Below are 112,599 nucleotides of genomic sequence, written 5' to 3'. Positions count from 1 at the left end.
ACCCGGCGCAGGCCGATGCCGAGGCGCGCCGCGCGGGCGGTCATCAGAGCGATGTCCCCGAGCGGGACGGGCCAGCCGCTGTAGTACCGCCGGTCGGTTCGGCGCCGCGGAATCGCCGCGGCGAGAGCGATGTCGGCCTGCTCTGGGACGCAGGGTGTCAATTCGATCGCGGCGAGATGATCAGGCTCGGCCGGGTTTGGGAACCTGCGCACGGTCGCCTGCCAGCCCAGCGCGTGGAAGGCCACGGTCGCGTGGTGCAGCGCCGCACCACAACTGATCAGCAGGTCGCGGCCGTCGGGGTCGGTGTGAATCAGGTGCAGTGACGATTCGGCGTACAAGTGCACACTGTTGGCGCCGATGCGCCACCGCCAGGGTTGCGTGTTGTGCACCGAAGGGGCACGCGTTGCCAGCGCCATTGCCGCGCAAATCGTCTGATGGTCGGGGAACGTCTCGGGCATCTGATTCACCTCACTGGACCTGTGATCGAGGTCGACCCGGTGCGTTTCAGATCGCGCACACTGCTCGTTTCTCATACAACGATCCTGCAGGTGATCGGGCACGATCGACAGAGCACTACGTCACTTGCTGAAGAGTTCTGTCCCAGACCACATGCCGGCGGAAGCGGTGTCTATCGTCATTGGTGGCCAAAGACATTGGACCCGCATCCCGAGTCGCCCCATCAGGGCAGCGGCGCCCACCACCGCAGGACGGTGCCGGCGTCGACGCCGGGTCCGACGGTCATGTCACCGCCGGTGTCTCGCGCCCGTCGGCGGAGGTTCGCCAAGCCACTTTCGGTGATGCCTTCGGGTAATCCCTGGCCGTTGTCGGTGACCTCGATACGCAAGTCGTTGTCGACGTTGACGGTGACGCCGACCGCGCTGGCCTTGCCGTGACGGACGGCGTTGCTCACCGCTTCGCGGACGACGGCCTCGGCGTGATCGGCCAAGTCGGGCTCGATGACCGAGAGCGGGCCGTCGTAGCGGACCGTGGTGTGCAGTTCGTGGCTGGAGAAAGAGGCGACCGCGGCATCGAGTCGCTGTCGTAACCGAGTGGTGGAGGCGGTGCTGCCGTGCAGATCGAAGATCGCGGTGCGGATTTCGGTTATCACTTCCTGGAGGTCGTCGACGCAGTCGGTGATGCGGCGCTGCACATCGCTGGACTTGGCGCGCGGGATCGCGCCCTGGAGCGTCAGACCAACCGCGAACAGCCGCTGGATGACGTGATCGTGCAAGTCTCTGGCGATGCGGTCGCGATCGGCCAGTACAGCCAGCTCACGCTTCTGCCGCTGACTGGCGGCAAGCTGCCAGGCGAGCGCGGCCTGGTCGGCGAACGCGGCCATCGTGTCCAGCTGATCCGCGGTGAATTCCTGGCGGCCCGCATTCCGCAGCACGACCAAGACTCCGATGACGCTCTCGGTGGTGCGCAGTGGCAGCACCAGTGCCGACGCCACGTCGGCCGCAATTGCTTCAGGTAGCTCCGCTGCCCGGCAGATCGAGGGCGTTCGATCGTGAAAAGCCCGGCCGATGGGTCCGCGGGCCCCCGGCGCCTCCAGCGCTGATGCTCGGGCATCGCCGACGACGTCGATCACCTGGAGTTCGGTGATCTCGCTGCTCGGCGCATCGTCGTCCTCGGGAACCGCGATCAGCGTCGCGTCCGCGTCCGTCAGCGAACGTGCCTCCTCTGCGATCTGGCGGAACACCAGCGACGGCTCCGTGCCGGACAACAGGGCGGTACCGATATCGCGGGTGGCCTCGATCCAGGCCTGGCGTTGCTGCGACTGACGGTAGAGCCGGGCGTTGTCGATGGCGATGCCGGCCGCCGCGGCCAGGGCCTGTGCGAGCACTTCGTCGTCTTCGCTGAATGGCTGTCCGGATGCTTTTTCGGTCAGATACAGGTTGCCGAAGACTTCGTCGCGGATGCGGACCGGCACACCGAGGAAAGTGCGCATGGGAGGGTGGTGCTCGGGAAAGCCCACCGAGGCGGGGTGGGTGCGAATGTCTTCCAGCCGAATGGGTTTCGGTTCGTCGATGAGGACGCCGAGTACGCCGCGCCCTTGGGGCAGCGGGCCGATCTTGCAACGGGTCTCCTCGTCTATGCCTTCGTAGACGAATTCGACGAGCTCGTGATCCGTGCCCCGAACACCGAGGGCCCCGTATCGTGCGTCGATCAGCTCGATCGCGGTGCGCACGATGGTGCGCAGTGTCTCGTCCAGTTCGAGCCCGGACGTGACGGTGAGCATCGCCTCGACCAGACCGTCGAGCCGGTCACGGCCCTCGATGATCTGTTCGACGCGGTCCTGAACTTCACTGAGAAGTTCACGCAGCCGTAGTCCCGATAGCGGCGCTCGCAGCGGATGCTCAGTGCTGCTGTCTTGACGTCTCACATCGGTGATTCTGCCACTGGGGCAGCGGTGCGCCAGGAATTTGACGCCGGCGGCAGATCAGTCGTCCGAGCGCCGCGGCCGGTCCAGTTTCGACACGAACACCGCGGCCTGCGTCCGTCGTTCCATGCCCAGCTTGGCGAGCAGACGCGACACGTAGTTCTTTACCGTCTTCTCCGCCAGGAACATTCGTGCGGCGATCTGCTTGTTGGTCAATCCTTCGCCGAGCAGATCCAGCAGCACCCGTTCCTGATCGGTCAGCCCCGAAAGCGGGTCCGAGCGCTCGGCTTCATTGCGGAGCTTCGCCATCAACGCCGCAGCGGCACGGTTGTCCAGGAGGGACCGTCCGGCGCCCACGGCCTTGATCGCCTCGGCGAGTTCCATGCCTTTGATGTCCTTGATGACATAGCCGCTCGCGCCGGCCAGGACCGCGTCGAGCATGGCCTCGTCAGACGTGAACGACGTCAACATCAGACACCGTAGGTCGGGCAGGCGCGACAGCAGGTCGCGGCATAGTTCGATGCCGTTGCCGTCCGGCAGACGCACATCGAGGACGGCCACATCGGGCCTGAGCGCAGGAATCTGGGCCATGGCGTGCGCCACGGTTCCAGCCTCGCCGATGACTTCGAGATCCGGATCCGCACTCAGCAGGTCGATGAGTCCGCGGCGCACGACTTCATGGTCATCGACGAGAAATACTGTGACCATTCGCGTGCCCTTCTGCACGCCGGCGGCGCGCTGATAAACGTTGACGTCTTGCTCATGACGATAGGCCAGGCCTCGGCTACAGGCGCTGATTACGTTGGCAAATCAGTGCCGTGCAGTTCACCTGGGGCGAGGCTGAGCGCGCCGTCCCCACGATCTCACCCATCCCGGGCCTCCGGTGCCTGCCGATCACCAGCAATTGGATCGAATCGGCATGGCGATCAAGGTAATTCATCGTGGAACCACGGATTGCGACGGGGTTGAACTCGATGTCCGGGTTGGCGAGGCGATACCGGGCGAGACGTTTGTCCAGCCGCGCAGACACGCCATCATCCTGCACTTTGTCCCGTCCGTCCGCAGGCGAGGTCGGCCGCGTTGCGAGCACCGTCAGGGGCACTCCGCGTAGCCGGGCTTCGCTGATTCCGGCCTCGAGAACGACGGCGCTGTCCGGACTTTCATCGACTTCGACCACGACGTGCCTGGGCTGCATCACCCCGTGGTGGTTGCCGCTGCGGACGATCGCCACCGGACACGGCGCGGAAGTCGCCAATGTGGCCGCGGTCGAACCGAGTCGGTGCCCCGTGGCATGCGCGATGCCGAGCGAGCCCAGACACAGGAGGTCAGCAGATCGGCTGGCGTCCAGGAGGACCCGGGAGGGATGCCCCTGCAGTACTTCCCATTCCACTTTGACAGGCTGCTCTGTGGACTCGACCGCGACCAGCGCACGCCGCACGGAGACGTCGGCGCACGCCAGATCTTGGGCTTCCTGCTGGGGATCGACGGCACCGCGTGGCTCGACGACGTAGAGCAGGCGCAGGGGTACGTCGCGACTGACGGCTTCATCGACCGCCCACAAGGCAGCGTCGACCGACCATCGCGAGCCGTCGATGCCGACCACGACGGCCGGCGACGGTGAAGCTGACTTGTACATCTCCGCACCCTCCTGACATCCCCGAGCTGAGTATTCGTCGACGGTAGGTGCGGTGACCGTGTCCGCGGCAGGGGCATTGGTCCCTAGTTGCCTGACCGTGGGTCCATGTGCCCTAGTGAGCGGGCTGGCGACTTGTCATCGTCGACGATATGAAGAAGCAACTGGCAACGGGTGTAGCGCTTGCGGCTGCACTGTGCGTAGCGGGCCGGCTGTATCGCAAGTGGGCGGCCGCCAGGCGCACATCCAGCGCTCCGCCATCACTTCCGGTCATCAGAGCCATGTGGCCGGAAGCGGAAAACATCCGCCAGCTGGCGTCGCGGTGTCGGTGGCGGGACGTCCTCCAGGGCTGGGGCGGTGCCGATGCGGACCAACACCTGGGGCAGGGGATGGCCGGTGAGCGCGCTGATGATGTCGCAGGTGGCCGGGTGCTCCGTCAGGTGGGTGAGCGTGCAACTGGCTAGGCCCGCGACGGTGGCTTCGAGCAGCACTGCCGACAACGTCTCGCCGCACGCCAAGATGTCCTCGCGCGTATCGCCGAGTGCGGAGATGACCACCACGGTGGCCTGGTCATCGCCGGCATGTTGGCGACGCTCGCGGACATGGGAAACCGGGAACGAGCGTCCGATGTCAACCCGATCACCTTCTGCAGCCGACAACAACGCACTGTGTGGAATACCGGTTGTACTCTCAAAAGACGAAGTCCACCAGTCCAATTCGGCGTGATACGCGGCGTCGTACATCCGTAGCGCATCGGTGAGATGTGACGCCTGGGCTACTTCGGTGCGTTGTCGGGCGGTCAGGACGTCAACCTGTGCCGGGTGATTCACCGTTGCCAGCCGCAGCATTTCGACCAACGCGGGCCGGTCTGTCACTGCGCCGAACGGAAGTCGATCGGATCGCCGGCACAATATCGCGTCTGCTGCCCGTCGCTGTGCCGGTGTGACGCCGGCGGCCGACTGGAAGCGGATGTCGGCGAGGTGCCGGTGGTTCTCGGGGTCGGGAAAGCGCTCGACGTTGGTGGTCCAGCCAGTTGCGGCCATCGCCACGCGGAGATGGTCCAAGGCCGCGCCGCAGCTCAACAGTGCCTGGCGGCCTGAACCGTCGGTGGTGACCAGCCAGCCGGCGTCGAGATACAGCTTCAGCGTGGCGGATTCGAGCACCCAATTCCACGGCTGGCTGTTGTGGATCGACGGCGCTCTGCAGGCCAGAAGTACCGCATCTTCGATTTCCGCGAGGGAAATAGTGGCTTTCGTCATGCGGCGTCCTTCTCGACAACAGCGAGGTGCACCTTGAAGCCTGCGACGGTTCGGACGCTTCGCACAGGGTCGGAAGTCATCATTACCTCGGCAGTTGGCGGTCAAGCACGTCATCGGGTGTCGACAGAGCACTTTTCGGATCCCGCGAGGACCTTCGACACTATGCCGTGTTCGAGCAGTGCGGTCAGATGTCATCGGAGAGCTGCATGACCACTACGGCACAAGGACCTTTGATGAACATCCAAGCCCCGGTCAACCCGGTCGTCGTCGGCATCGACGGTTCGAAACATGCGGTGCGCGCTGCGCGCTGGGCCGCACTCGAGGCGGCGAGCCGGGACACCACGTTGCGGCTGGTCTACGTCATCGACTCGGATCATGCCGACAGCCAGGAGAGCATCGACCGCGCTCAGCACGCGTTACACAAGGCGTGGAAAGCCGTGACCGCTACACGCGTCGACGTGAAGCTCGAATCAGAGATTCTCTCGGGCAGCCCGGCTGAATGCCTTGCCGATGAGTCCCGCCAGGCGGCTGTGGTGTGCGTCGGCGACCGCGGAACACATGACACGCCTGATGCTCCGCGCGGATCGACGGCTGTTGAGGTGGCCCGGAGCGCGCCAGGCTCGGTCGCGATCATCCGGCGGAAACATCGCGAGTTCGACCATCGCAAGTGGATCGTGGCCGTCCTGGACGAATCAGCCTCTGCCACGGCCGTATTGAAGGCTGCCGAGTCTGATTCGGCATGGCGTGATGCGCCGATTCTGATGCTGGAGCCCTGGTCGCATTCGGGGGCGCCGGTCGATGTCAGAAATCCGGTGCACGCCGCTCTGGAGCGGTATTTGAGGGCCGCGGACAACAGTTACCTCGAGTCGGTCACCCTGGCGATGCCGGGGCATCTGAGCAACTTGCTGCGGCAGAGTGCATGCATCGACCAGCTTGTCATCGTGCCGGGTGACGACCGGGACTTGGTTGCGGAACTGACCAGCGACGAAATGCGCAAAACCTTGAAAGGTTCGGACTGCACACTGTTGTTCGTCCGGCCGGCCTACCGCCCATCAAGTGGCAATGGAACAGCTTGCCACCAGAGTTCGACCGAGCTGCTGACGGCAGGGCAGTCATGACCCAGGTGCTGCATGAGCCGATCCGGCGCACCCAGTCGGCAACCAGACAAGGGTCGGTGGCGACCGAATTCGGGACGCGGCAGTCCCGTGACACCGCGGGTACGGACTGGATTGCCCACGTTGCGGCGAAACTCGCTCTTCGCGAGGGGCGCCACGATACCGCGCGGGATGCGGAGATCGCGAGCTGGTGCCGGGAGACTGCGATGCAGTTCGCGGATGCCCGAATTCAAGCGTTCGTCCCACTGTTGGTCGAGCGAATCGTCGCCGACCGCATTCGGCGTGGCAGTGATTTGGGCTGCTAGTCGGCATCCCGGACGGTCAGCAGCACCTTTCCGACGGTCTTGTCGGAGTCGAGCAGGCGGTGCGCCTCAGGGGCGTCGGTGATCGGCACCTCCGCCGCGACGACAGGCACCACCGCTCCGGCGTCGATCAGTGGCCACAGATGCTGCCGCAGCGCGCTGATGATCTCGGCTTTGGAGCCGGGGCCTTCCTCCGGCCGGCGCCGCAGGTTCGTCACATGTACCGATCCTCGTTTGAACAGCAGCGTGCCGAGATTCAGTTCGGCGACGGCGCCACCCTGTAAGCCGATGATGGTCAGGTGGCCGTTCTCGGCGAGGGCGTCGACATTCTTGCCGAGGTAACTGCCGCCCATGATGTCAAGAATGACGTCGGCGCCAGAGTATTCGGCGTTGACCACCGCCGGGAAATCCTGGTCGCGATAGTTGATCAACGTCCGCGCGCCGAGTTCGCGGCAGGCGTCCAGCTTGAATTGTGTGCCGGCCGTCACCGCCACGTTGGCCCCGAGTGCGCGGCCGACTTGTATTGCGTGCGTGCCGATTCCGCTGCCGCCGCCGTGGATCAGCAGCGTCTGCCCGCTCTGTAGACCACCGGTCATCACCACATTCGACCAGACGGTGGCCGCGGTTTCCGGCAGCGCCGCCGCGGCCGTGACGCTCACGCCCTGAGGCACGGGCAGCACATGGCTGGCGGCGACGTTGACACGTTCGGCGTACCCACCGCCGGCCAGCAGAGCACACACCGCGTCACCGGGTGCCCAATCCTGCACTCCGGCACCGACTTCAGCGATGTAACCGGAGACCTCAAGGCCCGGAATGTCGCTGGCGCCCGGCGGCGGCGGATGGAAGCCCATGCGCTGCATGACATCGGCCCGGTTGACACCGGCCGCCACCACCTCGATGGCGACCTGACCGGGCCCGGGCGCGGGAAGGTCGTCGACCTCGGCCCATTCCATCACCTCGGGCTCGCCGTGGCCGTTGAGAGTTGTCGCGTACATGTTATTTGCCTCCGGGGATGGGGAATTGGGTTGGTTGTGGTCGACGGACTCTGATTGTGGTCAGTGCCTGGTACTTCTCGTGGGTCTGTTCGGGTAGGTCTTCCGGCGTGCCAGGTAAGCCCGTGGGCTGGAGCCGTTCCAGCGGTGGAAGGCGTGGGAGAAGTTGCTGACATCGGTGTAGCCCAGCCGGTTGGACACCTGCTCGACCGTCATGCCGCTCTGCAACAGCTCCGTCCCGAGGTGGTGGCGCACTTCGTCGAGCAGTTTCCGGAACGACGTGCCCTCGGCCTCCAATTGGCGGCGCAACGTTCGGGTACTGCACGAGAGTCGGTCCGCCACCTGGGCCAGGCTCGGCGGGTTGGCGGGGTCGGCCAGCAGCAGGTCACGGACCAGGCCGGCCCGGCCGGTACGGGCTTCCCGCTGTTCGAGCAGCATCCGGCACTGCTGCTCGGTGAGCTTGGCGGTGTGGCTACTGGCTTGCGGCAGAGGAATATTCAGCAGGCCGGACCCGATGGTGACCGATGTTTCGGTGTCATCGAATTCCGGCGTGGAGCCGAACATGTCTTCATAGAACGTCACGGCCGGCCCCGGATCGGGGAGGGCGAAGCTGATGCGGCTCGGCGGCGGGGTGGCGCCCAGAATTTCCCGGTACAGGTTGGGGATGGCCGCTGCGTCGCGCTCCAGGACGAACCTGCGGATCGGTGCCGGCACGGCCCGGGCGTCGATGACGATCGTCAGATCGTCACCGTGTCGTCGGGTCTCGAAAGTGCAGAAGGCGTAACTCAATTGAACGAATCGCACGGCGACATCGATCGCCTCGCCCAAGGTCGGACTGGTCAGGATGGCGAATCCCCACAGCCCGAACGCCGTGACCGGGTACCGGGCCGCCGCCTGCAGGCCGAGGCCGGGCTGATCACCCAACGCGGCAACGATATTGGTGATGGCCCTGAGTTCCTGCTGCGCGGTGACCTCGGCATCGGGAACGCGAATCGCCGCGGGTGGGATCCTGGTGCCGGCGAGGCATTGCTGCGCGGTCAAGCCGAAGTCGGCGGCCCAGTCGAGCATCACCGTCAAGCTCGCGGCAGACCGCTTGGAGTGCAGGTCAAGCGTCGTCATCGGTCGCGCAATCGCTCGCGGTACTCGCGGGGCCCGACGCCCTTCCACCGGCCGAACGCCTGCGTGAAGCTGGAGGTCTGCGAATAGCCGAGGCGGTCGGCTATTTCGGCAACGGGCATCCCGCTCGCGACCAGTTCCTCGGCGAGTGCCTCACGGGTTTCCTCCTGCAGATCGCGCAGCGACACTCCCTCCTGAGCGAGGTGCCGGCGTAGCGTGCGCGCGCTGACAGTCAGCTGCCGTGCGGCCTCGTCGAGTGTCAGCACGGGCGCCGGACTCGACAGCATCATGTCGCGCAGGAGGCCGGCGACACCGGCACGCGCAGACCGCTGTCGCAGCAGTTCGACGGCTTGCTTCTCGGCCATCGAGCGCGCGTACTGGTTCGCCTGGGGCAGTGGTTTGTTCAACGCGTCGAGGCTGACGATGAGGCAGTTCTGCGGTGCGCCGAACTCGGGCTCGACGCCGAAGATGTCGACGTACTTCCGCACGATGTCATCCGCGGGCCGCTCGGTGGTGTACGCGACCTGTAGCTGGGCGTCCGATGACATGAGCAGGTCACGCTGCAGCGTCTGGATACCGGTGCTGTCGCGCTCGACGGCGAACTGACGCAGGTCGGACGGCAGGTGGGACGGGTCGAGAATCAGCCGGCCGTAGCCGTCCGTCATGTCGGGCGACACCGTGAGCCGGCACAGGCAGAAACTGAGCGCAGCCAGCGATACGCCCACCTGCATCGCCTCGCCCAACGTGCGCGAGCTCATCAGCGCCAGGCCCCAGATTCCGGGCGAGGCGGCATGGCAGCGCAGCCCGGCTTCGATGCCGAGGCCGGGGACATCAAGGGCGCCAAGCATATTGGTGATGATCTGGATCTCGTCGCGCAGATGCACTTCGGCGTCCAGGTCATCGAGGGCGGAGCGGGTCAGCGACGTGCCATGCAGTGATGCGGTGGCGGGCATTCCGTGTTCGGTCGCGAGGTCGACGAGCAGAGCCACCCCCGCCGGTGAGCGGAGAACATCGTGCGTACTCACATGCTCCTCATTCGGCCGAATCCGATTGCTGTCACCCTGCGGTACCGAGCCTAGGGGCCGAGCCGTCTCACGCAATAGGTGATGAATGGCCAACAAGTTGTGAGAAGTGGCCAACTCGTAGCGCCGCATTCCCGCCTGCGGAATTCTTGCCGTATGACCAAGCGCATCCTGAACGTCGTCACCAACGTCTCGCACTACGAGGACCCGTCCGAGCCGACCGGCTTGTGGCTGTCGGAGCTGACGCATGCCTACCACGTCTTCGCCGAGGCCGGCTACGAGCAGACCATCGTCAGCCCCCAGGGTGGGCTCTCGCCGCTGGAGCCGCGGTCGCTGAAGTTCCCCAACTTCGACAAGAGCGCCAAAGCCTGGAAAGCCGACGCCGCCAAGATGGCGCTGCTGGCCGACACCGCCGCGCCGGCGGACATCGACTCGGCGGATTTCGACGCCATCTACTTCACCGGCGGCCACGCGGTGATGTTCGACTTCCCGGACAGCGAAGGACTGCAACGTATCTCGCGGGAAATCTTCGAACGCGGGGGAGTCGTGTCCTCGGTCTGCCACGGCTACGCCGGGCTGCTGAACACCACGCTTTCGGACGGCTCGCTGCTCGTGGCGGGCCGCAAACTCACCGGCTTCTCCTGGACCGAGGAAGTCGTGGCCCGCGTCGACAAGCTGGTGCCCTACAACGTCGAAGAAGAAATGAAGAAGCGCGGCGCACTCTACGAAAAGGGGCTCATTCCCTTCGCTTCGTACGTCGTTGCCGACGGTCGCCTCGTGACCGGGCAGAACCCCGGCTCCGCGAAAGCCACGGCCAAGAAGGTCGTCGAAGTCCTCGGGCGCGGCTAGTTTCCCTCCGAGCCGGGCAGATTCGGGTCGAGGGTGCGCACAGATCGTCAGATCCATGGTTGAGAGGCGCTGATCGCACAGTCGCGGCCTGGTTGGTCATCTCGGCTCGCAGATCACGACCGGTATGTCCCGGCTGGTCCGTCGTTGGTAGTCGGCGTAGCCCCGGTAGGCGGATACGATCTTCGGCCACAGCTCGGCCTTTTCTGCGGCTGTTGCGGTGCGCGCAGACATCTGCCGGCGCTGTCCGTCTATCACGATCTCGCACTCGGGGTTGGCCTGGAGGTTGCGGTACCAGTCCGGGTTGCGGTCGTCGCCGCCCTTGGAGGCGACGAGCACGACCTGACCCGAATTGTGCACGGGCGACGTCAGATAGCAGGACCGCGGCAGCCCCGACTTGCGACCTGTCGTATGCAACTCCACCAGCGCCATGCCGAAGGGTTTGGCCAACAGCCTGTTTCCGCTGAGGGTCAGGATCAGCCGGTGTGCGCGGTTCATGAGCTTGGCACCGGCGTCACTCAACGTGTTGCTGTTCATTTGACGCCCGGGAGACGGCGCAGCAGTGCGGCGCGGGCGCCGGCCACGGGCGGAGACGCGAATGTCGTCATGGTGTCTTCTTCCTGCAGTGCGGTGCGCAGCGTGTCCTGCGCGAGTTTGATTGCGGCAGTGGCCGCGTGGGTTGAACGGAGCGCGTTGAGCATCATGAAGTCGTGGATGATGCCGCCGAACCGCACCTGCACGACAGGCACACCGGCCTCGCGCAGTTTCGCGGCGTAGGCCTCGCCGCCGTCGCGCAGGACGTCGGCCTCGGCAGTGATCACCAGAGCCGGTGGTAGGCCTTCGAGCTGCTCGACGGTGGCACGCAACGGTGACGCGTAGATCTCATCGCGTTGCGCGTCGTTCTCGGTGTACTGATCCCAGAACCACTTCATGCCCTCGCGGCTCAGGAAGTAGTGTTCGGCGAACTGGTGATACGACGGCGTGTCGAAGTCCGCCGCGGTGACGGGGTAGAGCAGCACCTGGTGGCAGATCGTCACGTCGCCCCGGTCCTTGGCCATGAGCGTGAGCACGGCGGCCATGTCGCCACCCACCGAATCGCCGGACACCGCGAATCGCGAAGAATCCAAACCTTTTTCGGCGCCGTGGGCGAAGACCCATTGTGCGGCGGCGTAGTTCTGCTCGATGGCGGTCGGATACTTGGCCTCGGGGGACAGGTCGTACTCGGGGAACACCACGGCGGCGTCGGCACCGACGGCCAGTTCCCGGACCAGGCGGTCGTGCGTGTGGGCGTTGCCGAATACCCAGCCCGCGCCATGGATGTAGAAGATCACCGGCAGGGGGCCGGTGGTCCCGGCGGGCTTGACGATGCGGACCTGCACCGAGCCCGTGGGTCCACCCTCGACGGTGATCCACTCGTCGTCGACGTCGGGCATCTGGACTGCGCCGGACTGCACCTCGTCGACCGTCTTGCGGCCTTCGGCCGGCGGCAGCTGGTAGAGGATTGGCGGTGTGTCGGTGGCCTGGCAGAAGGCGAGGGCCTCGGGCTCGAGCACCGGCTTGATGTCGGTCATGGTTGTCTCCTCATGCTCACGGGGTGGAACTGCTCAACGAGGTGGGACCTGATCGATAGTTGTCCACTTGCCTGCACCCTGACACCTGTTTGGCCACTTATCACAAGTTATTGGCCATCCGACACCTGTGGACCGTGGCCGACTGCTGTCAGCCTTGAGCTGTCAATCCCTACGAAGGACGAGGTCCATCACCATGGCTACGCAACTCACCGAGGTCGAATTCGCCGGCCAGACCGTCGAGGTGCCGAAGGGCGGTTACTACGACCGCTACCGCTCGAACCCGAATCTGGACGAGGTGGCACAAGACCCCACGGTAGGCAACATCGACTGGTTCCGGCGCATCCCGAAGGTTCAGGTCGACTCACGGGTGGGGCCGTTGTGGGCGCCGAACTTCTACTACCGCGCCAGCATCGTTCAGGCGAATCTGCTTGCGCCGCTGGACCGTTTGTCCGCGATGCTCCCCGCACCGCTGGAGCCATTGCGCGCCGTGCCCGGTTACGGCATCGCCGCGCTGACGTTCTTCTCGTACGCGGTGTGCGACAACGACCCCTACGATGAGGTGTCCGTTGCCGCCGTCATCCGCAAGCCCGGAGACCACGGCGTGGTGTCGGGCCTGCTGCCCGAACTCGAACTGCTGAATGCCCTGCGGCGCAGGAACTTCTACGCGCACGTGCTGGCGCTACCGGTCACCACCGAGATCGCCCGGGTTCGCGGAGTCAACGGTTACCAGCTGCCGAAGTGGCGCACCGACATCAGCGTCGACATCAGTGACGCCGTGCACGCCGAGATCGACGGGCCCACAGGGAAACCCGATGTGACGCTGCACGCGCCGCTGCCCGAGTTCACCGACGTGCCGTCGCAGTCCCGCATGGGTACCAACACCATGATCCATCTGGTCGACGGCCAGTGGCACCAGACGTCGGTGCAGTCCAACACGCTGTCGTACGCGCAGCGCAGCTTCCCTCGCGACGTGACCATCGCCCGTAACGGCGGCCCGCTCAGCGACCTGCTCGACGGGCTCGGCGCGTCCCGGGTCTTGAGCCTGGACATCGCCAAGGATGCGCAGTTGGTCCTGAACCTGCCGCGGCCGCTGAACGCCTTCGGCTGATCGGGTACATGGGCGGGTTATCAGAGGTGATGTCGCAGAAGGGATTTCCGGAATCGTCCAGAACTCCGTCGACATCGGCCGGCACGCGGTCGAGAAGCTCAGGGCGGCCGTCGCCGGCGATGGTGCCGATAGTGACGCCGAAGCGTGATCCGGATTTCCAGCGAATGGCCGCGGGTCGGGGATAGGGTGCGGGCGGCGACGCGGCCCAGCGGCCTGTGCGGGGTCGGCGCCATACCGACAATGGCCGGCGAGCCCCGGGGAAGGACGGACGATGAAGGTTCTGGTGACCGGGGGGACGGGCTTTGTCGGGGCGCATATCGTTGCCGCGCTGATCCGGGACGGACACGACGTGCGGATGCTGGTTCGGCGGGCGGAGCAGGTGCCGATATCACTTGAACCGCTGGGTGTTTCGGTCGATGACATCGTCGTCGGAGATGTGCTGGATCCTGACGTGGTCGCTGCCGGACTAGACGGTGTCGACGCCGTCGTCCACGCGGCCGCCGTGTTCAGTCTCGACGCGCGCCGAGCCGCCGAGATCACCCGGACCAACCTCCGCGCAACGGAATTGGTCGTGGGCGGTGCCGTGGAACGCGGTCTCGACCCCATCGTGCACATTTCATCGACGGTGGCCCTCACGTGTCGCGACGGCGGCGGACCCGATCTGCCGCTGGGCGACGTGGACCTGCCGTACGCCAAGTCGAAACGTGAGTCAGAGGTACAGATTCGAGCGTTCCAATCGGGCGGGGCTCCCGTGGTGTCGGTGTACCCCGGTGGCGTGTTGGGGCCGCACGATCCGTATCTGGGGACGCAGGTCGAGCTGTTCACCTGGATCGTGAAGGGCTGGCTTCCCGTGTGGCCGAGGGGCGGTGCCCACTACGTCGACGTCCGCGATGTCGCCGATGTCGTCGCCGCATGCATGGTGCGGGGCAACGGACCGCGTCGCTATGTGGTGCCCGGCCATCACCTGACCGGGGACCTGATGCACGGCACGCTGCACAAGATCACCGGACGCTGGCTGCCATTCGTGACGACGCCGTCCATCGTGGCCAAGCCCTTCAGCCGTTTCGTGGAACTGCTCAACAAGGTGCTGCCGGACGACATTCACCTCCCCGCGGACGTCGAGACCGTCGAGCTCGCCGAGCGGGACACCCGCTTCGACACGTCGCCCACCACGGAGGACCTCGGCGTCGTCGCGCGGCCGTTCGAGGAAACCGCCCGCGACACCCTGCTGTGGCTCATCGAAATCGGTGCGCTGGCAAGCATATACGCAGGCAATCTGCGCTGAGCTACGTTTTCGCGGCTGTGGCGGCAGCGGCTGCCCGGTCGGTGAGCAGGTCGTAGATCGGTCGCGAGCCGAGTGCGATGGCGACCAATAGCGCCGTCGCACAGGCACCGAGCATCGGGGGCAGCTGGTTCGCGCTGCCCGTGAGTTCGGTGGCGAGGATGAGGCCCGTCACCGGCGCCTGGACGGTGGCGGTGAAGAACGCTGCCATGCCGATGAGGGCAAGGGCCGCCGGAGCAGGCGCCGATTGTGGCGCGACATGGGTCGCGATCAGGCCGACGATCAGTCCGACATCGGCGCCGAGGACGAGCATCGGTGCGAACAGGCCGCCCGGTGTACCCGCGGCATACGACACCACGCCCAGGACGAAACGCAGCACCAGCACCGCCGTGACGGCACCGATGGCGCCGTGGCCCAGCAGCGCTTCCTGGGTGAGGTGGTCGCCGCCACCTGCGAGGTTGGGGGAGTACCAGACCAGCACACCGACGCCGGCGCCGATGAGCGCGGCACGGACCTCGACCGGCCAGCGGCTGGTATCGGCGGTGCGCAGGCCGAACATGATGGCTTTGTTGTAGAGCACCCCCAGGACTCCGGTGAGCACGCCGACGGCCAGTATCCACCCGGAGTCGGCCAGCGCCGGATCGGCCAGGGCCGGCACCTCGAATTCACTGCCCGAGCGGACGAATGGGTAGGCCGCCATGAACCCGGACGCCGAGGCGACCAGCGTGGCGACGGTGGTGCGCGGGTCGAAGCGCTTGACGAGCTCCTCCAGGACGAACACCCCGCCGGCGATCGGCGCGTTGAACGCGGTCGCCAGGCCGGCGGCCGCACCGGCGGCGGCGAGGATGCGCAGATCCGCTTGGGGACGGCGGGTCGCCGAGGCGACGATGACGGCGATGGAACCGCCCATCTGCACCGACGGCCCTTCGCGGCCGAGGGCGAGGCCCGAACCGAGGGCCAGCAGTCCACCGACGTACTTGACCGGCAGGATTCGGAACCGGCCCGGTTCGGCGCGCCCGGCGACCACTGCCTCGACGCGCGGAATACCGCTGCCCTCGGCGAACGGTTCGACGCGGCGGACCAGCGACGCGGCCAGCGCGGTGCAGGCGGCGCAGATGGCGGCGACGACGATGGGGCCCCACCAACTTCCGTGAGACCACTGCGACAGCGAGGCGCGCCACTGCGTCGCGTAGTCGAGCAGCACGCGGAAGCTGCCCGCCGCCAGACCGGTCATCGCACCGACGACGGCCGCGGCGAGGACGAACCCGATGACGTTGCCGGCCCGTCCCTTATCCATCACAGCCCACCGCGGGCGACCAACTGCGCGGCGATGACGTTGCGCTGGATTTCGTTGGTGCCTTCGCCGACGATCATCAGCGGGGCGTCGCGGAAGTAGCGTTCGACGTCGTATTCGGTGGAATAGCCGTAGCCACCGTGGATCCGGACGGCATTGAGCGCGATCTCCATGGCGATCTCGGATGCGAACAGCTTGGCCATGCCCGCTTCCATGTCGCAGCGTTCGCCGCTGTCGTAGCGCTCGGCGGCATACCGCGTCAGCTGGCGCGCCGCGGTGAGTTTGGTGGCCATGTCCGCCAGGTAGTTGCCCACCGACTGGTGCTTCCAGATCGGCTGCCCGAAGCTTTCCCGTTCCCGGGCGTATCTGAGCGCGTCCTCCAACGCCGCGGTCGCGACGCCGAGTGCACGCGAGGCCACCTGAATCCGGCCTGTCTCAAGGCCTTTCATCATCTGGCCGAAGCCCTTGCCGGGCTCGCCCCCGAGGATCGACGACGCGGGCGTGCGGTAGCCGTCGAACGTCAGCTCGCAGGATTCGACACCCTTGTAGCCCAGCTTGGGCAGATCGCGTGACACCGTCAGCCCGGGACCGTGTTCGACGAGCACCACCGAAATGCCTTTGTGCCGTGGCTCGGCGGACGGGTCGGTCTTGCACAGCAGTGCGATCAGCCCCGAGCGGCGCGCGTTGCTGATCCATGTCTTGGATCCGTTGATCACCAGGTCGGTGCCGTCCCGGCGGGCAGTGGTCGACATGTTCTGCAGATCCGAGCCGCCGCCCGGTTCGGTCAGCGCCATGGTCGCGCGCAGTTCACCGGTGGCCATGCGCGGCAGGTACGTCTGCTTCTGTTCCTCGGTGCCGAACAGGCCGATCAGCTTGGCCACCACGGTGTGACCGCCCATGGCGCCGGCCAGGCTCATCCACCCGCGTGAGAGTTCCTGCGTCACTTCGACATAACACGGCATCGACACCGGGGAACCGCCGTACTCGTCGGGGATCGCGAGCCCGTAGATGCCGATCTGCTTCATCTGTTCGATCCACGCCTCGGGGTAGGTGTTGGCGTGTTCGACATCGCGCACCGTGGGCTTGACGTCGCGGTCGATGAACGCGCGCACGGTCGCGACGAGCAGGGCCTCTTCGTCGGTCAGGTGAGTGGACACGGGCACTACCTTGCCAGGGCGGTGCCGCTCTCGAAGCAGGTCGGTCTAGGCGAGTTTCCGGTGCGCAGCCTGCTCCACGAAGAGTGGGATGAAGTCCCGCACCGCGTGATCGTGGAAATCGGCGTGTATCCGGCGGACAACGGCCCGCACCGTCCGGGGGTCGATGTTCGGGTAGGTGATGGTCAGTTGCGCCACCAGCGCGTCGATGGCGGCGTATTCGGTGGCCCGCGCGGTGGTGGGATCGACCTCGGCCTCGACGTCGTTCTCGGTTCCGTCGGTGCCCTGATGTTCGATCGCGAATGCGTCGTACGCCGCGATGACGCGCTCGGGCGTGGCGTCCGGGTGCTCGCGGGCCAGCGCGTCGAGCGCAATCCAGCAGGTCGGGCCCAGAATCGTGGTAGGTGGCGGCCGGTCTCCCCGCGTGATGGCCGCGGTGAGCAGATCCCGGAAGGTCTGCTCGGCGAGGCTCGTGGGTTCTTCGGACATGCCAGCGACTGTACGGATCGTTGGTTACCGCCAGGCGACGCGCACGTGAGATCGACTTTTCGCCCCATGGGGTGGGACACGTGCCGTCAGCGGCCGGTGGTCCCGCACACAATCGGCGGCGCCCGTCAACGAAGGAGCGCGGATGTACCTGCACATCGACCCCACCGGAATCCCACCACTCGTCGAGGTGCGTGAACCGGACGACTTCACGGCCTTCAAGGTGGTCATCGAGGTACCCGAGCACGCCTGGATCGCGCCGGAGGTGCTGGCCGACCTGGCCGGCCGGGGCGATGACGACCAATGGCGGCAGAACCTGGACGGCATGCTGGCATACGCCGCGAGCAAGGGCTGGTGCGACGACGCCGGACGGGTCCGGGCCCACGTCGAGGTGACTAGCGCAGCACCGCACCGGGGTTGAGAATGCCCTGCGGATCCAGCGCGTCTTTGATGCGCCGGGTCAGGGCCATGGCGTCGTCGCCCAGCTGAGCGGGTAGCCAGTCCCGCTTCAGCCGTCCGACGCCGTGCTCGCCGGTGATGGTGCCGCCGAGCCCGATGGCCAGCTCCATGATGCGGGCGAACGCGCGCTGGGCGCGGTCGGTGGCGTCGGGGTCGGTGGGGTCGTAGACGATGATCGGATGGGTGTTGCCATCACCGGCGTGCGCCACCATGTAGATCTGCACGTCGCAGGTATCGGCGATGTCCTCGACCCCGGTGACCAACGCGGGAAGTTGCGGTATCGGAACGCCCACGTCCTCGAGCAGCAAGCTGCCGAGCTTCTCGACCGCGCCGAACATGCCGCGGCGGGCGGCGGTGAACGCGGCGCCCTCGGCCGGATCATCGGTGGCGAAAACTTCGGTGGCACCGCACTTCTCGCAGTTGAGCACGATCGTCGCCACTTCTTCCGCTGCGGCCCCCGGCGCGTCGGACTGCATCAACAACATCGCTCGGGCAGACCGGTCCAGGCCCATCCGCATGTGGTCCTCGGCGGCGTTGATGCTCGCGTGATCCATGAATTCCAGCATGGCCGGCCGTATTTCACCGGTGATGGCGACCACCGCGTTGGCGGCATCCTCGACGGAGTCGAACAACGCCACCACGGTCGACGCGGGCGGCTGAGCCGGGATCAACCGCAGCGTCAGCTCGGTGATGACTCCCAGAATGCCCTCGGATCCGATGAACAGTTTCGTCAACGACAGTCCCGCAACGTCTTTCAGTAACGGACCACCCAGCCGCAACGCCGTGCCGTCGGCCAGCACGACCTCCATGCCGAGCACGTAATCACCTGTGACGCCGTACTTCACGCAGCACAGGCCGCCCGCGTTGGTCGCGGCATTGCCGCCGATCGACGAGATGTCGATGGACGACGGGTCCGGCGGGTACCACAGACCGTGTTCGGTAGCCGCGCGCTTGACCTCGGTGTTGGTCAGGCCCGGCTGCACCACGGCTGTCCGGGTGGCCCGATCGATCCGGATGTCCCGCATCCGTTCGGTGCTGAGCACCACGGATCCGTCGACGGCGTCGGCCCCGCCGGACAGGCCCGATCCGGCGCCGCGCGGTACCACGGCGACGCGATGTTCGGCGGCCCAGCGCAGCACCTGCTGCACGTCAGCGGTAGCGGCGGGGCGCACCACGGCGACGGGGGTGCCGGCGTTCGGGTCGGCTGCCGAATCTCGGCGGTAGCGCTCGATGATGTCGGGATCGGTGATCAGCGCGCCGTCGGGCAGGGCATCGGCCAGACGGTTCAGTGCGGCGGCGTGCATCGTCGGACTGTATCGAGACCGCGGCCGTCATGGACCGGACTGGTCCGCTGGGCGGATTTGTCGACGTTGCCTGCGCCGGCACCCCCGCGGGCCTACGATTTGCCCGTGTTGCTCACCGAGGGTCAGGTTTTCGCCGGTTACACCATCCGGCGGAAACTGGGCGCGGGCGGGATGGGCAGCGTGTACCTCGCGTCGCATCCGCGGCTGCCGCGACTGGACGCCGTGAAGGTGCTGTCGGCCGATCTGACGTCGGATCCCGACTACGGACCGCGATTCCTGCGCGAGGCGGACCTGGTGTCCACACTGTCGCACCCCAACATCCTCGGCGTCCACGACCGGGGCGAGTGCGACGGCCAGCTCTGGATTTCGATGGATTATGTGGCCGGGACCGATGCCGCGCAGCTGTTGCGTGAGCACTATCCCACCGGCATGCCGCCCGAGGTGGCGCTGCCGATCATCCAGGCCGTGGCGTCGGCGCTCGATCACGCGCACCGGCGGGGCCTGCTGCACCGAGATGTGAAGCCGGCCAACATCTTGCTGGACGCCGAGACATCTCGCATCTACCTCGCCGACTTCGGGATCGCCCGGCCGATGAACGACTCGGCGGGGCTCACCGCGACGAACATGGCGGTGGGGACGGTCGCGTACGCGGCGCCGGAGCAGCTCCGGGGCGAGGGGATGGACGGCCGCACCGATCAATATGCGTTGGCCTGCACGGCATTCCAGCTTCTGACCGGGAATCCGCCGTACGCCGACAGCAATCCGGCGGTGGTCATCACCAAACACGTCACCGCGCCGGCGCCGTCCCTGGGGGAGCATCGGCCCGAACTCCGCGGCCTGGATCCGGTACTGGCCCGGGCCATGTCGAAGACGCCCGCAGCGCGCTTCGCCAGTTGCGGTGAGTTCGCGCACGCCCTCGAACAGCAGTCGCGCCAACCGATGACGATGGTGCCCAACGATTTTCGCAACCAGCCGACCATGGCCGCGCCGGTGCCGCCGCCCACCCGACACGCACCGCCGTACCAGAACCCGTCCACCCAGTTTTCCCAACCGCCGGCGCGGTCGTCACGATCCGGCGCGCTCATCGCGGTCCTGGCGGTGGTCGCCCTACTGGTTGTCGCCGGTGTGGTGTTCGCCGGAGTGCAGCTGCTGGGACGAGACGATCGTCCAACCGCGCAACCGGCGGCACCGAGCCCGGCGGCCACCGCGGCAGGCACCGGTTTCAGCGGCAGGTACCGCGCCGAATACGGTCCGGCGACCGATCTGCAGGGCACGGCGATCCCCGGCGGGCCGGCGATCACTGGTCAGTGGGACGTGCGGTCATCGTGCGGTGCCAACGGGTGCATCGCCAATGCGTCGTACACCGGCAAGAGCGCCGTGCCCGTGGTGTCGAACATGACGTTCGACCAGATATCCGGTGAGTGGGTCGCCGTCGGGACCGGGGCAGTGAAATGCACCGACGCGCCCGACGAGGCGCCGACAGAGGTGTGGGTGGTCTTCCTCTTGACCCCCAGGCCCGACGGCACCTTGGCATGTGAGACCACGCGAAACGCCGTCAACGGGTGCAGCAGCGTCAAACGGACCGTCACGTTCACCCGCACCGGTGACGGCGATTTGGGCAGCGTGACCGACCCCGCCGGCCTACCGCCACGCACCACCTCGCCGGCCTCGACATTGCACGGCCGCTACCACGAGAACATCGTGTACGCGGTCGGCGGTTTCGCCCCCGGTGCGCCGGATCTGCAGGTGCGTACGCAGTGCCTGCGCACGGGGGAGCGCTGTATCAGCGCGTTCCACGCGATGGACGGTGTGGTCACATTGATCTTCGCCGGCGGCAAGTGGACGCGTACCGAGGAGGGCACCGTCCCGTGCGCGCTCGGTGGGACCACGCACGTCAAGATCACCGCGGAATATCCGCTGCCGACCGATCTCCAGGATCCGATCCCGACGCTAGAGGGCCGAGGCACCAACACGTCGACCGGCGGCGAATGCAAGGGTGGCGATTTCACCGACAAGTTCGTGCGCACCGGAGACTGACAGCGCCGGCCCGAAAGCGCGGATCGGACAGCGGACCGAGGCCGACCGATTTAAGCTGACCACCAGCGATTTCGCCCAGATCATCCGGGCGCTGCGTGGTGACGAGTTCTCGGGGAGCTGACCATGGCTGAGCCGCCGGTGATCGAGATCCGCGAATGGGGCAGACCGGCCCGCCGCATGACGCTCAGCAGGCCGGTGCAGTTCGGCCGCGAGTGTGATGGCATCAACCTCGCCGACAGTGAGGTGTCCCGCCGGCATCTGCGCCTGGTTCCCACCCCGACCGCGCTGTCGGTCGTCGACCTGGGCAGCAGCAACGGCAGCACCGTCAACGGGGTGCCGCTGACCGGACGGGGCACACTGTCGACCGGCGACGTGATCCGCTTGGGCCGCACCGAGATTCTCGTCATCCACGCCCCGAAGCTGTCGAGTGGGGAGCCGGCGCCGGTCGCCGCGGCCGCCCACGACCCCACGCGGACCATGCAGGTGATCAAGCTCGTCGACGTCCCGGTCCCGGCGGCCGCGGCGGTGGCGGTCCGGCCGGCGGGGCTGCGGCTCGCTGAGCGCGCCCTGGGCATCGATCCGACCGGGACTCGGGACCTGTTCCCGTCGTATACCGAACTGCCGCACAAGATTTCGCGCCGGACATGGCTCGGGATCCGGGTCGTCAGCGTACTGGCGTATCTCGCGGTGGTGGTGACACTGTTCGTCCGGCCGGCCGCGGGACTGTTCGTCTTCTTCCGCGTCATCGTGCCGCTGTGGCCGGCGTTGTTCTTCATCGCGCCAGGTGTGTGGCGCAACATCTGCCCACTGTCGGCGTCGAATCAACTGCCCCGGGTGGCCGGATTCAGCCGGGCCGCCACCGCGCCCGGCTGGTGGACGCGCAACAGCTTCCTGATCGCCGCCGGCCTGTTCTTCGGTATCGCGGGAGCGCGGCTGGCCGGCCTGGACCGCAGCGGACCGGCGATGGGCGTGGTGCTGGCCGTCATCATCGCGTCGGCGTTCGCCGGTGGGTTTCTGCTCAAAGGCAAGAGCGGCTGGTGTTCCAGCATCTGCCCGCTGCTGCCGCTGCAGCGCACGTACGGGCAGACGCCGTACGTCACCTCGCCGAACAGTCACTGTGAGTCCTGTCTGGGCTGCGCGAAGAACTGTTACGACTTCAAGCCCCGGGCCGCCTGGCAGGCCGACATGGCCGACCCCGAACCGCGCTGGAGTGCGCCGCGCGTCCTGTTCGCGGCCGCGTTACCGGGATTCATCACCGGGTTCTTCACCGTGCATGCCCAGCAGGGCGGCACCACGACCGAAAAGTACGGCGTCGGCGGCAGGTGCTCGGCCGCTGGTACTGACCGCTGAAGAGGTACGACGTCCCTGACGTCGATCACGGCGGCAATCTGCCGTCGGTTACCGAACTCAGGGACCTCAGACGGCCTCAGCGCGTACCTGGCTTCAACCGCGATGGGCGCGCGGCCCTCGTGGGCGACGTCAGGGATCGTCTTCGTGTACCCGCTAGCTGCAAGGGCACAACGGGTGCCTGCGGGAGCGACAAACGTGCAGGTCAGACCGACGATGGAAGCACTCCGGAATACCGGCCACCGACCTGAAAGGACGTGCCGACCATGAAGATCACCGTCAAGCACTTCGCCCCGTGGCTGGCCGCTGTCGCCGCCATTGGAGCGTTGACGCCGGCACCTGTCACCGGCGCAGACCGCGACGAGGCCAACCAGTCTGCCGGCGCGCTGGATCAGCCTCTCTGATCGCGCGTTCGGCCACCGGCCCGGCTCCACCAGACCAGTGTTTCTGCCTTCCAAGGGTTTTCGATGAGAAGGCGGTATCGAGGGGTGACATTGGTGGGGAGCCGGGCCGTTTCGGCTGTGTGGCGCGGCCCGGTGCGGCTCGGGCCGTCAGGCGATGAGGGCGCGGATCGCGTCGCCCGACAGATCGAGTTTCGGCAGAAACCTCGGGGGCGAGTCCGTCAGCTCGGCGACGGGCAGTTCGGTGAAGGTGGAAGTCAGGATGGCCATGACGGTGGCGGTGTCCGCATGGGAATTCAGTTGGGCGACAAGGTCGAATCCGCTCTCCTCGCCCAGGTTCACGTCCACCAGCGCGATGTCCGGCCGCAGCCGTTCGACGGTGTGCATTCCGTCCGAGAGTGACCGCGCCGTACCGACCACGTCGATGCCGCCCTGCTGCAGCAGTGCTGTCGCCGCGGCCAGGTAGTCGGCGTTGTCATCGACGATGACGCATCGCAGAGATCGTCCGTTCGTCATGTACTTCATTGTCGCGCGGGTGATGCAGTCGGGGCATTCCTGCTAGCTGCCATCTGTGCCGACGGCGGTGGCCTCTTTCAGCGGCATCTCCGCCACCAGGGTGGTGCCGGCGCCCACGGTGCTGGACAGGTGGAGCTTGCCGCCGAGTGCGGCCACCCGGTCCTCGAGGCCGACCAGACCGCTGCCGGCGTCGAGGTTCGCACCACCGACCCCGTCATCGGCGACCGAGATGCGCAGCGATGTCGCGTCGGTGTGGACGTTCACGGTGACCACGGATGCCTGCGCGTGCTTTGCGGCGTTGGTGAGGGCTTCGGCGACGGTGTAGTACGCGGCGATCTCGACGGCCTGGGGCAGCCGCGCCGGGACATCGACGTTGACCTCCACGGGCAGCGGTGCGCGCCGGCCAAGATCGCGCAGTGCCGGACGCAGCCCGCCGCGCGACAGGATCGCGGGATGGACCCCGTGCGCGAGCTCGCGCAGCTCGTCGCTCGCGGTACGCAGGCCGTCGCCGATGCCGGCGAGGCGGGACCGCAGTTCGGCGGGATCCGGCGGGATGGCCATCTCGAGGGTGCGCACCTGCAGGGCCAGCGTGACCAGGCGCTGCTGGGCGCCGTCGTGCAGGTCGCGTTCGATGCCGCGCCGGGCGTTGTCGGCAGCGGTGACGATGCGGGCGCGGGACGCGACGAGTTCGGCACGCGCATGCGCGTTCGCGATGGCCGTGCCGATGAGTTCGGCGAAGTCCTTCAGACAGTCCTCGGTGTCGGCGGGCAGTGCATCCGCACCGGATGTGCCGACAACCATTGCGCCCCAGAGCTGTCCGTCGACGGTGACGGGTACGCCGACGCACGCGCGCAGGCCAAGGTCGCGAAGCGTCGAACCGCCGGCGTCGTTGTGGGTGTCCATGCGCGCCGGGCGACCGGTCGAGCGGACCTCGGCGATGACGCCGTCGCCGTCGAGGTGCAACGTGGTACCGACGGAGACGGCCGTGAGTCCGGGCTCATCGTGTGCCGCAACAAGAGTCGCGGTGCCGCCCGGCTCGAATCGGACAAGCCCGGCGTTGCGGACGTGCAGTACCGCGGCGACTTCGTCGGCAACGCCCGATAGGACGTCGGACGGTGATCTGCCTTCGGCGATCTGCGTCGCGACCCGCCGCAGCGCCCCCTGCTGGTCGGCGAGTTCGCGCACGCGCTCGGTGGCCTCGGTGGCGACCTGCCAGCTCTGGTAGGCGTCGCGGGCGCGGTTACGCAGTTGCCAGCCAAGAACATTCGCGATCCCGGCGATGGGCAGGAACACCGACACGGTGAGAACGTCGATGGGCTTGAGGGGCAAGAGCGGGCCGCCGTCCAGATGCACCCACAGATAGGCGAACGTGCTGGCGACGGTGGTGAGCAGTGACAGGCCCAGGCCCCAGCCCGCGCTCATGACCAGCACGCCGAACATGAAGACGATGGCGTACGTGCTGTGCGGCGGCGGATCGCGCAACAGCTGCACCACCCCTACCTCGGCAGCGATCAGCCCCGCGGCGACCAGCAGGCCGATGTACCACGGCGGGGTGGAGACAGCCGGATTCCATCGTGCCGGATTCATCCGCCGCCTCCCGTCTGGTCGCCTGATCTCGTCACGACCCTAACCGCGGTCAGGACGGCGCAGACGGCGAGTTGGCGGAAGCGTCAGAACGACTGATCGACGTGGCCTGCCGGCGCGTTCGTGTTGTGTTCGCCGTTCACGTACTGGCTGTAGGTGTCGGTGCCGGAGGGGACGGTCGGGTCGGTGTCCGCGGCAGCGACGGGTGCCACCACGAGGGCCCCGCCGACCGCGGCGATGGCCAACCACACGGTGGCGCGCTTCAGAGAGTTCTTCATGATCGGGCTCGCTTTCGGTCGGACGGTAGGGGTCGGGATCGGGTCAGTGGTTGTGGAACAGCAGGAAGCCGTAGTCGCCACCGAACGGCTCTTGCAGCTGGCCGGCTTCCTGGGCCGCGGGGCCCGGAGTCGCCACGATCTGGGCGTTGCCGCTGCTCTGGGTGACGGTGGATCCGGTGGGCAGCGTCGCGGCCGCCGCGGTCGGTGCGGCGACGATGGCCAGGGCCGCTGCGGCGGTCGCGGCCAGCGGGATGATCCGGGTGCGGGTGATATGCATTGTCCTCTACCAGCTTTCGGTGTTCTGAATTCTTCGGTTGGCCGTGTCCGGCTGGTATCCAGATTGCTCCGCGGCGTCGCCGGTGTCGTCGATGCCAGCGCCCAAATAGGGGGTAGGGCTAGCTGCAATGCCTGCCCCCGGTCAGCGGGTCCGGGGCCGATTCACCGGACCGCGAGCGACTCGGGACCGGGGCCAGGCAAGATGAACGCAATGAGCGGCACGTCCGGCGTCTGACGGCACGGCGGCCAGGATCGAGACGAACAGGACATACGTGGACGCAGTGGGCGCACGGGAGGGGACACGCGTCGTCGTCGCCGACGACGACGTGCTGCTTCGCGAAGGGGTGGCGAGCCTGCTCAGCGGCGCGGGTTTCACCGTCGTCGGGCAGGCCGGTGACAGCGACGAGCTGCTCGCCTTGGTCCGGGACACCGTCCCCGACCTGGTGGTGACCGATATCCGCATGCCGCCGACGCACACGACCGAGGGCTTGGACGCGGCCAAGGTGATCCGCGGCGAGTTACCGAATGTCGCGATCCTCGTGTTGTCGGCACACGTCGACGTCGAGCATGCGATGGAACTGCTCAGCGGCGGCCAGCGTATCGGCTACCTGCTCAAGAGCCGCGTCATCGATGTGACCGACTTCCTCGAGACGCTGCACCGCATCACGGGCGGCGCATCGGTGGTCGACCCCGCCCTCGTGCAGGAACTGTTCGCGGCGCAGCGCCGGGAAGACCCGCTGGCGGTGTTGACCGAACGCGAACACGAGGTGCTGGCCCTGATGGCGGAGGGCCGGTCGAACGCCGGCATCGCGCATCAGCTCTGGGTGACCGAAGGCACCGTCGAGAAGCACGTGCGGAGCATTCTCAGCAAGCTGAACCTGCCCGACACCGGTGAAGATCACCGCCGGGTGCTGGCGGTCATCACCTTCCTGGACTCGCGCTGACCCGCGGGCGGGACACGCCGCCCAGTGCCCAGATGGTCACGTAGGCCAACCCGAAGAACGCGGCGACCGCCAGCCCGACCCCGGTGGACTGCACGTACGACAGCGGCGAGCGCACCCACTCGAACGTGGCCGCCACGACCGCGTGGGGCCGGGTGACCAGGTCCCAGGAGTTCCAGCGCTGGAACCGGCCGATCACGACGCCGATCGCACAGAGACCCACGGACGTCACCACGGTCAGCCAGCCCCAGACAGGTCCGAACTCGCGATCGATCCGCTTGTGCACCAGTAACAGGGACACGGTGCCCAGCAGGATGCCGGTCCACGCCGCGAACCCGTACTGCAGGACGTGGCGCCACAGCTCGTCCCGTTCACCCAGGTGGACCAGGTCGGTGACCAGGTACGGCGCGTTCGGCAGGAACGCGAGCCAGCCCAGCCCCAGCGGAAGCAGCCAGCGGCGCCGCGTCACCGCGGCAAACGCGGCCGCGAACAGTACCGGGATCCAGGCCAGGAACATGTTCCACACCAGGAACCGGGTCGGGTAGGACAGCGGCGCCTCGGGATCGGTGATCCCGAGGACCAGTGTCAGGGCGGTCGTGGCGAGCAGGGCGGCGACCAGCAGGTACCCGCGGAAATCGATCACCTGACCAGTGTGCCTGCGATTTTCCCCAATTTGCGGCTCGGAGGTTTCGGCCGGCCCGTGCCCGGGTATGTGAAGCCGAGGGCAGCGCCTGCCCTGAGCTGATCGAGCGGAGCCATGGAGGGGAGCAGTCCTTGACGGACGCGAGCGACAACTCAATACGGTCGATTCGACGCGTGGCGGCGATCGGTACAGAGGCGCCGACGGCAGCGGACGCAATTGCGTGGTCCGCGCGCGTATCCCGCTGTCCAACGGGGTAGTGGCACAGACATTTTGACGAGGTTAGTCGGCTACCGCGCAAGGCGGTAGCCGGCTAACCGGACCCTGCATCACGAAATCGATTGGAAATCAACAGGAAACGCCAGATGACGCTGCGGGAGCGCGGTCAGCGGCACGGGCACTTTCGTGGCCGTAAATCGGATCGCTGAGAGCTCCGCGAGCAAACATATTGCAACAGAACAAATTTGAATCATCCGCACGTCGACGGTGCACATCGGGTACGGTGGAGCCGGAGACGTCCACCAAGGGAGCTGACTTCCACCATGTGCGGCATTGCCGGCGAAATCGCCTGGGGCCGTGGTGCTGATCTGGCGGCGGTTGCTGCCATGACCGACCGCATGGCACCGCGGGGCCCGGACAGTAGCGGACTATGGGTGCGGGACGGGGTGGCGTTGGGTCACCGGCGTCTGGCCATCATCGATCTGTCCAGTCACGGACACCAGCCCATGCACGATCCGGAGCTCGGCCTCACCGTCGTCTTCAATGGGTGCATCTACAACTATCCCCAACTACGCCAGGAACTTTCGAGCAAGGGATACCGCTTCTTCTCGCACAGCGACACCGAGGTGGTGCTGAAGGGGTACCAGGAGTGGGGTGAACGCGTCGTCGAGCACCTGTACGGGATGTTCGCCTTCGCGGTCGCGGAGATCGAGTCGGGCCGGGTGCTGTTGGCGCGTGACCGCCTCGGCGTCAAGCCCTTGTACTGGTGTGAAGCCGACGGGGGAGCGCTGCGTTTCGCGTCGTCACTGCCGGCGCTGGTGGCTGCCGGCGGTGTCGATACCGAACTCGATCCTGTTGCGCTGCAACACTATCTGAGCTTTCACTCGGTCGTGCCCGCCCCGCGCACCATCCTGCGTGGTGTGCAGAAGCTGCCGCCGGGCACCGTCATGCGCATCGAACGGGACGGCAAGCGCACGGAAACGACGTACTGGGAACCGGTTTTCGAGCGGTCGCTCGAACGGGCCGACTGGACCGAGAACGACTGGCGGGACGCGGTGCTGGCGGCACTGCGCACCGCGGTCGAGCGCCGCCTGGTCGCGGATGTGCCGGTGGGCTGCCTGCTGTCCGGTGGCCTGGACTCCAGCTTGATCGTCGGTCTGCTCGCCGAAGCCGGCCAGCACGGCCTGGCCACCTTCTCCATCGGATTCGAATCCGCCGGTGGCGAGGAGGGCGACGAGTTCAAGTACTCCGACATCATCGCCCGCCAGTTCGACACCGACCACCACCAGATCCGTATCGACTCCGCGCGCATGCTGCCTGCGCTCTCCGGTGCCATCGAAGCCATGAGCGAGCCCATGATGAGCCACGACTGCGTGGCGTTCTACCTGCTGTCGCAGGAGGTCAGCCAGCATGTGAAGGTCGTGCAGTCCGGACAGGGCGCCGACGAGATCTTCGCCGGCTATCACTGGTACCCGCCGATGGCGCGGGCCGTCGACAACGATCCGGCCGACGCGCTGCGGCACTACCGCGCGGCGTTCTTCGACCGCAGTCACGACGCGGTCAACCGCCTGCTGCAACCGCAATGGCGGCTCGAGCACGATTCCGCGGGCGCTTTCGCGCTGCAGAACTTCAGTCATCCCGGCGCGGCCACCGCGACCGATCGGGCATTGCGCCTCGATACCACCGTCATGCTCGTCGACGACCCGGTCAAACGCGTCGACAACATGACCATGGCGTGGGGGCTGGAGGGCCGCGTGCCCTTCCTCGACCACGAGCTGGTCGAGCTCGCGGCGACGTGCCCGCCGGAACTCAAGACCGCCCAGGACGGTAAAGGCGTCCTGAAAGACGCTGCGCGCAAGGTCATCCCGGCCGACGTCATCGACCGGCCCAAGGGCTATTTCCCCGTGCCCGCGCTCAAGCATCTCGCAGGCCCCTACCTCGACCTGGTCCGCGACGCGCTGCACAGTCAGGCCGCGCGTGACCGTGGTCTGTTCGCTCCCGACGCGGTCGCCGGGATGCTCGACGATCCCAACGGCAATCTCACCCCGTTGCGGGGGAACCCGTTGTGGCAGATCGGATTGCTGGAACTCTGGCTAGCCACCCACGTCGACGGAGCGGGCAGATGACGACAACGGAAACCACCGACAGGGCCGAGGGCGTCATACAGGACATGGGTTGGGGGCGGCTGGTTTTCGGTCAGACGTTCCACGACCCCGACGCGTTCGGCACCGCGCTGCGGGAAGAGGGCAGCGGGCGCCGTGACATCGGGATGTACCTCGACGCGCCGCATGTCTTCGTGGCACTGCACTCCCACGAATTCTTCATCGACCCCAGTTTCACCTACCGCCTCGACCTGACGAAGCCCATGCAGTACCGGCCGCCCGACGTGCCGGGACTGACCGTGCGCCAGGTGAATTCGCTCGAGGACTGCGTGGCGATCAACCACATCTACGTGCGGTGCCACATGGTGCCGGCCGACAGTGACCTCATGTGGACCAACAGCCAGACCGCACCGCAGGTGGTGTACCTGGTCGCCGTCGACGACGCGACCGGACAAGTCGTCGGCACGGTCACCGGCATCGACCACCGCCAGCTGTTCGGAGATCCGGAGAACGGCTCCAGCCTGTGGTGCCTCGCGGTGGATCCGGCCGTGACCCGGCCCGGCACCGGCGGCCTGCTGGTGCGCTCGTTGATCGAGGAGTTCGTCCGGCGGGGACGGGCACAGATGGATCTCTCGGTGCTGCACGACAACGACGGTGCCATCGCGCTGTATGAGCGCATCGGCTTCGCCCGTGTCCCCGCTGTGCTCGGGATCAAACGCAAGAACGCCATCAACGAAGCGCTGTTCGCCCCGGTGAAGCCGGAAGAGGAACTGGCCCAGCTGAATCCGTATGCGCGCATCATCGCCGACGAGGCGATCCTGCGGGGCATCGCGGTGGACGTGCTCGACGCGCAGGCAGGTTACCTCCGGCTGACCCATGGCGGGACCAGCATCGTCACCCGCGAATCGCTGTCCGAGCTGACCAGCGCAGTGGCGATGAGCCGGTGTGACGACAAACGCATCGCCCGATCCGTCGTCGCCGAGGCCGGCATCCGCATACCGGAAGGCTGCACTGCGACATTCACCGACGAGGACTGCCGCTTCCTGGAGAAGGTGGGCAGCGCTGTCGTCAAGCCCGCCCGCGGAGAACAGGGCGCGGGCATCACCGTCGGGGTCACCACACCCGACGAACTCAACCGGGCCATCGGGCTCGCCGTGCAGCACTGCCCCGATGTTCTCATCGAAGAGCGTTGTGAGGGTGAGGATTTGCGCATCATCGTCATCGACGGCAAGGTGATCGCCGCCGCCCTCCGCCGGCCACCCGAGGTGATCGGCACCGGCACCCACACCATCCGCCAGCTGATCGAAGCGCAGAGCCGGCGCCGGTCGGTGGCCACGCACGGGGAGTCGGTGATCCCGCTGGACAGCGTCACCGATGACACCGTGCACAAGGCGGGCTGGCAGCTGGACGATATGCTGCCCGCCAACGAACGCCTCATCGTGCGGCACACCGCGAACCTGCACACCGGTGGGACCATTCACGACGTCACCGACGAACTCAACCCCATGCTGGCGAAAGTGGCGGTCGACGCGGCCGCTGCGATCGAGATTCCGGTGACCGGGATCGATCTGATCGTGCCGTCGGTGAGCGGCGAGGAGTACGTCTTCATCGAAGCCAACGAGCGGCCCGGCCTCGCCAATCACGAGCCGCGGCCGACCGCACAGGCGTTCATCGATCTGCTGTTCCCGCGAACCGCAGCGACGCCGTGGGCCTGGCATCCCGACCCGATCGAGCAACACTGACATTTGGAGAGATGATGGCTGAGCCCGACGATGCCGAGAACGTACGGATGTCGCCGGACGACCGGGGCTGGATGGTCGACACCCTGCTGGCGCTGCTGCAGACGCCGAGCCCCTCGGGTCGCACCGATGCCGTGATGCAACTGATCGGCCAGACCCTGACGAAACTCGGCGTGCCATTCACGCTGACCCGGCGCGGTGCACTCATCGCCGAACTGCCGGGGCGGTCGCAGACCACCGACCGCGCCATCGTGGTGCACGCCGACACCATCGGCTGCATGGTCCGCGAACTCAAGGACAACGGCCGGCTGGCGCTCGTGCCCGTCGGCACCTTCTCGGCGCGGTTCGCGACCGGCGCCCGGGTCCGCATCCTGCCCGACGACAACGACCAGTTCTTCACCGGAACCGTGATGCCGCTCAAGGCGAGTGGTCACGCGTTCGGCGACGAGATCGATACGCAGCCGACCAGCTGGGACGACGTCGAGGTCCGCGTCGACCGCAGCGTGTCATCGCGCGCGGATCTCGAGAAGCTAGGCCTCAACGTCGGCGATTTCGTCGCGCTGGTCGCCAGCCCCGAGCTGACGGAGGACGGCTTCGTCGTTTCCCGCCACCTCGACGGCAAGGCCGGTGTGGCCATCGCATTGACGCTGGCCAAGGTCGTCGCCGAGGGGAACATCGTGCTGCCACACCGGACCACGCTCATGGTGACGATCACCGAGGAGGTCGGCCACGGCGCCAGTCACGGCCTGCCGCCCGATGTCGCGGAGCTGGTGTCGGTCGACAACGCCGTGTGCGCGCCCGGCCAGCAGTCCCTGGAGCACGGCGTCACCATCCCGATGGCCGACATGCACGGGCCGTTCGACTATTACCTGACCCGCAAGCTGTGCAAGCTGGCGCAGGAAAAGGGAATCACCTACGCCCGCGACATCTTTCGGTATTACCGGTCGGACGTGGCGGCGGCGATCGAGGCCGGCGCGGCCACGCGCGCCGCGCTCGTCGGATTCGGGCTCGACGGCAGTCACGGCTGGGAGCGCACGCACCTCGATTCGCTCGAAGCGACCTATCTGCTGCTGTACAGCTGGCTCCGGACACCGCTGACGTTCGCGATGTGGGACGCGCAGCCGTTCGGCGATCTGGAAGATTTCCCCGCCGAGCAGGCCGCAGCGAGCGAGCAGTGGGTGCCGTTGTCACGCGGCGACTTCCACGACCCGGGCGCGGCGTCACAGGGGCACCACTGGCCACCCGAGGAGGGCAGCGCCGACGTCTCGCAGCATTGATTCAGGCGCAATTGGTGGGTTTACTTCGCCGCGAATTGGGTAGCAGAAGCTGGAACACCGGCCGGAACGACCTTGGAGGGGATTTTCATGACACCTGCATCGACGACTGCCACCGATGCCGTCATCGACTACGTCAAGGCCCGGCACCTCATGGCACGCGAACTGTTCAGCAAGACGTTGCACGCGGCCGACACCGCTGCGCGCCGGCGGCACTTCGCGGAGCTGCGCGCGGCGCTCACCGCGCAGGAAGTGAGCGAGGAACTACTGGTTCACCCGAGGGTGCGGCGCGGGCTGGTGGTCGAGTCGTTGCGCGGCGAGACGGACGACACCAAGCAGCGGCTGGACCGCATGGCCCGGCTGGACCCGGCCTCGGCAGAATTCGAGAGCGCCCTTACCGACTTACAACAGGCCACAGAAGACCACACGCAGCGCGTCGAAGCCGAGGAGTTTCCGCTGCTGACCGGCCGCTGATCAGCGCGGCGCGGCCTGCTCGACGCGGGGTTGTGCAGGGGAGCGGCCGAGCTTGTTCATGACGAATTGTGCTGCCTGGTCGGCCATTCCGTTGTCGGAGTACGCCACATGGGCGGCATTGTCGCCGCCGGCCGTCGAGCACACCGGGTCATCGGCGATGCACAGGTCGAGGGTCTTCGACACATAACGTGAGCCGACCGTGATCGGGGGCGCACCGGTGTAGACCATCTGCAGGAAGCCGGACGAGGGCTTGCCGAACAGCACGACCGCGGCAACATGGTCTGCCACGAATGCCGGCATCGGTCCCGTGATGCCCATCGGCAGGGTGACGCCGGCGGGGACGGCGTCCTCGGTGATGTACGCGGCCACCGCCGCGCCCTGGGAATACCCGCCCAGCACGATCTTCGTGGTGGGACAGACTGATGCTGTGCTCTGGACCCTGTTCGTCGCGTCGACGACCCCGTCCGCGGCGGTCGCGAAATCGAGCGACGCCGGGTAGTCCACGGGGGCCACATCGACGGTCCGGCCCGCAGCCCGTGCGGTCAGTGCGTCGACGAAGGCCTGACCGGCCTTGCCCACGCCCGGTGGTTCCATCGTGCCCCGCGCGAAAATCACTTGAATATCGGGGCAGGGTTGCGCAGGCGCTGGAACGCTCCCGGCCGGTACGGCCAGCAACAGGGAGGTCAGCGGCACCGCCGCGGCGATACAACACGTGATGGTCTTCATGACTGAACCCACCGATCTTCGGCTCACCGGTCGGATCGCTCCATTGCGGTCGACGAATACGGCCCGTTTACCCCGGGAACCGTCGGTCTAAACCATCAGTGGCGTCACTCGTCCGGGCTGGGCCGGGAGACCGCTATCCGAATTGCCAGCGGTCGGTGTTCGCCGCCGGCCGGGCCGAGTGTTCGCCGGCCTGCGCGCAATGGTCGCAGCAATACTGGCGGCCGTCGAGTCGCAACCCGTGGCCCAGTATTCGGCATCCGCAGTGGCGGCACATCGGGGCCACCATCGTGGCCATACATTCGATGCAGTCGAAGCTCGCGCTGCGTCCGTTCCAATTGAACGTGAACGACTCGTCGCAATCCGTTCCGCAGGTAATACACACCGCCATCGAAAAGAGCCGTTCCTGTTGGGTTTTCAAGTGCTGCTCACGCCGACGGGGTGCATACCCTGGGCCATTCTCGGCCAAACCTGTTCTCGCAGAAATGTTTTTTGCCGCCTGACCAGCTGTGATGGCCGGTCGGCGCAGCGTCGCGGTGGTGCCCCGATGCGTTCGGCGGTAAGGTCGGGTACAGCGTCAAGATGGCGCAGTTGCTTAGACCGAAGCGACGGCAGCTGAGAGCTACCTGTCCGGTATGCAGCCGCGGTCCAGATGAGGGCACGGCTGTGCTGGGTGCCGTAGGTGGCGATCGGCGACGGCAGATTGCCGGTCCACCTCACTGGTGGAAACAACACGCATGCCACGGCGCCGAGTCGATACTCAGGGAGCCGAATCTCCCGATGCGTGTTGTGGGCCTGGGGAAGGCACGTCATGTCAACTTCGTTGCTGGAGAAGCGTTTACCTGAAGGAGACCGCTACGCCGACGAATATGCGGACGTACCGGAATTGGTGGTAGAGCTACGCGCCCTTCCGGCCGAATCCGACGAATTCGCCCGGCAACGCGAACAAATCGTGTTGCGGTGCTGCCCGTTGGCCGACCGGCTGGCCCGCCATTTCGACGGCAGGGGGGAAAACCTCGACGACCTGGTCCAGGTAGCGCGGGTCGGCCTGATCCAAGCGATCAACCGCTTCGATCCGGACAACGGTGCCGGGTTCGTGGCGTTCGCCGTCCCGACCATCATGGGGGAGTTGCGCCGCCATTTCCGCGACTACGGCTGGAAAGTCCACGTCCCGAGGAGCATTCGCGACATCCGCCAGCAAATCAAGGGCGCGACAACGGAATTGACGCAGCAGTTGGGGCGCACGCCGACCATCAGCGAACTGGCGGAGGCGCTGTCCGTTGCGCCGGAACAGATCACGGAAAGCCTCCTGGCGGCCAATGCTTATCAACCGCAATCACTCGACACGCCCGTCGTCGACAACGAGGACAACCCGCAGTCGCTGTCCGATCTGCTCGGTGACGTCGACGAAGGTTTCGAGCGCATCACCGACCGCGAATCGGTCAAACCGGTGCTGCAGTCCCTGCCGGTGCGTGAACAGCGGATTCTCTACCTGAGGTTCTTCAAATCCAAGACCCAGCGCCAGATCGCGGAGACGATCGGCGTCTCGCAGATGCACGTCTCGCGCATCCTGGAGCGGACGCTGCGGAAGATTCGCATGCAGGTCGCGCAGACCTGACGGCGACCGCGGCCGCCCAGCCGCTCGACGCGCTGATGCACCAAGGGCTTTCGCCCGAGAGCACCAGCGTCGTCGATCGTCTGCTGGTCGGGGAAACCGGGCTCACCGGCGGTTAGCCGTGCCCGCCGCCGCAGCCCACTCCGGGAATGCAGCCGCTACCACCGGGGACTCCGCCCGGACCGGCATTCGTGCCGCCGGAACCGCACGCCGTGCCCCATTGGGTGGGTACGCAGCCGGCACCTCCCGGGCCGCCTCCGGGACCACCATTCACGCCACCGGAACCACACTGGCCGTTGACACAACCGCCACCGCCCGGGCCAGGGCCGGGATCATCGACGGGCTGCAGCGGGTAGCTGGTCAGCACGGGGTGGGCGCCGACGGTGCTCGGCACGATATCGGCTGACACGAACGAGGCGGCCACGCCGGCCGCTGCGAACGCTCCGGCCGCCAACAGGGGAATCATTTTGTCAGTGAACATATCTCGTTCATTGCCGTCTGACGGTGGAGTCAAACCTCTGGCTGCCGGATTCGCGGGATCGGTCGTTCCGACTGCGGACCGGTGCTTACTACATGGTGTCGTAGGTCACGCAGCATAATACTTGCATCGATGATGCTTATTTAAATAGCCTGCTGGCAGGCGGCGGACCGGCCTCGACGAATCATCGATCCGGGTCGCGCCGACGCATTCACGACGAAGTGAGAGGTTCTGCCATGTTGTCCACGTCCACGTCCACGTTGTCGCCGGCCCACGCCGAGGTTGTCAAAGCCACGTTGCCTGTGGTCGGCGGTGCGATCGGCGAGATCACCCCGGTCTTCTACCGTCGCCTGTTCGCGGCGCATCCGGAGTTGGAGCGTGACCTGTTCAACCGCGGCAATCAGGCGAACGGGTCGCAGCAGAAGGCATTGGCGGGGTCGGTCGCGATGTACGCCACGCTGCTCGTGCACCCTGATGCCCCCGGGGCGGACGTCGTCGAGCGCATCGCACACAAGCACGCGTCCCTCGGCGTGGCGCCGGACCAGTACCCGGTGGTCTATGAACACCTGTTCGCGGCGATCGTCGAGGTGCTCGGTGCCGATGTCGTCACCGCCGATGTCGCCGAGGCGTGGACGGCGGTCTACTGGTCGATGGCGGACCTGCTGATCGGCCGCGAACGGGAGTTGTATGAGGCGGCCGGCACCAGTCCGGAGCATGTCTGGATGCCGGTTCGGGTGGTCGAACGGGTGCAGCAGTCGCCACTCACCGTGGCCTTCGGACTGGCTGCCGCCGATGGTGCCAAGTTGCCCGATTTCGCTCCGGGACAGTACATTTCGGTGGCGGTGCAGCTGCCCGACGGCGCGCGCCAGATTCGTCAGTACAGCCTGTCGCACGCCGGTGCCGTGGACGGGTGGCGCATCTCGGTGCGCCGCGACGGCGCGGTGTCGTCGCACCTGCACGAGTACGTTTTCGAAGGTGACGTGCTGCAGGTGTCGCACCCCTTCGGCGACATCACCCTGGACAGTCCGGCCGAGACGCCGCTGTTGCTGATCTCGGCGGGCATCGGGATCACGCCGGTGCTGGGCATGCTGTACTTCATCGCGGCCGAGCAGCCCCAACGCTCTGTGACCGTCGTGCACTGCGACCGCACCCGCGCCAGTCACGCCCACCGTGCGGAACTGGCCGATCTGGTCGCGCGGATTCCCGGTGCTGCACTGCACACCTGGTACGACGGGCTGCCCGACGGCTATCCGCTCACCGAACCGGACCGGCATGGCCGAATCGACCTGAGCGCCATCGCATTTCCGCCGGATGTCAACGCCTACATCTGCGGTCCGACGCCCTTCATGGCAGAGGTGGTCCGGCAGCTCGGGACCGCCGGTGTGGCGCGTGACCGCATCTGGTTCGAAGCGTTCAGCCCGCTGGCCGTCTAACCTCGCCGCTGATGAGTACACCGACTGCGATCCAGGTCGCCATCACCTTCGTCTGGTTGGGGATGGTGCTCGCCATCTCCTTCCTGGAGGCGCCGCTCAAATTCCGCGCGCCGAACGTCACCCTGCCGATCGGTCTCGGCATCGGGCGCCTGGTGTTCCGCGCGCTGAACACCGTCGAGCTGGTGTTCGCCGCGGCAATCGTGCTCGCAGCCTTGGTGAATCGGCCGTCGGTCACCGTCATGGTCGCGTTCGCCGTGGCCGTGGGGGCATTGGTCGTGCAGCTGGTCGCTGTCCGGCCCGGGCTCAATCGCCGGTCGGACGAGGTGCTCGCCGGCCGCGAAGGCCCGCGCTCCCGCGGTCACTACGCCTATGTCGCGCTCGAGATGACCAAGGTCATCGCGCTCCTGGTCGCCGGCGTGGGTTTGCTCTAGTCGCACCGCGCGAGAACTGTCGGTGGGCCTACGTAGCCTGGGGCCATGAAGCAGCAAGTGCACTTCTTCACCCTGGCCACGGTCGATCTCGACGCCACCCGGCAGTTCTACGGCGCGCTCGGGTGGACCCCGGCGCTCGATGTGCCGGGGGAGATCATCTTCTACCAGACGGCGCCGGGTCAGCTGCTCGGATTCTTCCTCGCGGAGAAGTTCAATGCCGACCTCGCACAGGCTGCCGACCATTCGCAGGTCAGCGGAATCACGTTGGCGCACAACGTCGACAGCCCGGACGCAGTCGTCGAGCTGGCGGCCGCGATGACCGCCGCGGGCGGCACCACACTCAAGCCGCCGCAGCCCGGTCAGTTCGGTGGCGTGTTCCACGCGCATGTCCAGGATCCGAACGGCGTGATCTGGGAAATCGCGCACAACCCGAACTGGCGCGTCAACCCGGACGGCACCGTCAGCCTGGGGTAGAAGCCGCTACATCTTGATGGCCGGCAAGAGCCGGATCAGGTTCCAGGTCCGGTTGCGGCGGGCGCACAGGCTGGAAATGCCCAGTGCGCCGAGCCAGATGCACACCAACACGATGATGGCCTGCCACAGCCGGCCGTCGATGCCGCCGAGGATCAGCTGGCGAAGTCCGTTGACACCGAACGTCATCGGATCGAACTTGTGCATCACCTGGAACGGCCTGGACGTCGTCTCGACCGGGTACATCCCGCCGGCACTGACCATCTGCAGCATCAGCAGGGCCATGATCAGCACGCGGCCGACCGCCGGCCCGACCAGTGCGTTGATGGCCTGCGTCGCGGCGACGAAGGCCAGCGAGATCAGCATCATGAAGCCGAGCATCGCCACCGGATGCGCCACCTGCATGCCGAGGGCGAACCGCACCACGCAGTACAGGATGATCGACTGGCCCAGGGCGAGGACCGCCGCGGGCAGATAGCTGGCGAACACCACGCGAATGGCCAGCACCTCGGCGGCGATCGGGCGGTTCTGCAAGGGCCGCAACACCATCCACAGGACGAGCGCACCGAAGAACAGGGCCAGCGTCAGGAAGAACGGGGCCATGCCGGTGGCGAAGTTGGGGGCACCGTTCTCGTGTGAGGACTCCAGGTTCACCGGACCGCCGATGGTGTCGGCGATGGCCTGCTTCTGCTGCTCGGTCCACGTCGGCACCTGCTTGGCGCCGTCGGCCAGCTTGGTGGCCAGTTCGTGGTTGCCGTCCTTGAGTTGAACGGTGCCCGACTTCAACTGGCGCGCCCCGTCATCGAGTTGCACGATGCCGCTTGCCAATTGCGCATTGCCGGTGGCCAACTGCTGGGCGCCGTTACGCAATTGGTTCAGTTTGTCGGTGAGCTGCTGGCCGCTGCCGCCCACCTGATCGAGAGCAGTCCGCAGCGGGCTGCCGGGGGAGCGCAGGTTCTCGGTCATCGAGATCGCGGCATTGCGGCCATCGGTGATCTGCTGGCGGATCTGTGGCGTGAACTGGTGGCCGTTCAGCTGGTCCTGGACGCCGCGCAGGGTGTTGACCGCGCCGACCGAAACCGGGTCCTGGTTCACCGAAAGTTGTTGGATCACCGAACCGATCGCTGCTGCCGCGGTGTCCTGCGCGGTGGCGAGCGCGCCGGCCTGATCGGCGGCCTGCTCCAGCGCCGTCGCGCTCTGCTGCAACTGCTCGGTGCTCCCGCCGACCTGCGACAGGGCCTTGGTCACTTTCAGCAGCGGATCGGTGGCCTGGTTGATTCCGGAGGAGAGTTGTTTGGCGCCGGCCGACAGCTTGGCCGAGCCGTTCCGGGCGTCGTCGAGGCCGCCGACCAGCTTGCCGGCGCCGGTGTCGACCTGCGCCGCGCCGTCGGCCAGCTTCTGCGCTCCGTCGGCGGCCTGCTTGATGCCGGCTCCGGACGAAACCACCACGGACAGAATCTGATTCACCGCCTGGCCGGAGATGCGCGTCGACACCGCGTTGAGCACCTGGCTGGTGGCCGTGCGTCCGATGGTCGAGGAGATGTAGTTGTTGGCGTCGTTGTACACCGCGATCAGCTGGGCCTTCTGGGGATCGCCGCTGACGGGTGAGGCGATGGCCTCGCTGAAGTTCTCCGGCAGCTCCAGCATGAAGTAGAACTTGCCGTGCTCGACGCCGTCGCGCGCCTCCTTGTCGCTGACCACATGCCAGTCGAGGCTGTGGTCCGCGGTCAGGCTCCGGGCGATCTCGTCGCCCGCGTTGACGTGGACGCCCTCGACGACGGCGCCGCGGTCGGCGTTCACCAGGGCCACTGGCATCTTGTTGACCTGGCCGAACGGGTCCCAGAACGCCCACAGGTACAGCGCGCCGTACACCAGCGGCAGCAGCATCAGCACCACGATCGCGGCGCGCGTCATGCGGCTGCGGCCGAATCGCTTGATCTCAGAGCCGAATGCGAGTCCAGCAAGCATGGTCAGGCCTTTCCGGTCAGCATGCGGCGGTCATGCAGAACGTGGTCGGGGGCGTCCTCGCCCAGCGGGTTGGTCACTCCGACGACGACGGTGCGGTGCTCGGCGAGGGCGCCGAGCCGCTGTACCGCGAGGGCACGGCGTTCGTTGTCGCGGACCTGCTCGAGGTCGCCGACGATCAGCACCGGCCGGTCGGACATCAGGGCCAGGGTGATGCGCAGCAGAAAGAGCTCGAGATCGGACAGCTCGATGATGAAGCTCTTTGGCGACAGCAGCGGAAGGTCGTCGCCGAAGACCGCCGTCATCTCCGGGACGTCCGACTGGACCGGAACCCAGGCCGGGAACGGCGACACCCAGCGGCGCTGCTCGGTGATGACCGTCTGGACCGTCACCATGTCTTCCAGGTCGTCGATGTCGGCGAACGCGGCGATGGCACAGTGCTTCCGGATGCCGCGGGGCCCCGTCGCGCCGTTGACGGTGACGGTGCCGCGCGTCGGCTTGAGCCGGCCTGCCAGCGACAGCAGGAGCGTGTGCTGCGCCGGACCGCCCGGCATCTGTATGGCGTGGAATCCGGGCCGCAGCTCCAGGTCGACATCAGAGAAGAGCGGGCCGTGCTCGCCGATGACAGCGAGCCCCTGCGCGGTGATCACCGGCGGGCTGTCCGCTGTGTCGGGGGCGGCCGTCGTCTCGTCGTCCATTGCTGCTCATCTCCGGGGTCGAAGTAACGATGGCCAGTAAATCAGCGCGCCGGGGCAGAAACTCCGATAGCGGCGTTCTCGCAGGTGTGATGTCACGCGGAATCGCTCGCGATATGCCGTGGCGGACACATCGGGCGCGCCGACTTCGTGGATCGCTTCCAGGTAATGTCTGTGCGGCCTGTCACTCGACGTCCGTCAAGAATTGAATTCTTGGTTTCAGGTATTCCTGATTTCGTGTACGAGAGTCCCATTGTTATTGTCCCGTTATGCATCGTTTCGGGGGCGTTCTGGCAGCGTGTCTGCTCATCGGTTCAGTGCTCGCGGGAGTGCCCGCAGCCCACGCGGACGGCGACGAGCCGCAGTACGCCGAGTTCTATCTACCCCCGGACCCGTTGCCGCCCGGCCGCCCCGGGGACCTGATCCGCACCGAACCGTCGCGCCTGGTGCTCGAACCGTCCGGCCAGCTCGGCGCCATCATGGCCACCGGCACGCGAATCATGTACCGCAGCACCGATGCCCGCGGAAACCCGGTCGCCGTGACCGGTACCTACTTCGAGCCGTACAACGACTGGCCGGGCAAGGGACCGCGGCCACTGATCAGCTACGCGGTCGGCACACAGGGCCAGGGCAACCAGTGCGCACCGTCACGCCAGTTCAACCAGGGCATCCATTACTCGGGTGGCTGGGACATCATGGTCAACTACGAAGAGGCGTTCATCGCCACGATGGTCGCGCGCGGTTTCGCGATCGTGATGACCGACTACGAGGGCCTCGGTACTCCCGGGATGCACACGTACGTCAACCGCGTGGCCGAGGCCGCCGCGGTGCTCGACGCCGCGCGCGCCGCCAAGAAGCTGCCGGGCACCTCACTGGATCCCGATGGGCCCGTTGCTTTCTGGGGGTACTCGCAAGGCGGAGGCGCTGCGGCGTCGGCGGCCGAGCTGGCGTCGTCCTACGCGCCTGAACTGCACGTCGTCGGCACGTACGCCGGGGCGCCGGTCGCCGATCTCAAGGAACTGTTCCCGTACACCGACGGCAGCGCGCTGGTCGGCGTGGTCGGTTACGCGCTCAACGGCGAAATCTACGCCTACCCCGAGTTCGCCGACCTGATCCGCTCCAAGCTCACCCAGCGCGGCAAGGACATGCTCGAGAGCGTCTCACGGCAGTGCGTCGGTCAGACCATCGTCGACTTCATGTTCCGGCATCTGCAGCCGTACTTCACCGAGGACATCAACGTGCTGGTCGAGGAAGAGCCCTTCAAGACGCTGTTCGACATGCAGAAGCTCGGCAAGTACAAGCCCAACGCTCCGGTCCTCATCAACAGCAACCGCTACGACCCGCTCGTGCCGTGGACCGCGGCCAACCAGCTCGGGCGGGACTGGTGCGACAAGGGGGCCGATGTCGAGTTCCGCACCAACGAGGAGCCCCCGTTCCTGAACAAACTGGTGATCAACCATGCCCTGCCGATGCTGGTCGACGGCGAGCCCGCCATGCAATGGATCGCGGCGCGCTTCAACGGTGAGCCCACGTCGCCGAACTGCGGGACGTACTGAGTCGAGAGCTCAGTCCCTGCCCGCCGCGGAGGCGCGGATCACGCGGTCGCGGCCCCGGCTCTTCGCTTCGTACATCGCCACGTCGGCGCGGCGGATCGCCGACCGCAACCCCGCCTTGTGCCCGAGCTGCGATACCCCGATGCTCACCGTTCCGGCGAGCACCGCGTCATTGTGGCTGAACGTGGCGGCGGCGAACGCCACCCGGAGCCGGTCGGCGATGACGGCCGCCTGACTTTCGTCGACACCCGGCAGCATCGCGCAGAATTCCTCGCCGCCGATCCGCGCCAACAGGTCGCCGCTGCGCAGATTCGACCGTGCCACGCATGCGAACTCGGTCAGCAGCCGGTCGCCGGCCTCGTGCCCGAAGACGTCGTTGACGGCCTTGAACTCATCCAGATCCATCACGATGACCGAGCACCGCAACTGGCGCGCGACGCACTCCTCGGCCAGCCGCTGCGCCTGGATCATGAAGCCCGCGCGGTTCAGCGTCCTGGTGAGAGAGTCGAGCATCGCCGCGTCGGCCAATTGATCCTCGAGCCGCTCCCAACCCATCAGCGACAGGCACAGGTTGATGGCCATCACGGCGAAAGCGAAGAAGAGCATCGGCACCGACACGGCCGCGCTGGTGGTGGCGAACTGCACCGCGCCGGCGTCCAGATGGAGGCTGACCGAACGCGCGACGGTCGCCGCGGCCGCGACGACGTACAGGCCGATCAGGATGCGCCGCGACGCCAGGCGCTCGACACGCTGGGCTTTGATGCCGTCGACGACGCTGAGCGCGAAATATCCGGCCAGCACGAGAGCCGTCAGGGACACCCGGGCCGGGATGCTGACGTTGAACGGCGGTATCAACTCGAACGCGGCCAGCACCACCAGCGGCCCGGCAGCCATCACCCGGCCGCGGACCGGCTGGCCGTTGAAGGCGCACAGACCACCCCAGATCAACGACCAGCACATGACGATCAGGACGTTGGAGACCGTCACCGACAACACCTCGGGCACCAGCCCGCGGGCGCTCAGCAGCCCGGCTCCGAGGGCACCCAGGAAATTGCCCGCGCCCCACAGCTGGACCGCCGGATGTCGCCGCCTACCGGCCCCCACCCAGACATGCAGCAACCCGAACAGCAGGGCGGTCATGGAGACGACCATCCACAGGGTGCGCACGTCGGGATTCATGTCGCGCTACCGGGTGCGCCCAGGGGCGTGGTGCGTCGGGATCGGCTGAGGCATAGCGCAAACTTACTCGCCGCTGCCGACGACTGTCGGCAGCATTGGGTAGGGTCCAGCCCGTGAATTTGAGCGTCAAGTCTGTCGTCAAGTCCGTGAACGCCCGCCTGGCCGAAGAGTTGGCCGTCGCCGAAGGTCAGGTCGACGCCGCGGTACGGCTGCTGGACGAAGGCGCGACCGTGCCGTTCATCGCGCGGTACCGCAAGGAAGTCACCGGCAGCCTGGACGACGGTCAGCTCCGCACCCTCGAGGAGCGGCTCCGGTATCTGCGTGAACTGGATCAGCGGCGCGACGCTGTGCTGGCCTCGATCGAAGAACAGGGCAAGCTCACCGACGACCTGAAGGCGGCGCTGCTGGCCGCCGAGACGAAGTCCAGGGTCGAAGACATCTACCTGCCGTACAAGCCCAAGCGCCGCACCAAGGCGCAGATCGCCCGCGAGGCCGGCCTGGAGCCGCTGGCGGACCGGCTGCTCGCCGACCCCACGCTCAACCCCGAGGACGTGGCCGCCGAGTTCCTGGGTGAGGAGGTGGCCGACGTCGCCGCCGCACTCGACGGCGCGCGCCACATCCTGGTGGAGCGGGTGTCCGAGGACGCCGAACTGGTCGGTGCCGTGCGCGAGAAGTTCTGGTCCGACGGCACCCTGACCACCAAGCCGTGGTCGGAGGAGGCGGCGAAAAGCCCTGCCGCCCAGAAGTTCCGCGACTACTTCGAGTACTCCGAGCCGCTCGAGGACATGCCGTCGCACCGCGTGCTGGCGGTATTGCGAGGTGAGAAGGAAGAGGCGCTGTCGCTCAACTTCGACGGCGGCGACGAGACGCTGTACCAGGCCATGATCGCGCAGTCGCTCGGTGTGGACATGGCTGCCGGGGGCGCCGCCACGCCGTGGCTGACCGCGACGGTCGGCTGGGCCTGGCGCACCAAGCTGATGTTCTCGGCGGCCGTCGACGCCCGGATCCGGCTGCGGCAGCGCGCCGAGGAGGACGCCGTCGCGGTGTTCGCCAAGAATCTCAAGGACCTGCTGCTGGCCGCGCCGGCCGGAACCCGCGCCACGCTGGGACTCGATCCCGGGTTCCGCACCGGTGTGAAGGTCGCGGTGGTGGACGGCACCGGCAAGGTCGTCGACACCTGTGCCATCTACCCGCATCAGCCGCAGAACAAGTGGAACGACGCCAAGGCGACGCTGGCCGCCCTCGTCGCGCGGCACAACGTCGAACTGATCGCCATCGGTAACGGCACCGCGTCCCGCGAAACCGATGCGCTGGCAACCGAACTCATCGCCGACCTGAAGGCGGCGGGCGCGTCCGGTCCCAAGCGGCTGCCGACCAAGGCGATCGTCAGCGAGGCCGGCGCCTCGGTGTACTCGGCATCGGCCTATGCCGCCCACGAGCTGCCCGACCTGGACGTGACGCTGCGCGGCGCGGTCTCGATCGCCCGTCGTCTGCAGGACCCGCTCGCCGAACTGGTCAAGATCGAGCCGAAGTCGATCGGCGTCGGGCAGTACCAGCACGACGTGACGCCCGGAACCCTGGCCCGCAGCCTCGACGCGGTGGTCGAGGACGCCGTGAACGCGGTCGGTGTCGACCTCAACACGGCCTCGGTGCCGCTGCTGGCCAAGGTCTCCGGCGTCACCGAATCGCTGGCCGAGTCGATCGTGTCGTACCGCGACAAGACCGGACCGTTCCGCAGCCGCAGCGGTCTGCTCGACGTTCCACGTCTGGGCCCCAAGGCTTTTGAGCAGTGCGCCGGCTTCCTGCGCATCCGGGAAGGCGACGACCCGCTGGACGCCTCGGGTGTGCATCCCGAGGCCTACCCGGTGGTGCGGCGCATCCTCGACCGCGCCGGCGTCACCCTCGCCGAACTGATCGGCGACGAGCGGAAGCTGCGCGCGCTCAAGCCGGGCGACTTCGCCGACGAACGATTCGGCATCCCGACCGTGACCGACATCCTGGGCGAGCTGGAGAAGCCGGGCCGCGACCCGCGCCCCGCGTTCTCCACCGCGACCTTCGCGGCCGGCGTCGAGAAGGTGTCCGACCTCAAGGTCGGCATGGTGCTCGAGGGCGTCGTGACGAACGTGGCCGCGTTCGGCGCTTTCGTGGACGTCGGCGTGCACCAGGACGGTCTGGTGCACGTGTCGGCGATGGCCGACCGCTTCGTCTCCGACCCGCACGAGGTGGTCAAGTCCGGCCAGGTCGTCAAAGTCAAGGTGCTCGAGGTCGATGTCGAGCGGCAGCGCATCGGACTGAGCCTGCGGCTCAACGACGACCCGCAGCGCGCCCGCGACGGCAAGCGGCCCGAGCAGGGCGGCGGAGCCCGGCGCGACGGCGGCGGGCAGCCGCGCGGACGCGATGGCGGCAACCGCGGCGGTAACGGTGGCGGACAGAACCGCGGCAATGGCCAAGATCGCGGACGTAATCCGCAGCGCGGCAATGGCGGTGGCCGCCGCGAGTCTGTGCCGTCCGGCTCGATGGCCGACGCCCTGCGCAAGGCGGGCTTCGGCAAGTAGCGGTGTTCTCGCGAGGAGACATAAAACTGTCGATATCCCAGTGATTTTCGACAGTTTTATGGCTGCTCGCGAGAAGTGATCAGGAATCGAGAAGCGACCCGGCTCGAGGCCCGGTTAGCGTGTGGGTATGCCCAGCAGAACGCATGCCGCTGACAGCCATGACCTCATCCGCGTGGTCGATGCCCGGGAGAACAACCTCAAGGACATCAGCGTCGAGATCCCCAAGCGGCGGCTGACGGTGTTCACCGGGGTGTCCGGCTCCGGCAAGAGCTCGCTGGTGTTCGACACCATCGCCGCCGAATCGCAGCGGCTGATCAACGAGACCTACAGCGCATTCGTGCAGGGCTTCATGCCGTCGCAGGCCCGCCCCGACGTCGACGTGCTCGAGGGTTTGACGACCGCGATCATCGTCGACCAGGAGCGGATGGGCTCCGACCCACGCTCCACGGTCGGCACCGCCACCGACACCGGTGCGCTGCTCCGGATCCTGTTCAGCCGGATCGGTGAACCGAACATCGGCTCGCCGCAGGCGTTCTCGTTCAACGTCGCCTCGATCAGCGGGGCCGGGGCGGTGACCATGGAGCGCGCCGGACGCACCGTCAAAGAGCGTCGCGACTTCAACATCGTGGGCGGTATGTGTCTGCGGTGTGAGGGTCGTGGCGCCGTCAACGACATCGATCTCACCGCGCTGTACGACGACAGCAAGTCGATCAACGAGGGCGCCATCACCATTCCCGGCTTCAGCATCGACGGCTGGTACGGCCGAATCTTCAACGGCTGCGGCTTCTTCGACCCCGACAAGCCGATCAAGAAGTTCACCAAGAAGGAACTGGACGCCCTGCTGCACAAGGAGGCGACCAAGATCAAGGTCGACGGCGTCAACCTCACCTACCTGGGGCTGATCCCGCAGATCAAGAAATCGTTCCTGAGCAAGGACGTCGAGGCGATGCAGCCCCATATCCGGGCGTTCGTCGAGCGGGCGGTGACGTTCACGACTTGTCCCGAGTGCGACGGCACCCGGTTGTCGGAGCTGGCTCGCTCGTCAAAGATCAAGGGCGTCAACATCGCCGAGGCCTGCGCCATGCAGATCACCGACCTCGCGGAGTGGGTCGGGGCGCTGGCCGACGACAAGCGCCTCGGCGCCGGCGTGGCGCCCCTGTTGGCGACATTGCGGCACACGCTCGACTCGTTTGTCGCGATCGGTCTGGGCTACCTCTCCCTGGCGCGCCCCGCCGGCACACTCTCCGGCGGAGAAGCGCAGCGGGTCAAGATGATTCGCCACCTCGGCTCGGCCCTGACCGACGTCACCTACGTGTTCGACGAGCCGACCATCGGACTGCATCCGCACGACATCACCCGCATGAACGACCTGTTGATTCAGCTGCGGGACAAGGGAAACACCGTGCTGGTCGTCGAACACAAGCCGGAAGTGATCGCCATCGCCGACCACGTGGTGGACCTCGGTCCCGAGGCGGGCTCGGGTGGCGGCCAGGTGGTTTACGAAGGCACGGTGAAGGGGCTGCGCGGTAGCGGCAGTATCACCGGACGGCATCTCGACGACCGGGCGGCGCTGAAGGAGTCGGTGCGAGAAGCCAACGGGGCGTTGGAGATTCGTGGCGCAAACACCAACAATCTGCAGGACGTCGACGTGGACATCCCGCTCGGCGTGCTCGCCGTGATCACGGGCGTGGCGGGCTCGGGCAAGAGCTCCCTGATCGACGGGTCGGTGGCCGGGCGCGACGGCGTCGTCACCATCGACCAGGCGCCGATCCGGGGATCGCGACGCAGCAACCCGGCCACCTATACCGGACTGCTCGACCACATCCGCAAGGCGTTCGCCAAGGCCAACGACGTCAAACCCGCACTGTTCAGCTCGAATTCGGAAGGCGCCTGCCCGGCATGCAACGGAGCCGGAGTCATCTACACCGACCTGGGAGTGATGGCGACCGTCGAGTCGCGCTGTGAAGAGTGCGAAGGCCGGCGGTTCGGGGCCTCGGTGCTCGAATACACCCTGGGCGGGCAGAACATCGCCGAAGTGCTCGCCATGCCCGTCGCCGAGGCCGAGCAGTTCTTCTCCGACGGTGACGCGAAAGTGCCGGCCGCACAGAAAATCCTCGCCCGGATGGTGGACGTCGGGCTGGGCTACCTCACGCTCGGGCAGCCGCTGACCACACTGTCCGGCGGGGAGCGACAACGACTCAAGCTCGCCACGCAGATGGGGGAGAAGGGCGACATCTACATCCTCGACGAGCCGACCACCGGCCTGCACCTGGCGGACGTCGAGCAACTGCTCGCGCTCTTGGACCGGATCGTCGACGGCGGCAAGTCGGTCCTCGTCATCGAACATCACCAGGCCGTCATGGCGCACGCCGACTGGATCATCGACCTGGGTCCCGGCGCAGGTCACGACGGCGGCCGGGTCATCTTCGAGGGTTCTCCGGCCGACCTGGTCGCGGCCGGGAACACCCTGACCGGAACCCACCTTGCCGAAGACGTCAGATAGCAGTCAGGGCTGCCATCGCTGAGCGGTGGCAGCCCTGACTGTGAAACAGAGGGGTCGTCGAACGGTTAGACGGGCATCTCCGGGCCCTCAGGAGCCGGGGCAGGCGCCTCGGGGGCCGGCGCCGGGGCCTCGGGAGCGGGCGCGAAGTTGGCCGCCTCGATGATTTCCGGGGCCGGGAGGTCGGCCGGGTCGGCCGGAGGCGCCAGGGGCGCGTCCAGCGGGCCGTCGAGAGGCAGGTCGGCGGGGATGTCCTCACCCGGGGCCATCGGCAGGTGCATGTGGTGGGTGAACTGGCGCTGGAAGGCGCCGCCGCCACCGATGCGGACGCCACCGCCCTCACCGCTGGACACCGGAGTGCCGTCCGGCAGCGTCACGGCCGTGTGGCCGCCGTTCCAGCCGATGTTCAGGGCGCCGGGCGCGGTGCCGGGCAGGAAGCCACGAGCCCGCAGTGCGGCCTCTTCGTTGCCGGTGTTGAACCGGTTGCCGTAGATGGGGCGGCCGGTGGCCGCGTTGGCCACCCAGGAGGCCAGTCCGGAGCAGTCAGTGCCGCGTGCCGTGTCTCCGCCGGAGACGTACGGCGTACCCGAAACCTGGTTGACCAAAGCCAGCAGCGAGGCGGTCGCAATAGCAAACATGGCGATGAACGCTAGCAACGGAAAATCGCGACGGTCAAAATACTGTGTCTGCCATCACGTTTCGCGAATCCTGTGGTGTGCGTTACATCGGTGTGTATTCGCATCGTTTGGGGCAGAAGCGATTTCACGTCTTCGCAGGTGAATGCGCAAAACATACTGCCATACACAGCTTTTGCGCAAATGCAAGGTCGTGACGGTCGTTGCGAGGTCGTGACCAGCTAATTCCGAGACCGGCGTGACCGGCCTCTGCGCGGCTTTTGCGTCGGTTTCGACGTCCTGTCGGGCAGCTCATGCCGCCGATTCGGCGGATACTGGCTGACCATCTGAAACGGTCAAGTTACGGTGGGTCGATGTGGCTGTCGCGGTCCCGGTTCGAACTCAGGGAAGAGGTGCCGGGGACGCCCGACGAAGTCCGCACCTTCTATACAGATCTGGCGAATATGAAGCTGGTTCATCCGCTCGTGGTGGCGGTGGACTGTCTGGCCGATCAGCAGGATGTGCGGGGCCGCCGCCGTGACTATCGGGTGCGGGATCGCATCCCATTCGGCCCGTTGAGTCTGCGCGTGACCTACCGGGCCACGGTGCTGATCGCGCCCGACGGCGTCGTGCACACCGAGGCGCGCCAATTTCCGTCCGTGCGGCTCAGTGGCACCGTCACCTTCGCGCCTGCCGGCGCAGGCACCGCTCTCACCGAGGTAGTGGATATAGAGGCACCTTCTCCGTTCATGGCTTTCACTGCTGCGCAGGCGGAGAAGGCGCACGCGGCGATGCTCGCTGCCATTCGGCGTCATTTTGAGAAAAGCTTGGGCTGATCCAGGCTGCCGGATGGGGTGCCGCGCTGGATGGCCGGGTTTCCTTGCCTTACCGGCGACGCTCTCGAAAAAACTTTGGTCACTTTGTTAGCGCTGGTTGCAGGAGGTAACTAGTGGCCCATTCGTCACAGCGCCTTGTCGGTGATTCGAACTAATGTTCGAGTATGGCCATCGACTCCGCTACTGTCCTCAACGCCTACGCGGCGCTTGAGGATGCGATCGCCACGGTCAACGGCCTGGACTACAGCGGGTTGCCCATCAAAGTCCTGTTGGAGCTGCAGTCCCGCCGCGAAACCCTGAAGTGCGCGGCCGAGGCGGTCGACCATCAGATCCTGGCCGCGGCACAAACCCAGGCCACCGCCAAGGGGATCGGGGCCAAGGATTGGCCTGAGGTGTTGCATGTGCGGTTGCGGATCAGCCGGGAGGAGGCCCGCCGGAGGGTGCGGGACACGGATAATTTGGGTCCGCGCTCGGCGATCACGGGCGAGGCGTTGGGTCCGGTGTGGGAACTGGTGGCCGCCGCGTTGGCCGAGGGTGCGATCAATAGTGAGCACGTGCAGGTGATCGCCTGGTTTTTCGGCAAGGTGCCGTTGTGGGCGGCCGACCCGGTCACGTTGTTGCAGTGCGAGACGGATCTGGTGGCCGATGCCCGGGTCAAAACCCCCGAAGACCTCCGCAAAGTCGCGGCGGATTTGTTGTACAAGCTGGATCAGGATGGGCCCGAACCCAACGACGATGAGCCGGATCCGAAGCGGTCGTTCGTGATGGGTAAGCAGCGGCCTGACGGGCGCACCGACGTCACCGCTCAACTCGATCCGGAAGGGCGGGCTTACTGGGAGGTGTTGTTCGACAAGTACGCCGCCCCGGGCATGTGCAACCCGGCCGATCCGGAACCCTGCTTCTCCGGGACCCCGACGCAGGAGCAGATCGACAACGACACAAGGACTGTGGCGCAGCGGCAGTACGACGCCTTCAAATTCGTGGGCCGGATGATGCTGGCCACCGGAACCTCCGGGGTGCACAACGGGTTCCCCGTCGCGGTGGTCGCCACCTGCACCGTCACCGAGCTGGAAAAGCGCGCCGGGATGGCGCTCACCCACACCGGTACCAAGCTCCTGGTGAAGGATCTGGTGCGGATGGCAGCCCAGGGCTCGGACAACTACCTGGCGGTGTTCGATGAGCACACCGGCCAACCGCTCTACTTGGGCCGGGCAGCGAGAACCGCCAGTACAGCCCAACGCCTGGCGTTGTTCGCCCGCGACCACGGCTGCACCCGCCCCAACTGCATCGCCCCCGCCTCGCGCTCGCAGGCTCATCACGTCAACACCAACTGGCGCGACGACGGCCCCACCGACATCACCAACCTCACCCTGGCCTGCGGCCGCGACAACCGTCTGGTCGACACCGGCGGCTGGCACACCACCATGGGCCCCGACGGTCGCACCCAATGGACCCCACCACCCCTGCTCGACGTCGGCCAACCACGAACCAACCACTACCACCACCCCACGCTCTACCCGCCCGAGAGCGGAGATTCCGATGGTGAAACAGACAGTCCCGCAACCTGATACGACGCCCCGATGCGGCAACCCAGCCTCACCGGCGATGTCCTATGGGCGAATATCGGCCGTCCGTTCGAATCGGTCGGCTGGTCCGAAACAGAAGGCGGGATCGGGGCGCGGTGCGGGTCGCGGCGATGACGGTCAGCAGCGCGGCGGATCGCAGCGACGGCGGTCGGCAGCGATGGCGGTCAGCGACCGCGGCACTTGAGGCTACCGGTGACCCACAACCATGGAAGGCGAAAGTGCTGCGCTGCAAACGAATTGAATGCGCACTACCGCCAGTGACGAATGTCGACACCCGGCCAGCGGCTCGCGGTGCAGTGTGGGGATCAGCTCGGGAAGAACCCGTCGCCGGTCTTGAAGCCGGGCTGCCAGCCCTGCGCTCCCAGGCACAGCAGCGGTCGGCCGTCAGGAGCCTGCGCCGCGGTCTGCGGGCCCGGGCACGGAGAACCGATGTCCTTGACGCCCTGGATCGCATAGGAGTAGCCCCAGAATCCGGTGTCGACGGGCGGCCACTGGTTGGGAATCCAGTGGCAGGCCATGGATGCGCCGCCCGGACCGCGGCCGAAGATGAAGATGTCGTGGTTGTCGCACGGCGCGCCGTTGACGGCCTGGTAGTTCATGCCGGGGACGTCAGTGGGGTAGCGGCCGGGATCGTCGCTGCCGCCCAGCGCCGGATCGGCGCTCGCGAAGGGTGCCAGCCCGATGGCGGTTCCGGCGATCGCTGCGGCCACCGTCAGTACCCGAAACATCCTGGTCATCTCCCCTCGCACTACTGCCACACGACAATGTGGCAAAGCGTAGCGTGTCAGCCGCGTCGCCGGGGATATAGTCGGCAGGTCAATATCAGCGGGGTTCGTGCCCCGCCGTCTGATCGTCGTCACGCTGCGGTGCGCCGGCCTGTTCAGGCGCGTCCAGCACGCTCACCCCGATGCCGTAGGGCAGGAACCTGACCTTTCGGGACGGGTCGGTGTTGTTCTTGTTGGCCCGCAGGGCCTCCAGTTCGGAGGGGTAGACCTCTTCGACGTGCGCTCCGCCGTCCGCGGCGACGGTGTACACCACCCACACGCCGTCGCCGGTGTCGCCGGTGGTCTCGGGCTGCGTCGCGTGCCGCGGCGTCCGGGTCAGGTCGTTCACCACGTTGGCCCAGGCGGCACCGCGGCCGAGGCGGTCGAATACGCCCCGGATGCCCTCGCCCGTCTCGCGCAGGACGCGATCGAACTCTTCCGGATCGATGCCGAACGGGCCGTTGTTGCTCATACCGACCAGTGTGCGCGACATCGGCGACATCTGCCACGACGATCCGACAGGCCATCCCCTCGCAGCCGAACTCGGCGGTGGTGGACGATGGAGACATGCCGGTACCACAATCGCCGACCCGCGACGACCTCCTGGCCACCGTCGAGCGCTCGCCTGCCGCCACGGCAGCGCACGACAAGGCGGCCTGGGTGGATCTGTTCAGCGCCGACGGACGCGTCGAGGACCCTGCCGGTTCCCGGCCGCACGTCGGTCACCGTGCCATCGCACAGTTCTACGACACCTTCATCGGGCCGCGCACCATCGTGTTCCACCGCGACGCCGACATCGTGCTCGGCAACACCGTCGTGCGTGACCTCGAGCTCGAAGTGCACATGGGCACCCAGGTGCAGCTGCGCATCCCGGTCTATCTGCAGTACGACGTGGTGGCAGAGGGCTCCGACGCGTCGCTGAAAATTTCTCGGCTGCAAGCATTTTGGGAGCTGCCGGGCATGGTCGTGCAGTTCGTCCGGTGCGGCGCCGCGGCGCTGCCGGCGGGTTTGGGGCTCTCGGCGGCGCTGTTGCGCAACCAGGGCCCCGGCGGCGCGGTGGGTTTTCTCGGCGGGCTGCGCACCGGAGGGACAAGAGCAAAGCGTGCGTTGACGGGGCTGCTGGCCGATGCCGCGACGGGCGACGAGCTGGCGGTCAAGCGCCGGCTCAGTGAGCCGGTGCAGATCACCCGCGGCCCTGACGCCCGGCTCAGCGTGTCCGAACTGGTCGAAGAACTCGCCGGAACGCGCGTGCAGAAGGTCATTGCCGCAGGCCGGTACGTCCTGGCCGGCGTCCGACGGGACGGCTACCGCGGTGTGGTCATCGCGGAGCTGGGTATCGGGGGCCGGGGCATCGTCGGCCTGCGACTCTTTGCCGAATGAAGCCGCCAGTTGCCGCTGCTTCCGTCCCCGACATGAGAACGTAGTCACACCATGCCAGTGCAACCACAACACGAATACATGTCCTACGAGGAATTCGGTCGACGATTCTTCGAGGTCGCGGTCAGCGAGGAACGTGTCGCGGACGCGATCGGCGGCATCGCCGGTGAAGCCTTCGACATGGGTCCCATCGCCCAGGGCCCCGGCGGGCTCGCGAAGGTCACCGCGCGCGTGCAGATCAAACACCCCGTGGTGGCCAGGACGCTCGGTGAAGAAATCACCTTCGCAATCCGCATCCCGCTGGAAATCGACATGACGCTGGACCTGCGCATCGACCGGCCCCGGTTCATGGTGTTCGGCGAGATCAACCTGACCGCGACCGCGCGGGCCGCCCACCCGCTGCTCCTCGTCATCGACGTCAAGACGCCACGGTCGTCGGACATCGCCATCCACGTGACGTCGTCATCGATCCGGGCGGAGCTGTTGCGCATCGTTGCCAACGTCGACGGCGAGATCCGGCGCTTCATCGCCCAGCATGTGGCAGGCGAGATCAACAGCGCAGATGCCAAGGTCATCGACATCGGAACCCGGATTGCAAGCGCCTGGACGGGCGTCTGAGACGGCCGCGAGGCGGTAGCGGCAACCTGCTTCCCCTATGATGAGGACATCATGAAGAGCACATTCGGCGCCGCCATCGCAATTGCAGCTACCACCGTCGGAATCGTGGGCAGCCTCGTCGTGGCCGCTCCGGCCAGCGCAGATGCGGGCGTCGATGCCTTCAACAACGCGCTCAGCAACGCCGACATGATGCTGCCGAACGGGTCTGATCCGGTCGCGCTGGGCCAGTCGGTGTGCCCGATGCTCGCGCAGCCCGGCCAGACCCTGGCCGACGCGGCGGCCAAGGTCGCCGACACCTCGGGCATGTCGCTGGGCCCGGCCACGATGTTCACCGGCTTCGCGATCTCGTCGTTCTGCCCGGGCGTCGTCGGTGCGCTCGGACGCGGTGAATCGCCGCTGCCGCTCGGACTACTCGGCCTCGGATAACGCCGGGCTGGCGTCGAGCGGCGCCAGCACCGGGCGCTTCGGCTCGAGCCCCTTACCTCGAGAACTGCCCAGCGTGTGCCGCCACACCCACGGCATCAGCATGTTCTGGGCCCACATCAGCTGCGAATACATGCGCTCGCGCAGTCGCGGCAGGACGAGTTCACCCTCGACCTCGGCCCAGCGGTGATCGCTGCCGGGCAACTCCAGCGCCTCGGCGGCGGCGTCGGCGAACAGTTGATGGCCGTGCGGGGAGCCGTGAACCCGGTCGACGGCCCAGGTCGCGGGGTCCAGCATCGAGGTGGCCGTCGACAGGTCGACCAGCCGGAATCCGAAACGGGTCGAGTCGGCCCGGATCACCTCATTGATGCGGCGCAGCCGGCCGCTGAGCACCCGTCCCACCGGCAGGATGCGGGCGATGTCGGGAAACGTCGTCGTGACCACGGTCGCGCCGGTGGCGGCGAGTTCGGTATGCACGCGCCGCATGTCCTCGAGCGCCTTGTCGAAGCTGCGCACCGGCCGCGTGACGTCGTTCATCCCGATGCAGCTGGTGATCAGGTCGGGGTTCATGTCCCGGGCCAGCGGCAGCTGCCGGTCCAGTACGTCACTGATCCGACGGCCCCGCACCGCGAGGTTCGCGTATTGGAGTCCAGGCTGTAATGCGTTGAGTCGCCAGGCCAGGCGGTCGGCGAAACCGTGGATGCCGGTGTTGTCGTCGCCATCCAACAGGCCCTCGGTCTGGCTGTCGCCGAGCGCGACGTATCGGGAGTAGCCGATGGTCACGACCGTGACTGTAGTGAAGGATCGGCGGATCTTCAGCGCAGCGGATCAGCCTGGCCAGATCACGTCGAGCGGCCGGCCCACCACACTGAGTTGGTTGATCAGCTCGTCCAGGACGGCGCGCGGCAGGTCGAACCGCCATTCCGGCAGTGTCGCACCGACACGTACGACGCCCGGACCGACCTCCACCGAGGTCAGGGTCATGCCGTACGGCAGCTCGGGCAGCCGCACCGGGTACGCCGGGGCGAGTCCGGGCACCGGGACCCGGGCGGCGCCCAGCGTCAGGCCACGGGGCTTGAGCCACAACGTCTTGCCGTGCAGGTGAGGATCGACCTCGATGACCCCGGAGCGGAAGCGCGACAACCGGATTCGGGTGACCCCGTCGTCGCCGATCTCGGTGCGCACACGCGGTTCGGCGGCCCGGATCAGCTCGTCGAGCGAGTCGGACGGCACCTCCAACGTCACCTCGACGGGAGTGGCTGCCAACATCGGTGGCACCGAGGGCCGGATGTGCAGGTTGTTCAGCTTCGCCGAGACCGAATTCAGTTCGGTTCCCGCCCATTTCACCTTGTCCGCGGCGATGTTGACCGTGCCGATGTGGCCGACGGCGAAGATGCCGGCATCCCACCGGGAATCGAACTTGGTCACGGTGAAGGCCAGGTCGCTGGTGCTCATGCGGACGGTGATCCGGCGCCCGACCACCAGCGGCCGCACCGTCAGCAACGCCGTCCGATAGGCCGCGGCCGCCCCGGTGCTCACCGGCAGCACCGCGGCGGTCGACACCACCGAGGTGAACAGATCGAGCGGTCGGAGCGGGTCCCACCGGCGCGGCGGACGCGTCATGGGGTCCAGCATGCCCGTAGCTGCCGCCGGTGCACCACTCGGCATCCGGGGAACGGGCTCCCGGTAGCGTCGAGTCGTGGCTGAGTCTGATGAGCTGTACCGGCAGCGTGACCGAGCTGATTCGTTCGGCGGTGCCGCCCGGTCGTATGACCGGCACCGGCCCCGCTACCCGGAGGCCATGCTCGACGAACTGGTCGGGACCGGTTCGGTCCGGGTGCTCGACGTCGGCGCCGGAACCGGGATCGCGTCCCGGCAGCTGATCGCCCGCGGGGCGGAACTGGTTGCGCTGGAACCGGATCCGAGGATGGCCGAGATCGCCGCCGAGCACGGCGTCACCGTCGAGGTGGCCACTTTCGAGGACTGGGACGACGCCGGCCGGACCTTCGACGTGGTCCTGTTCGCCCAGTCGTTCCACTGGGTCGACCCGGCGGCGGCGCTGCCGAAGATTCGCCGGTTGCTCGCCCCGGGCGGCCGGCTGGCGCTGGCGTGGAACCGGCTGTTCCCGGTGCAGCCGTCGCGCCAGGATTTCGCGGAGGTGTACCGCGACTTCCTCGATGCCGCTTCACCTTTGGTGACCGGGACCCCCACCGGCGGGACCGGCTCGGGCATGGACAGCGCCGACGTGGTGGCCGACCTGGAGACCGCCGGATTCGCCGTGCAGCAGCTGACCTACGCCCGCGGTGAGCAGTACACCCGCGAGCAGTGGCTGGACCTCGTGTTCACCTACTCCAACCACCTGGTGCTGCCCGCCGACCGGGCCGCCGAGCTGCGGGCTCGGCTGGCGGCGGTGATCGGCGACGGCGGCGTGCAGGTCGGCGGAGACACGCTGCTGATCGTGGCGCAGCCGGCGTAGACGACGGCTAGTCCCGGAGGCGGCGGACGGGCCGGGTCTCGATGGCGTTGAGCGTCAGGGCGCGGCGCCGGATGCGCCAGCCGTCGCCGGTCGGGGCGTACTCGTCGTCGTACCGCAGGTGCCACACCAGATCGGTGACGTCCGAGTCGGCGCCGCGGGTCCAGTGGTGGGCGACGCACGTGATGCGGCCACGAGCGTGGTCGGTGGCGTCGGTGTAGACCTCACCGACGATCTCGTGCTGGGTGCGGACGACGCCCGACAGGGCGGCCATCGCGGCCCGGACCCCGTCTGGCCCGTGCTCGGGCCGTATCGGGTCCAGCGATCGGGGCGGGTCCGGGAGGACCAATTCCGCTGTGCTGGTGAAGAGTTCGACGACATCGTCGAACCGGCGGTCGTCGACGGCCGCGGCGTAGCGGTGCACCAGGTCGGTCAGCGCCAGCCGGTCGGCCACTGTCAGCGGCACGGTGTGAGCCCGAGCCGTTCGGCGCACGCCGACAACATGTCCCTGGCCTCGTCGATGTCGGTGACGGGCGGCATCGCCAGCACGATGCGGTCGGCGCCGAGCTCCGCGAGCCGGCCGGCACGATCGGCGTCGACCTTGGGCACCAGGTGTCCGAGGGAGAGTTCGAGGGCGTCGGGGTCCCGGCCGGTCCGCTCGGCCGACTCCCGCATCAGCGCGATCAACGCCGACAGTTCCGCGCCCGCGACGCCGAGCGGCTGCAAGCCGTCACCGCGCTGGCCGGCGCGGCGGGCCGCGGCCCGGCTGTGCCCGCCGATGTGGATCGGGATCGGCGAAACCGGCTTGGGATAGCAAGCGGCATGGGCGAATTCGAAGAACTCGCCGGAATGGGTGACGCCGTCCGGCTGATCCGACCACAGCAGCCGCAATACGTCGATCTGCTCGTCGGCGCGGCGGCCACGGGCGTCGAACGGGGCCCCGCACGCCTCGATCTCCTCGCGCAGCCAGCCCATGCCGACGGCCAGGCGAACACGACCGCCGGACAAGGCGTTCAAGGTGGCGACGCGCTTGGCCAACACCACCGGGTGATGGTTCGGCAGCACCAGCACGCCCGTCGCCAGGCCCAGTGTGCTCGTCTGCCCGGCGAGGAAAGCCAGCAGTTCCAGTGGATCCGGGACCGCACAGTCGGCGGGAATCTCCACGCGGCCCGAGGCGTCGTAGGGATACACGCTCGAGTACTCGGTGAGCAGCACCGTATGTTCCACGGCCACAATGGATTCGAAGCCACAGCTCTCCAGGTGGCGGGCGAACTGCGTCATCCAGACCGGATCGGCGGTGACTCCGGCCGCGACCGGTGCGACCACGGCGAACTTGGGTGACATCAGCGCCTCCGCTCGCCGCGGCGAATCTCTTCCCAGCACTGCAGCCGTGTCATCCCGGTCCGGTCCATGCATTCGCGGATCGGCGTCTCCTGTTCTGGCGCAGGCGCTTCGGTGGTGGTCGGGGTGGTCGGCGGCGTGGTGGTCTCGACCGTGACCGTGCTGGTGACCGTCGCCTCGGTCGGCTCGGCGGGAGGCTCGGTGGGCGCGACGGCCGATGTCGGGCTCGGTGGCGCCTCGGTGGCCGACGGTGTGGTGGTCGCCGGGGGAGCCGTTGTGGTCGTCGCTGCGGGACGCGGCGGTGCCGGCTGTTCATCCTTGGCGCGGGTGAACTCGATGGCCGCGAAGACCAGTGCGGCGATCAGCAGCACCGTGAGCACCACGGGCAGGATCAGCGACCGGCGGGACCGCGTGGATTTGTCCGGCTGCAGGACCTGCGTCCGGTCCGCCGCCGCGGGAGCCAGAATGGTGGCATCCGCGCCCGTCACGCCCAGCCCGTGCTGGAGGGCGCGGGCGAAATCGGCGCACTTGTCGAACCGGTCCTTGGGATCCTTGGCGAGTGCCTTGGCCAGCACCGGGTCCAGGGCGGCGAGATCGGGCCGGCTTTGTGAGAGCGACGGCGGGGGAGCGCTGAGGTGCTTGCCGATGATCACCGCGGCGTTGGAGTTCTCGAACGGCGGCGCCCCGGTGAAGAGCTGAAAAGCGGTGGCCGCCAACGCATATTGGTCGGCGCGGCCGTCGATGACGCTGCCGGTCAGCTGCTCCGGAGCGGCGTAGAACACGGTGCCGACGGTCATGTTCGTCGCGGTCAGCCCGGCGGAGTCGTTGGCGCACCGCGCAATGCCGAAGTCGGCCAACTTGATTCGGCGGCTCGCCGGATCGGTGTCACTGATCAGGATGTTGGCCGGCTTGACGTCGCGGTGCAGCAGATCGTGCTGGTGCGCGTAGTCGAGCGCGTCGGCGACGGCGCTGATGATCGCGACCGCCTGATCGTCGGATACGCCGCCGGCGCCGCGCAGCAGGCGGCTGACGTCGATGCCGTCGACGTACTCCATCGAGATCCACAACTGGCCGTCGAACTCGCCGCGGTCGTACACCCCGACGATGTTCGGATGCGACAACGCAGCGGTCAGGTCCGCCTCACGCAGGAACCGCTCGCGGAACTCCTGATTCGTGGACATCTCGGGACGCAGCACCTTGAGCGCGTCCTGCCTGGGCAGTCGCGGATGCTGGGCGACGTAGACCTCGCCCATGCCACCGGAACCCAGGCACCGGACGATGGTGTAGCCCGCGAAATCGGTCCCCTCGGCCATTGGCATTGGGGCATCGTAAACCGGACGGCTAGAGGTCCAGGGTCAGCGGTCCGTCGCCCTGCGCGCGCGACACACAGATCAGTGCCTGACCGGCCTCGCGTTCGGTCTCGGTCAGCAGGCCGTCCCTGTGGTCGACGGCGCCGGCGAGCACCTTCACCCGGCACGTGCCGCAGAAGCCCTGCTGGCACGAATACGGTGCGTGCACACCGGCTTTGATCAGCGCCGTCAGCAACGTCTCGTCGGCCGCGACGGCAACGGTCTGGCCCGTCGAGGCGACCTCGACCTTGAACTCCTGGCCATCGGTCACCGGAGGCGCGGCGAAGCGCTCGAAGTGCAGCTCGATGTCGTCCGCCCCGACCAGCCGGGTACGGATCGCATTGAGCATCGGCGCCGGGCCGCACGTGTACACCGAGGTGCCCGGCCGGCAGTCGCCCAGCAGATCGTCGGCCGTCGGCAGGCCGTCGACGTCGTCGGTGCGGATCTGCACCTTGTCGCCGAACCGTGTCAGCTCGTCCAGGAACGGCAGGCTGTCGCGGCTGCGGCCGACGTACAGCATCGACCAGTCGATGCCGAACTGTTCGGCACGCGCCAGCATGGGCAGGATCGGCGTGATACCGATACCGCCGGCGATGAACCGCAGCGTGCGGGTCGGCGACCCGAAGCCGGGCACCGCCAGCGGGAAGGCGTTGCGCGGTCCGTTGGTGGTGATCACGTCCCCGACCGCCAGCTGGTGCGCCTCGATGGAGCCACCGCCGCCATCGGGTATGCGCCGCACGGCAATTCGGTAGGCGCCCTGCTCGTCGGGATCGCCGCACAGCGAGTACTGGCGGATCAGACCGCTGGGCAGGTGGATGTCGAGATGCGAACCCGGGTGCCAGCGGGGAAGTTCCGACCCGTCGGCGCTGACGAACGTCAACGCCACCACGTCCTGGTCGTGCGCGACGACCTCACGGCCGGCGATCTTCAGCGCGATGGTGCGCTCGACGACAGCCGGTACCGGGGGCTTGCGTACCCGCGTCGATACCCAGAACGTGCTGCTGACGACGGCGTCGGCCACGGTCACCAGCAGGTCGTGCGGCAACAGGCCCATCACGCTGGGCGGCGCCAGACGTGACCGGAAGCGGCGCGCCCTCACAGGTGTGCGGCGCGGGCAGCGGGCGAGGCGGCCAGATACGCCACGGCCTGCGCGGTCGAGCCCATGTCTTCCGGGCTGTAGTTCGGCTTGAAGTACACCAGCGTCTGGGTCAGCAGCAGGTTCCGGTACTTCGGCAGGAGCCCCAGCTTCGAGTCGCGCATCCGCAGGCGCTGCGACTTCCACCAGCCGAGCTTGAGCTGCGGGTCGCTCTTGACCAGGAACCGCATGCCGCGCTGGAAGAACACGTACATCAGGACCGCCACCACGCTCATGGCGCGGATGCGGTCGAAGTAGCTGTTGCGGAAGTACACGGCGACCTCGTGGGCCACCGAGCGGTGCTCGACCTCCTCGGCGCCGTGCCAGCGGAACAGGTCCACCATGACGGGGTCGGCGTCGTAGTTGTCCCACGTGCAGTTCAAGACGAAGTCGCCGAGCACCGCGGTGTAGTGCTCGACGGCCGCGATGAACCACAGCCGCTCGATGAGGTTGTTCATCTTGCGGCGCGGGTCGTCCGTCTTGGCCGGAGCGAGGATCTCTTCGAAGACGAACTCGACCTGATCGAGCAACGGCGTGACATTCATGCCACTGCGCACCAGGTAGTCGTTCATGACGGTGTCGTGGGCCTCGGCGTGCATGGCCTCCTGGCCGATGAAGCCGCGGACGTCGTCGGCGAGTTTCGGATCCTTGATGAGCGGCAGCGCTTCGTTGAACGTCTCGATGAACCAGCGCTCACCCGCCGGAAGCAGGATGTTCAGCAGGTTCACCACGTGCGAGGCGACAGGGTGGCCGGGAATCCAGGACATCGGCTTGTCCGCGGTCTCGAAAGCCACGTTGCGGGCCTGGATCTGCACCGGACCCGGGTCTACCTCATGGGCGAAACGTTGTGGTCGCAGCATGGAACAGCTACCTCCGGATCCTCAAGCATCGTTGCGAGTGGACCCAGTGTAAGCGTTTTATGTGGGAACGGCGGTACTGGGTTTTGCCGCGAGACGACGAAACGGCATCCCAGCAGGCGAAAACAGTGTGTCGACCTGCTGAAATGCCGTTTCGGCAAAGAGTTACATACCGGGGATGGACATGCCCGGCTGCGGGCCGACAGGCGTCGCCTGCACCGTCGTCACGCCGTTGGCGCCGACGTTCGGGCCCTTCGGAGCACCGGGCGCCCCTGCGGGGGCACCGCCACCGGCCGCCGGCGCGCCGGCGGAGGCGTTCTCGACGGCCTTGGTGGTGCAGTTCAGCATGAGGATGACGCGGCCGTGGCTGCCCATCTTCTCCTGATCGACGATGCACTGCGCCTGCGGCACATCGCTGCCGACCGAGCCGCCGAACGTGGCCCTGACGCCCTGGCTCTTGAGAATCGACACGGCGCGTGCGTAGGACTCGCCGACCACATTCATGGAGTTCGAACCGCCGGGATCGGACGCGGCCACCGACGAGCCGAACATCGCGGTGGCACCCACCGCCACCGCACCTGCTGCCACGGCACCTGCCGTCAGCATCTTCAGCTTCTTCACCTGACCTCCTCGAGTACAGCGAAGATAGCGCAGATGGCGGGGTGGAGAAACTCGAATCAACTCAATCCCGGCGTCACCGCGTCGGCCATCACCTGCGCCAACGCGACCGCACGAGGATCGGAAAACAGGTCTTCGAGGAGAATTTTCCGGCCGTCGGGACCCGCCAGCGGCACCCGCCAGTTCGGATATTCGTCGGTGGTGCCGGGCTGATTCTGGGTCCGCACGTCGCCGACGGCGTCGGGCAGCGCCAGCGCCAGCAGTCGCGACGGGGTGCGGGTGAGGTACCGGTACAGCGCGAGGACGATCTGGTCGGCATCGATCGCCTCGGGTGCGTTCGGCGGTAGCAACCCCGCCGCCCGTAGCACGTCCAGCCAGTGCTGCTGATCGGCGCGATCGGCCGCGACCTCTTCTTCGTAGGCGCGCGTCAACAACCCGAGGTCGCGGCGCAGGCTCAGATGCGCACCCGCCAGGTAGCCCGCCGTCGGTGGCAGGTCGTGCGTCGTCACCGCCGACAGGCAGTACTCGCGCCATCGTGGCGCGGGCAGTGGTCCACCGTCCTGATCGGCCTCGAACCACAGGATCGAGGTGCCGAGCAGGCCACGGTCACGCAGGTAGTCGCGAACCCACGGTTCGACGGTGCCCAGGTCCTCGCCGACCACCACCGCACCGGCCCGGTGCGCCTCCAGCGCCAGGACGCCGATCATCGCCTCGTGGTCGTAGTGGACGTAGGTGCCGTCGACCGGCGTCGCACCGGCCGGAATCCACCAGAGCCGGAACAGGCCGATGATGTGGTCGATGCGGACCCCGCCGGCGTGCCGCAGCACCGCCCTGACCACGGCGCGGAACGGCTCGTAGGCCCGCTCCACGAGCTCGTCCGGGCGCCAGGGCGGCTGCGACCAGTCCTGCCCGAGCTGATTGAACTCGTCGGGCGGCGCCCCGGCCGACACGCCGGTGGCCAGCACATCCTGCAGGGCCCAGGCATCGGCGCCGCCCGGGTGCACGCCGACCGCCAGGTCGTGGACGATGCCCAGCGACATCCCCGTCTGCACGGCGGTGGCCTGCGCGGCGGTCAGCTGGTCATCGAGCTGCCACTGCAGCCACCGATGGAAATCGATACGGCTGCTGTGCTTTTCGGCGAACGCCCGCACCGCGGGATGGTCCGGGTGCTGGAACTCCGCCGGCCAGTCGCGCCAGTCGTCACCGTGTTTCTCGGCCAGCACGCACCACGTCGCGAAGTCGTCGAGCGTGCGGCCGGTCCGTTGCCGGTAGCCGTCGTAGGCGACGGCCCGGCCAGCCGAGCGAGTGGCCCGGTACACCTCCTTGAGGGCATTGCGCTTCGACTTCCAGGCCGCATCGCGGTCGATGAACTCGTTCTTGTCGGCGCGGGACTGGGCGTCGGCCCGGGCTTTGCGCAGCGTGGCCGGTGTGCGGACGGCGGTGTATTCGGGGATGGCCTGCACCCGCAGATAGAGCGGGTTGGCGAACTGGCGCGAGGTCGGCAGATAGGGCGACGGCTCCATGGGCGCCACCGGGCCGGCGGCGTGCAACGGGTTCACCAGGATGAAGTCGGCCTGGTGCCGGGTGGCCGACCACACGGCGAGGTCGGTGAGGTCGGTGAGATCGCCGGTACCCCAGGAGTCCCGAGACCGCACGCTGTAGAGCTGGGTGGCCAGGCCCCAGGCCCGGCCGCTGCCCAGACGGCTCGGCAGCGTCAGCGCGTCGGGGGTGACGATCAGGACGGCGTCGGCGTCCGCGGCGGCGCCGGCCTGGACGTGCAGCCGGTGGTAGCCCAGCGGAAGATCGGCGGGCAGTTCGAAGCTCGCCTCGCCGACCAGGCGGCCATCGAGATCGAAGGGCGGCCGGTTGTTCTCCAGCTGGCGCAGCCCGGCCCGCACCGAACCGTCCTCCAACCGGATCCACACGCCGACGGGCGCGCCGTGGGTGACATGCACCCAGAAGCTCGACGGCTGACCGGCCCGGGCGACGATCGTGGGGGACAGGGTGCGCTGCCAGTACGCGCGCTCGTGGTCGGCCAGGGCAGCCGCGCGTGCGTCCTCGGAATCGGCCGGTACGCCGAGCGCCGCGAGCACGGCGACCAGCGTGGACGCGGCGACGGCGTGTTGCGTGCCGCTCCAGTCCAGGTACTCGGTGGCCACACCGTGGCGTCGGGCGAGCTCGACGAGCGACGCGGTGCGATCAGTCATGCGCGCCATCTTGCCGCGATTCGGAGCACGATGGGAGCTGAGTGGAGGGTGCGGGCGCATTTCCGGCCGGCGGACGGTGCGTGCCCGGATACGCTGCGCCCGGAGGTGTCGACGTGAGTTCCGATCTGCTGTCCGACGTGCTGCCGACGATGCTGCACGACCCGGTCTCGTACGCCATTCCGTTCTTCGTGGTGGCGCTGCTGCTGGAGTGGGGCGCGGCCCGCAAGCTCGCGTACGACGAACAGCGGCCGCCGTCGGGCGCCTACCTGCGCGCCGATGCCTGGGCCAGCATCTGGATGGGCGCGGTGTCGCTGTTCACCAGCGGTGTACTGAACTTCCTCGCGCTGGTCGGCTACGCGGCGCTGTATGTGTACGTCGCGCCGTGGCACCTGCCGGGTGACGCCTGGTACACGTGGGTGATCGCGATCCTCGGCGTCGACCTGATCTATTACACCTACCACCGCATGGCCCACCGGGTGCGGCTGTTCTGGGCCACGCACCAGGCGCACCATTCCAGCGAGTACTTCAATCTGTCCACCGCACTGCGGCAGAAGTGGAATCCCTCCGGCGACCTGGCGATGAAGGCGGTACTGCCGGCGCTGGGCGTGCCGCCGTGGATCGTGTTCGCCAGCTTCTCGCTGAACCTGGTGTACCAGTACTGGATTCACACCGAACGAATCGGAAAGCTCTGGCGGCCAATCGAATACATTTTCAACACGCCGTCGCACCACCGCGTGCACCACGGCCGGGACCGGCAATACCTCGACAAGAACTACGGCGGCGTCCTGATCATCTGGGACCGGATGTTCGGCAGCTTCACGCCGGAGGCCGCGCGGCCGAACTATGGTCTGACCAAACCTGTTGGTACGTACAACATCTGGAAACTTCAGACGCACGAGTATGCGTCGATTGTCCGAGATGTGCGCCAGGCCAACGGGTTCGGTGACCGAATGGGCTACGTCTTCGGCCCGCCGGGATGGCAGCCGGCGGGACCGGAGGCCGCGCCGGTTCACTGACAGGGGCGTCAACGCTGACAGAACGCTGTGATTCCTTCGCGATAACTCATTGTTCGCCAACTGTTTTGATTTCAGCGAGCGCAAACACTGGCGTTCCCCGGAACCGTCGGTACTGTCGTTGCTCGACAGGGGTGAATCGAACCAAAGGAGCTGGACTTTCATGGGTGACACACTTCAGAAGGGCGAGAAGCTCGAGGTCGGCCAGTCGCTGACGTCGAACAACGGTGCGTACCGGCTGGTGCTGCAGGACGACGGCAACCTAGTGCTGTACGCAGGGGAGCAGTCCGTGTGGGCCACCGCCACCGACGGCCAGGACGTCAAGCGCGCCGAGGTGCAGGAGGACGGCAACTTCGTGCTGTACACCCCGGACAAGCCGGTGTGGGCCAGCCAGACCGCCGGCGCCGACAACGTCCGTCTCGTGCTGCAGGACGATCGCAACCTCGTGCTCTACAGCGGCGACGACGCCAAGTGGTCGTCCGAGACCCACACCGACGAGGTGCCCCCGGCGCCGGTCGAGGCGGCTCCGGAGCCCGCGCCCGCACCCGAGCCCGAGGTGGCTGCCGAGCCGGTCGCCGAGGTCGCGCCCGAGCCCGAGCCCGCCCCGGTGCCCGAGGCGCCGGCGCCGCGCACCTACACCGTGCAGTCGGGTGACACCCTGTGGGCCATCGCCGAGCAGTTCTACGGCGACGGCAACCGCTACCCGGAGATCGCCGGGGCCAGCGGTATCGACAACCCGGACCTGATCCAGCCCGGTCAGCTCCTGACCATTCCCTGACCTGGACGGACGTTGGCGGCCTGGATCGAAAGATCCGGGCCGCCAACGCGTTTCAACGCCCGGTTCGAGGGGCAGTTTGTTTGCTGGTGCGGGGCGGCCGCCGGTCGCCCACGGCGGGGCCTTTCCCGTCCCGGGTTGGGGTTTGCGGGGTAGGCTGGCGCGACGTCCGTCCCGAGGTGATGGGAGCAAGTCATGTTTGTGGGGGGTTTGCGGGCCGTGGCAGTAGCCGCGGTCGCAGTTCCGATGGTCGCCGTGGGTGGCCCGGCGCCGGTCGCGTCGGCTGATCCCGGAGTGCTCGTCTACCCGGGTATGGAGATTCACCAGGGCACCACGCGCTGCACGCTCGGTTACGTGGACCCGGTCGCGCGGACCGGCTACACCGCAGGTCACTGCCGCGGCAACGGCCCGGTGACCGACAAGGACGGCCGCTTCATCGGCACCATGATCACGTTCCGGGACAACACACCGGACGGCGCCACCATCGCGACCGACCACCAGATCTCCGACTGGGAGTCCATCAACATCGCCGGCGACGTCATGGTGAACAACATCCTGCCCGGCGGGCGGATGCTGGTCACCGATCCCGCGGTGAATCCGCAGCGCGGCGCACCCGTCTGCCACTTCGGTGTCGTCACCGGTGAGACGTGCGGCACCGTCGACGCGGTGAACAACGGTTGGTTCACCATGTCCAACGGCATCGTCAGCCAGAAGGGCGACTCCGGCGGACCGGTCTACACCGTCACGCCGGACAACCGGGCCGTCCTCGTCGGCGTCTTCAACAGCACGTGGGGGCATTTCCCGGCGGCGGTGTCGTGGAGCGCGACCGACCAGCAGACGGGCGACGGCGTCGTGCAGCAGGCCGCCGCCGGCAACTGACCGGGGCGCGGCCCGCGTCGATCCTGCGCTGTGGGCGCGAACGTGGTTTCTGCGTCACGCCCAGATGTGTAACCCTTGACTTATATAAGTCGTGACTATAACTTTGCGATGTGCACGCCTTCGATGTCCTGGGGGACCCGGTTCGCCGACGGATCCTGGAACTGCTGGCGCACGGTGAACTGACCGCGGGCGCCATCGGGGCGACGATCCAAGCCGAGTTCTCGATCAGTCAACCGGCGGTGTCGCAGCATCTGAAGGTCTTGCGCGACAACGGTTTTGCCAGCGTGCGCCCGGACGGTCAGCGACGGCTGTACGCCGTGGACGGCCGGGGTATGCAGGACATCGACAACTGGCTGGCCGGTTTCCGCCGGTTCTGGCAACCGCATCTGGACGCGCTGGCCACCGAAGTGGCGCGCGGGAAACGCAACCGCAAGGGGGAGTGATGATCGACGTCACCGCACAGATCAACGCCGTACAACGCACGGTCGGCACGCGCACGTGGCAGGCGGGCGAAGTCCGCGTCGTCACGATCAGTCAGACATACCCGACCGATGCCGCCGATCTGTGGGACGCATGTACCAATCGGGAGCGGATTCCGCGATGGTTCCTGCCGGTCACCGGCGACCTCGTGGTCGGCGGCACGTTCCAGATCGAGGGGAACGCCGGCGGCACCGTGTTGACGTGCGATCCGCCGCATACCTTCACGGCCACCTGGGAGTGCAACGGACAGACCAGCTGGATCGAGCTGCGCATCGTCGACGGGGGCGACGGCTCGGCGCGTCTCGAGCTCGACCACATCGCCCCGGCCGACGACGACGAGTTCTGGGCGCAGTACGGCCCCAGTGCCGTGGGTATGGGCTGGGACGGCGCGCTTCTCGGGCTGGCCATCCACACCTCGACGGGGCAGGACATCGATCCGTCGTTCGGCCCGCAGTGGACCGTCAGCGACGAGGGCCGCCGGTTCACCCGCGAATCCGGCGCGGCCTGGTGCGCGGCGGATATCGCCGGTGGCGCCGACCCTGAGCAGGCGCGCGCCGCGTCGGCCCGGTGCATCGCGGCCTACCTGGGTGTCGACGAAAACGGATAGCGAACTAGAACACGTTCTAGCCATGGTCCCGTCTCGACGTTATTGTCTAGTCGATCACTGATCAGACACGTGTCCAGGTTTCCTGAATCGACCGCCCTGGACACCACCGAGACCGGCCCAGGAGAGACGATGCAAACAGTTCCCGAGACCGTCAACGCCGCCGACGTCACCGAATGGTCCGACGAGGCCGACGTCGTCGTGATCGGCTTCGGTATCGCCGGTGGCTGCGCCGCGGTCAGCGCCGCCGCCGCGGGCGCCAAGGTCCTGGTGCTGGAGAAGGCGGCCGGTGCCGGCGGCACGACGTCCATGGCCGGCGGCCACTTCTACCTGGGTGGCGGCACGGCGGTGCAGCAGGCCACCGGCCACGACGACAGTCCCGACGAGATGTACAAGTACCTGGTCGCCGTTGCCCACGACCCCGAGCACGACAAGATCCGGGCCTACTGCGACGGCAGCGTCGAGCACTTCAACTGGTTGGAGGACTTGGGTTTTCAGTTCGAGCGCAGCTACTACCCGGGCAAGGTGGTGGTGCCGCCGGGCACCGAGGGCCTGTCCTACACCGGCAACGAGAAGGTGTGGCCGTTCTGCGAGCAGGCCAAACCGGCACCCCGCGGCCACTCGGTGCCGGTGCCGGGCGAACTGGGCGGCGCCGACATGGTCATCAAGCTGCTGCTGAAGCGCGCCGACGAACTCGGTGTCGAGATGCGCTACGAGACCGGCGCGACGAACCTCGTGCTCGACGACACCGGCGCCGTCGCCGGGGTGGCATGGAAGAACTTCGGCGTGACGGGCACCGTCAAGGCCGGTGCGGTGATCATCGCCGCGGGCGGTTTCGCGATGAACCCCGAGATGGTGGCCGAGCACACGCCGGCGCTGGGCCAGAAGCGAAAGACCAAGCACCACGGCGAAGTCGAGCCCTACATCCTGGGCAATCCCAACGACGACGGGCTCGGCATCAAGCTCGGCGTGTCCGCCGGCGGCGTCGCCAAGAACCTGGACCAGTTGTTCATCACCGCTGCCGCCTACCCGCCGGAAATCCTGCTCACCGGCGTCATCGTCAACCAGAACGGCCAGCGCTTCGTCAACGAGGACTCCTACCATTCGCGCACATCGGCTTTCGTGCTCGAGCAGCCCGACCAGGTGGCCTACCTGATCGTCGACGAGGCGCACACCGAGATGCCGGCGATGCCGCTGATCCGGTTCATCGACGGCTGGGAGACGATCGCGGAAATGGAAGAGGCGCTGGGCATTCCGGCCGGCAACCTGGCGGCGACACTGGAGCGGTACAACGCCAACGCCGCGGCCGGCGCCGACCCCGACTTCCACAAGCAGCCGGATTATGTTGCGGCCCAGGACAATGGGCCGTGGGCGGCCTTCGACCTGTCCCTCGGCCGGGCCCTCTACTCGGGATTCACGATGGGCGGGCTGTCGGTCAGTATCGACGGCGAAGTGCTGCGCGCGGACGGCACCGCCGTGCCGGGCCTGTACGCGGCGGGTGCCTGCGCATCGAACATCGCGCAGGACGGCAAGGGCTATGCCAGCGGGACCCAGCTGGGCGAAGGGTCGTTCTTCGGCCGCCGGGCCGGAACCCACGCCGCCACGCGGTGATCAGACGGGGGCGGGCACGCCGTCGTCTTCGATCCGGGTGAGCCGCCAGTTGCCGTCGCCCAGCAGCTCCAGCTCCTGCTGGTGGTGCTGTTCGACGGTGCTGCGGTGGCTGACGCTGACCACGGTGGTGTCGGGCAGTTCGTTCCGAACCAGTTGGTACAGCATCATTTCCAGGCCTTCGTCGAGTGCCGAGGTGGACTCGTCGAAGAACACGGCCTTGGGCCGGGTCAGCAGCACGCGGGCGAAGGCGACGCGCTGCTGCTCGCCGGGCGAGAGGACCTTGGCCCAGTCGTCGACCTCGTCGAGGCGGTTCGCCAGGTGCGGCAGTGCGACCTTGCGCAGGACCTCCTGCAGCTGCTCGTCGGTGTGGGCGCCCACCTTGCTCGGGTAGGACACCACCGCGCGCAGATCACCCAGTGGCACATACGGGAGCTGCGACAGGAACAGCGTCTCGTTCTCCTCCATCGGGAAGTGCATGGCGCCGTGGCAGAAGGGCCACAGCTTGGCCAGGCTGCGCAGCAGGGTCGTCTTGCCGCTGCCGGACGGGCCGGTGACCACCAGCGCCTCGCCCGGGTACAGGCACAGATCCAGCGGCGCGATGAGTTCGCGGCCGTCCGGCGTGCTCACCGTGACCTGCTCCAGCGTGATGGTGTCGTCGGGGCAGTCCTCGGTGGCGAGCTCGGGCAGGTGCCGTGCCGCGTCGTTGGCCGTCACCAGGCCGTGCAGACGGATGATGGCGGCGCGGTAGCCGGCGAACTGGTCGTACACGTTACGGAAGAAGGACAGGCCGTCCTGGATGCTGCCGAACGCCGACGCCGTCTGGTTCATGTCGCCGAGCTTGATCTCGCCGGCGAGGAAGCGCGGGAACTGCAGGACGTACGGCAACGGCACGATGATCTGGCTCATCGAGAGGTTCCAGCCGTTGAGGCCGATCATCCGGTTCACGTACCGCTTGTAGTTGTCGACGACGGGCGCGAACAACCGGCGCAGGCCCGTCCGCTCGGCGAGTTCACCGTGATAGAAGGCGACGGCCTCGGCCGCGTCGCGCATCCGCACGAGCGCGTAGCGGAACGCGGCGTTGAAGCGTTCGTTGTCGAACGACAGCCAGATGATGGGGCGGCCGATCCAGAAGGCGACCACCGAAGCGACGAGGACGTAGCCGAGCCCGATCCAGAACATCGCCTTCGGGATCGTGAGGCCGGCGATGGTCAGCGTGCCGGACAGGTTCCACAGAATCGCGGTGAACGAAAGCATCGATGCGATGGCGTTGATGGCGCCGAACAACAACGTGGAGGTGGTCATGTTGTTGGGCGTGTTGGGCAGCGGGCCCACGCCGGCGGTGAAGATGTCGATATCGCTCTGGATGCGCTGGTCCGGGTTGTCGATGGTGTCGTCGATGAACCGCGACCGGTAGTACGCCTTGCCGTCCAGCCAGTCGCCCGTGAGCCGGTCGGTCAGCCAGGCGCGCCACCGCAGGATGAACCGCTGCGTCATGAACAGGTCGAGCATGATGCGGCAGACGTGCAGCACGGCCAGCAGCGAGAAGATGCCGATCGACATCCAGAAGCCGTGTGCGCCCGAGTCCTTGACGGCCTGGTCGTGACCGGCCAGGCCGGAAGCCACCACCTGGAAGCTGGTCATCAGATCGTTGCTCTGATAGCTGAAGAGCACCGTGAGCCGAACACCGGTGATCACCGACAGCAGCAGCGCCGCCAGCCACAGCCATACGACGATGCTGTCGCGGCCGACGAAGTAGGCGCCGGTGATGCGCCAGAACTGCCTTCCCCAGACCGTGAAGCGGCCGATGGCGGTCACCACCACCAGCGTCGATACCGCGGCGATCAGCCAGGCTTTCGCGATCCACCACAGCGAGGTCGTGAGCTCACTGCCCCATTCGAGGGTCGGGGTGAACAAATCCATCCCCGCAAGGTACCCGTGACCTATTGACGTTCGCGCTGCGACAGGCAATGACGTGAGACGCCGGTCACCTTCCGCGGGGCTCCGGCAGGTGGACGGGCAGGTGGACGGCTGCAGCAGAGCGGACGGACGGGACCGGTACCTTTGACCTGTGGCGAAAACCAGCACCGCGAAATCCGGCCGGCTGAGCAGCAAGTTCTGGAAGCTGCTCGGTGCTTCCACCGACAAGAACCAGAACCGATCGATGAATCAGGTTCGGGCGTCGGCCGAATTCGACGACAAGGCCGCGGGGCTGGACGACGAGCAGATCACCAAGGCCGCCAAGCTGCTCGAGCTGTCCGACCTCGCCGATGCCGCCGACATCCCGCAGTTCCTGGCCATCGCCCGGGAGGCGGCCGAACGCACCACCGGTCTGCGGCCGTTCGACGTTCAGCTCCTCGGCGCGCTGCGCATGATGGCCGGCGACGTCGTCGAGATGGCCACCGGTGAGGGCAAGACCCTGGCCGGCGCGATCGCGGCCGCCGGTTATGCGCTTGCCGGCCGGCACGTGCACGTCATCTCCGTCAACGACTACCTGGCCCGGCGCGACGCCGAGTGGATGGGGCCGCTGCTGGCCGCGATGGGCCTGACGGTCGGCTGGATCACCGCCGAGTCGACGGCCGACGAACGGCGCGCCGCCTATGAATGCGACGTCACCTACGCCTCGGTCAACGAGATCGGGTTCGACGTGCTGCGCGACCAGCTGGTCACCCATGTCGACGACCTGGTGTCGCCGCGGCCGGACGTCGCGCTGATCGACGAGGCCGACTCCGTGCTCGTCGACGAGGCGCTGGTGCCGCTCGTGCTCGCCGGCACCACGCACCGCGAGACCCCGCGCATGGAGATCATCCGGCTGGTGGGGGAGATGACCTCCGAGAACCGTGTCGACGACTCGCTGCAGTACTACGACACCGACGCCGACCGCCGCAACGTGCACCTGACCGACGCCGGCGCGCGCAAGCTCGAGAAGGCGCTCGGCGGCATCGACCTGTACTCCGAGGAGCACATCGGCACCACCCTGACCGAGGTCAACGTGGCCCTGCACGCGCACGTGCTGCTGCAGCGCGACGTGCACTACATCGTTCGGGACAACGCCGTTCACCTCATCAACGCCTCGCGCGGCCGCATCGCGTCGCTGCAGCGCTGGCCCGACGGCCTGCAGGCGGCCGTCGAGGCCAAGGAAGGCATCGAGACCACCGAGACCGGCGAGGTGCTCGACACCATCACCGTGCAGGCCCTCATCGGCCGTTACCCGACGGTGTGCGGCATGACCGGTACCGCGCTGGCCGCCGGTGAGCAGCTGCGCCAGTTCTACCGGCTCGGGGTGTCGCCGATTCCGCCGAATACACCGAACATCCGCGAGGACGAGGCCGACCGCGTCTACATCACCGCGGCCGCCAAGAACCAGGCCGTCATCGAGCACATCCAGAAGATCCACGCGACCGGTCAGCCGGTGCTGGTCGGCACCCGCGACGTCGCCGAATCCGAAGCGCTGCACGCGAAACTGGTCAAGGCCGGCGTGCCCGCCGTCGTGCTGAACGCCAAGAACGACGAGGAGGAAGCCGCCGTCATCGCCGAGGCCGGCAAGCTCGCCACCGTCACCGTCTCGACCCAGATGGCCGGCCGCGGCACCGACATCCGCCTCGGCGGATCCGACGAAGCCGACCATGACGCCGTCGCCGAACTCGGTGGCCTGCATGTCATCGGCACCGGCCGGCACCACACCGAACGCCTCGACAACCAGCTGCGCGGCCGCGCCGGCCGCCAGGGTGACCCGGGCTCGTCGGTGTTCTTCTCCAGCTGGGAGGACGACGTCGTCGTCTCGCACCTGGATCCCGAGAAGCTCCCGATGCAGACGGACGAGGACGGCCGCATCATCAGCGACCGCGCCGGCCAGATGCTCGAGCACGCACAGCGCGTCGCCGAGGGCCGGCTGCTGGACGTGCACGCCAACACCTGGCGCTACAACCAGCTCACCGCGCAGCAACGCGCGATCATCGTGGAACGCCGAGAGACGTTGCTGCGCACCACAACCGCGCGGGACGAACTCAAGGAGCTGTCGCCGGACCGGTACCAGGAACTCGTCGACGAGGTCGGTGAGGACGCGCTAGAGCGCATCTGCCGGCTGATCATGCTGTACCACCTGGACCGCGGCTGGGCCGACCACCTGGCCTACCTGTCCGACATCCGCGAGAGCATCCACCTGCGCGCGCTGGGACGCCAGGATCCGCTCGACGAATTCCACCGCATGGCGGTCGACGCGTTCGCGTCGCTGGCGGCCGACGCCATCGAGGCCGCGCAGCAGACCTTCGAGACCGCCAACGTGCTGGAGGACGAGCCCGGACTGGATCTGTCCAAGCTGGCCCGCCCGACGTCGACGTGGACGTACATGATTCACGACAACCCGCTGGCCGACGACACGATGGCAGCGCTGAGCCTGCCCGGGGTATTCCGTTAGGTTTAGCCCTATGGACCCCCAGCGAGAAGCCGGAGGCGGATCGCACACAGACGTGGAAGCCGAGTCGGGCGACCGGGTGCTGACGATTCCCAACGCGCTCAGCGCGTTGCGGTTGCTGCTGGTCCCGGTGTTCCTCTACCTGTTGTTGTCGGCGCACGCGAACGGCTGGGCCGTCGCGATCCTGATGTTCAGCGGCTTCTCCGACTGGGCCGACGGCAAGATCGCGCGCCTGGTCCCGAACCAGTCGTCGCGGCTGGGCGAGCTGTTGGACCCACTGGTCGACCGGATCTACATGCTCGTCGTGCCGGTCGCGCTGGCGATCGCGCACGTCGTGCCCTGGTGGTTCGTGCTGACCCTGATCGGCCGCGACGCCGTGCTGGCGGCCACGCTGCCGCTGTTGCGCGGCCGCGGGCTGACGGCGCTGCCCGTCACCTACATCGGCAAGGCCGCCACGTTCGCGCTGATGTCCGGCTTCCCGCTGGTGCTGCTGGGCCAATGGCCCGATGCCTGGAGCCGCGTGGTGCTGGCCTGCGGCTGGGCGTTCCTGGTGTGGGGGATCGCCATGTATCTGTGGTCCGCGGTGCTGTACCTGATCCAGGTGGCCATGGTGCGCCGAGATCTGCCGCCGGTCGCGAGGTCCGCCGCGTGACTGAAGCCGGGACACCCCGGGACCGGGCCCTGGGCGGTTACTGGCCGGAGGCCGGCCGCAACAGCCACGTCGCCGACGAGCCGGTCCGGATTCCGGTGCCGTCGCTGCTGCGCTCGCTGCTCACCGATCACCTGGACCCCGGTTATGCCGCCGCGGCCGAGCGCCGCAAAGCGGACGGCGACGGTGCCCGGCGCGGTCGCTCCCGGCGGTTGGCCGACGGTGCGTGGCTGCTGGTCGGCGTCGCCGCGGTGTCGGTGGTGTTCGTGACGGCGGCACAGCATGCGGTGTCGATGGCCCCTGCCAACGACCAGACCCAGCACGTCCTGTCGGCCAACGCGCGTACCGCGGAAGCGCGCACCCGCGACAGCACCGCCACCCGGGACGCGCTGGCCGGCCAGGTGGAGGCCGCACGCCGTGGCCGGCTGGCCGGCGACGCGAAAGGCCGTGAACTGCTGGCCGCCCTCGAGCAGGCCGAGTTCGGCGCGGGCGTGACCGCGGTGACCGGCCCCGGCCTCACCGTCACCGTCACCGAGCCCCCGCCGAGCCCGAACCTGTCCGACGTGTCGAAGCAGCGGGTCGCCGGCAGCCCGCAGATCATCCTGGACCGGGACCTGCAGCTGGCCGTCAACTCCTTGTGGGCCGCCGGTGCCGAGGCGGTGTCCGTCGGCGGCGTACGGATCGGGCCGAACGTGACCATGCGGCAGGCCGGCGGTGGCATCCTCGTCGACAACCAGCCGGTGGCCAGCCCGTACGTCGTCGTCGCCATCGGGCCGCCGCACGCCATGCAGGAGGTGTTCGAGCAGACCCCTGCCATGCAGCGGCTGATGCTGCTCGCGCAGTCGTACGGGGTGGGGATCAGCGTCCAGACCCGGGACCGGCTGACGGTGTCGGCCGCGTCGGTACGAGATGTCAACTTCGCCAAGGAGATTGGACCAAAGTGAGCAGGGCTACATGATCGGGATCGCGGCACTTGTGGTCGGCATCGTGCTGGGGTTGATCTTCCACCCCAGCGTGCCCGAGGCGGTCCAGCCGTACCTGCCGATCGCCGTGGTGGCGGCGCTCGACGCGGTGTTCGGCGGACTGCGGGCCTACCTGGAGCGCATCTTCGACGCGAAGGTCTTCGTGATCTCGTTCGTCTTCAACGTCCTGGTCGCCGCCGTGATCGTCTATGTCGGCGACCAGCTGGGCGTGGGCACCCAGCTGTCCACCGCGATCATCGTGGTGCTGGGCATCCGGATCTTCGGCAACGCGGCGGCGCTGCGGCGCAGGTTGTTCGGGGCGTGACGGTGCACCATGGCTGACGACGAACAGCACGCGGAAGAAGAACACCACGGCCGGCACGAGCTGCCCGACGGCGTTCCGGCGCGGCTGCCGCGCAGCCGGTCGCAGTTGATGTTCGGCGCGCTGGCCGTACTGCTCTGCGTGCTGCTCGGGGTGGCCATCGCGACGCAGGTGCGCCAGACAGAATCGGGTGACGCGCTCGACACCGCGCGGCCTGCCGACCTGCTGGTGCTGCTCGACTCACTGCAACAGCGCGAGGCGTCCCTCAACACCGAGGTGGCGGACCTGCAGAAGACGCTGTCGTCGTTGCAGGCGTCGGGCAACAGCGACCAGGCCGCCATCGAGAACGCGCAGGCGCGGCTGCGTGCCCTGTCGATCCTGATCGGCACGGTCGCGGCGACCGGCCCGGGCGTCACCATCACCATCGAGGACATCGCGCCCGGCGTGTCACCCGAGACCTTGCTCGACGTCATCAACGAGTTGCGCGCCGCCGGCGCCGAGGCCATGGAGATCCGGTCGGGACGCGGCGACCAGCAGACCGCGGTGCGGGTCGGCGTCGACACCTGGGTGACCGGCACCGCGGGCGCGCTGGTGGTCGACAACGTGACCATGAACCCGCCCTATTCCATTCTCGCCATTGGGGATCCGCCGACGCTCGCGGCCGCGATGAACATCCCGGGCGGGGCGATGGACAGTGTGAAACGCGTTGGCGGCACAATGTCCGTGCAACAGGCCGACACGATCGACGTGAGTGCCCTGCGGCAACCGAAACCGCGCCAATACGCTCAGCCCGTCAAGTAGACGCCGGGCCTGATCGTCGAGCCGTATCCTTACTGACCGAAAACACACTGACCTGAACTCGCAAGGAGCGTCGTGAGCGAAACGCCAGCCGATCTGCTGTACACCACCGAGCACGAATGGGTGCGCCGCACCGGCGAGGGCACCGTGCGGGTCGGAATCACCGATTTCGCGCAGGGTGCGCTGGGTGACGTCGTCTACGTCGATCTGCCCGAGGTCGGTACCACCGTGGCCGCCGGCGACGTGTTCGGTGAGGTCGAATCGCCCAAGACGACGTCGGAGCTGTACGCCCCGATCGCCGCGAAAATCGTTGCGGTCAACGGTGATCTGGAAGGCTCGCCCGACCTGGTCAACTCCGATCCGTACGACGGCGGCTGGCTCATCGAACTGCAGGCCGACGCGGCCGAACTGGATGGCCAGCTCGCCGGTCTGCTCGACGCGGACGGCTACCGGGCGACCCTGGACGAGTAACCCTTTTGTTAGGGTGCTGCGGTCCGGTTCGGCCGTGGCGACACCAAAGTCGGCGCGGCGGATCCGGTGGTGGCGGGCACACTGGCCCGCGCCGCGCGGTACGGTCAATAGTGAGACGTATGCGACATTCGATGACTGCTGGCAGCACCTGCCGGCTGGTCGTGCAAAAGAGCGCCACAGCAGCCAGTAGAGGAGCAGCGCGTGACGGATAACGACAGCGGTTCGGGGACCGATTTCGGCTCCGAGGAGGCAACGGTGGAGACCACTTCGGTCTTCCGGGCGGACTTCCTCAATGAGCTCGACGCCCCGGCTTCGACGAGCGGCACCAGTGCCGTCTCCGGAGTTGAAGGACTGCCGGTGGGCTCGGCCCTGCTGGTGGTCAAGCGCGGGCCGAATGCCGGCTCGCGATTCCTGCTGGATCAGCCGAGCACCTCGGCAGGCCGTCATCCCGACAGCGACATCTTCCTCGACGACGTGACGGTGAGCCGTCGCCACGCCGAGTTCCGGCTCGAGTCCGGTGAGTTCCAGGTGGTCGACGTCGGCAGCCTCAACGGCACCTACGTCAACCGCGAGCCCGTCGACTCGGCGGTGCTGGCCAACGGGGACGAGGTCCAGATCGGCAAGTTCCGCCTGGTGTTCCTGACCGGCCCCAAGACCGACGACAGCTCGGCTGGTTAGACCGGCGGTCAGTCGATGACGCAGCCCGACCGCAGTGCAGTGGCCGGGATGTCGATCGGAGCGGTGTTCGACCTGCTCCGGCCAGACTTCCCGGATGTGACCATCTCCAAGATCCGGTTCCTGGAGGAACAGGGTCTGGTCACGCCCGAACGCACTGGGTCGGGCTACCGTCGTTTTACGGCCTATGACTGCGCGCGGCTGCGGTTCATCCTGTCCGCGCAGCGGGACCAGTACCTGCCGCTCAAGGTCATCAAGGCCCAGCTGGACGCCCAGCCCGACGGCGCGCTGCCGTCGAACGGATCCGCTTACGGCGTACCGAAATTGGTTCCGGATCCCGACAGCGACCAGGCCGGCGGCCCGGCTGACGTCGCACCCGCCCAGGTCCGGCTCAGCCGCGAGGACCTGCTGCAGCGCTCCGGGATCAAGCCGGAGCTGTTGGCCGCGCTGGTCAAGAGCGGCGTGATCATCCCCGGCCCGGCGGGGTTCTTCGACGAACATGCCGTGGTCATCGCACAATGCGCCCATGCGCTGGGCGAATACGGTGTCGAACCGCGGCACCTGCGGGCCTTCCGGTCCGCCGCCGACCGGCAGTCGGACCTGATCGCCCAGATCGCCGGCCCCATCGGAAAAGCCGGCAACGCCGGGGCCCGGGACCGGGCCGACGAACTGGCCCGCGAGGTCGCGGCGCTCGCCATCACGCTGCACACGTCTCTGATCAAGTCTGCCGTGCGCGACGTTCTCGATCGCTGAGGACTAGACTCGAATTCGTTGATGGCACACGGATTGCGGAGGGCAGACGCAGATGGGCGAGGTTCGTGTGGTCGGCATTCGGGTGGAACAGCCGCAGAACCAACCCGTGCTCTTGCTGCGCGAATCCGACGGTGACCGCTACCTGCCGATCTGGATCGGGCAGTCCGAAGCGGCCGCGATCGCGCTCGAGCAGCAGGGCGTCTCGCCGGCTCGGCCCCTGACGCACGACCTGATCAAGGATCTGATTGCCGCGCTTGGTCATTCGCTGCGCGAGGTGCGCATCGTGGACCTGCAGGAAGGCACCTTCTACGCCGACCTGGTGTTCGACCGCGACATCACGGTGTCGGCGCGGCCGTCGGACTCGGTGGCCATCGCGCTGCGGGTGGGCGTACCGATCTACGTCGAGGAAGCGGTACTCGCAGAGGCGGGTCTGCTCATCCCGGACGAGGGTGACGAGGAGTCGTCCGGCCCCGTGCGCGAGGACGAGGTCGAGAAGTTCAAGGAGTTCCTCGACAGCATTTCGCCGGACGATTTCAAGGCGACTTAGGTCGGAGTGCGCTGTCCCGGAGGGCCCTTGTTACGGATGCATCTCAGTTAGGTCAGCGCGTGTCGACACTCGGTGCGCCGTTTGCGGATTCGCCGAATCCGCGCCACATACTTTCCTCGTTCTGGTGACGGGCTGAAGTGGCCCGGCGGGAAGCGTATGCTCGACACATTCGAGCAGCGGACATGCCCGCCGAGCAGCAGTGGCCGCCAGGCAGGTTAGTTCGATCGGCGAGAGGATCAGGCAGTGGGCGACGAGACGCCACGTCAAGAGCAGTTGGACCTGACGACCAACGGCGCGCCTGAGCAGGCCGCCCCGACACCGGCTCCCGTGCCGGTGCAGGCAGGCCTGTTCCCTGACGAGTCTGTTCCCGACGAACTGGTCGGCTACCGCGGGCCGAGCGCCTGCCAGATCGCCGGCATCACCTACCGTCAGCTGGACTACTGGGCCCGCACCTCGCTGGTCGTGCCGTCGATCCGCGGCGCCGCCGGCTCCGGCAGCCAGCGCCTGTACTCGTTCAAGGACATCCTGGTCCTCAAGATCGTCAAGCGGCTGCTGGACACCGGCATCTCGCTGCACAACATCCGCGTCGCGGTCGACCACCTGCGCCAGCGCGGCGTACATGACCTGGCGAACATCACGCTGTTCTCGGACGGCACCACGGTGTACGAGTGCACGTCGGCCGAAGAGGTCGTCGACCTGCTGCAGGGCGGTCAGGGCGTGTTCGGCATCGCGGTTTCGGGCGCCATGCGTGAGCTGACCGGCGCCATCGCCGACTTCCCGGGTGAGCGTGCCGACGGCGGCGAGTCCATCGCCGCGCCCGAGGACGAACTCGCCTCGCGTCGCAAGCAGCGCGACCGCAAGATCGGCTGAGTCCCGCCAACCCAAGCACGAGCAACGGCCCCTCTCCCCACGGAGAGGGGCCGTTTGCTGTCCATTCGTGACCATCGGTGACCGACCGGTAGACTGGCGCGCGCATCGTCCCGACGCGGGAGAGTTCTGTGGCCGCCAGCCATGGACGCCGAAGGAGCAATACCTCTCCATCAACCTCTCAGGCCCCCGGACCGCGCCGGAGCCCGATGCCTCTGGAAAGCGGCGAGCTGCGACTCGCCCGCCCATGGGGAAAGGCCGACCACGCCGTCGGGCCGAATCTCTCAGGCACCGACGACAGAGGGGGAGGAACCCCTAGCGGTTCCGTGGCAAGCCTGCCCCGAGCCTGAACGTCTGGAGAGGCCGTCATGACCGACAGCACGTCCCGTTCCTCTGCCGAGCACCACCAGCTTCGCTTCGTCGACCGGCACATCGGTCCGGATGCCGGCGCGGTGGCCACCATGCTCGAGATCATCGGCGTCGACTCGCTCGAAGAGCTCGCCGCCAAGGCCCTGCCCGCGGGCATCCTCGATGCCCTGTCCAGCGCCGGCCTGGCCCCCGGCCTCGACGAACTGCCGGCCCCGGCCTCCGAAGAGCAGTCGCTGGCCGAGCTGCGGGCGCTCGCCGAGACCAACACCGTCGCGGTGTCGATGATCGGCCAGGGCTACTTCGACACCCTGACCCCGGCCGTGCTGCGCCGCAACATCCTCGAGAACCCGGCCTGGTACACGGCCTACACGCCGTACCAGCCGGAGATCAGCCAGGGCCGGCTGGAGGCCCTGCTCAACTTCCAGACCATGGTCACCGACCTGACCGGCATGGAGATCGCCAACGCCTCGATGCTCGACGAGGCCACCGCCGCCGCCGAGGCCATGACGCTGATGCACCGCGCCGTCAAGGGCGACTGCCGCCGCCTGGCCGTCGACGCCGACATCTACCCGCAGACCGCGGCCGTGCTGGCCACTCGCGCCGAACCGCTGAACATCGAGATCGTCACCGCCGACCTGCGCGACGGCCTGCCCGAAGGCGACTTCTTCGGCGTCATCGCCCAGGTGCCGGGGGCCAGCGGCGCGGTCAACGACTGGTCCGCGCTGATCGCGCAGGCTCACGAGCGCGGTGCGCTGGTCGCCATCGGTGCGGACCTGCTGGCGCTGACGCTCGTCACCCCGCCCGGCGAGATCGGCGCCGACGTCGCCTTCGGCACCACGCAGCGTTTCGGCGTGCCGATGGGCTTCGGCGGCCCGCATGCCGGCTACCTGGCCGTGCACGGCAAGCACGCCCGGCAGCTGCCCGGGCGTCTGGTCGGCGTCTCGGTCGACGCCGACGGCGCCAAGGCCTACCGGCTGAGCCTGCAGACCCGCGAACAGCACATCCGCCGCGACCGGGCCACCAGCAACATCTGTACCGCGCAGGTGCTGCTCGCGGTGATCGCCGCGATGTACGCCAGCTACCACGGGCCGCGCGGGCTGACCGCGATCGCGCACCGCGTGCACGGCCACGCCCTCGCGGTGGCCATGGGCCTGAAGGAGGCCGGCGTCGAGGTCGTCCACTCCGGATTCTTCGACACCGTCCTGGCTCGGGTTCCCGGCATGGCCGCGCAGGTGCAGGCGGCCGCCAAGGAGCGCGGCATCAACGTCTGGCTCGTCGACGCCGACCACATCTCGGTGTCCTGCGACGAGGCCACGACCGCCGAGCACGTCGACGCGGTGCTCGCCGCCTTCGGTGCGACGCGCGGCGGCCATCACTGGGACGGCCCCGAAATCCACACCCGCACTTCGGAATTCCTCACCCACCCGGCGTTCTCGCGGTACCGCACCGAGACCGAGATGATGCGCTACCTGCGCTCGCTCGCCGACAAGGACATCGCGCTGGACCGCAGCATGATCCCGCTGGGCTCGTGCACCATGAAGCTCAACGCGGCCGCCGAGATGGAACCCATCACCTGGACCGAGTTCGCGCAGCAGCATCCGTTCGCCCCGGCGTCGGACACCCCGGGTCTGCGCAAGCTGATCGCCGACGTCCAGGCGTGGCTCGTCAGCATCACCGGCTATGACTCGGTGTCGCTGCAGCCCAACGCCGGGTCGCAGGGCGAGTACGCCGGTCTGCTCGCCATCCGCGCCTACCACGAGGCCCGTGGCGAGGCCGGCCGCAACATCTGCCTGATCCCGTCCAGCGCGCACGGCACCAACGCCGCGTCGGCCGCCATGGTCGGCATGAAGGTCGTCGTCGTGGCGTGCCGCGAGAACGGTGACGTCGACCTGGACGACCTGCGCGCCAAGGTCGCCGAGCACGCCAGTGATCTGGCCGCGCTGATGATCACCTACCCGTCGACGCACGGGGTGTACGAGCAGGACGTCGCCGACATCTGCGCCGCCGTGCACGACGCCGGCGGTCAGGTCTACGTCGACGGCGCCAACCTCAACGCCATCGTGGGCCTCGCTCGTCCGGGCAAGTTCGGTGGCGACGTCAGCCACCTGAACCTGCACAAGACCTTCTGCATCCCGCACGGTGGTGGCGGTCCGGGCGTCGGCCCGGTGGCGGTCCGGTCGCACCTCGCGCCGTACCTGCCTGGGCACCCGCTGGCCGCCGAGCTCGCCGACGACCACACCGTGTCGGCGGCGCCGTACGGCTCGGCGTCGATCCTGCCGATCACCTGGGCGTACATCCGGATGATGGGCGCGGCCGGGCTGCGCGCGGCGACGCTGACCGCGATCGCGTCGGCCAACTACATCGCGCGGCGCCTCGACGAGCACTACCCGGTGCTCTACACCGGCGAGAACGGCATGGTCGCCCACGAGTGCATCCTGGACCTGCGGGCCATCACCAAGGCCACCGGCGTCACCGTCGACGACGTGGCAAAGCGCTTGGCGGACTACGGTTTCCACGCGCCGACCATGAGCTTCCCGGTTGCCGGCACGCTGATGGTCGAGCCCACCGAGAGCGAGAGCCTGACCGAGGTCGACGCCTTCATCGCCGCGATGATCGCGATCAAGGCCGAGATCGACCAGGTCGGCTCCGGTGAGTGGCCGGCCGACGACAACCCGCTGCACAACGCGCCGCACACCGCCGAGTGCCTGCTGGTCGACGAGTGGAAGCACCCGTACACCCGCGAGCATGCCGCCTACCCGCTGGGCAAGGGTTTCCGGCCGAAGGTGTGGCCGCCCGTCCGCCGTATCGACGGCGCGTTCGGCGACCGCAACCTGGTCTGCTCTTGCCCGCCGATCGAGGCGTTCGCCTAGGTCCGTGCAAAAACGTCCCGCTCAGCGCTGCTGAGCGGGACGTTTTTGTATGTAGGTCGCGGCGTGTCGCGCGCAGACACGGCCGCTCGCGGGTGGTGAGAAAAACCCGGGTTAGGGCAGGGCCGCGGCGACGGCGTTGACCAGCTCCGGCGCCGCCGAGGTCGGCATGCTGGTGAACGTGCCGCCGGTGAGCTGCGCGACGGCCTGCCACGTCGAACCGTCCGAGTCGGACCCGATGTCGATGACGTTGACCGCCAGCGGCCGGGCCGGATCGAACGCCGACTTGATGTAGTCCTGCAGGCCCTGGCCGTCCAGCGACTGGTCGGTGTGCGGGCCCGAGGTGATCAGCAGGATCGAATTCGCCTGGCCGTCGACATATTTCGACATCGCATCGCCGTAGAGCATGCGCAGCGTCGTGAACGAGACGTGCCCGCCACCCGACGAGCTCTGGCTGTTCAGGTTCGAGATCAGCTGCGTCGAATGCGCCTGCTCGCTCAGCGGCGCCACCGGAATCTCGCTGCGCCCCGAGACGCCGTCGAACGTCCACAGACCCACCGAGCTGTTCGGCGACATCGCCTTGAGCCGGTCCATCAGCGCGGTGGTCACGTTGCCCAGGCGGGTCTTGGCGCCATCGCTGGTCGGCATCGATTGGTCCAGCATGATCGTCACGGCGCCGCTCTTCGAGGTGCCGCCGACGGCGTTCGCCAGCGTGGCGCGCGTGCCCGTGTCGCCGACGGCGAGGGCGTCGGGCAGGGAGCCGAGGTTCACCACGTCGTTCTTCGGGGGATTGCCGCCGCTGACGCGGAAGCCGGCCTTGGACAGCTCGGCGAGCTGTTCGGGCTTGCGCAGGAAGCGCTCGAACTCGCTGGCCGCGGTGACCTCCTCGTGCGACAGGCCCTCGCCGCCGAGCAGCACGGCGGGGTAGTCGGCGACCGCCGGTGCGCCGGGCGGCAGCCAGGCCGCCAGCTTGCCCTTGGCGTTGTCGGTGTGTTGCGACCGCTGGTAGAGCTGCTGTTCGGTGGTGACGACGGCGTGCACCGGCGCCGTGGCCGGGTCGCTCGCGGAGATGAGGGCATCCAGCGCCGTCGAGGCCTTGGGGTCCGCGAGTTTCGGCTGTGCGGCCGTCAACCGGTGCACGGCACCGGCGCCGGCGTTGACCGGGCCGCCGTTGGCCGCGGCCGAGGCGACGGCTTCAGCCGCCAGGTATGCCGCGTCACTGTTGTCGACGGTCGGCACGGCCAGCCGCAGCGAACCCCAGCCCGGCAGGCTCAAGCCGTCCAGCGCCGTCGGGTTCGTCTGCAGTGCCGGCAAGGTGCCCCAATTCTGTTGGGCCAGAGCGTCTTTGAGCTGTGGCCTGACAGCCAGCAGCACGGGCGAGGTCGCCAGCGACTTGGCTTCACCGCTGACAGCCTGCTCGCCGGCGCCGGCCACCAGCCGGGCCGCCGACACCGAGCTCGCCGGCACCCACAGTGCGGGCCGCGGACCCAGGTTCGACGGCCACTTGTTCACCACCCCGTCGACGACGGTGGTCGGGTCGGTCGCCTTGACCTCGACCTTGACGCACTTGTCGCCGATGGGCGCGGCGGTCTGGCTGTACTTGCCGGCCAGCGAGTTGAGCGCATCGGAGATCGACGGGTCGGCCAGCACGGGCACGCTGACCGAGCCGGACACGCACCGCGCCGAGGCCTCGCGGCTGCGGTCGGACAGCACGCTGCCGAAGAACCGCCACAGGATCACCGCGGCGACGACGACCACGACGGTCACGAGCGCGGCGATGACCCCGACGCTGACGCCGCGGCGCTTGGTCTGAATGGCCCGGTGGCTGCCGGTCCATTCGCCGCCCTCCCAGTCGCCGCCGTGCGACCGGACCGAGGCCCGGCGCGGGACGGACGGGAACGCCTGGGTGACGCTGTCGGCGCCGGTGAGGTCGGGCTGGTCCGAATAGTCGGGCTCGCCGTAGTCGGGTTCGTCGGTCTCGTACCGGTCGCCGTTGTCGGACGGCGGCGCGGCGGGGGGTGGGGTGGCAGCACGCGGGTTCTCGGCAGCAGGCATCCCGTGCATCTCGGCCCAGTCGTCGGGCACCCGGAATCCCAGCACGCCGGTCGCGGTGTCGTCGGCTTCCGGGATGTCGGGCGACAGCGCGTCGTAGTCGGAGACCGCGTCGTCGCGTGATTCGTCGGCGTTCGATTCGTCGTCGTCGGGAGCTCTGTGCCTACCCATTGGTGTCTGCTCCTGGTGTCGGCGTGCAATCGGCGGACCCGTGTCGAGTGACGCGGGCCCGCCGAATTTTAATCAACGATGATGGGGGAGTTGACCGTTCACGAACCGGCGTGTGCGGCCTTGAACTCCCGCCGGCGCCGATGCAGGATCGGCTCGGTGTAACCGTTGGGCTGGCTGCAACCCTCGAGGATCAGCTCCTGCGCGGCCTGGAAGGCGATGCTGCCCTCCGGATCCGGGGCCATCGGCAGGTACGCGGGATCACCGGCGTTCTGCTCGTCGACCACCGCGGCCATCCGGCGCAGGCTCGCCTTCACGTCGTCCTCGGTGATGACGCCGTGCCGCAGCCAGTTGGCCAGCAGCTGGCTGGAGATGCGCAGCGTGGCGCGGTCCTCCATGAGGGCGATGTTGTGGATGTCCGGCACCTTCGAGCAGCCGACGCCCTGGTCGATCCAGCGCACCACGTAGCCGAGGATCGACTGGCAGTTGTTGTCGACCTCTTCGTGGATCTCCTCGGGCGCCCAGGCCAGTTCCTTGGCCAGCGGGATGGTCAGCAGTTCGGCGCGGGTGGTGCGCTTCTTGCCGGCCAGCTCCTTCTGGACCTCGGACACGTCGACCTGGTGGTAGTGCATGGCGTGCAGCGTCGCGCCGGTGGGCGAGGGCACCCACGCGGTGGTGGCGCCGGCCTTGGGCTGACCGATCTTCTGCTCGACCATGTCGGCCATCAGGTCGGTCATGGCCCACATGCCCTTGCCGATCTGGGCGCGGCCGGCCAGGCCGCACGCCAGGCCGGTGTCGACGTTGGCGTCCTCGTAGGCCTTGATCCAGGTCTGGGTCTTCATGGCGCCCTTGCGCACCATCGGACCGGCCTCCATCGAGGTGTGGATCTCGTCGCCGGTGCGGTCCAGGAAGCCGGTGTTGATGAACACCACGCGGTCGGCGGCAGCCTTGATACAGGCCTTGAGGTTGACCGTCGTCCGGCGCTCCTCGTCCATGATGCCGACCTTGAGGGTGGCCTCGGGCAGGCCGAGGACGTCCTCGACGCGGCTGAACAGCTCGCAGGTGAAGCCGACCTCGTCGGGCCCGTGCATCTTGGGCTTCACGATGTAGACCGAGCCGGTGCGGCTGTTGGTCAGCTCGCCGTTCTCCTCGGTGGACTTCAGGCCGTGCATGGCGATCAGGCCGGTGAACAGCGCATCCTGGATGCCCTCGGGAATCTCGTTGCCCTCGGCGTCGATGATGGCGTCGTTGGTCATCAGGTGGCCGACGTTGCGGACGAACAGCAGGCTGCGGCCCGGCAGGGTCAGTTCACCCTCGCCGTCCGGCGTGGTGAACACGCGGTCGGGGTTGAGCACGCGGGTGAAGGTCTTGCCGCCCTTGCTGACCTCTTCGGACAGGTCGCCCTTGTTCAGGCCCAGCCAGTTGCGGTAACCGAGCACCTTGTCGTCGGCGTCGACGGCCGCGACCGAGTCCTCGAAGTCCATGATCGTGGTGACCGCGGACTCCAGCACGACGTCCTTGATGCCGGCCTTGTCGGTCGAGCCGACCGGCGAGGTGGGGTCGACCAGGATCTCGATGTGCAGTCCGTGGTGCTTGAGCAGCACCGACCACGAGGCATCCCCGAGCTGGCCGGTGTAGCCGACGAACTCTTCGGGGTTCGCCAGGCCGCTCGACAGTTCGTCGCCCAGTTCGGCCTGCAGCTGGTGCTCGTCGTCGATCTTCAGACCGGTGACGTCGGCCCACGAGCCGGCCGCCAGCGGGACGGCCTGGTCCAGGAAGTTGCGGGCGTAGGCGATCACCTTGTCGCCGCGCACCTTGTTGTAGCCACCCTTGCCGGCCTCGGCGCCGCCCTCGTCGGAGATGACGTCGGTGCCATACAGCGCGTCGTACAGCGAACCCCAGCGGGCGTTGGCGGCGTTGAGCGCGAACCGGGCGTTCAGGATCGGCACCACCAGCTGCGGTCCCGCGGTGCTGGTGATCTCCGGGTCGACGCCCGAGGTCGTGATGCTGAAGTCGGCCGGTTCCGGCTGCAGGTAGCCGATCTCGGACAGGAACTCCTGGTAGGAGGTCTTGAACTCGTCGGTGTCGACGGGGTCGATGACGCGGGCGCGGTGCCACTTGTCGATCTGCGCCTGGAGGTCGTCACGGCGGGCCAGCAGGTCCTGGTTCTGCGGGGTCAGGTCGGTGACAACCTTGTCGACCCCCGCCCAGAAGCTGTCCGGATCGACCCCGGTGCCGGGCAGAGCCTCGTTGGTGATGAAGTCGTGCAGTACGCGGGCCACCCGCAGATTTCCCACCGTCACACGATCAGTCATTTTCTTCTTCCTCCTAAGCAGCCCACACGGCGACCATCCACTTTACCCGTGGGTAACCGCAGCTCACCGGTGCGTCGGCCAATGAGAACCGGGTCACACCGTTATTGCGGTGTCGAGCCGGGCAAACCGATGGCCGGGACGCCGGGCGTGTGCAGGCGTCCGGCCAGCCACGGCAGGGCCGCGGTGAACACCTCTGCGGCGCTGGGGAACGTGTGGTCACCGCCGTGCGGGACGACCGAGCACTCGATGCCGGCGGCGCTGACTAACGCACACATGTAGGTCGCGACGGCGGTGTGGCTCTCCGGATTGTCCGGCGGTTGCACGTTCGTCGGCGTGCCGGCCTGTGCCGGCTGGTACACCACCGGCCCGTTCTCCGACACCGCGAACCAGCCGGCGACGCCGGTGTACGGGCCGTGCTTCCGCACCACGGTCGCGGGATCGAAATGGGCGAACGCCGCCGCGTCACCGCCGAAGAGCCGCGCGATGGTCTGGGGTTCGGAACCGGCGTTGGGGCCGACCTGGCCGTCCATGTCGACGAACGTCTGGAACAGCTCGGGGTGCATGACGGTCGTCATCACCGCGCACGTGCCGCCGGCCGACCAGCCGACGATGCCCCACCGCGACGGGTCGGCACTCGCCGAGAACGTCGACGTGACAAATGGCACAACATCTTTGGTGAGGTGATCGGCGGCCATACCGCGCGGCCCGTTGACGCATTCGGTGTCGTTGGAGAACTGCCCGCTGGTGTCGACGAACACCAGGATGGGGGCGTTGCCGCCGTGGGCGGCCGCGAAATCGTCGGCGGTGCGCTGCGCGCCGCCGGCCGTCGGCCAGTCGGCGGGCCAGCCGAACTCGCCGCCCACCATCACGACCGCCGGTAGCTGTGGGGCGTCGTGCGCGAACCACGCGGGCGGCAGGTAGACGAGCTCCGGACGGGCGCGGAAGCCCGACGCCGTCGTCGGAATCTGCACCGAGACGAGGACGCCGCGGTCCGGGCGCTCGCCGGAGCGGCGCATGGTCAGCGCGGTCTCGAGATCGATCTCGCCGCGCAGCTCGGCGCCGGTGGCGCGCTGCCACAGGGCCTCGACGGTCGGCAGGTAGCCGGTCCAGGTGTTGACCGCCAGACCCGCGCAGACCGCGCACAGCGGCACCACGGCGACGGCCACCGCCCGCCGCCACCAGTGCAGGCCGGGCCAGCCCGCGATGGCCACGACGAGCGCCACCCCGGTCAGCACGATCCACACCCACAGGGACGTCGGGGCCGGCCCGCCCGCCAGGCCCTGATCGGAGATGAACCAGCTGCACGCCAGGGCCAGGACGACGCCGGTCCCGATGGCCACCGGCAGCCACAGCCGCAGCCAGCGCGGCGACCGTCGCCCGACGGCGACGACCAGTGCCAGCACCGTCACCACTTGGATCAGGGTCGGGAGCCAGCCGTCGAGCAGGCCGATGTTCATTCGGCATCCCCGGGGTCCGCCGGCGGCGGGGCCGCGGGCTGCTGGTGGTGCGGCGCCTCGGTCTCGGCCGCGGTCTGTTCGGCGGTCGGGGTCACCTCGTCGCCACCCGAGTCCGACTGGTCGCTGTCGGAGTCGTCCGAGTGCGAACTGGCCGTCGACGTCGGTGTGGTGGAGGTCGGGGTGGCGCCGGGACACGTGTTGGGTGCGGGCACCCCGTTGAACCGGTCGGTGATCCAGCCGAGGGCGTCGGCCTCGTCGGGTTGGACGTAGTCGATGACGTCGCCCATGGCGCAGGCCCGTTCGACGGCGGCGGCGGTCTGCTCGGGCGGCACCAGGCCGTCGGGCGGCCCGGGGGTGATCAGCATCGGCGCGGCGGCCGGCGCCTGCGGCAGCGTCGCCTTGCGCAGGTAACCGCGCAACGCGTCGGCGGCTGCCGGTGTGGTCGGGCCGAGGTCGTGCGGACCCAGCGAATCCAGCACGCCGGTGCGGTCGGCGACCGCCGGGCCGCGGCACGCCGACAACGTGTCCCAGTGGTCGCGGGCGGCGCCGCGGCGGTAGTCCTCGATGGGGAATCCGGGGTAGGCCTGCGGCATGACCGCGAGGTACTGCTGCAGCATCAGCTGCTGGTCGCGGTTCAGGTTCCCCTCGGCCGAGGCGTCGGCCAGCCACTCGAGCGCCGCGGTCGGGGCCAGCGCGACGGCGCCCTGTGGACGGAGCCCGCCGCCGTAGTCGGTGGCCAGCTCGGCGGCCGCCCACGCGGCCTGACCGCCCTGCCCGGTGCCCACGGCGACCCAATTGGTGGAGGCGGCGGAGACCAGCTTGCGCGTCGCCCGCGCCAGGTCGATCAGGTTGAAGCCCTCGGTCGTGGAGTCCAGGTACGGGTGATAGGTCTCGTCGAGCCCGATGCCCTGATAGTCGGTGATCGCCACGAGATAGCCGGCGCCGACCATGAGTCGCACGGTCGGGAGCAGACCCAGCAGGCTCGGCGACGACGACGGCGCGCAGTCGGACTTGATGCCGCTGCCCGGGTTGGCCAGGGCGATGATGCGCCAGCCGCCCTCGGGCGGGTTGCCCTTCGGCAGGAACACCGAGCCCGTCACCTTGGGATGGCTGTCGTTGATGCCCGAAGTCGAGACGTAGGTGATGCGCGCGGAGATCGCGGTCAGCCCGGCCAGTTCGGGGTCGACGGTCGTCAGCGGCTGCGCGGCGACGAGCGTGCCGGGGCCGGCGCCGCTGTAGTCGCCCGGCAACACCTGACCACTGCGCTGCGGGCTGCGGCCCGGCGCATCGTCGGAGCAGCCGGCGACGGTCAGCACGGCGGCGAGGGCAGCCGCCGCGATGCGCAGCGCCGTCCGGGCCGTCACAGCATGCCGCCGTCGGTGTCGTACGCGAGCAAGGCCCGGCACTCGGACAGCAGCGAGTCCCGCAGCGGCACAGCGAGATTGGCGATGTCCTGCTGGCGGCGCACATACTCGGCGCGGCCCGACGGGTCCTCGATGGCGATCGGCTCGATGCCGTAGTCGCTCAGGTCGTACGGGCTGGCCTGCATGTCGAGGACGCGTGCGTCCGCCGCGAGGTCAAGGCAATCCATCAACAGATTCGACTCCAGCAAAGGTCCGAGCTTGTAACTCCATTTGTACAAGTCCATATTTGCGTGCACGCACCCCGGCTGCTCGGTGGCCGCTTGGGCGTGTCGGGTGAGGGCTTCGCCGTTACGCGGTACGGCCGCCTCGGTGAAGAACCGGAAGGCGTCGAAATGCGTGCACCGCAGCGGCATCGACTCGACCACGGCATCGGTGTCCGACGCGCTCAGCCGCAGCGGCACCTGGGCGTGCCGCACCTCGGGCGCGCGGTACACCATGGCCCATTCGTGCAGGCCGAAACAGTTCAGCCGCGCCGGGCGGGCCGCCGTCGCAGCCAACAGGTCGGCGACGAAGGCGACGGTCTCGCGGCGGCCGGCGAGGTACTCGGGCGTCACCGTCACGGCGTCACCGCACCGGCCGTACCCGGCCCGGTCGGTGAACCGCAGCGCGCCGGGACCACTCAGCGCCCGGCCGTATCCCGGATGCCAGCGCCGTAGCTGGCGGGGCTTGAGGCTGTAGTACGTGAACAGGAAGTCCCACACCGGGTGCGGCTCGCCCGCCCGCATCCGCCGTTCATGCGGCGCCAGGAAGGCGTCGACGCGGTCCAGGTAGCGCTGTTCCCGCGCCGCCCAGTCGTCCTCGGCCAGGACCCGCGGCGGCGCGCACACCGTCTCAGACACGGTGGGTACCGTCACGCACCACGCCGACGAGGTCCTCGACCAGGTCTTCCAGCGCCACCATCGCGGTGACGTAGCCGTCGGTGGTCACCAGGGACAGGTGACTGTTGTTGCGGCGCAGCCACGACAGCGCGTCGGCGACCGGCAGCGTCGAGGCGACCATGGGCAGCGGGCGCACCATGGACCGGTCCAGGACCGCGTCGTTGTCGTCCATGCACGGCAGCACGTCCTTGATGTGCAGGTAGCCGAGGTAGGCGCTGTGCCCGTCGGTGACCGGGAACCGGGAGTAGCCCGTCTCGCGCAGCGCCTGGGCCACCGCGCCCACCGTGGGACCGGTCCCGGGCGCGGCGATCGGCACCGCGCGGATGTCCTGCAGCGGTATCGCGACGTCCTTGACCGTCCGGGTCCGGATGTCCAGCGCGCGCTTGAGGCGGACGTGTTCCTCGGCGTCGAGCAGCCCCTCCGACAGTGATTCGGTCAGCATCTCGGACAGTTCGACCGACGAGACCGTGACGTCCAGCTCGTCCTTGGGCTCGACGCCGAGCAGCCGCAGCGTGCTGTTGGCGCACCAGTTGTAGAAGATGACGAACGGCCGGGCGACGCTCATGTAGACCAGGTACGGCGGGATCAGCAGCATCGCGGCCTTCTCTGGCCCGGCGATGGCGATGTTCTTGGGCACCATCTCGCCCAGCAGCACGTGCACCGTCACCACGATCGCCAGGGAGACGCCGAAGGACACGGTGTGCAGCACCGTATCGGGCACGCCGACCGCGTCGAAGGGCTCCTCGAGCAGGTGCGCGACGGCCGGTTCGCCGACGCGGCCCAGCAGGATCGAGCAGATCGTGATGCCGAGCTGGGCACCGGCGAGCATCATCGACAGCCGCTCACCGGCCCGCAGCACGGTGACGGCGCTGCGCTTGCCCTGTTCGGCCAGTGCCTGCAGCCGGTCGCGCCGCGCCGAGATGAGCGCGAACTCAGACCCGACGAAGAACGCGTTGGCGCCCAGCAGCACCATGGTCAGCAGGATGCCGAGGACGTCATTCATGGTCGGCTCCCGACTCGGTCGGGTCCAGCTGGGTGAGCTCCAGCTGGTCGATGCGCCGGCCGTCCATCCGGATCACCGTGGCCTTCCAGCGCACGGGGTCCAGTTCGGGATTGTCCGGGTCGAATTCGGTCAGGACGACGGTGTCGCCGACGTCCGGGATGTGGCCGAGCTCCTTGAGCACCAGGCCACCGATGGTCTCGTAATCGCCTTCGGGCGCGCGGAACGGGGTCTCGGTGTCCACCTCGTCGATGCGCATCAGACCCGACACCAGCCAGCCGTCGCGCACCTCGACGACGTCGGGGGTGGCGTCGTCGTGTTCGTCGCGGACGTCGCCGACGATCTCCTCGATGAGGTCCTCGACGGTGACCATGCCGGCGGTGCCGCCGTATTCGTCGACCACGAGGGCGGTCTGGACGCCGTTGGCCCGGATCTGGGTCATCACCGCGTCACCGTCGAGGGTCGACGGCACCGTCGGGACGGGCCGCGCCAGCTGCGCCAGCCGGGTGCCGGCGCGCAGCTCGACGGGTATCGCGAAGACCTGTTTGACGTGCACGATGCCGACGGTCTCGTCGAGGTCGCCGGCGACGATGGGGAAGCGCGAGAACCCGGTGCGGATGGCCGTCTCGATGAGGTCGGCGACGGTGTCGGTGACCTCCAGCGACTCGATCATGGACCGCGGCGTCATCAGTTCCTCGGCGGTGCGGCCGCCGAATTGCAGTGAGCGGTCGATCAATTCGGCCGTCTGCGGGTCCAGCGAGCCGCTCTCGGCGGAGTTGCGCACCAGCGCCAGCAGCTCCTGCGCGGACCGCGCCGAGCGGAGCTCGTCGGCGGGCTCGACCCCGAGCCGGCGCAGCACCCAGTTGGCGGTGCCGTTGGTCAGCTTGATGGCGGGGGAGAACAACAGGGAGAAGAACCACTGCCACGGCACGGTGGCGCGCGCGGTGGGCACCGGCCGGGCGACGGCGAGGTTCTTGGGCACCAGCTCGCCGAACACCATCGACACCGACGTGGCGATCAGCAGCGCCAGCGTCAGGGCCACCGGGTCGGTGAACCGCTCGGGCAGGCCGACGGCGTGCAGCGGGCCGTGCAGCAGCCGCGCCACGACGGGCTCGGCGAGGTAACCGGTGATCAGCGTGGTGATCGAGATGCCGATCTGGGCGCCCGACAGCTGGAAGGACAGGTTGCGGTGCGCGGTGCGGATGATGCGGTCGCGGCGGCCCCCGTCACGGGCGTTGGCCTCGACGGTGCTGCGTTCCAGCGCCGTCAGGGAGAACTCGGCCGCCACGAAGACTGCCGTCCCGAGGGTGAGCAGGATGAACGCGGCCAGGCTCGCGATGGTCAGCGCGGTGGTCACCGTGCACCACCGCTCGGGGCGCCGGGCTGACGGCCCGGCCGGCTACTGGGAGGTTCGGAGTCGATGGACTCGGCGCTCGACTCGGGGAGCGCGTGATCGGCCTGGCACGCTCCCGCCTGGCTCGGGACGGTCGACGCCCCAACAGGTGCCTGCGGCACGTGCTCCCTTTCGCTGAATCGATATCGACAGCCGTCCGACGCCTGCTGCGTGCGGCGGCCGTACGGCAATGGTAGCTGGTCGGCCCTTGCGGACCTGCTCACCAACCCGTCGGCAGCGGGTGTCCTTCGGCGAATCCGGCGGCCGACTGCACCCCGAGCACCACCTTCTCGTGCAGCTCGGCGAGGTTTGCCGCGCCGACGTACGTGCAGGTGCTGCGGACGCCGGACGTGATGTGGTCGAGCAGGTCCTCGACGCCGCCGCGCACCGGGTCCAGCGCCATCTTCGACGACGAGATGCCTTCCTCGAACAGGGCCTTGCGGGCCCTGTCGAACGCGCCATCGCTGGCCGTGCGGGCCGCGACCGCGCGCTTGGAGGCCATGCCGAAGCTCTCCTTGTAGACGCGGCCCTCGCGGTCCATCAGCAGGTCGCCCGGTGACTCGTACGTGCCGGCGAACCACGACCCGATCATCACGTTCGAGGCGCCCGCCGCCAGGGCCAGTGCCACGTCGCGCGGGTGCCGGACGCCGCCGTCGGCCCAGACGTGGCCGCCGAGTTCCTTTGCCGCCGCGGCACATTCGACGACCGCGGAGAACTGCGGGCGGCCCACCCCGGTCATCATCCGCGTGGTGCACATGGCGCCCGGGCCGACGCCCACCTTGACGATGGACGCGCCCGCGTTGATCAGGTCGCGCGTGCCGGCGCCCGACACCACGTTGCCGGCGGCCAGCGGCAGCCCGAGGTCGAGCGCGGCCACGGCGGACAGCGCGTCGAGCATCTTGGACTGGTGCCCGTGCGCGGTGTCGACCACCAGGACGTCGACACCGGCCTCGGCCAGGGCCCGGGCCTTGGCGGCGACGTCACCGTTGATGCCGACGGCGGCCGCGATGCGGAGCCGGCCCTGCGCGTCGACGGCGGGGGTGTAGATGCCGGCGCGGATGGCACCGGTGCGCGTCAGCACGCCGGCCAGCGAGCCGTCGGCATTGGTCAGGACTGCCACGCCGGTCGGGGAGTGCTCCAGCAGGTCGAACACCTTGCGCGGCTCGGTGCCCGCGGGCGCTGACACGAAGTCGGTGGTGGCCACGTCGCGGACGCGCGCGAAGCGGTCCACCCCGGCGCAGCCGGCCTCGGTGACCAGGCCCAGCGGGCGGCCGTCGTCGACGACGACCGCGGCGCCGTGCGCGCGCTTGTGGATCAGGGCCAGCGCGTCCGAGACCGAGTCGTCGGGCGCGAGCACGACCGGGGTGTCGACCACCAGGTCGCGGCTCTTGACGAAGTCGACGGTGCCCCGCACGGCATCGATGGGCAGGTCCTGCGGCAGCACCACGATGCCGCCGCGGCGGGCCACGGTCTCGGCCATGCGGCGGCCGGCGACAGCGGTCATGTTGGCGACGACGATCGGGATGGTGGTGCCCGTGCCGTCGGTGGTGGCCAGGTCGACGTCGAAGCGGGACGTCAGTTCGGAGCGCCCCGGTACCACGAAGACGTCGTTGTAGGTCAGGTCGTACGGGGGCCGGTGGCCAGCCGATTCATACTCGAGAAACTGCACACCGTCAGCCTAGTTGGCTCGCCCGACAATGCCGAGTGGACGCAGAACTGCCCCGCTGCCGGTGCAGAGGGGCAGTTCGCGTGACGGGAAACCTAGGCTTCGACCTCGGTGCGGTCGCCGCTCCACAGGGTGTGGAACTTCTTGCCCTCCGGGGCGTCGGTGCGGCCGTAGGTGTGGGCGCCGAAGAAGTCGCGCAGGCCCTGCGTCAGCGCGGCGGGCAGCCGTTCGGTGCGCAGCGCGTCGTAGTACGACAGCGACGACGCGAAGCCCGGGACCGGGATGCCCAGCTCGGTGGCGGTCACGACGACGCGGCGCCAGCTGTCGATGCCCGACTCGACCGCGCTGCGGAAGTACGGCGCGGCCAGCAGGGTGGCGAGTTCCGGTTCGGCGTCGAACGCCTCCTTGATCCGGTTCAGGAACTTGGCGCGGATGATGCAGCCGCCGCGCCAGATGGTGGCCAGGTCGCCGGGCTTGACGTTCCAGCCGTATTCGGCGCTGCCGGCCTCGATCTGGTTGAAGCCCTGCGCGTACGCGACGATCTTGGAGGCGTACAGCGCCTGCCGCACGTCCTCGATGAATTTCGTGGCGTCGCTGGGCTTTTCGCCGAGGTGGCCCGAGGCCAGGCCGACCGTCGCGCGGCGCTGCGGCACCGAGCCCGACAGGGCGCGGGCGAAAACGGCTTCGGCGATACCGGTGATCGGGATGCCGAGGTCGAGCGCGGACTTGACGGTCCAGCGGCCGGTGCCCTTCTGCTCGGCCTCGTCGACGATGACGTCGACCAGCGGCTTGCCGGTCTTGGCGTCGACCTGCTTGAGCACCTCGGCGGTGATCTCGATGAGGTAGCTGTCCAGGTCGCCCTTGTTCCATTCGGCGAACACGTCGGCGATCTCGCCGGCTGCCATGCCGAGGCCGTCGCGCAGCAGCTGGTAGGCCTCACCGATGAGCTGCATGTCGGAGTACTCGATGCCGTTGTGCACCATCTTGACGAAGTGGCCGGCGCCGTCGGGCCCGATGTGCGTGCAGCACGGCACGCCGTCGACGTGCGCGGAGATCTCTTCGAGCAGCGGCCCGAGCGAGACGTACGACTCGGCGGGCCCGCCCGGCATGATCGACGGGCCGTTGAGCGCGCCCTCTTCGCCACCGGAGATGCCGGCACCGACGAAGTGCAAGCCGCGCTCGCGGATCGCCTTCTCGCGGCGGATGGTGTCGGTGTACAGCGCGTTGCCACCGTCGATGATGATGTCGCCGGGCTCCATGGCGTCGGCGAGTTCGTTGATCACGGCGTCCGTCGGATCGCCGGCCTTGACCATGATGATCACGCGGCGCGGCTTCTCCAGCGCGTCCAGGAACTCGGCGATGGTCTCGCTGCGGACGAACTTGCCCTCCGAGCCGTGCTCGGCCAGCAGCGCGTCGGTCTTGGCGACGGAGCGGTTGTGCAGCGCGACGGTGTAGCCGTGGCGGGCGAAGTTACGGGCGAGATTGGAGCCCATGACCGCCAGGCCGGTGACCCCGATCTGGGCGGTAGCGGTGGTTGATTCCGGGTTTCCCGACGAGCTCACGGCTGGCCCTTTCGTTGTTTGGTTGTGGCGCATAGCATTTCGGACCGGCCTGGGCCGGTGCGGCGTCATCCGCCACGGAAGGGAGATGCTGCCAGTCGCAAAGTCTACGAGAAGAACAACCGGTGCAATTCAGTGAGCCAGGGCACAGCCACCGCGACGGTCGGTACGACCAGGACGGAGGCGGCCGCCAGGTAGGCGCCCGCGGCGACCCAGGAGCTGTTGGGTTCGCCGGCCAGGCGCTGCACCCGCAGGACGGTCGTCGGCCCGCCCGCGGCGAGGGCGCCCTTGGGTGCCCGGCCCGACGCGCAGGCCACCAGGGCGCGGGCCAGTGGCGTGGGGCCGGTGGCGCGGACGGCGGCGTCGTCGGCGAGCAGTTCGATCAGGAACCGGACCGCGTCGAGGGCGCTGGCGCTCCGGACGAAGCGGGGGAAGGCGGCGTGCACGGCGATGAACATCTCGAGCACGAGGTCGTGCCGGGCGCGCAGGTGGGCGTGTTCGTGGCTGAGGATGGCGGCGATCTCACTGTCGTCGAGGTGCTTGAGCGCACCTTCGCTGAGGACGACGCGGCTGCGGACGCCGGGCAGACAGTAGGCGAGGGGCTGCTGGACATCGAGGATGCGCAGGCCGTGCCCGATGAGGTGACGGGCCTGGGGTGCGGGGGCGGTGTCCCGCGAACAGTCGAGCAGGTCGACGATCATCCGGTGGTGGGCACGTCGGCGCCGCGTCGCGATGGCGACCTGGACGAAGGCGATGGCCAGCCGGGCGCTGACGACGAGGGTCAGGGCGAAGACCGCGACATGGGTGATCCACAACGGCCAGCCCATGACGCTGATCTCGCTGGTCGCGGTGGTTGTGGGACGACCGTCCGGGCCAGGCGCGAAAAGCCTGCTGGCGACGGCGATACCGGCGCTGAAGGCGGAGAGCACGGCGGCGATGGCGACGGACTGCCACAGCACGATCGCGGCCCGGGGGGCCCGCTGTGGCCACGATGCGCGCGCCAGCAGGGCGGGTACCGGCCCGACCAGCAGTAGCGCGACGATGGTGAAGGCCAGGGCGGACACGCGCTTAGTGTCTCTCAGTCGGTGCCGGAATTGCCAGTCGCCGGTGGGATTCGGTGCTTGGCTTCCAGCTCATCGAGGGCGCGCCGGAGCGCATCGGCCTCGTCGACGCCGACGCGTTCGACGAAATGCACCAGCGCCGCGACGCGGCTGCCGGAGTCCGCGGCCTGGTCGAGGGCGTCGACCATCAGGCCCGCGACCAGCTCGTCGCGGCCGTGGGTCGGTGCGTAGCGGTGCGCGCGGTCGTCACGATGCTGGACGACCAGGTTCTTCTTCGCCAGGCGCTGCAGCACGGTCATGATCGTGGTGTAGGCCAGATCCCGGCGCGTCGCGAGTGCTTCATGCACCTGACGCACGGTTTGCGGCTCGCGGGAGGACCACAGGTGGTCCATCACCTCGCGCTCCAGCTCGCCCAGTCGCGTCAATTTCGCCATGTCCTATTTCACTCTTTCGGCAGTGTTCTCAGGGTACTACGCATTTACTACCGTGCGTCGTATCCATTTCGGATGTTCTCCCCAACGCCCCGGTGGCGCGTCGTGGTTCCCGGTCAGGGCTGTTTTTCTGCTGCTTGTGAGTCCCGTCACAGCGGTTTACATCTCGCGGGTCGTCACTATAGTAAGGCTAACCTAACTTAAGGATGTGTTCATGCCCTCCGCTGTGACTGACCCGCTGATCGCCACGATGGACATCCGCCGGATGCTGCCGCTGCACGAGTCGAGTCGTCGTCTGCGCGAGTTGTGTCCCAGTGATCCCCGGGTCTACGGCGTCGCGGTGATGGACGACATCTCCCGACGCCGATGGTGGCCGCTCGCCGAAGCGGTGACGGGCGACCGCATGCAGATGATGTTCGACACGGCGACCGGCGACACCGGCAGCGAGGCGGTGGCCGCCCAGCAGGTGGCCGCAATGCTGGCGCACGTCGTGGTCGGCCGGGTCGTGCCGCTGCTGGTGCTCGAGGGCCGTGCCTGGGATCCCGGCTTGGAGAACCTGTGGGTCCACGTCGACTCGGAGGGCGGCATCGACTGGGTCGGCGTCGCCGACCCGACATTGCGGGTGCTGCCCGGGGATCCGGTGTTCGGAGGGCTGGGAGTGCCGGCGACCCGCCGGATCGGGGAGGGTGTCGTCGCGTTCCCGGGTGAGGAAGCGCTCGCGACCTGGCTCGCCCATCGTTGCCACCGTGCGCTGAACCCGCTGTTCGCGAAGCTCTTCGACGTCAGCGGCGGCATCCTCGCGGTGTCGGCGATGTGGCACATCGTCGGTGCGTCCGTGGTCAGCACGGCGACCCAGGTGCCGCTGTTGGCCGGGGTGGGCGAGGCTGACGGTATGCGCCGTGCGCAGGCGGTGCTGGACACCCTTGTTGGGTTCGGTGCGCCGGTGCGCGGCCGCGACCGGATGCAACTGGCAAGGGCTTGCTAATTAGGCAAGCCTTGCCTACTATTCAGGAGTCGAAAGACCAACGGACCGCGCCGGAATCCTGAGGGCTGCAGTGATTCCCGGTCCATTCGAAGAGCAGGCCCCGCACCATCGGTGCGGGGCCTGCTCGCTTTGGTGGCGCGTGGGTGCCGAACTCGCCGCCACCGGCGCTCGTGTAGACAGCTATTCGTGACGACATCTGTGCCCGAGGGCCTCGGCAAGGGCTTCGACAGCGAAATCGGACTGACCTATCTCGAGGTCACCCCGGACGGCGGCCGCGCCCAGCTGACCATCACCGACAAGATCCTGCAGCCGTGGGGCATCGTGCACGGTGGCGTCTACTGCGCCATCGTCGAGGGTCTGGCGAGCGTGTCCGGCCACGTCTGGCTCGCCGAGCACGGCGGCGGCACCGTCGTCGGCGTCAACAACAACACCGACTTCCTCCGCGCGCTCAAGGCCGGCACCGTCACCGCCACCTCGACGCCGATCCACCGGGGCCGGCGGCAGCAGCTGTGGCTGGTCACCATCACCGACGAGGACGATCGTCCGGTGGCGCGGGGCCAGGTGCGGCTGCAGAACCTCGAGGGCTGAGCGCCCGCCTGCGGTGAGGGGCTGAAAACCACCGCCCGACATGCCATTCCCGGCGTGCCGTGGCAATATCGCCCCTTATGCGTTTGACGCCGCATGAGCAAGAACGCCTGCTGATTTCGTACGCCGCCGAACTGGCGCGCCGACGGCAGGCCCGAGGGCTGCGCCTCAATCATCCCGAGGCGGTCGCGGTGATCACCGATCACCTGATGGAAGGCGCCCGTGACGGGCGGACCGTCGCGGAGCTCATGGTCAGCGGCCGTGAGGTGCTCAGCCGCGACGACGTCATGGAGGGGGTCCCGGAGATGCTGTCCGACGTCCAGGTCGAGGCCACCTTCCCGGATGGCACCAAACTCGTCACCGTCCACTATCCGATCGCCTGAGGCCCGACGATGACCGAACGCGCGACCGTCGAGGGGGCGGGGCTGATTCCGGGCGAAATCCTTTACGGCGACGGCGATATCGCCATCAACGCCGGTGCCGAGCGGCTGACCCTCGACGTGGTCAACGCCGGTGACCGGCCGGTGCAGGTCGGCAGCCACGTGCATTTCCCGCAGGCCAATTCCGCGTTGGAGTTCGACCGCGCCGCCGCACACGGGTACCGGCTCGACGTGCCGGCGGGCACCGCGATCAGGTTCGAACCCGGGGTCGCGCAGCGGGTTGCCCTGGTCCCGTTGGGCGGAACCCGCGAGGTGTACGGGCTGTCGCTGAATCCGCCCGGAAAGCTGGATGGCTGATGAGCGCTGGCGCGAAGAACGGACGGCACGAATGAGTTCCCTTTCCCGCTCACGGTATGCGGCGCTCTTCGGGCCGACGACGGGCGACCGCATCCGTCTGGCGGACACCGATCTGCTGATCGAGATCACCGAGGACCTCAGCGGCGGCCCGGGCCTGTCGGGCGACGAGGCGGTCTTCGGCGGCGGCAAGGTGCTGCGTGAGTCGATGGGGCAGGCGCGTACGACCCGGGCCGACGGCGCGCCGGACACCGTGATCACCGGCGCGATCATCATCGACTACTGGGGAATCATCAAGGCCGACATCGGGATTCGGGACGGCCGCATCGTCGCCATCGGCAAGGCCGGCAACCCCGACATCATGTCCGGGGTGCACCCCGATCTCGTGGTGGGCCCGTCCACCGAGATCATCGCCGGCAACGGCCGCATCCTCACCGCCGGCGGCATCGACTGTCACGTGCACTTCATCTGTCCCCAGCTGCTGGAGGAGGCGATCGGCGGCGGCATCACCACCATGATCGGTGGCGGCACCGGACCGGCCGAGGGCAGCAAGGCCACCACTGTCACGCCCGGCGCCTGGCATCTCGGGCGCATGCTGCAGGCGCTCGACGGCTGGCCGATGAACATCCTGTTGCTGGGCAAGGGCAACACCATCAACCCCGACTCGATGTGGGAGCAGTTGCGCGGCGGCGCCGCCGGTTTCAAGTTGCACGAGGACTGGGGCACCACCCCGGCCACCATCGACGCGTGTCTGCGGGTGGCCGAGGAGGCCGACGTCCAGGTGGCCCTGCACTCCGACACGCTCAACGAGATGGGGTTCGTCGAGGACACGCTGGCGGCCATCGCCGGCCGGGCCATCCACGCGTACCACACCGAGGGCGCCGGCGGCGGTCATGCGCCCGACATCATCACGGTGGCCAGTCACCCGAACGTGATGCCCAGTTCGACCAACCCGACGCGCCCGCACACCGTCAACACCCTCGACGAACACCTCGACATGCTGATGGTGTGCCACCACCTCAACGCTGCCGTGCCGGAGGATTTGGCGTTCGCGGAGAGCCGGATTCGGCCGTCCACCATCGCCGCCGAGGACCTGCTGCACGACATCGGCGCCATCTCGATGATCGGCAGTGACAGCCAGGCCATGGGCCGCATCGGCGAGGTGGTGATGCGGACGTGGCAGACGGCGCACGTGATGAAGAAGCGCCGCGGTCCGCTCGAAGGCGACCCCGGCGGCGCGCGAGGCAACGACAACAACCGGGTCCGCCGCTACGTCGCGAAGTACACCATCTGCCCGGCGGTGACCCACGGTATCGACCACGAGCTGGGTTCGGTGGAGGTCGGCAAGCTTGCCGACCTGGTGCTGTGGGAGCCGGCGTTCTTCGGCGTCCGTCCGCACCTGGTGCTCAAGGGCGGCGCGATCGCCTGGGCCGCGATGGGGGACGCCAACGCCTCGATCCCGACGCCGCAGCCTGTCCTGCCGCGGCCGATGTTCGGCGCGCACCCGACGGTGGCGGCGGGCCTGGCGGTGCACTTCGTCTCGCCCACCGCGATCGAAGACGACCTCGCGGCCCGACTCGGCTTGCGGCGCAGGCTCGTTCCGGTCAAGAACGTCCGTGGCCGGGGCAAGGCAGACCTGCCGCTCAACGACGCCATGCCCGACATCCGCGTCGATCCCGACACCTTCACCGTCCGCATCGACGGCGAGGTCTGGCAGGAACAGCCCGCCGCCGAGCTGCCCATGGCGCAGAGATACTTCCTGTTCTGATGGATGGTGGTTTGGCCACCCTGCTGGCGCTGGCGGATTCGCGGTTGCCGACCGGCGGGCACGTGCACTCCGGTGGCGTCGAGGAGGCGGTCACCAGCGGACTGGTGACCGACGTGGTGACATTGCGGGCGTACCTGCGGCGGCGCATCCGGACCCAGGGGCTCGTCACCGCTTCGATCGCGGCGGCGGTCCACAGCGGGCTCGACCCGGTGGCCGCCGACCGCGAAACCGATGCGCGCACACCGGCTCCCGCCGCGCGGCAGGCCTCCCGGGCGCAGGGTCGTGGCCTGCTGCGGCTGGCGCGCCGGGTCTGGCCCGAAACGGACTGGGTCCCATTGGGCACCCGTCCGCACCTCGCGGTGGCCTCGGGTGTGGTGGGTCGCGTCAGCGGGCTCGACCCCGAACGGACATGCGCCACAGTCGTTTACACCACCATGACGGGTTCTGCGACAGCAGCGCAGCGCCTGCTCGCGCTCGACCCCGCCGACGTCGCCGCGCTGACCTTCGAGCTGTCGGGCCTGTGCGACGCCACCGCGGCCGAAGCGGCGAAAGGCATCGCGGACCTGTCCGATCCACTGCTCGACGTCCTGGCGCAACGACACGCCGGCCGCGACCGCCCCCTGTTCGCCTCCTGAACCGAAAGGTCCACCATGCCACCACATTTCATCGACGGCCAGCCGCACCATCACCACGACCGGCCCAAGCGCGAGCGGCAGCCGGGTGAGCCGCTGCGCATCGGCGTCGGCGGCCCCGTCGGCTCCGGTAAGACGGCGCTCGTCGCGGCGCTGTGCCGGCAGCTGCGCGACGAGCTGTCCCTGGCCGTGCTGACCAACGACATCTACACCACCGAGGACGCCGACTTCCTGCGCCGGCACGCCGTGCTGCCCGACGAGCGCATCGCCGCGGTGCAGACCGGCGGCTGCCCGCACACCGCGATCCGCGACGACATCACCGCGAACCTCGACGCCATCGACGATCTCATCGAGACCAACGACAAGCTCGACCTCATCCTGGTGGAGTCCGGGGGAGACAACCTGACCGCGACGTTCTCCTCGGGTCTGGTGGATGTCCAGATCTTCGTCGTCGACGTGGCCGGCGGCGACAAGGTGCCGCGCAAGGGCGGGCCCGGCGTCACGTACTCGGATCTGTTGGTGGTCAACAAGACCGATCTCGCGCCGATGGTCGGCGCCGACCTCGACGTCATGCGGCGCGACGCCGGCCAGGTGCGCGGTGACCGCCCGACAGTGCTGATCTCGCTCACCGAGGATCCGGCCGCGTCGCTGGTGCAGGCCTGGGTGCGCGAACAGCTCGCCGGCGCCGGGGTGACGAACGCCTGAGTGATGCACACCCAGGTTCTGATCGTCGCAACCCCCGGCCGGGGCCCGCGCATCGAATGCGTCGGCGGCGTGGCCGCACGGCGCACCGCCCCTGACGCCGTCCACCTGGTGTCCACGGCCGCAACACCATTGGGCGGTGACACCATCGACGTGCGCGTCATCGTCGAGGCCGGTGCCCGGCTGCGGGTGCGCAGCGTCGCTGCCATGGTGGTGCTGCCCGGTGCGATGACGGCGCAGTCACGCTCGGCCTGGGATCTCGAGGTGGCCGGGGAACTCGACCTGGATCCGGAGCCGACCGTCGTCGCGGGCGGCAGCAGCCACCGGGCCGCGACGCGACTGCAGATCGCCGAGACGGGTCGGGTGCGGCTGCGCGAACGGGTACAGGTCGGACGGACCGGCGAGCAGCACGGCTTCTGGGAGGGCACACTGCACGTCGACCACGAGGCGCTGCCGGTGGTACGGCACCGCGTCGAACTCGGCGCCGGCGCCGTCAGTGACGACGAGATCGCCGCCCCGCGCGCCTACGTCAGCGAATTCTGTTACCCCGAAAGCGATCTCGGCGTGATCCGTACCGCCGATGGGTACGAATCACGCCGAGATCAGGTGGTCATGGCCCTGGCCGACGGGGGTTGCCTGTCGGCGTGGCAGGGCCCGAGGCTCTAGCTCAGGAAGCCACCGGGTCGGGTGTGGCTTGAACAGACGATGCGATCTCCTCGAGTTCGCCGATGCGGGTGCGGGCGTAGGCCTGCTGCTCGGTGATGGTCAGCTGACCGCGCTGGCGGCTCATGAACGTCACCGTCCACGACAGCAGCGTGGCGATCTTCGTCTTGAAGCCCACCAGGTAGATCAGGTGCAGCCCCAGCCACGCCAGCCAGGCGATGAAGCCGCCGAATTCCAGCTTGGCCTTCTCGCCGAGCGGAATCTGGGCGACGGCGTTCCACTTGGAGACCGTGGCCATCGAGCCCTTGTCGAAGTACGAGAACGGTTCGCGCGGCTTGGGTTTGGTGCCGTGCGCGCGGGCCTTGGCCTCGTTCTTCAGGATCGCGGCGACGTGCTTGCCGCCCTGGATCGCGCCCTGCGCCATGCCCGGGACGCCGTCGACGAAGGCCATGTCACCGACGACGAAAACGTTCGGGTGGCCCGGGATCGACAGGTCCGGATTCACCTTGACGCGGCCGGCCCGGTCGATCTCGGTGTCCGACTGGTTGGCCAGGTCGCGACCGAGCGGGCTGGCCTGCACACCGGCGGACCACACCTTGCAGGCCGACTCGATGCGCCGGATGGTGCCGTCCTTGTCCTTGACGGTGATGCCGTTGCGATCGACGTCGGTGACCATCGCGTTGAGCTGAATCTCGACGCCCATCTTCTCGAGCCGGTTCTTGGCCTTCAGACCCAGCTTCTCGCCCATGGGCGGCAGCACCGCGGGGGCGGCGTCGAGCAGGATGACCTTGGCCTCGGTCGGGTCGATGTGCCGGAAACTGCCCTTGAGGGTCTGGTCCGACAGCTCCTGGATCTGCCCGGCCATCTCCACACCGGTCGGGCCGGCGCCGACGACCACGAAGGTCAGCAGCTTCTTGCGGCGCTCGGGGTCGCTGGACCGCTCGGCCTGCTCGAACGCACCGAGGATGCGGCCGCGCAGCTCGAGCGCGTCGTCGATGGTCTTCATGCCCGGCGCCCACTCGGCGAAGTGGTCGTTGCCGAAGTAGGACTGCCCGGCCCCGGCGGCGATGATCAGGCTGTCGTACGGCGTGCTGTAGGTGTGCCCCAGCAGGATCGAGTCGACGGTCTGGTTCTCCAGGTCGATGTGCGTCACGTCGCCGAGCAGCACCTGGGCGTTCTTCTGCTTGCGCAGGATCAGCCGGGTGGGCGGGGCGATCTCACCTTCGGAGATGATGCCCGTGGCCACCTGGTACAGCAGCGGCTGGAACAGGTGGTGCGTGGTACGGGCGATCAGCTTGATGTCGACATCAGCATGCTTGAGGGCTTTCGCACTGGACAGGCCACCGAAGCCCGAACCGATGATGACGACCTTGTGGCGATCCGTTGCCGTAGCTCCGGGGTGGACCATGTTGAGGGGCTCCTCGACGTACTACTACAAGACTGTTTACACACACAGGCTAGTCGCAGCTGAATCGATCAATGCAGTGAGATGCCCCACCGGGCCCGGCTAGGCGCCGATCACCGAATGCAGGGCAGCTCCGAGTGCGGCGATGACGCCGGGTACGTAGCCCGTGACCTGCGTCGGGATGTTGATGATGACGCCGTCGACGCCGACGTCGAACACCTTGGCCTTCAATTGTTCGGCGACGCTTTCAGCGCTACCGGCGACCATGTTCTGGCGGTTGGCCTCGGGGATGGCGTCGGGAGTCGCCCGGTCGTCGACGAGCGCGGTGAGCAGCATGCTGGTTTCGAGGGTCGCCGGGTCGCGGTCGATCTTCTCGCACGCGTCACGGACGACGCCCAGCTTGTGGGGCAGCTCTTCGAAGCCGCCGATGATGTTCAGGTGGTCGAAGTGCCGTGCCGCCAGCGGGATGGTCTTCTTCTCGCCGCGGCCGCCGATCAGCAGGGGGATGTGGTCGCGGTAGCGGGGGTTGGCCATGGCTTCGACGGTGCGGTAATACTGGCCGCTGAAGGTCGGGCGCTCGCCCTTGAGCATCGGCAGCACGATCTGCAGTGATTCGTTCAGGCGGTTGAACCGGTCGGTGAAGGTGCCGAAGTCGAATCCGAGCTGCTCGTGCTCGAGCTCGAACCAGCCGGTGCCGATGCCGAGGATCGCACGGCCCTGGCTCATGACGTCGAGTGTGGTGATGGCCTTGGCCAGCAGCGTCGGATTGCGGTAGGTGTTGCCGGTGACCATGGTGCCCAGCTGCACCTTCTGGGTCGCGGCCGCGAGGCCGCCGAGCGCGGTGTACGCCTCGAGCATCGGCTGATCGGGGGTGCCGATCATCGGCAGCTGATAAAAGTGGTCCATCACGAAGACGGAGTCGAAGCCGGCCGCCTCGGCCTCCCGCGCCTGGGCGACGACGGTCGGGTACAGCTCGCTGACACCGGTGCCGTAGGAGAAGTTGGGAATCTGGAGAGCGAATCGAATCGTCACGATTCGACCCTAGTCACCAACCACCTTGTCGCGTCCTGCGTTTCGCCGGGCGCGAAGCCCGGGCGAAACGGGAATAAATCCGGATCAGGCGAAGGTTGCGAGCGCACCGGCGCTCACGTGCAGCGTCTCGCCGGTGATGTGGCGGGCTGCGGGCGTGGTCAGGAAGAGCGCGAGCTTGGTCAGCTCGGACCCGACGGTCGCACCGCCGGTCTCGACGCCGTCGTAGCCCGCTTCCGAGCCGCGGCCGGCAGCGACCACGTTGATCGTGATGCCGCGGACGCCGAAGTGCTCGGCCTGGCCGGCGGTCCAGTTCGACACGGCCGCCTTGATCGCGGCGTCGGCGGTGCCGTCCTTGGGGCACTCCGGCACGACGGTCACGATGGCACCGCCCGAACGCATCTGGTCGCCGAGGATCTGGACGGTCAGGACCGCCGACAGCAGCGAGGAGTCGAGCGTGTTGCGCCACACGGCGGCGCGCTCGGCCAGGCTGTAGGTGCGCGGGTCGCCGGCGGACCAGGCGGGAGCCGGGACGTTCACGATGGTGTCGAGGTGCTGCGGCAGCTTGTCGCGCATCTGCTCCAGCGCGGCGCCGTCGGTGTTGTCCAGCACGATCGACTCGACTTCGAGTTCCTTGGCGGCCACTTCGAGCTCGTCGCGGCGGGCGCCGGCGATGGTGACGTTGTGCCCGGCGTCGCGGAATCCCGCGGCGATGACGCGGCCGAGATCGGTATCGCCTCCGGTGACCAGAACGTCCATGAACAGGGCCTCCTCGTGTGCAACGCTGAACGCGGTTGCCGCCATGTTACTGGACAGTAGCTAGCTGACGAAACTCGCCACGCGGAGGAATGACCCCTAGGGTTTTGCGCATGTGGCTCATGCGCAAGTTGATGCGCGCTGTGGCGGTATCGGTCCTGCTCGGCGGAGTCGGAGCGTTGTCCGGATGCGGTTCGGAGCACAAGACGTCGGGCCCCGTCGTCAACGTGTACGCGGCGGCGTCCCTGAAGCAGGCATTCACCGCGCTCGCCGACCGCTACAAGAAGGAGAACCCGGGCGCGGACGTGCAGTTCAACTTCGCGGGCTCGTCGTCGTTGGTCGAACAGCTGACGCAGGGCGCGAAGGCCGATGTGTTCGCCTCGGCCGACGCCAACAACATGACCAAGGCGGCCAAAGCCGGGTTGCTCGCGGGCACCCCGGTGAACTTCGCCGCCAACACGCTCGTCATCGTGACCCCGCCGGGAAACCCCAAGCATGTGGGCAACTTCGGTGATCTGGCCCGGCCCGGGCTGAACGTCGTGGTGTGTGCCCGTCAGGTGCCGTGCGGCACGGCGACGCGGAAGGTCGAGAAGATCGTCGGCGTCGAACTCAAGCCCGTCAGTGAGGAGACGTCGGTGACCGATGTGTTGAACAAGGTCACCAGCGGCCAGGCCGACGCGGGGCTCGTCTATCAGACCGACGCCAAGTCGGCGGGCGACAAGGTGGCCACGGTCGAGTTCCCGCAGGCGGCGTCGGCGGTGAACATCTACCCGATCGGGGTGCTGAAGTCGGCGGCCGACGCCTCGGCTGCCCAGCGGTTCGTCAACCTGGTCACGAGTGACACGGGCCGCCAGACCCTGGCGCAGTTCGGGTTCGCACAGCCTTGAACCCCGGGCTGCCGCGCTGGATCTACGTCCCGGCGGCTCTGGGTGCGCTGTTCGTCGTCCTCCCGCTGATCGCGGTCGCGGCGAAGGTCGACTGGTCGCGATTCCTGGAGCTCATCAGCAGCGACTCGTCGGTGACCGCGCTGGTCCTGAGCCTCAAGACCGCCGCGGCCAGCACCGTGCTCTGCGTGGTGCTGGGTGTGCCGATGGCGCTGGTCCTGGCACGCAGCGGCTCCCGGGTGGTGCGCTGGACCCGCCCACTGATCCTGCTGCCGTTGGTGTTGCCGCCGGTCGTCGGCGGTATCGCGCTGTTGTACGCCTTCGGCCGGCTGGGGCTGATCGGCAGGTACCTGGATGCGGCGGGTGTGCACATCGCCTTCTCGACGACGGCGGTCGTGCTGGCGCAGACGTTCGTCTCCCTGCCGTTTCTCGTGATCGCGCTGGAAGGCGCGGCCCGTACGGCCGGGTCACAGTACGAGGCGGTCGCGGCCACGCTGGGCGCCCGACCGACCACGGTGTGGCGCCGGGTCACGCTGCCGATGCTGGCCCCGGGTCTGGTGTCGGGCTCGGTCCTGGCGTTCGCGCGGTCGCTGGGCGAGTTCGGCGCCACGCTGACGTTCGCCGGTTCCCGCGAGGGCGTGACGCGGACGCTGCCGCTGGAGATCTATCTGCAGCGCGAGGCCGACGCCGACGCCGCGGTGGCACTGTCGCTGGTGCTGGTGGTGGTTGCGGCCGTCGTGGTGCTCGTGACGGGCGGTGCGCGGTTCGGTCGCGGGCCGTTCGAGGCGGAGGCCCGGCCGTGACGGGCGGTCTCGCGGTACGCGCGGTCGTCGAAGACCGGGGCATCGACGTGGAGTTCGATGTCGCGGCCGGCGAGGTGCTGGCCGTCGTCGGGCCCAATGGCGCGGGGAAATCCAGTGTGCTGCACGTGATCGCGGGCCTGCTGCGGCCCGACGCGGGGTCCGTCACAGTGGGCGGGCGCCGACTGACGGACACGGCGGCCGGCCGGCATGTCGCGGTGCACAACCGGCGGGTCGGCCTGCTGCTGCAGGACCCGGCGCTGTTTCCCCATCTGACGGTCGCGGGCAACGTGGCATTCGGGCCCCGGGCCCGTCAGCACCGTCGCCGGGGCGTCCATGCCGAGGCGCGGCGGACGGCCGGACGCTGGCTCGGCGAGGTGGGTGCCGCCGAACTGGCCGATCGCCGGCCGGGACAACTGTCGGGTGGTCAGGCGCAACGGGTCGCGCTGGCGCGGGCGCTGGCCGCGGAACCCGACGTGCTGCTGCTCGACGAACCGCTGTCCGGCCTCGACGTCGCGGCGGCATCGGCGATGCGCCGGCTGCTGCGCGGTGTCCTGGCGACGGACGGACGCAGCTCGGTGCTGGTCAGCCACGACGTGCTGGACGTCGTCACGTTGGCGGACCGCGTGGCGGTCATCGAGGGCGGGCGCATCGTCGAATCGGGCGCCGTCGCCGACGTGCTGACCGCACCGCGGACGGCTTTCGGGGCGCGGTTCGCGGGCGTGAATCTGGTCAGCGGGCACGCGGGCGCGGACGGCGGTTCCCTGCTGGCCGCGGGGCAGACGTGGCGCGGTGTGTGGGGGCCAGAGGTGACGGCGGGCGATCCGGCGATCGCGGTGTTCGCTCCGGCGGCGGTATCGGTGTCCCGTGAAGTGCCGGCGGCCGACGTCAACGTCGTCGCGGTTGGCGTCGCGGAACTGGATCACCGCGGCCCCGTCATCCGCGTCCGCGCCGAGGCGACGGACGACGGCAGTGGAGGTCTGGCGGCCGATATCAGTGCGGAGGCGGCGGCAGGTCTCCGGCTGATTCCGGGGGAGCAGGTGTACTTCGGCGTCGATCCGCGGGACGTGGCGATTCGGCCCGCCTGACGGCACGCCCGGCCCGTCCCGGGCCGCATCGGGGCATCGCGACGCCTCAGCAACGGACCGATATCGCCGTGGTCTGTCCGGATGCCGGAAGCGAGCTAACCGACTCGCCGGAGAATTAGCCGCAACTCGCACTTGCGTCACGCCGGTAACACTGTATTTTCGTCCCCATGCGACACCCGGATGCGCGGACAAGTGCCCGCAAACGCCTTCCGAAATCCCTGACTGCTGCTGTGGCAGGCGCGGCGGCCGCGGCCATCGCGCTGCCGAGCGCGATCTCGTATGCCGACCCGGTGCCGCCAGCTCCTGCGCCCGCCCCGGCTCCTGCTCCGGCACCCGCCCCGGCTGGGGAACCGGCGCCTCCGGTCGACGCGCCGGCGCCGCCGCCGTGGGCCCCGCCGCCGCCCGCGCCGGACCCGGCCGCACCTCCGGCTGATCCCAACGCCGCCCCACCACCAGCGGCCGCACCGGGTGCGCCGGCAGCTCCCGCCGCACCGGGAGCCGCGCCCGCCGCACCTGCGGCAGCTCCGGCGCCCGCGCCCGAGCCCGGACGCGTCAACAACGACGCCGGTGGCTTCAGTTACGTTGTGCCGCAAGGCTGGAAGATCGCCGATGCCACGCAGCTGTCCTACGGCCAGGCGCTGCTGACCAAGGCCCCGGCCGCGGGTTCGGAGCAGGCCCCGAGTGACACCAGCGTGCTGCTGGGTCGTCTGGACCTCAAGCTGTTCGCCGGTGCCGAATCCGACAACGGCAAGGCCGCCAACCGGTTGGCCTCGGACATGGGCGAGTTCTTCATGCCCTTCCCGGGCACCCGCGTCGGCCAGGAGACCACGGCGCTCACCGCCGGGACGCTGCCGGGCGCGGCGTCGTTCTACGAGGTCAAGTTCACCGATACGGGCAAGCCCAACGGCCAGATCTGGGCGGGCGTCGTCGGCAACCCGCCGCCGGACGCCACCATTCGCAGCCAGCGCAACCCGCAGCGGTGGTTCGTCGTGTGGCTGGGTTCGGGCAACCACCCGGTCGACAAGGCCGCAGCGGTGACGCTGGCCCAGTCGATCCGCCCGTGGAACCCGCCGCCGCCACCTCCGGTCGACCCGAACGCCCCGCCCAAGCCCGCCGATCCGGCCCACCCGATGGTCGGCGTGCCGGTGCCGGTGACGAACGCGC

The 112,599-nt window shown here is 68.1% G+C and carries 108 protein-coding genes and 1 riboswitch (2 of these 109 only partly in view); of the genes, 56 read left to right on the top strand and 52 right to left on the bottom strand.

Annotation, left to right across the window (positions count from 1 at the left end; genetic code table 11):
• The 5 genes from ACJH6H_RS11290 to ACJH6H_RS11270 all read right to left on the bottom strand — a co-directional run.
• On the bottom strand, window positions 1-458 hold the beginning of the coding sequence (locus ACJH6H_RS11290) for an Acg family FMN-binding oxidoreductase (RefSeq protein WP_346415013.1). Its footprint begins 574 nt before the window's first position; the window shows 458 of its 1,032 coding nt (coding positions 1-458); its start codon is at window positions 456-458; the stop codon falls past the left edge of the window.
• A 221-nt stretch (window positions 459-679) separates the two neighbouring features.
• Window positions 680-2,392, bottom strand: a complete 1,713-nt coding sequence (locus ACJH6H_RS11285) for a GAF domain-containing sensor histidine kinase (RefSeq protein WP_406774886.1) — start codon at window positions 2,390-2,392, stop codon at window positions 680-682.
• Window positions 2,393-2,440: 48 nt separating this feature from the next.
• On the bottom strand, window positions 2,441-3,088 hold the full coding sequence (dosR, locus tag ACJH6H_RS11280; protein ID WP_029104893.1) for a hypoxia response regulator transcription factor DosR/DevR: 648 nt from the start codon (window positions 3,086-3,088) through the stop codon (window positions 2,441-2,443).
• Between the two features lie 76 nt (window positions 3,089-3,164).
• The gene (locus ACJH6H_RS11275; protein WP_346415015.1) at window positions 3,165-3,983 is read right to left on the bottom strand and encodes a universal stress protein; all 819 of its coding nucleotides are present in this window, start codon (window positions 3,981-3,983) and stop codon (window positions 3,165-3,167) included.
• A gap of 290 nt (window positions 3,984-4,273) precedes the next feature.
• Window positions 4,274-5,272: an Acg family FMN-binding oxidoreductase gene (locus ACJH6H_RS11270; protein ID WP_346415016.1), complete on the bottom strand. Its 999-nt coding sequence runs from the start codon at window positions 5,270-5,272 to the stop codon at window positions 4,274-4,276.
• 206 nt (window positions 5,273-5,478) lie between these two features.
• On the opposite strand from ACJH6H_RS11270, the gene ACJH6H_RS11265 reads away from it, so the two are divergent.
• Entirely contained in the window at window positions 5,479-6,390 is a 912-nt protein-coding gene (locus tag ACJH6H_RS11265) for a universal stress protein (protein WP_346415017.1), read from the top strand.
• The gene (locus ACJH6H_RS11260; RefSeq protein WP_346415018.1) at window positions 6,387-6,692 is read left to right on the top strand and encodes a three-helix bundle dimerization domain-containing protein; all 306 of its coding nucleotides are present in this window, start codon (window positions 6,387-6,389) and stop codon (window positions 6,690-6,692) included. Before ACJH6H_RS11265 ends, ACJH6H_RS11260 begins: the two co-directional genes overlap by 4 nt.
• On the opposite strand, the gene ACJH6H_RS11255 is transcribed toward ACJH6H_RS11260, so the two are convergent.
• From ACJH6H_RS11255 to ACJH6H_RS11245, 3 genes are read right to left on the bottom strand one after another with little or no spacing between them, the layout of a single operon-like run.
• Window positions 6,689-7,684: an NAD(P)H-quinone oxidoreductase gene (locus ACJH6H_RS11255; RefSeq protein ID WP_406774859.1), complete on the bottom strand. Its 996-nt coding sequence runs from the start codon at window positions 7,682-7,684 to the stop codon at window positions 6,689-6,691. The two genes, ACJH6H_RS11260 and ACJH6H_RS11255, sit on opposite strands and share 4 nt — an antisense overlap.
• 60 nt (window positions 7,685-7,744) lie before the next feature.
• Complete coding sequence (locus tag ACJH6H_RS11250; RefSeq protein ID WP_346415020.1) at window positions 7,745-8,800, bottom strand: AraC family transcriptional regulator; 1,056 nt, start codon at window positions 8,798-8,800, stop codon at window positions 7,745-7,747.
• Complete coding sequence (locus ACJH6H_RS11245) at window positions 8,797-9,822, bottom strand: AraC family transcriptional regulator (protein WP_406774858.1); 1,026 nt, start codon at window positions 9,820-9,822, stop codon at window positions 8,797-8,799. Before ACJH6H_RS11245 ends, ACJH6H_RS11250 begins: the two co-directional genes overlap by 4 nt.
• 153 nt (window positions 9,823-9,975) lie before the next feature.
• Between ACJH6H_RS11245 and ACJH6H_RS11240 the strand changes: the two genes are divergently transcribed.
• The gene (locus ACJH6H_RS11240; RefSeq protein WP_318984909.1) at window positions 9,976-10,668 is read left to right on the top strand and encodes a type 1 glutamine amidotransferase domain-containing protein; all 693 of its coding nucleotides are present in this window, start codon (window positions 9,976-9,978) and stop codon (window positions 10,666-10,668) included.
• Window positions 10,669-10,764: 96 nt separating this feature from the next.
• On the opposite strand, the gene ACJH6H_RS11235 is transcribed toward ACJH6H_RS11240, so the two are convergent.
• Window positions 10,765-11,202 carry a nitroreductase family deazaflavin-dependent oxidoreductase gene (locus ACJH6H_RS11235; protein WP_406774857.1) on the bottom strand — a complete coding sequence of 146 codons (438 nt, stop codon included), beginning with the start codon at window positions 11,200-11,202 and terminating at the stop codon, window positions 10,765-10,767.
• Complete coding sequence (locus ACJH6H_RS11230) at window positions 11,199-12,236, bottom strand: alpha/beta hydrolase (RefSeq protein ID WP_406774856.1); 1,038 nt, start codon at window positions 12,234-12,236, stop codon at window positions 11,199-11,201. Before ACJH6H_RS11230 ends, ACJH6H_RS11235 begins: the two co-directional genes overlap by 4 nt.
• A 193-nt stretch (window positions 12,237-12,429) precedes the next feature.
• Here ACJH6H_RS11230 and ACJH6H_RS11225 point away from each other — a divergent pair, with 193 nt between their 5' ends.
• Together ACJH6H_RS11225 and ACJH6H_RS11220 are read left to right on the top strand one after the other, a co-directional pair.
• Complete coding sequence (locus ACJH6H_RS11225; protein ID WP_406774855.1) at window positions 12,430-13,344, top strand: acetoacetate decarboxylase; 915 nt, start codon at window positions 12,430-12,432, stop codon at window positions 13,342-13,344.
• 271 nt (window positions 13,345-13,615) lie between these two features.
• Entirely contained in the window at window positions 13,616-14,629 is a 1,014-nt protein-coding gene (locus tag ACJH6H_RS11220) for an NAD-dependent epimerase/dehydratase family protein (RefSeq protein ID WP_406774854.1), read from the top strand.
• A 1-nt stretch (window position 14,630) separates the two neighbouring features.
• Here ACJH6H_RS11220 and ACJH6H_RS11215 read toward each other — a convergent pair whose 3' ends face one another.
• From ACJH6H_RS11215 to ACJH6H_RS11205, 3 genes are read right to left on the bottom strand one after another with little or no spacing between them, the layout of a single operon-like run.
• Window positions 14,631-15,923, bottom strand: a complete 1,293-nt coding sequence (locus ACJH6H_RS11215) for a ClC family H(+)/Cl(-) exchange transporter (protein ID WP_406774853.1) — start codon at window positions 15,921-15,923, stop codon at window positions 14,631-14,633.
• Window positions 15,923-17,077 carry an acyl-CoA dehydrogenase family protein gene (locus ACJH6H_RS11210; RefSeq protein WP_406774852.1) on the bottom strand — a complete coding sequence of 385 codons (1,155 nt, stop codon included), beginning with the start codon at window positions 17,075-17,077 and terminating at the stop codon, window positions 15,923-15,925. The genes ACJH6H_RS11215 and ACJH6H_RS11210 overlap by 1 nt, the downstream gene beginning before the upstream one ends.
• A 45-nt stretch (window positions 17,078-17,122) precedes the next feature.
• Entirely contained in the window at window positions 17,123-17,563 is a 441-nt protein-coding gene (locus ACJH6H_RS11205) for a three-helix bundle dimerization domain-containing protein (RefSeq protein ID WP_346416253.1), read from the bottom strand.
• 142 nt (window positions 17,564-17,705) lie between these two features.
• On the opposite strand from ACJH6H_RS11205, the gene ACJH6H_RS11200 reads away from it, so the two are divergent.
• Window positions 17,706-17,981: a hypothetical protein gene (locus tag ACJH6H_RS11200; protein ID WP_406774851.1), complete on the top strand. Its 276-nt coding sequence runs from the start codon at window positions 17,706-17,708 to the stop codon at window positions 17,979-17,981.
• On the opposite strand, the gene ACJH6H_RS11195 is transcribed toward ACJH6H_RS11200, so the two are convergent.
• On the bottom strand, window positions 17,956-19,323 hold the full coding sequence (locus ACJH6H_RS11195) for an FAD-binding oxidoreductase (protein ID WP_406774850.1): 1,368 nt from the start codon (window positions 19,321-19,323) through the stop codon (window positions 17,956-17,958). The genes ACJH6H_RS11200 and ACJH6H_RS11195 overlap by 26 nt on opposite strands.
• Window positions 19,324-19,428: 105 nt before the next feature.
• Here ACJH6H_RS11195 and ACJH6H_RS11190 point away from each other — a divergent pair, with 105 nt between their 5' ends.
• The 3 genes from ACJH6H_RS11190 (at window position 19,429) to ACJH6H_RS11180 (ending at window position 23,111) form a co-directional block, all read left to right on the top strand.
• Complete coding sequence (locus ACJH6H_RS11190; protein WP_406774849.1) at window positions 19,429-21,360, top strand: serine/threonine-protein kinase; 1,932 nt, start codon at window positions 19,429-19,431, stop codon at window positions 21,358-21,360.
• A 123-nt stretch (window positions 21,361-21,483) separates the two neighbouring features.
• A complete protein-coding gene (locus ACJH6H_RS11185) occupies window positions 21,484-22,710 on the top strand; it encodes an FHA domain-containing protein (protein ID WP_406774848.1) in 1,227 nt (408 codons plus the stop codon).
• 263 nt (window positions 22,711-22,973) lie between these two features.
• A complete protein-coding gene (locus ACJH6H_RS11180; protein WP_406774847.1) occupies window positions 22,974-23,111 on the top strand; it encodes a hypothetical protein in 138 nt (45 codons plus the stop codon).
• Window positions 23,112-23,258: 147 nt separating this feature from the next.
• On the opposite strand, the gene ACJH6H_RS11175 is transcribed toward ACJH6H_RS11180, so the two are convergent.
• The 4 genes from ACJH6H_RS11175 to ACJH6H_RS11160 form a co-directional block, all read right to left on the bottom strand.
• Window positions 23,259-23,624: a response regulator gene (locus ACJH6H_RS11175; RefSeq protein ID WP_212814291.1), complete on the bottom strand. Its 366-nt coding sequence runs from the start codon at window positions 23,622-23,624 to the stop codon at window positions 23,259-23,261.
• Between the two features lie 42 nt (window positions 23,625-23,666).
• Window positions 23,667-25,211: a histidine kinase gene (locus tag ACJH6H_RS11170; protein WP_212814293.1), complete on the bottom strand. Its 1,545-nt coding sequence runs from the start codon at window positions 25,209-25,211 to the stop codon at window positions 23,667-23,669.
• 83 nt (window positions 25,212-25,294) lie between these two features.
• Window positions 25,295-25,486: a hypothetical protein gene (locus tag ACJH6H_RS11165; RefSeq protein ID WP_212814295.1), complete on the bottom strand. Its 192-nt coding sequence runs from the start codon at window positions 25,484-25,486 to the stop codon at window positions 25,295-25,297.
• Window positions 25,487-25,529: 43 nt separating this feature from the next.
• Window positions 25,530-25,763, bottom strand: coding sequence for a hypothetical protein (locus ACJH6H_RS11160; protein ID WP_212814297.1), 234 nt, complete (start codon window positions 25,761-25,763; stop codon window positions 25,530-25,532).
• Between the two features lie 280 nt (window positions 25,764-26,043).
• Between ACJH6H_RS11160 and ACJH6H_RS11155 the strand changes: the two genes are divergently transcribed.
• Entirely contained in the window at window positions 26,044-26,706 is a 663-nt protein-coding gene (locus ACJH6H_RS11155) for a response regulator transcription factor (RefSeq protein ID WP_212814299.1), read from the top strand.
• Here the strand turns inward: ACJH6H_RS11155 and ACJH6H_RS11150 are convergent.
• The gene (locus ACJH6H_RS11150) at window positions 26,684-27,346 is read right to left on the bottom strand and encodes a DUF1361 domain-containing protein (RefSeq protein WP_212814301.1); all 663 of its coding nucleotides are present in this window, start codon (window positions 27,344-27,346) and stop codon (window positions 26,684-26,686) included. The genes ACJH6H_RS11155 and ACJH6H_RS11150 overlap by 23 nt on opposite strands.
• A 539-nt stretch (window positions 27,347-27,885) precedes the next feature.
• Here ACJH6H_RS11150 and ACJH6H_RS11145 point away from each other — a divergent pair.
• From ACJH6H_RS11145 to ACJH6H_RS11130, 4 genes are all read left to right on the top strand, one after another.
• Window positions 27,886-29,688, top strand: coding sequence for an N-acetylglutaminylglutamine amidotransferase (locus ACJH6H_RS11145; RefSeq protein WP_212814303.1), 1,803 nt, complete (start codon window positions 27,886-27,888; stop codon window positions 29,686-29,688).
• Window positions 29,685-31,406 carry an N-acetylglutaminylglutamine synthetase gene (gene ngg / locus ACJH6H_RS11140; RefSeq protein WP_406774846.1) on the top strand — a complete coding sequence of 574 codons (1,722 nt, stop codon included), beginning with the start codon at window positions 29,685-29,687 and terminating at the stop codon, window positions 31,404-31,406. Before ACJH6H_RS11145 ends, ngg begins: the two co-directional genes overlap by 4 nt.
• Window positions 31,407-31,417: 11 nt before the next feature.
• Window positions 31,418-32,680: an osmoprotectant NAGGN system M42 family peptidase gene (locus tag ACJH6H_RS11135; RefSeq protein WP_212814308.1), complete on the top strand. Its 1,263-nt coding sequence runs from the start codon at window positions 31,418-31,420 to the stop codon at window positions 32,678-32,680.
• Between the two features lie 87 nt (window positions 32,681-32,767).
• Window positions 32,768-33,151, top strand: a complete 384-nt coding sequence (locus ACJH6H_RS11130) for a hemerythrin domain-containing protein (protein ID WP_406774845.1) — start codon at window positions 32,768-32,770, stop codon at window positions 33,149-33,151.
• Here ACJH6H_RS11130 and ACJH6H_RS11125 read toward each other — a convergent pair whose 3' ends face one another.
• Window positions 33,152-33,877: a cutinase family protein gene (locus ACJH6H_RS11125; protein WP_406774844.1), complete on the bottom strand. Its 726-nt coding sequence runs from the start codon at window positions 33,875-33,877 to the stop codon at window positions 33,152-33,154.
• A 133-nt stretch (window positions 33,878-34,010) separates the two neighbouring features.
• The gene (locus tag ACJH6H_RS11120; RefSeq protein WP_244872937.1) at window positions 34,011-34,265 is read right to left on the bottom strand and encodes a hypothetical protein; all 255 of its coding nucleotides are present in this window, start codon (window positions 34,263-34,265) and stop codon (window positions 34,011-34,013) included.
• Window positions 34,266-34,697: 432 nt separating this feature from the next.
• Between ACJH6H_RS11120 and ACJH6H_RS11115 the strand changes: the two genes are divergently transcribed.
• Entirely contained in the window at window positions 34,698-35,492 is a 795-nt protein-coding gene (locus tag ACJH6H_RS11115; RefSeq protein WP_406774843.1) for a SigB/SigF/SigG family RNA polymerase sigma factor, read from the top strand.
• 112 nt (window positions 35,493-35,604) lie between these two features.
• Here the strand turns inward: ACJH6H_RS11115 and ACJH6H_RS11110 are convergent, their stop codons facing one another.
• Window positions 35,605-35,970, bottom strand: coding sequence for a PE-PGRS family protein (locus ACJH6H_RS11110; RefSeq protein WP_371824548.1), 366 nt, complete (start codon window positions 35,968-35,970; stop codon window positions 35,605-35,607).
• 233 nt (window positions 35,971-36,203) lie between these two features.
• On the opposite strand from ACJH6H_RS11110, the gene ACJH6H_RS11105 reads away from it, so the two are divergent.
• Genes ACJH6H_RS11105 through ACJH6H_RS11095 form a run of 3 tightly spaced genes read left to right on the top strand, consistent with a single transcriptional unit; the run spans window position 36,204 to window position 38,305 of the window.
• The gene (locus ACJH6H_RS11105) at window positions 36,204-37,400 is read left to right on the top strand and encodes a globin domain-containing protein (RefSeq protein ID WP_212814313.1); all 1,197 of its coding nucleotides are present in this window, start codon (window positions 36,204-36,206) and stop codon (window positions 37,398-37,400) included.
• Between the two features lie 11 nt (window positions 37,401-37,411).
• Window positions 37,412-37,831, top strand: coding sequence for a hypothetical protein (locus ACJH6H_RS11100; RefSeq protein ID WP_212814316.1), 420 nt, complete (start codon window positions 37,412-37,414; stop codon window positions 37,829-37,831).
• A gap of 45 nt (window positions 37,832-37,876) precedes the next feature.
• Complete coding sequence (locus ACJH6H_RS11095) at window positions 37,877-38,305, top strand: VOC family protein (protein ID WP_212814318.1); 429 nt, start codon at window positions 37,877-37,879, stop codon at window positions 38,303-38,305.
• Window positions 38,306-38,311: 6 nt separating this feature from the next.
• Here ACJH6H_RS11095 and ACJH6H_RS11090 read toward each other — a convergent pair whose 3' ends face one another.
• Together ACJH6H_RS11090 and ACJH6H_RS11085 are read right to left on the bottom strand one after the other, a co-directional pair.
• The gene (locus ACJH6H_RS11090; RefSeq protein ID WP_212814321.1) at window positions 38,312-40,270 is read right to left on the bottom strand and encodes a YhgE/Pip domain-containing protein; all 1,959 of its coding nucleotides are present in this window, start codon (window positions 40,268-40,270) and stop codon (window positions 38,312-38,314) included.
• A gap of 2 nt (window positions 40,271-40,272) precedes the next feature.
• Window positions 40,273-40,965 carry a hypothetical protein gene (locus ACJH6H_RS11085; protein WP_212814323.1) on the bottom strand — a complete coding sequence of 231 codons (693 nt, stop codon included), beginning with the start codon at window positions 40,963-40,965 and terminating at the stop codon, window positions 40,273-40,275.
• 266 nt (window positions 40,966-41,231) lie between these two features.
• Here ACJH6H_RS11085 and ACJH6H_RS11080 point away from each other — a divergent pair, with 266 nt between their 5' ends.
• Window positions 41,232-42,518, top strand: a complete 1,287-nt coding sequence (locus ACJH6H_RS11080; RefSeq protein WP_212814325.1) for a lipase family protein — start codon at window positions 41,232-41,234, stop codon at window positions 42,516-42,518.
• Window positions 42,519-42,527: 9 nt separating this feature from the next.
• On the opposite strand, the gene ACJH6H_RS11075 is transcribed toward ACJH6H_RS11080, so the two are convergent.
• A complete protein-coding gene (locus ACJH6H_RS11075; RefSeq protein ID WP_212814327.1) occupies window positions 42,528-43,694 on the bottom strand; it encodes a GGDEF domain-containing protein in 1,167 nt (388 codons plus the stop codon).
• A 113-nt stretch (window positions 43,695-43,807) separates the two neighbouring features.
• Between ACJH6H_RS11075 and ACJH6H_RS11070 the strand changes: the two genes are divergently transcribed.
• Window positions 43,808-46,249, top strand: coding sequence for a Tex family protein (locus tag ACJH6H_RS11070; RefSeq protein ID WP_212814329.1), 2,442 nt, complete (start codon window positions 43,808-43,810; stop codon window positions 46,247-46,249).
• Between the two features lie 127 nt (window positions 46,250-46,376).
• Window positions 46,377-48,752: an ATP-binding cassette domain-containing protein gene (locus ACJH6H_RS11065; protein ID WP_406774842.1), complete on the top strand. Its 2,376-nt coding sequence runs from the start codon at window positions 46,377-46,379 to the stop codon at window positions 48,750-48,752.
• A 65-nt stretch (window positions 48,753-48,817) separates the two neighbouring features.
• Here the strand turns inward: ACJH6H_RS11065 and ACJH6H_RS11060 are convergent, their stop codons facing one another.
• Complete coding sequence (locus tag ACJH6H_RS11060) at window positions 48,818-49,387, bottom strand: peptidoglycan endopeptidase (RefSeq protein WP_212814333.1); 570 nt, start codon at window positions 49,385-49,387, stop codon at window positions 48,818-48,820.
• Window positions 49,388-49,737: 350 nt separating this feature from the next.
• On the opposite strand from ACJH6H_RS11060, the gene ACJH6H_RS11055 reads away from it, so the two are divergent.
• Complete coding sequence (locus ACJH6H_RS11055; protein ID WP_212814335.1) at window positions 49,738-50,199, top strand: SRPBCC family protein; 462 nt, start codon at window positions 49,738-49,740, stop codon at window positions 50,197-50,199.
• Window positions 50,200-50,363: 164 nt separating this feature from the next.
• A complete protein-coding gene (locus ACJH6H_RS11050; RefSeq protein ID WP_212814337.1) occupies window positions 50,364-51,767 on the top strand; it encodes an HNH endonuclease signature motif containing protein in 1,404 nt (467 codons plus the stop codon).
• Between the two features lie 323 nt (window positions 51,768-52,090).
• Here ACJH6H_RS11050 and ACJH6H_RS11045 read toward each other — a convergent pair whose 3' ends face one another.
• Window positions 52,091-52,513, bottom strand: coding sequence for a hypothetical protein (locus ACJH6H_RS11045; protein WP_212814341.1), 423 nt, complete (start codon window positions 52,511-52,513; stop codon window positions 52,091-52,093).
• 94 nt (window positions 52,514-52,607) lie between these two features.
• Window positions 52,608-53,021 (bottom strand): hypothetical protein, encoded by a 414-nt coding sequence (locus ACJH6H_RS11040; RefSeq protein WP_212814785.1) that lies wholly within the window; start codon window positions 53,019-53,021, stop codon window positions 52,608-52,610.
• Between the two features lie 95 nt (window positions 53,022-53,116).
• Here ACJH6H_RS11040 and ACJH6H_RS11035 point away from each other — a divergent pair, with 95 nt between their 5' ends.
• The 3 genes from ACJH6H_RS11035 to ACJH6H_RS11025 are packed head-to-tail and all read left to right on the top strand — an operon-like array spanning window position 53,117 to window position 54,970.
• A complete protein-coding gene (locus ACJH6H_RS11035) occupies window positions 53,117-53,929 on the top strand; it encodes a nuclear transport factor 2 family protein (RefSeq protein WP_212814343.1) in 813 nt (270 codons plus the stop codon).
• A 51-nt stretch (window positions 53,930-53,980) separates the two neighbouring features.
• Complete coding sequence (locus ACJH6H_RS11030; RefSeq protein ID WP_212814345.1) at window positions 53,981-54,544, top strand: hypothetical protein; 564 nt, start codon at window positions 53,981-53,983, stop codon at window positions 54,542-54,544.
• Window positions 54,545-54,595: 51 nt separating this feature from the next.
• On the top strand, window positions 54,596-54,970 hold the full coding sequence (locus ACJH6H_RS11025; RefSeq protein WP_212814347.1) for a DUF732 domain-containing protein: 375 nt from the start codon (window positions 54,596-54,598) through the stop codon (window positions 54,968-54,970).
• Here the strand turns inward: ACJH6H_RS11025 and ACJH6H_RS11020 are convergent.
• Window positions 54,953-55,750, bottom strand: a complete 798-nt coding sequence (locus ACJH6H_RS11020) for an SGNH/GDSL hydrolase family protein (protein WP_212814349.1) — start codon at window positions 55,748-55,750, stop codon at window positions 54,953-54,955. The two genes, ACJH6H_RS11025 and ACJH6H_RS11020, sit on opposite strands and share 18 nt — an antisense overlap.
• 45 nt (window positions 55,751-55,795) lie before the next feature.
• Window positions 55,796-56,590 (bottom strand): LmeA family phospholipid-binding protein, encoded by a 795-nt coding sequence (locus tag ACJH6H_RS11015; RefSeq protein WP_244872885.1) that lies wholly within the window; start codon window positions 56,588-56,590, stop codon window positions 55,796-55,798.
• A gap of 94 nt (window positions 56,591-56,684) precedes the next feature.
• Between ACJH6H_RS11015 and ACJH6H_RS11010 the strand changes: the two genes are divergently transcribed.
• Window positions 56,685-57,443, top strand: a complete 759-nt coding sequence (locus ACJH6H_RS11010; protein ID WP_212814786.1) for a bifunctional 2-polyprenyl-6-hydroxyphenol methylase/3-demethylubiquinol 3-O-methyltransferase UbiG — start codon at window positions 56,685-56,687, stop codon at window positions 57,441-57,443.
• A gap of 7 nt (window positions 57,444-57,450) precedes the next feature.
• Here ACJH6H_RS11010 and ACJH6H_RS11005 read toward each other — a convergent pair whose 3' ends face one another.
• The 7 genes from ACJH6H_RS11005 to malQ all read right to left on the bottom strand — a co-directional run bounded on the left by ACJH6H_RS11005 (window position 57,451) and on the right by malQ (window position 64,947).
• Window positions 57,451-57,906: a nuclear transport factor 2 family protein gene (locus tag ACJH6H_RS11005; RefSeq protein WP_212814353.1), complete on the bottom strand. Its 456-nt coding sequence runs from the start codon at window positions 57,904-57,906 to the stop codon at window positions 57,451-57,453.
• Window positions 57,897-58,784: an LLM class F420-dependent oxidoreductase gene (locus tag ACJH6H_RS11000; RefSeq protein WP_212814355.1), complete on the bottom strand. Its 888-nt coding sequence runs from the start codon at window positions 58,782-58,784 to the stop codon at window positions 57,897-57,899. The genes ACJH6H_RS11005 and ACJH6H_RS11000 overlap by 10 nt, the downstream gene beginning before the upstream one ends.
• Window positions 58,784-60,100: a serine/threonine-protein kinase gene (locus tag ACJH6H_RS10995; protein ID WP_406774841.1), complete on the bottom strand. Its 1,317-nt coding sequence runs from the start codon at window positions 60,098-60,100 to the stop codon at window positions 58,784-58,786. Before ACJH6H_RS10995 ends, ACJH6H_RS11000 begins: the two co-directional genes overlap by 1 nt.
• A 22-nt stretch (window positions 60,101-60,122) precedes the next feature.
• Window positions 60,123-61,184, bottom strand: coding sequence for a PDR/VanB family oxidoreductase (locus tag ACJH6H_RS10990; protein WP_346416265.1), 1,062 nt, complete (start codon window positions 61,182-61,184; stop codon window positions 60,123-60,125).
• Window positions 61,185-61,225: 41 nt separating this feature from the next.
• On the bottom strand, window positions 61,226-62,125 hold the full coding sequence (locus ACJH6H_RS10985) for a metal-dependent hydrolase (protein WP_212814360.1): 900 nt from the start codon (window positions 62,123-62,125) through the stop codon (window positions 61,226-61,228).
• Window positions 62,126-62,287: 162 nt separating this feature from the next.
• A complete protein-coding gene (locus ACJH6H_RS10980; RefSeq protein WP_060999815.1) occupies window positions 62,288-62,743 on the bottom strand; it encodes a hypothetical protein in 456 nt (151 codons plus the stop codon).
• A 56-nt stretch (window positions 62,744-62,799) separates the two neighbouring features.
• Window positions 62,800-64,947 carry a 4-alpha-glucanotransferase gene (gene malQ, locus ACJH6H_RS10975; RefSeq protein WP_406774840.1) on the bottom strand — a complete coding sequence of 716 codons (2,148 nt, stop codon included), beginning with the start codon at window positions 64,945-64,947 and terminating at the stop codon, window positions 62,800-62,802.
• A gap of 149 nt (window positions 64,948-65,096) precedes the next feature.
• Here malQ and ACJH6H_RS10970 point away from each other — a divergent pair, with 149 nt between their 5' ends.
• The 6 genes from ACJH6H_RS10970 (at window position 65,097) to ACJH6H_RS10945 (ending at window position 70,309) form a co-directional block, all read left to right on the top strand.
• A complete protein-coding gene (locus tag ACJH6H_RS10970) occupies window positions 65,097-65,963 on the top strand; it encodes a sterol desaturase family protein (protein WP_346416264.1) in 867 nt (288 codons plus the stop codon).
• 160 nt (window positions 65,964-66,123) lie between these two features.
• Complete coding sequence (locus ACJH6H_RS10965) at window positions 66,124-66,738, top strand: LysM peptidoglycan-binding domain-containing protein (RefSeq protein ID WP_212814366.1); 615 nt, start codon at window positions 66,124-66,126, stop codon at window positions 66,736-66,738.
• Window positions 66,739-66,930: 192 nt separating this feature from the next.
• Complete coding sequence (locus ACJH6H_RS10960) at window positions 66,931-67,614, top strand: hypothetical protein (RefSeq protein WP_406774839.1); 684 nt, start codon at window positions 66,931-66,933, stop codon at window positions 67,612-67,614.
• A 110-nt stretch (window positions 67,615-67,724) separates the two neighbouring features.
• Window positions 67,725-68,057 (top strand): helix-turn-helix transcriptional regulator, encoded by a 333-nt coding sequence (locus ACJH6H_RS10955; RefSeq protein ID WP_212814368.1) that lies wholly within the window; start codon window positions 67,725-67,727, stop codon window positions 68,055-68,057.
• A complete protein-coding gene (locus ACJH6H_RS10950) occupies window positions 68,057-68,701 on the top strand; it encodes an SRPBCC family protein (protein ID WP_406774838.1) in 645 nt (214 codons plus the stop codon). The genes ACJH6H_RS10955 and ACJH6H_RS10950 overlap by 1 nt, the downstream gene beginning before the upstream one ends.
• A gap of 129 nt (window positions 68,702-68,830) precedes the next feature.
• On the top strand, window positions 68,831-70,309 hold the full coding sequence (locus ACJH6H_RS10945) for an FAD-binding protein (protein WP_406774837.1): 1,479 nt from the start codon (window positions 68,831-68,833) through the stop codon (window positions 70,307-70,309).
• On the opposite strand, the gene ACJH6H_RS10940 is transcribed toward ACJH6H_RS10945, so the two are convergent.
• On the bottom strand, window positions 70,310-72,229 hold the full coding sequence (locus tag ACJH6H_RS10940; protein ID WP_212814374.1) for an ABC transporter ATP-binding protein/permease: 1,920 nt from the start codon (window positions 72,227-72,229) through the stop codon (window positions 70,310-70,312).
• A gap of 148 nt (window positions 72,230-72,377) precedes the next feature.
• Here ACJH6H_RS10940 and secA2 point away from each other — a divergent pair, with 148 nt between their 5' ends.
• The 11 genes from secA2 to gcvP all read left to right on the top strand — a co-directional run bounded on the left by secA2 (window position 72,378) and on the right by gcvP (window position 84,003).
• A complete protein-coding gene (secA2, locus tag ACJH6H_RS10935; protein WP_212814376.1) occupies window positions 72,378-74,723 on the top strand; it encodes an accessory Sec system translocase SecA2 in 2,346 nt (781 codons plus the stop codon).
• A gap of 10 nt (window positions 74,724-74,733) precedes the next feature.
• Window positions 74,734-75,372 (top strand): CDP-alcohol phosphatidyltransferase family protein, encoded by a 639-nt coding sequence (locus tag ACJH6H_RS10930; RefSeq protein ID WP_212814377.1) that lies wholly within the window; start codon window positions 74,734-74,736, stop codon window positions 75,370-75,372.
• A complete protein-coding gene (locus ACJH6H_RS10925; protein WP_212814379.1) occupies window positions 75,369-76,313 on the top strand; it encodes a DUF881 domain-containing protein in 945 nt (314 codons plus the stop codon). Before ACJH6H_RS10930 ends, ACJH6H_RS10925 begins: the two co-directional genes overlap by 4 nt.
• Window positions 76,314-76,323: 10 nt before the next feature.
• Window positions 76,324-76,656 (top strand): small basic family protein, encoded by a 333-nt coding sequence (locus tag ACJH6H_RS10920; protein WP_020100154.1) that lies wholly within the window; start codon window positions 76,324-76,326, stop codon window positions 76,654-76,656.
• A gap of 9 nt (window positions 76,657-76,665) precedes the next feature.
• A complete protein-coding gene (locus ACJH6H_RS10915; RefSeq protein ID WP_212814381.1) occupies window positions 76,666-77,454 on the top strand; it encodes a DUF881 domain-containing protein in 789 nt (262 codons plus the stop codon).
• A 72-nt stretch (window positions 77,455-77,526) separates the two neighbouring features.
• Window positions 77,527-77,922, top strand: coding sequence for a glycine cleavage system protein GcvH (gene gcvH, locus ACJH6H_RS10910; protein WP_212814383.1), 396 nt, complete (start codon window positions 77,527-77,529; stop codon window positions 77,920-77,922).
• A gap of 201 nt (window positions 77,923-78,123) precedes the next feature.
• The gene (gene garA, locus ACJH6H_RS10905) at window positions 78,124-78,600 is read left to right on the top strand and encodes a glycogen accumulation regulator GarA (RefSeq protein WP_020100157.1); all 477 of its coding nucleotides are present in this window, start codon (window positions 78,124-78,126) and stop codon (window positions 78,598-78,600) included.
• A gap of 15 nt (window positions 78,601-78,615) precedes the next feature.
• On the top strand, window positions 78,616-79,350 hold the full coding sequence (locus tag ACJH6H_RS10900; RefSeq protein WP_212814385.1) for a MerR family transcriptional regulator: 735 nt from the start codon (window positions 78,616-78,618) through the stop codon (window positions 79,348-79,350).
• 52 nt (window positions 79,351-79,402) lie between these two features.
• A complete protein-coding gene (locus ACJH6H_RS10895; protein WP_020100159.1) occupies window positions 79,403-79,897 on the top strand; it encodes a bifunctional nuclease family protein in 495 nt (164 codons plus the stop codon).
• Window positions 79,898-80,140: 243 nt separating this feature from the next.
• Window positions 80,141-80,767 carry a MerR family transcriptional regulator gene (locus ACJH6H_RS10890; protein ID WP_020100160.1) on the top strand — a complete coding sequence of 209 codons (627 nt, stop codon included), beginning with the start codon at window positions 80,141-80,143 and terminating at the stop codon, window positions 80,765-80,767.
• A 106-nt stretch (window positions 80,768-80,873) separates the two neighbouring features.
• Window positions 80,874-80,971, top strand: a riboswitch (glycine riboswitch).
• A gap of 161 nt (window positions 80,972-81,132) precedes the next feature.
• Window positions 81,133-84,003, top strand: a complete 2,871-nt coding sequence (gene gcvP, locus ACJH6H_RS10885; RefSeq protein WP_212814387.1) for an aminomethyl-transferring glycine dehydrogenase — start codon at window positions 81,133-81,135, stop codon at window positions 84,001-84,003.
• 111 nt (window positions 84,004-84,114) lie between these two features.
• Here the strand turns inward: gcvP and ACJH6H_RS10880 are convergent, their stop codons facing one another.
• The 11 genes from ACJH6H_RS10880 to ACJH6H_RS10830 all read right to left on the bottom strand — a co-directional run bounded on the left by ACJH6H_RS10880 (window position 84,115) and on the right by ACJH6H_RS10830 (window position 99,407).
• On the bottom strand, window positions 84,115-86,223 hold the full coding sequence (locus ACJH6H_RS10880; protein ID WP_212814389.1) for a substrate-binding domain-containing protein: 2,109 nt from the start codon (window positions 86,221-86,223) through the stop codon (window positions 84,115-84,117).
• 98 nt (window positions 86,224-86,321) lie between these two features.
• Window positions 86,322-88,535: a malate synthase G gene (locus ACJH6H_RS10875; RefSeq protein WP_133427532.1), complete on the bottom strand. Its 2,214-nt coding sequence runs from the start codon at window positions 88,533-88,535 to the stop codon at window positions 86,322-86,324.
• 101 nt (window positions 88,536-88,636) lie between these two features.
• Entirely contained in the window at window positions 88,637-89,992 is a 1,356-nt protein-coding gene (locus ACJH6H_RS10870; protein ID WP_212814391.1) for an alpha/beta hydrolase family protein, read from the bottom strand.
• Window positions 89,989-91,356 (bottom strand): lipase family protein, encoded by a 1,368-nt coding sequence (locus tag ACJH6H_RS10865; RefSeq protein ID WP_133427530.1) that lies wholly within the window; start codon window positions 91,354-91,356, stop codon window positions 89,989-89,991. The genes ACJH6H_RS10870 and ACJH6H_RS10865 overlap by 4 nt, the downstream gene beginning before the upstream one ends.
• Window positions 91,353-92,255 (bottom strand): 3-methyladenine DNA glycosylase, encoded by a 903-nt coding sequence (locus tag ACJH6H_RS10860; protein ID WP_244872887.1) that lies wholly within the window; start codon window positions 92,253-92,255, stop codon window positions 91,353-91,355. Before ACJH6H_RS10860 ends, ACJH6H_RS10865 begins: the two co-directional genes overlap by 4 nt.
• A complete protein-coding gene (locus ACJH6H_RS10855) occupies window positions 92,248-93,297 on the bottom strand; it encodes a hemolysin family protein (protein WP_212814396.1) in 1,050 nt (349 codons plus the stop codon). The genes ACJH6H_RS10860 and ACJH6H_RS10855 overlap by 8 nt, the downstream gene beginning before the upstream one ends.
• Window positions 93,290-94,651 (bottom strand): hemolysin family protein, encoded by a 1,362-nt coding sequence (locus ACJH6H_RS10850; protein WP_212814399.1) that lies wholly within the window; start codon window positions 94,649-94,651, stop codon window positions 93,290-93,292. Before ACJH6H_RS10850 ends, ACJH6H_RS10855 begins: the two co-directional genes overlap by 8 nt.
• A 256-nt stretch (window positions 94,652-94,907) precedes the next feature.
• Window positions 94,908-96,356 carry a GuaB1 family IMP dehydrogenase-related protein gene (locus ACJH6H_RS10845; RefSeq protein WP_212814401.1) on the bottom strand — a complete coding sequence of 483 codons (1,449 nt, stop codon included), beginning with the start codon at window positions 96,354-96,356 and terminating at the stop codon, window positions 94,908-94,910.
• A gap of 92 nt (window positions 96,357-96,448) precedes the next feature.
• Window positions 96,449-97,948 carry an NADP-dependent phosphogluconate dehydrogenase gene (gndA, locus tag ACJH6H_RS10840; RefSeq protein ID WP_371824547.1) on the bottom strand — a complete coding sequence of 500 codons (1,500 nt, stop codon included), beginning with the start codon at window positions 97,946-97,948 and terminating at the stop codon, window positions 96,449-96,451.
• 71 nt (window positions 97,949-98,019) lie between these two features.
• Window positions 98,020-98,976 (bottom strand): M56 family metallopeptidase, encoded by a 957-nt coding sequence (locus ACJH6H_RS10835; protein ID WP_212814405.1) that lies wholly within the window; start codon window positions 98,974-98,976, stop codon window positions 98,020-98,022.
• A gap of 14 nt (window positions 98,977-98,990) precedes the next feature.
• A complete protein-coding gene (locus ACJH6H_RS10830) occupies window positions 98,991-99,407 on the bottom strand; it encodes a BlaI/MecI/CopY family transcriptional regulator (protein WP_029104910.1) in 417 nt (138 codons plus the stop codon).
• Between the two features lie 211 nt (window positions 99,408-99,618).
• Here ACJH6H_RS10830 and ACJH6H_RS10825 point away from each other — a divergent pair, with 211 nt between their 5' ends.
• From ACJH6H_RS10825 to ACJH6H_RS10790, 8 genes are all read left to right on the top strand, one after another.
• On the top strand, window positions 99,619-100,389 hold the full coding sequence (locus tag ACJH6H_RS10825; protein WP_212814407.1) for an iron reductase: 771 nt from the start codon (window positions 99,619-99,621) through the stop codon (window positions 100,387-100,389).
• Between the two features lie 186 nt (window positions 100,390-100,575).
• A complete protein-coding gene (locus tag ACJH6H_RS10820) occupies window positions 100,576-100,977 on the top strand; it encodes a PaaI family thioesterase (protein WP_212814409.1) in 402 nt (133 codons plus the stop codon).
• A gap of 77 nt (window positions 100,978-101,054) precedes the next feature.
• On the top strand, window positions 101,055-101,357 hold the full coding sequence (locus tag ACJH6H_RS10815) for an urease subunit gamma (protein ID WP_212814411.1): 303 nt from the start codon (window positions 101,055-101,057) through the stop codon (window positions 101,355-101,357).
• A 42-nt stretch (window positions 101,358-101,399) separates the two neighbouring features.
• Window positions 101,400-101,711, top strand: a complete 312-nt coding sequence (locus ACJH6H_RS10810) for an urease subunit beta (RefSeq protein WP_212814790.1) — start codon at window positions 101,400-101,402, stop codon at window positions 101,709-101,711.
• A gap of 31 nt (window positions 101,712-101,742) precedes the next feature.
• Window positions 101,743-103,476 (top strand): urease subunit alpha, encoded by a 1,734-nt coding sequence (locus ACJH6H_RS10805; RefSeq protein ID WP_020100177.1) that lies wholly within the window; start codon window positions 101,743-101,745, stop codon window positions 103,474-103,476.
• Entirely contained in the window at window positions 103,476-104,111 is a 636-nt protein-coding gene (locus ACJH6H_RS10800) for an urease accessory protein UreF (RefSeq protein ID WP_406774836.1), read from the top strand. Before ACJH6H_RS10805 ends, ACJH6H_RS10800 begins: the two co-directional genes overlap by 1 nt.
• A 15-nt stretch (window positions 104,112-104,126) precedes the next feature.
• Entirely contained in the window at window positions 104,127-104,813 is a 687-nt protein-coding gene (gene ureG / locus ACJH6H_RS10795) for an urease accessory protein UreG (protein ID WP_346416227.1), read from the top strand.
• 3 nt (window positions 104,814-104,816) lie between these two features.
• Window positions 104,817-105,476, top strand: a complete 660-nt coding sequence (locus ACJH6H_RS10790) for an urease accessory protein UreD (protein ID WP_346416226.1) — start codon at window positions 104,817-104,819, stop codon at window positions 105,474-105,476.
• Window position 105,477: 1 nt separating this feature from the next.
• Here the strand turns inward: ACJH6H_RS10790 and ACJH6H_RS10785 are convergent, their stop codons facing one another.
• The 3 genes from ACJH6H_RS10785 to ACJH6H_RS10775 all read right to left on the bottom strand — a co-directional run bounded on the left by ACJH6H_RS10785 (window position 105,478) and on the right by ACJH6H_RS10775 (window position 108,666).
• Window positions 105,478-106,881, bottom strand: a complete 1,404-nt coding sequence (locus ACJH6H_RS10785) for an NAD(P)/FAD-dependent oxidoreductase (protein WP_346416225.1) — start codon at window positions 106,879-106,881, stop codon at window positions 105,478-105,480.
• A 99-nt stretch (window positions 106,882-106,980) separates the two neighbouring features.
• Window positions 106,981-107,910: an LLM class F420-dependent oxidoreductase gene (locus ACJH6H_RS10780; RefSeq protein ID WP_406774835.1), complete on the bottom strand. Its 930-nt coding sequence runs from the start codon at window positions 107,908-107,910 to the stop codon at window positions 106,981-106,983.
• 84 nt (window positions 107,911-107,994) lie between these two features.
• Window positions 107,995-108,666 carry an SDR family oxidoreductase gene (locus tag ACJH6H_RS10775; RefSeq protein WP_406774885.1) on the bottom strand — a complete coding sequence of 224 codons (672 nt, stop codon included), beginning with the start codon at window positions 108,664-108,666 and terminating at the stop codon, window positions 107,995-107,997.
• A 119-nt stretch (window positions 108,667-108,785) separates the two neighbouring features.
• Here ACJH6H_RS10775 and modA point away from each other — a divergent pair, with 119 nt between their 5' ends.
• The 4 genes from modA to ACJH6H_RS10755 form a co-directional block, all read left to right on the top strand.
• Complete coding sequence (gene modA / locus ACJH6H_RS10770) at window positions 108,786-109,550, top strand: molybdate ABC transporter substrate-binding protein (RefSeq protein WP_406774884.1); 765 nt, start codon at window positions 108,786-108,788, stop codon at window positions 109,548-109,550.
• Window positions 109,547-110,350 (top strand): ABC transporter permease, encoded by an 804-nt coding sequence (locus ACJH6H_RS10765; RefSeq protein ID WP_346416223.1) that lies wholly within the window; start codon window positions 109,547-109,549, stop codon window positions 110,348-110,350. The genes modA and ACJH6H_RS10765 overlap by 4 nt, the downstream gene beginning before the upstream one ends.
• Window positions 110,347-111,435, top strand: a complete 1,089-nt coding sequence (locus ACJH6H_RS10760) for a sulfate/molybdate ABC transporter ATP-binding protein (RefSeq protein WP_406774834.1) — start codon at window positions 110,347-110,349, stop codon at window positions 111,433-111,435. The genes ACJH6H_RS10765 and ACJH6H_RS10760 overlap by 4 nt, the downstream gene beginning before the upstream one ends.
• 167 nt (window positions 111,436-111,602) lie before the next feature.
• On the top strand, window positions 111,603-112,599 hold the 5' portion of the coding sequence (locus ACJH6H_RS10755) for an APA family fibronectin-binding glycoprotein (RefSeq protein ID WP_406774833.1). Its footprint extends 26 nt past the window's final position; only the first 997 of its 1,023 coding nucleotides appear in the window; its start codon is at window positions 111,603-111,605; the stop codon falls past the right edge of the window.

Source organism: Mycobacterium sp. SMC-21, assembly GCF_045310825.1.
Lineage (GTDB): Bacteria > Actinomycetota > Actinomycetes > Mycobacteriales > Mycobacteriaceae > Mycobacterium.
Note: the sequence above shows the minus strand (reverse complement) of the source record. Positions and strands in the feature narration are given on the sequence as shown.

What these genes read in the sequence shown, in the direction of transcription:
- ACJH6H_RS11050 (WP_212814337.1), top strand. Translation starts at nt 50,364, where the DNA reads ATGGCCATCGACTCCGCTACTGTCCTCAACGCCTACGCGGCGCTTGAG.
- ACJH6H_RS11025 (WP_212814347.1), top strand. Translation starts at nt 54,596, where the DNA reads ATGAAGAGCACATTCGGCGCCGCCATCGCAATTGCAGCTACCACCGTC.
- ACJH6H_RS11195 (WP_406774850.1), bottom strand. Translation starts at nt 19,323, where the DNA reads ATGCACGCCGCCGCACTGAACCGTCTGGCCGATGCCCTGCCCGACGGC.
- ACJH6H_RS11090 (WP_212814321.1), bottom strand. Translation starts at nt 40,270, where the DNA reads ATGCTTGCTGGACTCGCATTCGGCTCTGAGATCAAGCGATTCGGCCGC.
- ACJH6H_RS10790 (WP_346416226.1), top strand. Translation starts at nt 104,817, where the DNA reads ATGCACACCCAGGTTCTGATCGTCGCAACCCCCGGCCGGGGCCCGCGC.
- ACJH6H_RS11265 (WP_346415017.1), top strand. Translation starts at nt 5,479, where the DNA reads ATGACCACTACGGCACAAGGACCTTTGATGAACATCCAAGCCCCGGTC.
- gndA (WP_371824547.1), bottom strand. Translation starts at nt 97,948, where the DNA reads ATGCGCCACAACCAAACAACGAAAGGGCCAGCCGTGAGCTCGTCGGGA.
- ACJH6H_RS11225 (WP_406774855.1), top strand. Translation starts at nt 12,430, where the DNA reads ATGGCTACGCAACTCACCGAGGTCGAATTCGCCGGCCAGACCGTCGAG.
- ACJH6H_RS11135 (WP_212814308.1), top strand. Translation starts at nt 31,418, where the DNA reads ATGATGGCTGAGCCCGACGATGCCGAGAACGTACGGATGTCGCCGGAC.
- ACJH6H_RS11075 (WP_212814327.1), bottom strand. Translation starts at nt 43,694, where the DNA reads ATGAATCCCGACGTGCGCACCCTGTGGATGGTCGTCTCCATGACCGCC.
- ACJH6H_RS10875 (WP_133427532.1), bottom strand. Translation starts at nt 88,535, where the DNA reads ATGACTGATCGTGTGACGGTGGGAAATCTGCGGGTGGCCCGCGTACTG.
- dosR (WP_029104893.1), bottom strand. Translation starts at nt 3,088, where the DNA reads ATGGTCACAGTATTTCTCGTCGATGACCATGAAGTCGTGCGCCGCGGA.
- ACJH6H_RS11160 (WP_212814297.1), bottom strand. Translation starts at nt 25,763, where the DNA reads ATGCATATCACCCGCACCCGGATCATCCCGCTGGCCGCGACCGCCGCA.
- ACJH6H_RS11145 (WP_212814303.1), top strand. Translation starts at nt 27,886, where the DNA reads ATGTGCGGCATTGCCGGCGAAATCGCCTGGGGCCGTGGTGCTGATCTG.
- ACJH6H_RS10945 (WP_406774837.1), top strand. Translation starts at nt 68,831, where the DNA reads ATGCAAACAGTTCCCGAGACCGTCAACGCCGCCGACGTCACCGAATGG.
- ACJH6H_RS11030 (WP_212814345.1), top strand. Translation starts at nt 53,981, where the DNA reads ATGCCAGTGCAACCACAACACGAATACATGTCCTACGAGGAATTCGGT.
- ACJH6H_RS11185 (WP_406774848.1), top strand. Translation starts at nt 21,484, where the DNA reads ATGGCTGAGCCGCCGGTGATCGAGATCCGCGAATGGGGCAGACCGGCC.
- ACJH6H_RS10805 (WP_020100177.1), top strand. Translation starts at nt 101,743, where the DNA reads ATGAGTTCCCTTTCCCGCTCACGGTATGCGGCGCTCTTCGGGCCGACG.
- ACJH6H_RS11125 (WP_406774844.1), bottom strand. Translation starts at nt 33,877, where the DNA reads ATGAAGACCATCACGTGTTGTATCGCCGCGGCGGTGCCGCTGACCTCC.
- ACJH6H_RS11240 (WP_318984909.1), top strand. Translation starts at nt 9,976, where the DNA reads ATGACCAAGCGCATCCTGAACGTCGTCACCAACGTCTCGCACTACGAG.
- ACJH6H_RS11045 (WP_212814341.1), bottom strand. Translation starts at nt 52,513, where the DNA reads ATGTTTCGGGTACTGACGGTGGCCGCAGCGATCGCCGGAACCGCCATC.
- ACJH6H_RS11175 (WP_212814291.1), bottom strand. Translation starts at nt 23,624, where the DNA reads ATGACGAACGGACGATCTCTGCGATGCGTCATCGTCGATGACAACGCC.
- ACJH6H_RS11270 (WP_346415016.1), bottom strand. Translation starts at nt 5,272, where the DNA reads ATGACGAAAGCCACTATTTCCCTCGCGGAAATCGAAGATGCGGTACTT.
- ACJH6H_RS11250 (WP_346415020.1), bottom strand. Translation starts at nt 8,800, where the DNA reads ATGACGACGCTTGACCTGCACTCCAAGCGGTCTGCCGCGAGCTTGACG.
- ACJH6H_RS10940 (WP_212814374.1), bottom strand. Translation starts at nt 72,229, where the DNA reads ATGGATTTGTTCACCCCGACCCTCGAATGGGGCAGTGAGCTCACGACC.
- gcvP (WP_212814387.1), top strand. Translation starts at nt 81,133, where the DNA reads ATGACCGACAGCACGTCCCGTTCCTCTGCCGAGCACCACCAGCTTCGC.
- ACJH6H_RS11165 (WP_212814295.1), bottom strand. Translation starts at nt 25,486, where the DNA reads ATGAAGAACTCTCTGAAGCGCGCCACCGTGTGGTTGGCCATCGCCGCG.
- ACJH6H_RS10775 (WP_406774885.1), bottom strand. Translation starts at nt 108,666, where the DNA reads ATGGACGTTCTGGTCACCGGAGGCGATACCGATCTCGGCCGCGTCATC.
- ACJH6H_RS10990 (WP_346416265.1), bottom strand. Translation starts at nt 61,184, where the DNA reads ATGGGCCTGTTGCCGCACGACCTGCTGGTGACCGTGGCCGACGCCGTC.
- ACJH6H_RS10785 (WP_346416225.1), bottom strand. Translation starts at nt 106,881, where the DNA reads ATGGTCCACCCCGGAGCTACGGCAACGGATCGCCACAAGGTCGTCATC.
- ACJH6H_RS11260 (WP_346415018.1), top strand. Translation starts at nt 6,387, where the DNA reads ATGACCCAGGTGCTGCATGAGCCGATCCGGCGCACCCAGTCGGCAACC.
- ACJH6H_RS10800 (WP_406774836.1), top strand. Translation starts at nt 103,476, where the DNA reads ATGGATGGTGGTTTGGCCACCCTGCTGGCGCTGGCGGATTCGCGGTTG.
- ACJH6H_RS11055 (WP_212814335.1), top strand. Translation starts at nt 49,738, where the DNA reads ATGTGGCTGTCGCGGTCCCGGTTCGAACTCAGGGAAGAGGTGCCGGGG.
- ACJH6H_RS11085 (WP_212814323.1), bottom strand. Translation starts at nt 40,965, where the DNA reads ATGGACGACGAGACGACGGCCGCCCCCGACACAGCGGACAGCCCGCCG.
- ACJH6H_RS10900 (WP_212814385.1), top strand. Translation starts at nt 78,616, where the DNA reads ATGACGCAGCCCGACCGCAGTGCAGTGGCCGGGATGTCGATCGGAGCG.
- ACJH6H_RS10995 (WP_406774841.1), bottom strand. Translation starts at nt 60,100, where the DNA reads ATGCCAATGGCCGAGGGGACCGATTTCGCGGGCTACACCATCGTCCGG.
- malQ (WP_406774840.1), bottom strand. Translation starts at nt 64,947, where the DNA reads ATGACTGATCGCACCGCGTCGCTCGTCGAGCTCGCCCGACGCCACGGT.
- ACJH6H_RS11080 (WP_212814325.1), top strand. Translation starts at nt 41,232, where the DNA reads ATGCATCGTTTCGGGGGCGTTCTGGCAGCGTGTCTGCTCATCGGTTCA.
- ACJH6H_RS11170 (WP_212814293.1), bottom strand. Translation starts at nt 25,211, where the DNA reads ATGAATCCGGCACGATGGAATCCGGCTGTCTCCACCCCGCCGTGGTAC.
- ACJH6H_RS11180 (WP_406774847.1), top strand. Translation starts at nt 22,974, where the DNA reads ATGAAGATCACCGTCAAGCACTTCGCCCCGTGGCTGGCCGCTGTCGCC.
- ACJH6H_RS10830 (WP_029104910.1), bottom strand. Translation starts at nt 99,407, where the DNA reads ATGGCGAAATTGACGCGACTGGGCGAGCTGGAGCGCGAGGTGATGGAC.
- ACJH6H_RS11000 (WP_212814355.1), bottom strand. Translation starts at nt 58,784, where the DNA reads ATGTCACCCAAGTTCGCCGTGGTCGCACCGGTCGCGGCCGGAGTCACC.
- ACJH6H_RS10970 (WP_346416264.1), top strand. Translation starts at nt 65,097, where the DNA reads ATGCTGCACGACCCGGTCTCGTACGCCATTCCGTTCTTCGTGGTGGCG.
- modA (WP_406774884.1), top strand. Translation starts at nt 108,786, where the DNA reads ATGCGCAAGTTGATGCGCGCTGTGGCGGTATCGGTCCTGCTCGGCGGA.
- ACJH6H_RS11100 (WP_212814316.1), top strand. Translation starts at nt 37,412, where the DNA reads ATGAGTACACCGACTGCGATCCAGGTCGCCATCACCTTCGTCTGGTTG.
- ACJH6H_RS10960 (WP_406774839.1), top strand. Translation starts at nt 66,931, where the DNA reads ATGTTTGTGGGGGGTTTGCGGGCCGTGGCAGTAGCCGCGGTCGCAGTT.
- ACJH6H_RS11065 (WP_406774842.1), top strand. Translation starts at nt 46,377, where the DNA reads ATGCCCAGCAGAACGCATGCCGCTGACAGCCATGACCTCATCCGCGTG.
- ACJH6H_RS11230 (WP_406774856.1), bottom strand. Translation starts at nt 12,236, where the DNA reads ATGACCGACATCAAGCCGGTGCTCGAGCCCGAGGCCCTCGCCTTCTGC.
- ACJH6H_RS11110 (WP_371824548.1), bottom strand. Translation starts at nt 35,970, where the DNA reads ATGTTCACTGACAAAATGATTCCCCTGTTGGCGGCCGGAGCGTTCGCA.
- ACJH6H_RS10815 (WP_212814411.1), top strand. Translation starts at nt 101,055, where the DNA reads ATGCGTTTGACGCCGCATGAGCAAGAACGCCTGCTGATTTCGTACGCC.
- ACJH6H_RS11095 (WP_212814318.1), top strand. Translation starts at nt 37,877, where the DNA reads ATGAAGCAGCAAGTGCACTTCTTCACCCTGGCCACGGTCGATCTCGAC.
- ACJH6H_RS11060 (WP_212814333.1), bottom strand. Translation starts at nt 49,387, where the DNA reads ATGTTTGCTATTGCGACCGCCTCGCTGCTGGCTTTGGTCAACCAGGTT.
- ureG (WP_346416227.1), top strand. Translation starts at nt 104,127, where the DNA reads ATGCCACCACATTTCATCGACGGCCAGCCGCACCATCACCACGACCGG.
- ngg (WP_406774846.1), top strand. Translation starts at nt 29,685, where the DNA reads ATGACGACAACGGAAACCACCGACAGGGCCGAGGGCGTCATACAGGAC.
- ACJH6H_RS11120 (WP_244872937.1), bottom strand. Translation starts at nt 34,265, where the DNA reads ATGGCGGTGTGTATTACCTGCGGAACGGATTGCGACGAGTCGTTCACG.
- ACJH6H_RS11220 (WP_406774854.1), top strand. Translation starts at nt 13,616, where the DNA reads ATGAAGGTTCTGGTGACCGGGGGGACGGGCTTTGTCGGGGCGCATATC.
- ACJH6H_RS10870 (WP_212814391.1), bottom strand. Translation starts at nt 89,992, where the DNA reads ATGAACATCGGCCTGCTCGACGGCTGGCTCCCGACCCTGATCCAAGTG.
- ACJH6H_RS10920 (WP_020100154.1), top strand. Translation starts at nt 76,324, where the DNA reads ATGATCGGGATCGCGGCACTTGTGGTCGGCATCGTGCTGGGGTTGATC.
- ACJH6H_RS10915 (WP_212814381.1), top strand. Translation starts at nt 76,666, where the DNA reads ATGGCTGACGACGAACAGCACGCGGAAGAAGAACACCACGGCCGGCAC.
- ACJH6H_RS11105 (WP_212814313.1), top strand. Translation starts at nt 36,204, where the DNA reads ATGTTGTCCACGTCCACGTCCACGTTGTCGCCGGCCCACGCCGAGGTT.
- ACJH6H_RS10965 (WP_212814366.1), top strand. Translation starts at nt 66,124, where the DNA reads ATGGGTGACACACTTCAGAAGGGCGAGAAGCTCGAGGTCGGCCAGTCG.
- ACJH6H_RS10825 (WP_212814407.1), top strand. Translation starts at nt 99,619, where the DNA reads ATGCCCTCCGCTGTGACTGACCCGCTGATCGCCACGATGGACATCCGC.
- ACJH6H_RS11040 (WP_212814785.1), bottom strand. Translation starts at nt 53,021, where the DNA reads ATGAGCAACAACGGCCCGTTCGGCATCGATCCGGAAGAGTTCGATCGC.
- ACJH6H_RS11015 (WP_244872885.1), bottom strand. Translation starts at nt 56,590, where the DNA reads ATGACGCGTCCGCCGCGCCGGTGGGACCCGCTCCGACCGCTCGATCTG.
- ACJH6H_RS10880 (WP_212814389.1), bottom strand. Translation starts at nt 86,223, where the DNA reads ATGGGTAGGCACAGAGCTCCCGACGACGACGAATCGAACGCCGACGAA.
- ACJH6H_RS11215 (WP_406774853.1), bottom strand. Translation starts at nt 15,923, where the DNA reads ATGGATAAGGGACGGGCCGGCAACGTCATCGGGTTCGTCCTCGCCGCG.
- ACJH6H_RS10895 (WP_020100159.1), top strand. Translation starts at nt 79,403, where the DNA reads ATGGGCGAGGTTCGTGTGGTCGGCATTCGGGTGGAACAGCCGCAGAAC.
- ACJH6H_RS10855 (WP_212814396.1), bottom strand. Translation starts at nt 93,297, where the DNA reads ATGAATGACGTCCTCGGCATCCTGCTGACCATGGTGCTGCTGGGCGCC.
- ACJH6H_RS10930 (WP_212814377.1), top strand. Translation starts at nt 74,734, where the DNA reads ATGGACCCCCAGCGAGAAGCCGGAGGCGGATCGCACACAGACGTGGAA.
- ACJH6H_RS10985 (WP_212814360.1), bottom strand. Translation starts at nt 62,125, where the DNA reads ATGCTGCGACCACAACGTTTCGCCCATGAGGTAGACCCGGGTCCGGTG.
- ACJH6H_RS11205 (WP_346416253.1), bottom strand. Translation starts at nt 17,563, where the DNA reads ATGTCCGAAGAACCCACGAGCCTCGCCGAGCAGACCTTCCGGGATCTG.
- ACJH6H_RS11130 (WP_406774845.1), top strand. Translation starts at nt 32,768, where the DNA reads ATGACACCTGCATCGACGACTGCCACCGATGCCGTCATCGACTACGTC.
- ACJH6H_RS11035 (WP_212814343.1), top strand. Translation starts at nt 53,117, where the DNA reads ATGCCGGTACCACAATCGCCGACCCGCGACGACCTCCTGGCCACCGTC.
- ACJH6H_RS11255 (WP_406774859.1), bottom strand. Translation starts at nt 7,684, where the DNA reads ATGTACGCGACAACTCTCAACGGCCACGGCGAGCCCGAGGTGATGGAA.
- ACJH6H_RS11200 (WP_406774851.1), top strand. Translation starts at nt 17,706, where the DNA reads ATGTACCTGCACATCGACCCCACCGGAATCCCACCACTCGTCGAGGTG.
- ACJH6H_RS11235 (WP_406774857.1), bottom strand. Translation starts at nt 11,202, where the DNA reads ATGAACAGCAACACGTTGAGTGACGCCGGTGCCAAGCTCATGAACCGC.
- ACJH6H_RS10950 (WP_406774838.1), top strand. Translation starts at nt 68,057, where the DNA reads ATGATCGACGTCACCGCACAGATCAACGCCGTACAACGCACGGTCGGC.